This window comes from Paenibacillus sacheonensis (assembly GCF_009909195.1).
In the GTDB taxonomy this organism is placed as follows: domain Bacteria; phylum Bacillota; class Bacilli; order Paenibacillales; family Paenibacillaceae; genus Paenibacillus_Z; species Paenibacillus_Z sacheonensis.
This window is the reverse complement of sequence record NZ_JAAAMU010000005.1, coordinates 173,015-288,357: the sequence shown is the minus strand read 5'-3', so window position 1 is coordinate 288,357 and position 115,343 is coordinate 173,015. Positions and strand designations below refer to the sequence as shown.

The window sequence follows — 115,343 nt, the reverse complement described above, 5'->3', positions numbered from 1 at the left end:
AGTCCATCGAACGTTCGCCCGCATGAAACCGTCGGAATTGGCTGCGCGGCATGCCGCGATTCAACAGCGGATGCTGGAGGAAGGAATCACGTTTACGCTGTATGCCCAAAACCAGAGCGAGCCGCTCGAACGCACGATCCCCTTCGATTACATTCCCCGCATCATCCCCAGGCACGAATGGGAAACCGTCGAGAAAGGCATGAAACAGCGCGTAAAAGCGTTGAATGCATTCCTGCGCGATATCTACCATGAACAAGCGATCGTACAAGACGGCATTATCCCGCGGGCGATGATCGTCGGAAATAAATATTTCCGCCCCGAGATGGCAGGGCTCCATGTGCCGCAGAACGTCTATATGACGACGTCGGGCATAGATTTAATTAGAGACGAGGAGGGCCGTTACTTCGTGCTGGAGGATAATCTGCGCACGCCATCCGGATTTTCCTACCTATACAAAGGGAGAGGGCTGATGACCGAGCTGTTCTCCGAACTCTACCTGTCCAGCGCGGTATCGGATATCGAGCGCAGCTTGAATGTTTTCCTCCGTTCGCTTCGCAGTCTTGCTCCTTCCGGCAAACGCAATCCGCTTATCGTCCTGTTGACGCCCGGCGCCTACAACTCCGCGTATTTCGAGCATGCTTTCCTTGCCCAGCAAATGGGGATTCATCTCGTAGAGGGACGAGATCTCGTCTACAAGGATCATAAGATTTATTTGCGGGAATTGAGCGGACTGCGTCAGGTCGATGTGATCTACCGGCGCTTGGACGACGATTATTTGGATCCGCTTGCGTTCCAGGGGGACTCGCTGCTTGGCGTGCCCGGACTGATGAACGCTTATCGGGCGGGCAATGTCGCGATCGCCAACGCGCCCGGTACCGGCGTCGCAGACGATAAAGCAATTTATGCGTACGTGCCGGAAATGATTCGTTATTATTTGAACGAGGAACCGATCTTGCATAATGTACCGACCTATATCCTGTCGCGCAAGGAAGACAGGGAATACGCGCTTGCTCACTTGGATCAGCTGGTCGTCAAGGAAACCTCGCTCTCCGGAGGTTATGGGATGCTTATCGGCCCGGCGGCAACGCAGAAGGAAATCCACGCGTTCGCGGATGCGATCCAGCGCGATCCGGGCCGCTATATCGCCCAAACGACGATGAAGCTGTCGCGGGCTCCGGTCATGCTCGGCGGTGCCATGCAGCCGCGGCATATCGATTTGCGCGTATTCGTCCTGATGGGCGATTCGCAGATGCATGTCATTCCGGGCGGTCTGACGCGCGTCGCCCTGCAGGAAGGCTCGCTCGTCGTCAATTCGTCGCAGGGCGGCGGCGTTAAGGATACATGGGTGCTCAGTCGTTAAGGAAGATGAACGGAGGGATGAACGATGCTGAACCGTAATGCGGAAGCTTTGTTTTGGATCGGCCGGTATATGGAGCGCGCGGAGAATCACGCGCGGCTGATCGACGTGCACTTTCACCTGCTGGCGGAGGATACGAGTGCATTCCCGCGCGCCGACGAAGACGACATGCCTCGGGCTTTGTGCAAATGGGGAAGGATCGTCGATGCGCTGGGCAGCCGGGAGGCCTATGAACAGCAGTACGGCGATTATGCCGAACAGGACGTCGTTCATTACATCACATTGGACCGCGATAACGCCAATTCGCTCGTGACTTGCGTCAATCATGCCCGGGATAACGTACGGACGCTCCGGGAGAAGCTGCCGAGCGAGCTGTGGGACGTGACGAACGGCTTTTATTTATGGCTGCGTGAGAAGCACGCCGGCGATTTGACCAAGGAGTCTCCGCATCAGTTTTTCGGGCGGATCAAGGAGTGGACGGCATTGTTCCACGGCGTTACGCAGTCCATCATGCCGCGCGAGAACGAATGGCATTTCATCGAATGCGGCCGTTTCCTGGAACGAACGGAGAATACGCTGCGGATCATTCAGTCTGCCGTAACGGCGAAGTCGTCGGCTGCGCCGGAAACGGAAGATTACTATGGCTTGTACCCCTATCTGCAGGCTGTGCTGCGCTCCGTCAGCGGTTATCAGGCGTTCCGGCGCCACTACGCCGACGGGGTATCGGCGGAGGCGATCATCGAGTTCCTGGTCCTGAACGAGGTGTTTCCGCGTTCCGTGCATTTCTCGCTGCATGCGCTGGATGAGCATCTGCGCGGCATTCAGCTTCATGAGAAGCAGCTCCGTTCCGCGCATGACCGGATCATTCGCCAAGTCGTGAAGCTGAAGGCGGAGCTTGCCTGCCTCGAACGGGAAGACCTGCAGCTGGACCAAGAAGGAATCGTTACCGGACGTCTGCTCTCCGCGGCAGGTCAGCTCGGCGCCTCGTTCGCGCAAACCTTTTTTCGCATCGGGGAGGCCACCGCATGAAGCTTCATATCTCGCATACGACGCAGTACGCCTACAAGAACGCGGTAACGGACAGTGTCAATGAGCTCCGGCTGACGCCCTTCACGAACGAGCAGCAGTCCTGCTATCAGCACGCCATCGCGGTGGAGCCCAATGCGTCCCTGTTCAGCTATGACGATTATTTCGGCAACAGGGTGCATGTCTTCTCGGTCAATCATCTGCATCGGAAGCTGACGATCCGCTCCCAGATGACCGTGGTCACGCGGGAAGCGCTCAGGCCGCCGCGCGGGAAAGACGTCTCGCCTCCGAAGGAAGCATGGGACTGGCTGACAAGCGAGAAGGCCTCCAACCGGTTCGCGGAGTATCTGATCCCCACGGAATACACGGGCATTACGCCCGAACTGGCGGCGTTCGCCCAAGCGACGATTCAGAACGAATCCGGCGAGGATCGTCTAGGCGTATACAGCTGGCTGCTCGCGCTGTCGAACAAGATTCGCAGCGAATTCGTCTACGATACGGCGGCGACGAACGTCCATACGATCGCGAGCGACATGCTGCACCGGCGGCGCGGGGTTTGTCAGGATTTCGCGCATCTGATGATCGCATCCTGCCGGTCCAAGGGAGTTCCGGCCCGGTATGTGAGCGGATATCATTTTGTCGGCGATCTGCAGGGCGGAAGCGCGGACTTCGAACAGGCATCGCATGCATGGGTCGAGGCTTATGTGCCGGGCATGGGCTGGTGCGGCTTCGATCCGACCAATGATGCGTTGGTCGGCGAGCGATACGTCAAATTGGGCCACGGCAGGGATTACAAAGATATCGTGCCCGTCAAAGGGGTGTATATGGGGACGGGCGAAGCCGATCTGAAAGTGACGGTGGATGTGCGGCGGGTCGATTAACGGACATCATGCCGAGCATGTTGTCCAGGTCGATCGCTCGAGCGAGAATCGTCCAAGCCCGGACTCCCAGAAAGGACGGACGGCTGCAACGGTGCATGAAGCATCGGGGCGGGCGTCTTTATTTTGTCGTCTAACGAACGCAGCAAAGCCCGCCCAAGCTCGGCGTCTCGGGCGGGCGATTTAATTTGCGGTGCTCAAATGAACTTCCGGCTCGTCTTCTTCCCGTCGCAGCTGAACACGATCCGTTTGTCCTCGACGATCGTCTCCAGATGCACGCTCTTGCCCCATAGCTGAACGACGTGTGGGAGCGTCTTCTCCACGTATTTCAAATCCAGCTCCACGCCTTCGTATTTATGGAAGAGGAACAGCTCCCCGACGCGGTTGAAGTCGCCGTCGATGACGACCAGCGTAGGGAATCCGCCGTTCACGCGCGAGACGACCAGCTGATCGCGTACCGATTCCCAGGCCTTCTCGGTAATTTTCCATTCGGCGCCTTTCTTCTCGAAGACGTAGAGGTCCAGATCGGCGACGAGCTTCTTCGTTAAGTAATTGCGCAGGAAGGAGATATCGGAATCGAATTCCCGCACCTCGAACATCTTATCTCGGCCGAGCCCGGGCTTGCGGCCGAATCGATCCTGCTCCTCTTTGGTCGGATTATCCCAGCGTTTCTCGATATCCTCGAAGATTTTCAGCCCCAGGTAGTACGGGTTAAGGGAATGCCTGGACGGCTGCACGACGGATGAGTTGAGATGGGCGAATTCGACCGTTTCCTCGCTCGTGAGATCCAGCTCCCGGATGATGCGCTGATGCCAATAGGAAGCCCAGCCTTCGTTCATGATTTTCGTCTCGATCTGCGGCCAGAAGTACAGCATTTCATCGCGGAGCATGGACATGATATCACGCTGCCAGTCCTGCAAATTCGGTGAATATTCCTCGATAAACCAGATCAGGTCCTTTTCCGGCTGCGGCGGAAACTTCTTGGTATCCGCGTTCGCTTTGGCGGAGGCAGCCTCCGCTTCCTGGCGCACTTGCTCGTCGAGGCCCCAGAGATCGTCGTATTGCGACAGTTTGGGAGGCTTCGCGGTTTGGCTTTGTTGATTCAGCAGCTCAATATATTGGGTTTTGTCCAGCTTATACGGGCGAATGAGGGTCGAATCGACATGCTCTTGAATGGCAAGCACGGCGTCGATGAATTTCTCCACGGCATCGGTTCCGTGTTCCATCTCGTACCGGCTGACGCGTTCGGCCGTGGCGGACATGCTCTCGACCATGTTGCGGTTGGTCATGCTGAACCGGGCATTGTTCTTGAAGAAATCGCAGTGCGCAAGGACATGGGCGACAATCAGCTTGTTCTGGATGAGCGAATTTCCGTCGAGAAGAAACGCATAGCAAGGGTTCGAGTTAATGACGAGCTCATAGATTTTGCTGAGACCGAAGTCATATTGCATTTTCATCTTATTAAACGTCTTGCCGAAGCTCCAATGACTGAACCGCGTCGGCATGCCGTAAGCACCGAAGGTATAAATAATATCCGCCGGACAAATCTCGTACCGCATCGGATAGAAATCAAGACCGAATCCTTGTGCGATTTCCGTTATTTCGTCTATAGCCCGTTCGAGCGCTTTGATCTCGTCCTGCCGCAAGCTCGCTTCCCCCTCGCAATGCGAATTGGTTTCCATAGCTATATGTATGGGAGGGGGCGGAACGATATGTCCACGGTGCCTCGTCAGTCCGGCTAAATTTGTTTGGTCAGCCCATGAAGGGCTATGGTATAGTAATGAGGGAAAAAAAGCCAGTTTTCTGGATAAAACCGATCATGTTCACTTGGGGAGTCGAATGTTCCGGGTATGACGCATATATTCATGCACGAGATTCATGAATTGCTCTATATATTAGTTGCCTGCCTGATGTTTATGCTCGTTACGCCGAGAGCGCTGGTCGGCGAGTTCCGAAGGAAGCTGCTCTACGTCACGATTCTGATCGTGTTTTCCGCCGTTTATCTTGGCTTCGAGTCGATAGATGTCCGCGTCTACGCGCTGCATGTCATGCCCATCGCGATCGTGCTCGCCGCCGTGTTCGAAGGGGCGCTCGTGGGCATGGTAACCTGGCTGGCTTTCGTATGCTGCGGCATCGCGTTCGTGGGCACGGATTGGGTGGCTAACGCGTCAAGCAATACGATTCTGATGCTGCTCGGACTTTACTTCCATCATCGCTTCTACCGCCGCAGCTCGCTGGGCATCATCATGGCCGGGGCGCTGTCGTTGGTTGCCTTCCATGCGGCGGTATACCTCTTCGTATGCGCGATTCGAGGCAACGCAATGGATGCCGGTACGGCGGCTATGATCCTGATCGGTACCCTGCCGTCGGCGGCGATCGTCTTCTATTCGCATTACCGGGTCAAGAACCACGCCCGGATGATGGAGGAGCTCTATAACGCCGAGAAATATCAAATGCTCGGACAGCTCGCCGCTTCGATCTCGCATGAGGTTCGCAATCCGCTGACGATGACGAGCGGGTTTCTGCAAATGATGGGCAAGCAGAGCCTGAGCGCGGATACGCTGGAACGATACCGCAAGCATGCGATCGAAGGGATCGATCAGGCGACTTCGATCATTACGGATTATTTGAATTATGCCAAACCGTCGGTCGAAGAGGCGAGGCCGATCGACGTGAAGACGGAGCTCGAATCGCTGACGCCATGGATTGCGCCATTGGCCGATATGTCCAACGTGGAAATCGAGATGAAGCATCACGATGACTGCCCGCTCATCATTCTTGGCGAGCCGAAGAAATTCCAGCAGTGCCTGCTGAATCTGTTGAAGAATGCCATTGAAGCGATGCCCGGCGGAGGGAAGCTGTCCATCGCCACGAGAGTCGAGCAGCATCAGGTATGCATTGCCATCGCGGATACAGGAGTAGGGATGAGCAAGCTGCAGCTGAAGCGAATCGGAACCCCCTTCTTCACGACGAAGGAGAAGGGGACCGGCCTAGGCTTGATGGTGGTCGTCAGTCTGATCAGCGTCATGGGCGGAAAGATTGCGTTCACCAGCAAACGAGGACAGGGGACGGTATGCGAGATCAGGTACCGCCTCAGCAATGCGATTCCCTTGCAAGCCCATTCATCGGTTCCGATGGAACTCAACAGCTAGCAAAAAACACCCCCGCCGAATCGGAATCGGCGGGGGTGTTGTCGTTGCGAAGAGGGTTATGGATTTACCGAAGGCAGCTGGGATACGTAACTGTCGGACATTTGCAGGAGCTTAAGCGCTCGGTTGTACTGGTCCTCCGTAGTCGGCACGGCAGCCTGCGCATCGCCGTGCAGCGGATGATTCGTGCCGTCCTTGAAGCTCGTGCCCGGGATAAACATGTCATGGTCCGTCAGCAGCGACCCGGTCGGGAGGTAATAGCGCTCCGGCAGGATATTGGACGATTGGTTAAGCAGATCTTGTCCGAAATGAATATGATCCTGAAGCGAAATACCAAGCAGGTTGGCGACGGTCGGCATTATATCGGATTGCCCTCCCGTTTCTTTCAGCTCCATGGGCTTCGTGACCCCTGGCGCCGAAATGATGAGCGGGATGTTGATCATATCCGTATTCGCGTAATCGCGGCCGTAAATTTCCTTCATCAACTTCTTCTCGTCGTTGTTCAGCGAGTAGATCGGAAGACCGAGATGATCGCCGTAGATGACGAACACGCTGTTATCCCAAATGCCGCGTTTCTTCAGATCGTCGATGAACAAGCCAAGCGCGTAATCCGCATAGTTCTGCGCGCGGATGTAGTCGCCTACGAAGGTGCCGTCATAACGGGCCGGGAGCTTGATTTTGTATTTGCGCTCCGGAATCGTAAACGGATGATGGGAGGACATCGTAATCAGCTGCGAATAGAAGGGTCCGGATTTCTGCATCTCGCCCAGCTGCTCGGCCGTTTTTTGGTACAGTACCTCGTCGGACGGACCGAAGAATACGGTATCGTCCTTGCCGAACCAGTTTTGGTCATAGTACTTCTCGAAACCGATCGCTTTATACAATTCGCTGCGGTTCCAGAACTCCACGAAATTCGTATGGAAGGTAGCGGTCTGGTATCCGTTCGCCTGCAGGAGCTTCGGCAGGCTCGGGAGCGCCCGGTCGGTATACACGACGGATGCGGCGCCGGTCGGCGGCGTATAGAAGGACGTGTTGACGACGAACTCCGCATCGGAGGTATTGCCTTGTCCGACCTGCTGGTAGAAGTTCGAGAAGTAAATATGCGCTTTGGCGAGCTTATTCATGTTCGGCGTTATTTCCTGCCCGTCGATCGTAAGGCCGACCAGGAAGTTCTGGAACGCTTCCATCTGTACGATAATCAGGTTCTTGCCTTTCGACGCTTGCCAATACTTCGGCGAAGCCGGCTCCTCAATGCCTTTCTCCCGGTCGATCGCGGCCTGCGTAATTTCGCTCATCGGCAGCGTGGGCTGCTTCGGATCGGAGAACAGCGTGTACAGCTCGTAATTGAGAATGCCCATGTCCTCGGCCTTCACGATTTCGTTCATGCTGGCCCGATTCGGCAAGATATTGAACAGGCAGAGCGCGAGCGAAACGATGAACACGGCGGATACGATGGCGCGGTTAAGCGGCAGCTGGCTCATCCGTTTCCAGTCCAAGGCCCGTTTGCGGCGGAACAAGAGAACGAAGAAGACGATGATGTCGAGAAAAATGAACAAATAATACGGATCGAGAAGCGAGAAAACGCTGCTCTTCACGGCCGTTACCTGATTCACCTGCTCGAGCGCGTGATACGTCACGATGATGCCGAAATATTTGTAATACATAATGACCGCGAAGAAGATGGCGGTGACCAGCAGGTTAACCGTCACGTAATACACGAGCTTGCGTTTGGTCGCGAACCATTCGATCAGGCAGAACAGCAGCCAACAGAAGGGGATTTCGGTTACGAGCAGCGTCCAGGACGGACCGCCGTCGAAGATGACGAAGTAGGCGAGCATGCCTTTAAGGATTAATATCAGAGTGAAAAAAATAAACGGCTTCATATGGATCAGCCGCTTGAATGACCATGCAGGCATGTAAATAACCTTCCTTTCGACATACGCTAGCTGCAAATCTCACAACGTTTATTATGCTCTCGTCGGCGCTAGTTTGTCAAAAGCCGAAAAACGGATAAAATCCGCCTGCGCGCGCGCGCGGCGTGCTATACTAAGCCCAGCTAATATATTTCCGACGGAGTGGATCTAACGCCTATGCCCAGCGAACTCAAAACCAAATGGAAGGCCGTCGAGCTGAGGCTCGGTCCGCGCGCGTGGTTTAATTTCCGCACCGACGTCGCGGCGTCCATTCTGTTCAGCTTCTTTAACGTCATGTTCGGGCAATTTTACCTGCCGATGGCGATCCAGCAGGGCGCTTCCCATTTGGAGGTCGGCATCATATCGGCGGCGCCGGCCGTCGGACTGCTGTTCTCCCCCCTGTGGGCTGCTTTCATCGAGCGGACGGATCCGAAGCCTTTCGTCGTTTTGCCGAATCTGTTGGGCAGGCTGCTGGTTCTGCTTCCCGCCTTCTTCGGCGCGCCGCTCGTCTACGTTCTGACGGCTCTGGGTTTCCAAATGCTGATGGGCATCCAAGCTCCAGGGTATGCAGCGCTCGTCATTCGCATGTATCCGCCGGAAAACCGCGGCTGGCTGATGGGGATGACGCGCGTGCTTATGGGCGCGCTGATGATTCCGATGGCCTTTCTGGCAGGCCGATGGATCGACGTCTCGGGGCCGAGGCTGCCGCTCGCGTTCGCCTCCGTTACGGGCGTGCTGTCCATCCTGGTATTCTCGCGCATGAAGGCCCGCAAGGCGGCGCCGTCCAAGCCGGGCGGCAAACGATTCGATTTTCGCGCCCAGCTCTCGCTGATCAAGAAGAATAGGGAGCTCGCGGTCTTCTTCGTGGCGACTTCGTTCACGGGATTCGCCAATTTGCTGGCGGGGCCGCTGTACAGCATCATGCAAGTGGAACGGCTCGAGCTGTCCAATACCCAAATCGGACTCGCCAGGGCGTTTTATTTCCTGGGGCTCTTGTCCAGCTATTATATAACCGGACGAATCATCGACCGATTGTCCGCCAAACATACGATTGCCTTCGGGCTGGCCGCCTTCGGAATCGTCCCGCTCTGTTACGCGCTGCTCGGCAATTATACGGCGGTGCTGATCGGGAGCGGCATTCAGGGGATAGGCGACGCGATTTGGGACATTGGTTTCCTCACGTATATGTTCAGGCTCGCTCCGGGCCGGGAAGCCGTCGTCGTCGGCCTGCATTTCATGCTGTTCGGCATTCGAGGAACCATTGGACCGCTGCTCGGAACGGCGTTGTCGGGCTCCGTGCCGCTGCCGTATTTGCTGTTTGCGTCGGGCGTGTGCGGATTGATCGGGCTGGCGGCGTTCTTGGCTTACAATCGCGGAACCATGCGCTCGCACGGACGAGCGGATGCCTCTTAAGCGGGGGAATAACGAAGGAACGAATATACAAATGGCGCCGCGGGACTTATCTTCCCGCGGCGCCGTTTCATTTATATAAGGGGACAAGAAGCAGCGCGGTTTATACGGCAAGCTCTCGTTTACGGAAGAATGACTTAAGGGCGTTGTAGACTTCGCCTTTCTCCTTGATGACGTAGTGCATGAAGTTGGGCAGATTGATATGCTTGTAGGCCGACATCAGCGTGCTGGACCGGTTGTACTGGTTGACCTCGCCGTAGCCGAACAGATTGGCCCGCTTGAGCAGCTCGCCGATCAGCTTCACGCAGCGCTCGTTGTCGCTCGTCAAATTGTCGCCGTCGGAGAAGTGGAACGGATAGATATTGTACATGGACGGCGGGAAGCGATTATCGATGATGTCGATCGCTTTAATGTAGGCGGAGGAGCAGATCGTGCCGCCGCTTTCGCCGCGGGTGAAGAACTCTTCCTCCGTCACTTCCTTCGCTTCGGTATGATGCGCGATAAAGACGATCTCCACATGCTCGTATTGATGCCGGAGGAAGCGCGTCATCCAGAAGAAGAAGCTGCGGGCCACGTATTTCTCGAAGCTGCCCATACTGCCGCTCGTATCCATCATGGCGAGAATCACCGCATTGGATTGCGGCTTGATGATCTCTTCCCACGTCTTATAGCGCAGATCATCCGGCGAAATGCCGTGGATGCCCGGTGCGCCGCTCGTCGCGTTGCGCTTCAGATTCTCGAGAATGGTCCGCTTCTTGTCGATATTGGACATGATGCCTTTCTTGCGAATATCGTTGAAGCGAATTTCCTTTGTCTCCAGCTGATCGCGGTCCTTTTGCTTCAAGAAGGGCAGCTCGAGTTCCTCGAACAGCATCGTCTCCAGCTCCGCCAGGCTGATTTCGGCTTCCACGATATCATCGCCGGGCTGATCGCCGGCATTCTCGCCCTTGCCGCCTTTCTGCGCGGACGCGGGATCGACGCCGAGCACGTCGCCGACCTGGCTGTCGCCGTCCCCTTGGCCGACATGCTTGTTTTTGTTGAAATTGTAGACGAACCGGAATTCATCGAGACTGCGGATCGGCACTTTGATGACTTGTTTGCCGTCCGACATGATAATATTTTCTTCGGAGACCAAGTCGGGCAAATTTTGCTTGATCGCTTCGCGGACCTTCTGTTGGTGTCTGGCCTGATCTTGATGTCCTTTCCGATGAAGCGACCAGTCTTCGCGCGATACGGTAAACAGCGGTTCGTTAAGATTTGTCATGCGTAGACACCTCCCCAGCCGAATGAGCTTGTTGTTATTCATTGTATTCAGCGCGCCGTCCGATATGTGGGGCAAAATAACGTCTCGCGGCTTCCAAGGCCGTCCGGTTCGCGGGCTTTCGGCCGATGACCGTTGTCTGAAAGGCTATATTTGTTATAATACGTAACATAACGGTGGAAAAGGACGAATGACGAGGGGAACGAAATCAAGGATGCAGGAACAACGGATACCGATATACCAAGTGATTCAGGATTACATCAAGCAGGAAATCAGCCGGGGAGGCTGGAAGACCGGCGACCAGATTCCGACCGAGAAGGAGCTGATGGCGAAGTTTGGCGTTAGCCGGATTACCGTTTCCAATGCGTTGACGGGACTGGCGAAGGAAGGCTGGCTGCACCGGATCCAAGGAAAGGGCAGCTATGTGAGCGGGACGGCCCTTAATGAAGGGACGCGCGGCATTCAAGAAGGACGGCAAGCCGAGGAGGAGGAAAGGCTAAGGCTGATCGGTCTTATCACGCCTAGCTTAAGCGACTACTTCATGCTGCGTCTCCAGAGCGGCATAGCCAAGGCGCTTCGGCCATCCAACTGCCACCTCGTCGTCATGCTTTCCGAGGGCTCGAAGAAGCGCGAAGCGGAGGCGATACGCGAGCTGCTGCGAATGGGAGCGGAGGGGCTCATCATTTTCCCGCTCGATTCCAAGACGCATAACGACGAAATCCTGCGGCTGAAGCTGGAGAAGTTTCCGTTTCTGATCATCGACCGCTATTTGACGGGCATCGAGACGCATTTTATCGGATCGGACGGGGTGGAGGCCGCGAGGCTGGCGGTCAATCATCTCCATGCGCTCGGCCATCGCGACATCGCGATTTGTTCCGGCATGCCGCTGTCGACGACGACGATCGAACAGCGCGTGTCCGGTTATCTGCTCGCCATGAAGGAGCTGGGGGAGAAAATCAATCCCGCCCTCATGCTGACCGATTTTTCGCTGAAGGTGGATGGCGGGCATGCCGTGCTTGACGGGGAGGCCGGAGAGGACGATCCGCTCCGGCGCTGCGTCGAAGCCGGACTGGCGACGGCCTATATTGCGCTGAACGGTCCGGTGGCGCTTCATTTGTACCGCATCGTCAAGCAGCTGGGACTTCGCGTTCCGCAGGATCTGTCGATCGTGGCGTTCGATAATCTATCCCCAAGCCGCGAATTCGATTTCTTCACGTATATCGACCAGCATGAAGAAGAAGTCGGACGTTTGGCGGGGAAGCATATCCTGGAGCTGATGAACGAGAGCGGAGAGCAGCCGTACCGTAAAATCATGCTTGTACCGGACATCGTCGCTCGCGAATCGACGGCGCCTCCGAGCGCATGAGCAGCGAATAAATCTATTTCATACAAGAAGAAGCTGGAGGAACAGAACCCGGGATCGCGGTTCTGTTTTTTTCATTGACGCATCATTCACATTGTTATACTATATCGACATATCATATATTACAAATATTTGTCATATCGGGAGGCGCCTATGTCGGAGTCGCAACGCATCAGCAAGGTGTACGTCGTGTCGCATACGCATTGGGATCGGGAATGGTACCAGGATTTTCAAGGCTTCCGTACTCGGCTTGTCTACATGCTCGACGAGCTGCTGGATACGCTGGCAAGCAATCCGGATTATCGTTATTTCTTGATGGACGGCCAAACGATCGTCGTCGACGATTATTTGGAAATCCGGCCCGAGCGCCGGGAACAGCTGCTCGGTTTCATCCGGGAAGGCCGCATTGCCGTCGGGCCGTGGTACGTGATGCCGGACGAATTTCTGGTCAGCGGGGAGTCGCTGGTCCGCAATTTGCAGCGCGGTTTCCGCGATTCGCGCAGCCTGGGCGCCGAACCGGCCAAGGCGGGCTACGTGCCCGACATTTTCGGTCATAACAGCCAGCTGCCCCAGCTGCTCCGCGGCTTCGGCATCGACAATGCGATCCTGTTCCGCGGCTTCCACGGCGACGCCGATCCTGCGGAGATTCGCTGGGAGGGCGCGGACGGCAGTACGGTGCTCGGCTTGAAGCTTGACGAGGACCGCGCCTACGGGGACTTTTATTTTTTTATCCGCTGGCCGTTTGCCGATCGGAACTTCCAGTATGACAACGATGAAATCATTCGCCGGGCGCAGGACATGCTGACGTACAAGAACGAACGGGCGACGACGGACATCATGCTGGGACTTGACGGCGTAGACCATATCGAGATCGAGCCGCTTCTGCCCGAGCTCCTGCGGCTGCTGAACGGCGCTTCGGAGCTGGAAGGCGTGGAGTTCGTGCATGCGTCGCTGGAACACTATTTGGAAGCGCTTCGAGGGAAAACGGGCGAGCTTCGCCTGTACCGGGGAGAACAGAAATCGCCAGGCTACAGCGGGCTGAACAATATGGTGCTCGTCAACGTGCTCTCGTCCCGTATTCATCTGAAGCAGATGAACCAGCAGTGCGAGGTGCTGCTCGAGAAATGGGCGGAGCCTTGGGCCGTCTTTGCTTCGCTCGAAGGCCGGGCCTATCCGCATGCGTTCCTGGACCGAGCATGGACGTATCTGATGCAAAACCACCCTCACGATTCCATCTGCGGGTGCTCGATCAGCCAAGTGCATCAAGACATGATCTATCGGTTCGATCAAAGCCGTCTCATCGCGGAACGAATGATGCACGAACAGGCACTCTATTTCGCCAATCATATCGATCCCGCGCCAATGAACGGCAGCGACGTTCTCGTCGTCTATAACGCCGTTCAAGAAGCGGTAAACGGCGTCATCGTCGCGGAGGCGGAGCTTCAGCGGCCGGAGCATGGGCTGTTCCTGGAGCTTCGGGATGCGGATGGGCAGCCGCTGGATATACAGCTCATCGATCGCAAGCCGAATACAGCCAAGCGGGTTCATCGCTATCGCGACATTCCGGGCGCGGAAACGGTGGAGCGGGTGAAGTTTGCTTTTCAAGGCCGCGTTCCTTCGTTCGGGTATCGCGGGTACGCCCTGCAATTCAAGGCTATTGCGCCGCTCGGGAGCGGTGAGTATGGAAGGAAGGAGCATGTGCATCCGAAGCGGGTGACCGGCACGATGAAGCAGGACGAGACGACCTGGGACAACGGGCTTCTTATTCTGCATATTCGCGAGAACGGCACCATCCAAGTGACCGACAGGACGACTGGAGCGAGCTTCGATCGGCTGCTGGCATTCGAGGATGAAGCGGATATCGGAGAAGGCTGGAACCATATCGCGCCGCTCGTCAACGAGACGTTCTATTCGAGCGGATGCCGGGCGGAAATATCGACGGTAACCGATGGTCCGTTCGTCGGCGTCGCCCGGGTGGAGCTTGTATTCCTGGTACCGGAAGCGATCGCGCCGGATGAGCTGCGCAGGAAGCGGGACAAGACGCCGCTTCGCATCGTGACCGACATCGAACTGCGGCTGAACGATCCGGTGCTGCGCTGCCGCACGAGCGTGCATAATACGGCGCGAGCTCACCGGCTGAAGCTTCTGCTGCCGACAGGGCGGCAAACCGGGCATTATCACGCGAGCACCCCTTATGACGTAGTAAAGCGGGAGATCGTTCAGCCCGATTATGCTGCATACTCGGAATTGAACAGAGGCAACGAACCGTACAACGGGTTTGTCGCGCTGGAGGATGAAGAAGCGGGCATTGCGCTGTACGCCAAAGGGCTATACGAACTGGCGATCAAACCTGATGCCGCGAGAACGGTCGCGCTGACGCTGTTCCGGAGCACGGGCAAAGAGGTGTTCGTCGACGGTCCTCAGGACGGCGGCCAGCTGCTCCGCCAGCTGGACTTCGATTATGCGATTCGTCCGTTCGCAGCCGGCCAGCCGCTTCCGGCGTTATGGGGCGAGCGGGAGCAGTTTGCCGCTGGTCTGCGGACGGCCTCCGTTCGCAGGGACGAGATCCGTTACGAGAACCTGCAGATGCGCGGCCGCGACTTGCCCGCGGAGCATGCATTCGTTCAGGTGGACGGAGAGAACGTACGCGTAACGGCGATTCTTCGGGCGCAGCGGGAGACGGACGCTTTCGTCATCCGGCTGCTGAATCTCGGCGAAGAGGAGGCTTCGGCCGTCATTCGCTTTGATCGGCCGCTTGCCTCTTCGGCCGCGGTAACGCTGGATGAGCAGCCGCTAGTCGACTTCGACGGCCTGCAAGGCGGCGAAACCGGCTTCAGCCTGAAGCTCGGCGCCAAAGCGATCCAAACGGTGTTGGTGAAATTCCGGGGCTAACTGCCCAGAATGAACAAGAGGACCGCAGCCGATCGGCTGCGGTCCTCTTCTCTTCGGTTAATTGAACGCACGTTCCATGCACGCCGCTCGGCGAGCGTATAAGCCGTAAGCCGCATGCTTAGGACGATCCGTTTAAGGCAACGCCCAGCACGAACAAGCAGACGAGACCGACCGGAAGCAGCGCATTCAAGATGATGCCGATGACGGGGAACGTCTTTTTCTTGTCCTTGGCGCAGGCTCCCACAATGCCGAGAATCAAGCCCACGAGACTCGAGCCGAAGGAAAGCAGCATCATTAATCCGGCAACGATGATCGGCATGACATCATTGGCATCTTTCAACTGATCTTCGAGATCCGTACGGAGCGTATCGGAGTTGCCGTCAAGCTTGATGTGGTCCATAATGAAGGATGTCGATACGAAGATGGCAACGACGATAAGGATGAGGCTGACGAGCCCGATTATAAACGAGGCGATGCCCAGCTTGGATTGGGTCTTGTGCGGTTCCCCCTCGGAATTCGATACGGGAGCAAAGTCATACTGCGGGTATGCGCTTTCAGGCGGTTCTTGTTCGCTCACGGAGTTCCTCCTCAATGCAGTCGTTTCGTTTTCGTACATTCTACCTTATTTTACAGTCATTGGAAAGGATTGAGGAAAAAATGTTCAACAAATACGGGGCTTACGGCGCGATTCACGCATTGCTTGCCGTCGTGCTGGGGGCTTTCGCCGCCCATGGGTTGAAGGACAAATTAACCGAGGACATGCTGGACGTGTTCGAAACCGGCGTTCGCTACCATATGTACCATGCGATCGGTCTGCTGCTGCTTGCGCTGGCCGCGGATCGAATCGGGAAGAACAACAACAAGCTCCGCTGGGCTGCGCGCCTGATGCATCTGGGGATTTTCCTGTTCTCGGGGAGCCTGTATGCCCTCAGCTTGTCGGGCGTGGATATGCTTGGCATCATTACGCCGTTCGGCGGACTGGCCTTTATCGTCGCTTGGGCGCTCGCCGCGCATTCCATTTGGAAGGCCAAGAGCAGCTCCGAGTAGGGGACGTATCGTCGACTCCCGGCTGTATTTCTTCGCTGCAGCGTAATCGAGAAACTCCAATTAACGATCGTAAAAAAACGAGCCGCTCCGCGCCGAACTTGACGGCAGGAGGGCTCTTTTTGTTAGATGAAATCATCAATTTCGTTCAAGCTGAACGCATAAACCTGTTTCTCGTCCACATGGTAAACGGTCAAAATTTGCGTGGACTCATCCAAATGAAGAATGCGGCACGGAATGTTCAATCTGACGCCAAAGCCTTTGTTCACCATAATTCGAATTAACGACTTGGCCGCGATGCAGTCCTTGATCCGATCCAAGACGGAAGGCACGATGGCCGTGTCCGCCTGCGGCTGCGCGGTTGGCAGTTCGATCGGGACGGCTTGGGACGGATATTGGTTCTCCAGCGATTCGATCATTCGTCCCAGCTGGATGCCGGACTTGATCCGATAATCGGCGAAGCCGGCTTTGTTGAGCATGTGAAGCAGCTTCTCCAGTGCCTTGGCGTCGGATTCGCTTTCTACAAGCAGATCGACGTTAAACAAAAAAGCGTCCGGCGCGGTGATGCGCGTGTTGGAAGGTTTCATCGGTAGACTCCATTTAGTTCTTAAGTATCCCCATCATACCATTTATGCCCGGATTTATGTAGTCCCAAGAATCGGATTGAGACAGAAACGGGTGCAATGCGCCAACACTAAGGGGAATGCCTCCGCATATAGTGAAGAAGCGATTTCCTAAGGGGAAGATGCTGGAGCAGTGGTCGCGGGAGGAGGTGGCTCGGATGATGCGAATGGTACCCATTCCGCTTGCGGACGGCAGTATGGCGCTCGGCGTTGAAGTGCTGCTGCCGAAGACGACATTGTTGGCTGTTGCGACGGACAAAGGATATATCATGTGCGGCGCGCTGGATGTCGCGCTTCTGAACGACAGGTTGAAGGATCGGGGCATTATCGCCGGACGCGCGGTCGGCGTCAAGACGCTGGAGGAATTGATGGCAGCGCCCCTCGAATCGGTCACGGCAACAGCGGAAACGCTTGGCATTACGGTAGGAATGAAAGGGGCGGACGCCCTGCTCCTGATGGTATAGATGATAGAAGGCCGAACGAATATAAAGGCAGCCCGGTACAGGAATTCTATGCCGGGCTGCCTTATTTACATGGTTGTTAGTTATCGAAGAGCGCCTTGAGATTCACGTCGAACGGCTGGCGGATAATGCCCTTCTCCGTGATGATCGCGGTCACGTACTCGTTCGGCGTCACGTCGAACGCAGGGTTGTACACCTTGATGCCGGCCGGTGCCGTGCGTTTGCCGAAGCCTTCCGTGATTTCTTCCGCATTGCGCTCCTCGATCGGAATTTCGGAGCCGGAAGGCGTGTTCAGATCGATCGTCGACAACGGGCAAGCGACGTAGAACGGAATGCCGTGCGCCTTGGCAAGAACGGCGACGCTGTACGTGCCGATCTTGTTCGCCACGTCGCCGTTGGCCGCCACGCGGTCCGTTCCGACGATGACGGCGTCGATCCATCCTTTGCTCATGACCATGCCGGCCATGTTATCGCAGATGAGCGTCACGTCGACGCCGGCCTGCTGCAGCTCGAAGGCGGTCAGACGCGCGCCTTGGAGGACGGGACGCGTCTCGTCCGCGAACACGCGAAGCTGGATGCCCTGTTCCAATGCAAGATAGAACGGCGCAAGCGCCGTGCCGTATTTGGCCGTTGCCAGCCCGCCGGCGTTGCAGTGCGTCAGCACGCCCATGCCGTCCTGGAAGAGCGTGAGGGCGTGCTCGCCGATCAGGCGGTTCGTCTCTTCGTCTTCGCTTTGAATCGCGATCGCTTCCTGCAGCAGCGCGTCTTTGCAGGCAGCCAGGTCCGAGCCGGACGCCGCGAGCGCTTCCGCGCGGGCCGTCATCCGGTCGAGAGCCCAGAACAGGTTAACGGCTGTCGGCCGCGATGTAGCCAGATGCGCAGCCGCCTCGCGGACGGCCCGGAGCCATTCGGACAAGTTTTTCTCCGCGTTCCGGCTACCCAGCACGACGCCGTATGCGGCAGCGATGCCGATCGCGGGTGCGCCGCGAACTTTAAGATGACGGATGGCCTCCCAGACGTCTTGAGCGGAGACGAGCGGCAGATAGACGATTTCTTCGGGCAGCAGCCGTTGGTCGAGCAAGTCGAGCTGAGCGCCAGACCATATGACGGATTGCAAGCCTTGATAGGCAGTAGATTCAGTAGATTCCATGGAGGTCGTATCCCTTTCCTTAGGCCTTAGCCGCTGCAGAAGCCGAATGCACGGCATCGGTTAATTGATCGATCGAGACAACGCGGCGATTGAGCTTGATAAGCGATTTGCCGATGCGGAGCGCCAAACGCTGCGCGCGCTCGCGGGCAGCCGCGTCTTCCAGCTTGTCGATATCCGCGACATGCGCCAGCCCGACGACACGCCGGACCATTTTGCAGCCGGCGAATCCGATCGCGTCCTGGAGGAGGCGGCGCATATAATTTTCTTTGTACCCCGGCGCGGAATTCGCCATACGGTCAACGCCGCTCTCGTTCCATAGCGCGAGGAATTTCGCTTCGAATTGCGACCAAATGTCCGTAACGGAATTCAGCAGGTATGCGCGATAATCCTCGCGTTCGGCATCGGCATCGTCCAAGCCTTCGCGGGCCGCGTAGTTCAGCAGCAGATTTCCGAGCACGGCGCCGATATCGAAGCCCATGGGACCGAAGTAGGCGAACTCCGGATCGATGACTTTCGTCGATTCCGGCGTAATGAAGATGCTCCCCGTGTGCAAGTCGCCATGCAGCAGCGCCTGTCCATGCGTGAGGAATTTCTCGCGGAGCAGCGCGACTTCCAAGTGCAGCTCGCCATCGTTCCACAGCGCCTGCGCTTCGTCGCGGATGCTCTCGTCGAAGCTGTTCGTGTCCGCGTCGCGGTACGGATCGTCGAAGATGAGATCTTCGGTGATTTTGCACAGCTCCGGGTTGGCAAAGCTGCGTGCCAGGAGTTTTTTCTCCTGCTGGTTGCGGCCAAGGTCGCTCGTGAAGAACAGCGTCCGCGCCAGGAACGTGGAGATATGGCCGGCGAAGAGCGGGTAACGCGTGCCGTTGATCAAACCTTGGCGCATGATGACATGATCGCTCAAGTCTTCCATGATCGTCAGCGCCAGCTCCGGATCGTACAGATAAACGTTCGGGACGAGCCCCGGCGCAAGGCTTCCCTCGAGGATCAGCGCCTCGCTCTCGATGCGGGCGCGGTCGAGCGTGAGCGGCCAGGACTCGCCGACGACCTTCGCGTATGGAAGCGCCTGCTTCAAGATGATGCTGCTTTGGGCTGCAGGATCTGCGATATGGAAGACCAAGTTCAGGTTGCCGTCGCCGATCTCGCGGCATGCAAGCTTCGCATCCGGTTGAAATACGCCCTCCAGCTTGCGGGCGATCTCGATCGCTTCTGTTTCATTTAAAGGATGATAAGCAGACATGAACTGTCCACCTCCGAATCGTTGTAATGGTTGGAAGGGCCCGCCGTACGTACGTTTTGACCCCAAATAAGTATAGTATAGCGAAAAAAATTTCGCGTTGGAATACCTCTGTTTGTTATAATTATTCTAAATACAAACAAGCGAGGGGGAAACGAGCATGGCCAGCGAGATCAAAATGGAACAAAAAATCGCGCTGAAGGAGTGGGCCGTCGCCGTGAAGGCGCTGACCGACGGCAAGCAGATCATGGTGCTGCGCAAAGGCGGAATCGCGGAGGAGACGCGTGATTTTCAGCTAAAGTCGCCCCGTTTCTTCCTGCTGCCGGCCTATGAGCACCAGAAGCCGGAGCTGTTGAAGGAAGCGTATAAGGACGATCTTCGGACTGTATCGGAGTCATGGGCGCCGGGCTCGCCGACCGTGGAAATCGCATCTTATGCCGAAGCGGTAGACGATATCGAAATCTACGACCAGGAGACGGTGGACCGGCTGGCGAGTTTTCACATCTGGACGGATACATTTACCGAAGATCGTTTAAAATGGAAAAGGAAACAGCCGCTCCATCTGCTACTGCTTCGCGTCCATAAATTGGAACGCCCCGTATCGCTTCCCATGCGGGATGCGTACACGGGCTGCAAGTCTTGGGTCGATCTCGAATTTCTGCCCGCAGACGCGGCTGCGCGTCCCGTTCTCGACGACGAAGAGTTCGATCGGCAAGCCGCTGAAATCCGCCGTGCCGTGGCAAAGTAAGACGTGCCGGGACCCGGTGCGGGGACTGAGGCCGATTGCTTTCTGCCAGAAGTTATACTAATATATAATTGAGAATCAGTGAGAATCAATTTAGAGTCATTACTAAAGAGGAATTGTTTCAAATTTAAAATATTGAAACAACGGAACATTTGGAGGGAGCAGTATATCATGGCAACACATTTTAAGATCGATGGCCTGAAGGCGGCCATTGAAGGCAAAGAGATTTTGAAGGGCATCAACCTTGAGATCAAGGGCGGAGAAGTACATGCCATCATGGGACCGAACGGCACCGGCAAAAGCACGCTGGCATCGGCGCTCATGGGACATCCAAAATACGAAGTAACGGAAGGCCACGTCGAGCTTGACGGCGAAGCGCTTCTGGAAATGGGCGTGGACGAACGCGCTCGCGCCGGCTTGTTCCTCGCTATGCAGTACCCGAGCGAAATTACGGGCGTGACCAATTCCGACTTCCTGCGCAGCGCGATCAACGCCCGCCGCGAGGAAGGCAAAGAGATCTCTCTCATCAAGTTCATCCGCCTAATGGAAGGCAAGATGAAAGAACTCGAGATGAATACGGAGTTCATGCACCGTTACTTGAACGAAGGCTTCTCCGGCGGCGAGAAGAAACGCAACGAAATTTTGCAAATGATGATGCTGGACCCGAAAATCGTCGTCCTCGACGAAATCGATTCCGGTCTCGACATCGATGCGCTCCGCATCGTCTCGAACGGCGTCAACGCGATGCGTTCCGAAGACCGCGGATTCTTGATCATCACTCACTATCAGCGCTTGCTTAACTATATCAAACCGGATTTCGTACACGTCATGATGCAGGGCCGTATCGTCAAATCGGGCGGACCCGAGCTGGCGGAACGCCTTGAGAACGAAGGCTATGACTGGGTTAAAGAAGAACTCGGCATCGTGGATGAAACGGTCGGACAGGTTTAATCGGAGGAGGAACAATTGAAATGAGCACACAATTAACAACTCCGGTTAACCGCCAGTCCGTCAGTGCCTTGTCTCAAAGCAAAGGCGAGCCGGCATGGCTTGAAGGAGTAAGAACGAAGGGCGCCGAATTGGCGGAAACGCTGGAATGGCCGACGCCCGAGAAGGTCCGCATCAGCCGTTGGAACTTAACGGCTGTCGGCAGTCACAAGGCGCAAGCCGCGATCGCTTCGGTAGACGAGCTGCCGGAAGCATTGCGCGGGCTCGCGGGCCAATCTCCGGCGGGTCTGGTCGTACAGCGCAACTCAGCGCGCGTGCTTCACCAGCTTACCCCCGAATTGGCGGCGAAAGGCGTTATTTTTACCGATCTGGAGACAGCGGCCCGCGAGCACGGCGACTTGGTACAGCAATATCTGTTCCAAGCGATCCCGCAGGACGAGAACAAGCTGACGGCGCTGCAATCGGCGATCTGGAGCGGCGGGATATTCCTGTACGTGCCGAAGAACGTCGAAGTCGAACTGCCGCTGCAGGCGCTGTTCTACAGCGACGATGCGGAAGCGACTTTCGCGCCGCGCGTCCTTCTCGTAGCGGACAGCCACAGCAGCGTCACTTACGTGGACAATGTGGTAAGTACGTATGGAGAGTCCGCGCAGCCGATTACGAAGCAGTCGATCGTCGAAGTTATCGTAAAACCGGGCGCGCATGTCCGTTATGCGACGGTTCATAATATGCACGACAACCTGATCGATTTGACGATCCGCCGCGCCGTGGTCGAGAACGACGGCCGCATCGAATGGATTATCGGCGACCTGCATGACGGCCACACGCTGTCCGATACGCAGTCGCTGCTAAAAGGCAACGGGTCCACGTCGGACGCGAAGGTCATCAGCATCGGTTCCAAGACGCAGCAGATGAGCCTGACGACGGGCGCTGTCCACTTCGGCCGCAACACGGAGAGCGATATGGTTACCCGTGCTGTCATGAAGGACGGAGCAACGGCGATCATCAACGGAATTACGAAGATCGAGAAGGGCGCCACCAAGTCGAACGGCCAACAGACGGAGAAAGTGCTGATGCTGAGCCCTAAGGCGCGCGGCGACGCTAACCCGATCCTGTTGATCGACGAGGACGATGTTAAGGCAGGCCATGCGGCGAGCGTCGGCCAAGTGAACCCTGAGCAAATCTATTACCTCATGTCCCGCGGCATTGCGAAAAAGGATGCGGAGCGATTAATTATTTATGGATTCCTGGCCCCTGTCGTGACGGAAATTCCGATCGAACCGGTTCGGGAACAGCTCCAGCGTCTGCTGGAAAGGAAGCTTGAAGGATGAATGTGCAAGCGATCAGAGAGCAATTTCCGATCCTGCATCAAACGATAAACGGGCACCCGCTCGTTTATCTCGACAGCGCGGCTACTTCCCAGAAGCCGCGTTCCGTCATTGATGCGGTCGCCCGCTATTACGAGCATGACAATGCGAACGTGCACCGCGGAGTTCATACCCTCGGCTCGCGCGCCACGGATGCCTACGAAGGCGCCCGCGAGAAAACCGCGAAGTTCTTGAACGCGGCCAGCCCGCAGGAAATCATTTTCACGCGCGGCACGACGACCGCTCTCAATTTGGTCGCTTCGAGTTACGCGCGCGCCAATTGCGGCGAGGGCGACGAAATCGTCATCACGCAAATGGAGCATCACTCCAATCTTATTCCTTGGCAGCAGGTCGCGAAGGCGACAGGCGCGGCGCTTAAATATATTCCGCTTCAGAAGGACGGCTCCATCCGTCTCGAGGACGTCGAGGCAACGATCACGGACCGCACGAAGATCGTGTCGGTCATGTACGTATCTAACGTGCTCGGCGTCGTCAACCCGATCAAGGAAATCACGGCGATTGCGCATAAGCACGGCGCCAAGATGGTGGTCGACGGCGCGCAAAGCACGCCGCACATGAAAGTCGACGTACGCGATTTGGATTGCGATTTCTATGCGTTCTCCGGCCACAAGATGTGCGCCCCTACCGGAATCGGCGCCTTGTACGGCAAGAAAGCGCTGCTCGAAGCGATGGAGCCCATCGAATTCGGCGGCGAAATGATCGATGACGTGGGTCTCTACGAGTCCACGTGGAAGGAGCTGCCTTGGAAGTTCGAGGGCGGCACGCCGATCATCGCAGGCGCCGTCGGGCTCGGCGCGGCGATCGATTTCCTAAACGAAATCGGGCTGGACGAAATCGAGAAGCATGAGCATCAGCTCGCGGCTTACGCCTATGACCGGCTCGGCACGATCGAGGGCATTTCGATTTTCGGACCCGTTCATGATCGGGTTGGACTCGTGACGTTTATGCTGGATGACGTTCATCCGCATGACGTGGCGACGGTACTGGATACGAAAGGCATCGCTGTTCGCGCAGGGCATCATTGCTGCCAGCCGCTGATGCGGTTTCTGAATGTTTCTTCGACGGCAAGAGCAAGCTTTTATCTATACAATACCGAAGAGGACGTTGATCGTCTGATTGACGGCCTCCAGCAAACAAAGGAGTTCTTCGGTTATGGAATTGGATGATTTATATCGCAGAGTCATTATGGATCATTACAAAAATCCGCGTAACCGCGGCACGCTGGACGAAGACGCGCTCACGATTAACCTGAACAATCCCACCTGCGGCGACCGCATTACGCTGCAGCTGCAGGTGGAAGACGGGATCGTGAAGCAGGCCAAGTTCACCGGGGAAGGCTGCTCCATCAGCATGTCCTCGGCTTCCATGATGACGGAAGCCGTTCATGGCAAGACAACGGATGAAGCATTGGCATTGGCGGCGAAGTTCTCGTCCTTTATCAAAGGCGAAGTCACGGAGTTCGATGAGCTCGAGGATATCGAGGCGCTGTCCGGCGTAACGAAATTCCCGGCGCGCATCAAATGCGCGACGCTTGGATGGAACGCGCTGCGCAAAGGCATCGAGCATCAGCAGCAGCAATAATGACCGCCTAGGATCATAAGCCGGGCGCGTAAGCATAGCATCGAAATCAAAGAAATCAAAGCAAGAAGAAGGAGGCAAATACGATGGCAAAGCAAATGCCTGATTTGGAAGACTATAAATATGGCTTCCGCGACGAGCATAAGGCGATTTTCCAATCCGGTAAAGGATTGACGCCGGAAGTCGTCCGGACGATCTCGGAAATTAAAGGTGAACCGGAATGGATGCTTGAATTCCGTCTTAAAGCGCTGGAGCAGTTCAACAAAATGCCGATGCCTAAGTGGGGCGGCAACATGGACGATTTGGATTTCGACGATATCCAATATTACGTCCGTCCTTCCGAGAAGCAAGGCAAAACGTGGGAAGAGGTTCCTACGGAGATCAAGGAAACGTTCGATAAGCTCGGCATTCCGGAAGCGGAACAGAAGTTCCTGGCCGGGGTATCCGCGCAGTACGAATCCGAGGTCGTATATCACAGCATGCAGGAGGACCTGGAGAAGCAGGGCGTTATCTTCACGGATACGGATACTGCGCTTCGCGAATACCCGGAGATCTTCAGACAGTACTTCGGTACGATCATCCCTCCCGCTGACAACAAGTTTGCTGCGCTGAACAGCGCGGTTTGGTCCGGCGGCAGCTTCATCTACGTTCCGAAAGGCGTCAAATGCGAAATTCCGCTGCAGGCGTACTTCCGGATCAATTCCGAGAACATGGGCCAATTCGAGCGTACGCTGATCGTAGCCGACGAAGACAGCTTCGTGCACTACGTTGAAGGCTGCACCGCGCCGATCTACAGCACGAACTCGCTGCACAGCGCAGTCGTGGAAATCCTCGTGCTGAAGAACGCGCGCTGCCGTTACACGACGATTCAGAACTGGGCGCCGAACATCTACAACCTCGTGACCAAACGCGCGGTTGCGGAAGAGAATGCGACCATGGAATGGGTCGACGGCAACATCGGTTCCAAGCTGACGATGAAATACCCTGCTGTCGTGCTGAAAGGCCGCGGCGCGAAAGGCATGGTTCTGTCCATCGCAGTAGCGGGCAAGGGCCAGCACCAGGATGCGGGCGCCAAAATGACGCATCTTGCGCCGGATACGACGTCGACCATCGTCTCCAAGTCGATTAGCAAGCATGGCGGTAAGGTAACGTACCGCGGTTTGGCATCGTTCGGCCGTAACTCCGAAGGCTCCAAAGCGAACATCAAATGCGATACGCTCATTCTCGATAACCAATCGACGTCGGATACGATTCCGTATAACGAAATCATGAACGACAACATTACGCTCGAGCATGAAGCGACGGTATCCAAAGTGTCCGAGGATCAGCTGTTCTACCTGATGAGCCGCGGCATGACGGAAGCGGAAGCTACGCAGATGATCGTCATGGGCTTCATCGAGCCATTCACGAAGGAACTGCCGATGGAATACGCGGTCGAGATGAACCGTCTCATCAAATTCGAAATGGAAGGTTCGATCGGCTAATTACTGGCCGCGCTTACCTTGCATACAACCAAAAAACTCCGGAACATCGCTTCATTCGAAGCGATGTTCCGGAGTTTTCTTTGTCTCGCGAAGCGAGCGCGGCAGGGCTTACAAGTAAACGTGCATGATTTTAATTTACAAGTAAACATGCAGAATTTCGAGGCTGCGATCGACGGCCATATCGATAAAACCGTCCTCGGTTCGAATAAGCGGTCTGAAGAACTCCGTTGAGTTCGTCATGATGATCGTGCCTGTCTTGCCCGAATCGAGCTCCACCTGCTTGCCGATAAAGTTCGGAATCATATGGCGGATGAACGTATGCGTCGTCTCCGGGTCCAACTCGGTGAAGCTCATCCGGTACAGTTCCCTCAGCACGAACAGCAGATCGCGCTTATCCTGGTAGACACGGGTGGAGATCATCGCGCTGTATACGTCGGCGACGGCTACGATCTTGGCCGCAGGATGGATGTCCGAGCCGGACTTGCCGTTCGGATAACCGCTGCCGTCGATCCGCTCGTGATGATCGAGGGCGACGGCTGCCGCGAGCGACTCCTCGCCGATCGAATCCGTAATGATGCGGTGTCCGAGTAGCGTATGATGCTTGACCGTCTCGAACTCGTCCGAAGACAGCTTGTCCGGCTTGTTCAGGATCCCGTCTTGGATTTGGCAGTTGCCAATGTCGTGGAGAAAGCCGGCTTGCCCGATTTTGATCGCTTCTTCTTCGCTGTAATTAAGCCAGGAAGCCAAATAATAGGAGAGCATTCCTACTTGCACGGAGTGTTGGTACGTGTAGTCGTCCTTCGTGTTCAGAAGCAGCAGCATGGATACGACGTCGCGCTCCATTTTGAAGTTTTCGACCAAAGGCTGAAACGTTTGGACGACATCGGCTTCGTCGACGGTCCCCTTATGAAACGCTTCCATAAACAGCTGTTCGCACCCGTTCACGGCATCCTGATAGATAGGTTCTACCGTCGGCAGCCATTTTGGACTCAAACCGGATTCCAGCGTGCGGATTACCGCCGGTTCCTCCGGTTTCAGCTCAATGTCGACATAGTCGATCTGGTGCTGGAAGAGCTGCGAGATCTCCCGTGCAAATAAGTTCGTCCCTTTGGAAAGCACATGAAGTCCATAGGAGTTGAATGTATCGTTGCTTAATGTGTCCCCTTCTTTAAGCTCCGTCACATGAATACGCATATTCCACCTCTAAGCAGCTAGAAATTCGACATGAACCAAGTCGATGTTGGCGATCCATGCGAAGAATAGCTATATAAGCCTATGCTGCGAATAGTTCTATTTACCTTATCGGCATCGAAGCCCCGCAATTTAAGCCAAAACCGATGATTCTTTATTACTGGGGGGCCGTGGGGTTCCATGGGCCTTGCTGATGGCCTTTCCATTTGGAACCGTCTTCCCATATTTCGCGTTTCCATATCGGTACGATCTGCTTCAGCCGCTCGATCGCGTATCGGCTCGCGTCGTAACAGGCTTCGCGATGAGGGGAGGATACGGCGATGACGACGCTGATCTCGGCAATGTCCACCACGCCGATTCGATGCCAAATGGCGCAAGCCGTTCCGGGCCAGCGTTCGGCGATTTCGTCGCCGATCTGCCGAAGCGTTTTGACGGCCATCGGTACATAAGCTTCGTACTCCAGGCGAACGGTCCGCTGTCCATGCGTCCACTCCCGCGTCGTGCCCGTAAAGGTGAGCGCCGCGCCGTTCTCGGGGACGATAACCTGCGCGGTGACGGCTTCGACGGACAGCGGATCCGCCGTTATTCGGTATCGGTCCGCCGCATGCGCGTCAGCGGCTCCGTCGTCGGACTCGGTCTCCTCGCCGCCCGATACGGGCGGCAGCAAAGCCAGTTCATCATCGGCGTGCAGCGGCACGTCGTCGGAGGCATAGGCTTGATTGCAAGCCATAAAAGAGATCGCGATCAACTGCGCATGCGCCGGAAAAAGCAGCGCCATTTCTTGTTTGAGCTCGCGCACGGTAAGTTCTGCCTGCGGCAGCTCAAGCTTGACGGCAGGGGTGCCGAACCGGTCGGAAAGACCGGCGAACAGTTGGATAGTCCACTTCACAGTCATGTCAAAAAACCTCTCGCCTTCTTCGGTTAATGGTCCCCTTAGCATACCATAACGGGTCTAAAAATGTTATGCTAGAGGCATTAACGGAGAAGAGATGTAGAGGAGTGCGGGCCATGTCAGCATTAACGGATCGTTTCGGACGCGTACACGACTACCTGCGCATTTCCGTTACTGACCGATGCAATTTGCGCTGTCTGTATTGCATGCCGGAGGAAGGCGTCAAGTTCGAGCCGGCCGAAAATTTGTTGAGTTACGACCAAATCGCGCAAGTCGTGCGCGCCGGAGCAGAGCTTGGCATCTCCAAGCTTCGGATTACCGGCGGCGAGCCGCTCGTGAGGCCGGGATTGCCGGATCTGGTGAGAGAGCTTGCTTCTATTCCGGGCATTCGGGACATATCGTTAACGACGAACGGCGTATTGCTGGCGGATCAAGCCGAAGCGCTTCGGGCAGCTGGACTTAGGCGCGTCAACATCAGCCTGGACACGCTGGACCCGGCCCGTTTTCGCTTCATAGCCCGCCGCGGCGACCTGCAGCGCGTGCTGCAAGGGATCGAAGCGGCGGCCGAAGCAGGCTTCTCGCCGATAAAATTAAACTGCGTGCTGCTTAAGGGCATCAACGAAGACGAAATTGCCGCTTTTCTGGAGATGGCGGTCAAACGGCCGCTGCATGTCCGCTTCATCGAATATATGCCGATCGGTCATGCCGACGACAATTGGCGGAATCATTATCTGCCGCTGTCCCGCGTATTGGAAATCGCGAAGCAGAACAACCTGGAAGCGGAGCCGATGACGAATGTGCTCGGCAACGGCCCTTCGGAGGATTTTCGAATCAAAGGCGGGGCAGGGACGTTCGGGCTCATTCATCCGATCAGCGATCAATTCTGCGCCAGATGCAATCGGCTTCGGCTGACGGCCGACGGCAATTTGCAGCCTTGCTTGTATTGGGTGGATGAGCTGAACGTGAAGTCGGCGCTCGGCAGCCCGGAGGCGCTGGAACAGCTGTTCCTGCGGGCGCTCGATATGAAGCCGCGGAATCATGAGATGGCCGCGAAGCTGGCGGACGAAGCTTTGACGCATGAGCCGACGGCGCGCCGGATGTCTCAGATCGGCGGATAACGATGGGAATGATTGGAGTGGAAACGGCGATGGCACAGCATACGATTACCGTATACGATACCGACCGCCAGCCGAGCGTTTCGACGCCGGAGGACATGGCCCGCCTGGCGGGTCGTGTTTTTCCGCTGTCCGAACGCATCGCGGGCGGCAATGGCGAGGCATTTGATCTAGGCGAGTGGTTCGTGAATTGGAGAGCGCAGCGGGGAATCGCCGCGGAAGCGCCGCTGCCGACGCATATGAAGGTCGAGGCGGCGGATACGTTCGAGGCGCTGATCCCGTGGGAGCAGCTGAAGGAAGCGGCGGTGCTGTTCGCGCTGAATGGAGCGCCGCTGGCGAAGGGCGGCCCCGCCCGGCTCTACGTGCCGAACGGAACAAGCGAATGCTTGAACGTGAAGAGAGCCGTCGTTTGGCGTTTCCTGCAGGATGAGGAGAAGCGCGGAGAAGTATCGTACGGGTTCAAGCAGACTTTCACAGCGGATGAGATGCGGAGTAAGCGCTAAGTCCCTGTAAGCGGGAGGCAGGCATGAGAGATACGGCAAACGATGCGCCCCATGTCGTGCTGCTTCACAGCAACGACATTCACAGCCGGTTGGAACAAGCGGCCAGAATAGCGAATTATATCAAGGATGCCCGCGGTACTTACGGAGATCATCACCTACTGACCTTGGATATTGGCGATCATATGGATCGCATGCGCGTGGAGACGGAAGCCAGCGACGGTTTGGTAAATATCGATTTGATGAATGCGGCCGGCTATGAAGCCGTGACGCTGGGCAACAACGAAGGCTTGACCTTCACGCCGGAACAGCTGGATGCGGCTTACGCCGAGCGGGCGGGGTTCAAGACGGTATGCGCGAATTTGTTCCGCTCCGAGGACGGCAAGCGCCCTTCTTGGATGCTGCCGGCCGTGACGATCGAGAAAGCAGGCATCCGATTCGGAATCGTCGGCGTGACTGCGGCGTACGAAGAGTTTTACGCGCTCCTCGGCTGGAACGCCGTGAATCCGCTTGAAGCGGTGGCGGAACAGACGGCGCGGCTCCGCCCGGAGGTAGACGTGATCGTCGTGATGTCGCATCTCGGGCTGCAGATCGACCGCCGGATGGCGGAATCGATTCCGGGTATCGACCTCATTCTCGGCGGTCATACGCATCATTTGCTGGAAGCGCCGGAAGTCATCGGCAGCACGTATATTTGCGCGACAGGGAAGTTTGGCGAGTATATCGGCCGCGTAGACATTCGCTTCGGCGCGGAGAGCAAACGGCCTGTGATTCAAGCGGCAGTCATTCCCATGGCTGCCTACTCGGAAGAGGAGGAGGCAAGCAGCGTCATCAGCGGCGCCCTGGAAGAAGGCAAGGAGCGGCTGGGCCGCGTCGTTGCGGTCTTGGACGAAGCGCTGCCTGCGGTGAACGAGCACGAGTCGCCGTTCGGCAATTTGCTGGCTGCCGGCCTCCGCCGTTGGACGGGCGCGGAGATCGGAATGGTGAACGCGGGTCAGCTGCTCGGCGGACTCGCGGGCGGAGAAGTGACGGCGGGCGACTTGCATGCCTTGTGTCCGTCGCCGATCAATCCCTGCCGATTGAAGCTCTCCGGCCGGGATATCAGGCACAGCCTCGAAGAGTCGCTGCTGCCCGAATTCATCGAAAAGCCGATTCGCGGCTTCGGCTTCCGCGGTTTCGTGCTCGGCACGCTGGCTGTGGACGGGATTGAGATCCGATACGACCGGGAACGGCCGCCTTATGGACGTATTTCGTCCGTCAAGGCGAACGGGCAGGAGCTGGAGGATGACCGACTCTATGAGGTTGGGACAATCGACATGTTTACGTTCGGCGCCGGCTATGAGAGAATCAAGAACGGCACGGACGTTGCTTATTTCCTGCCGGAATTTATCCGTGACGTATTAGAACGGGAGCTGCGCAGCTCCGAGGCGATCGCCGACAGCTTCCGTCAGCGATGGTCGTCGGGTGCGTAGGCAACCTGATATGATTAACGGGAATGCAGCGTCTATCTTCATAGGCATGTCGTTGACGAAATAAGCTAGTTTATCGCAGGAGGTTCCGATGGGAGACATTATTCATTCGATTATTTTAGGTATTGTGGAAGGTTTGACCGAGTTTTTGCCCGTTTCTTCTTCCGGGCATATGATTCTGACGAATAAGCTGCTCGGCATCGCGTCGGATGACCAAGCCATCGTCACGTTCGAAATCATGATCCAGCTGGGAGCCATTCTGGCCATGGCGCTGGTCTACCGCGAACGGATCGCGGATCTGTTCGGCATATCGCGCAAGCCCAAGTCGCTCGGCGCAATCGGGGCTGGCCGCGCTTCCTCGCGCAAGAAGCTGAACTTGATCCATGTAGCTCTCGGTATCGTGCCGGCTATGCTGCTCGCTTATGCGCTGAAGGACGTCATAAAGGGCGAGGGCTTCAACCAGACCCCCGTGCTGTTCTCGCTCGTGGTCGGCGGTATCTATATGATCGTAGCAGAGAAGCTATCCAATTCGGGCCGTATTCGCGTCAAAGCGGAGACGATGGACGAGATTACGTATCGCCAAGCTTTCACGATCGGATTGCTGCAGTGCTTGTCGCTATGGCCGGGCTTCTCGCGTTCGGGCTCGACGATCGCCGGCGGCATGCTCACGGGAACCAGCTACAAAGCGGCAGCCGACTTCTCCTTTCTGATGGCGATTCCGATCATGGTGGTCGCATCCGGCTACGAAATGCTGGACAGCTACAAATACATCACGGGAGACAACCTTGGGTTTTTCATCGTCGGGTTCATCGTTTCGTTCGTCGTGGCTTGGCTCGTCATTGTCTTGTTCCTTCGTTTTATTCAAAAAGTCAAACTGACACATTTCGCTATTTATCGATTTATTTTGGCGGCTGCGTTCTGGATATTCGTCATGCGCTAGAAAATTTTGTCGACAATTGACGAATCTCATCTTGCTCTTTTCCTGAAAATCCCTTACATTAACATTACGAGGTTGCAGAATATCGCGCCTCCACAGGAAAATAGATGCAGTGCAGGAGTCGATCGCATGCGATTATTGCCCGTTCAAATGTGCCAGCCCGGCATGAGGCTCGCAAAAAAAATCTATTCTGAAGACGGCCTCGTATTGCTTGCAGCGGACGTTGAACTGAACCATAAGCTTATTACCCGCCTCTATGAATGCGGCATCCATTATGTATATATCCAGGACCCGCGGACGGCGGATCTAATCGTACCGGACCTCATCAGCGAAGAGACGAGGCACCGGGCGTTATCCGAGATCCGGACGAATTTCCGGGACCTGATGAATCGGCCTAACCGCAAGAACGGGGTCACCTATCCTTATATAGGCAAGTCCTTTCGCCAAATAATGGGTATGGTCATCGATGACTTGACCGAACAGAAGGATGCCATGGTCATGCTCATGAACATGGGCATCGTCGACAATTATTTGTTTCATCATTCGTTGAATGTTTCCGTCTATACGACCGTGCTTGGCATTGCGAACGGCTACTCCCGGGAAGAGCTGATGACGCTCGGACTCGGCGCCTTGCTGCATGACGTCGGCAAGACGCAGATCGGCGTTCATGTCCTGAAGAAAGATGGGAAGCTGACCATTGATGAATACGAGGAAATGAAACGGCATACGGAGCGGGGCTATTATTTGCTGAAGGACGAACCGAACATACCGCTCGTCGCTGCCCACTGCGCCTACCAGCATCACGAACGGCTGGACGGCAGCGGTTATCCGCGCGGAATCAAAAGCGACGATATTCACGAATATGCCAAGCTGATCGGCATCGTCGATTCCTACGACGCCATGACGACGACGCGGGTGTATCGCAGCCCTATGCTGCCGCACGAAGCCGTGGAGTCGCTCTATGCGGGAACGGGCACGTTGTACGATCAGAAGATGCTGCAGCTGTTCCGGGACAAAGTAGCGATCTATCCGCTCGGCATCGCCGTGCGGCTGCAAACCGGCGAAAGCGGGGTTGTCGTAGACATCAATTCGTCCTGCCCGCACCGGCCGGTCGTGCGCGTGCTGAACAACAGGGACGGAGAAGTGCTCCAAACCCCGTACGAGGTGGATTTATCCAAGCAGCTTACCGTCATGATCGTCAGCGTCAACGACAATGCAGCGCTGGCCGAAGTGGCTGGTTCGTAGCACACAGGATACGGGCGTTAGCACTCCTGAAAACCGTACGTTCTTATATCATCATCCTAAGGAGCCTAGACGGCTCCTTTTGTCTGTTCGCTGCTGGCTGAATCGGCGATTATCTTGGGCCTGATCGTTTGCAACAATCGCCCGTGGACATTACAATAGGATAAAAGCCGCGAAGCCCGTCACGCAATCATGAAAAAGTCAGGTGTTGAGTACATGTTGAACGCTTTACCGTTACGATTTACCCCCGCTGACGATCCCTGGGATCCGATCTTCTCGCTGCGCCGCCATGGACGCCATCGGCTGACGAGCGTGGAGATGACGCTGTCTAATCTATGCAATATGCGCTGCGAGCATTGCGCGGTCGGCGATACGCTCGTGTTAACGGAGCCGGAGAAGCTGCCGCTGGATCTCATGCTGCGCAAGCTGGATGAAGTCGAGCATCTGCAGACGATCAGCATTACCGGCGGCGAGCCGACCTTCTCCGAGCGTTCGGTGAAGGAATATATGATCCCGCTGCTTCAATATGCACGCAGCCGGGGTATATTTTCTCAAATCAATTCGAATATTACGTTGGATTACAATCGTTACGAAGCCATCGCGCCTTACTTGGATGTCATGCATATTTCATTCAATTACACGACCGCGGATGATTTTCATGAAATCGGTTTTGCCAAGAGCGGCCACCCCGTCCCGAAGGCGGCCGCCGCGCGCATGTATGAACGGATGCTGGACAACGCGAGACGACTGAGCGAAGGCGGCTTGTTCGTATCGGCGGAGTCGATGATCAATTACCGCACGTACGACAAAATGCCGGAAATCCATCGCCTTATCGTCGAAATGGGCTGTAAGCGCCATGAAGTGCATCCCATGTATCCAAGCGCTTTCGCTTCCGACCTGCCGGTCATCACGCCTGCGCAGATGCGATCTGCGATCACGGACCTGCTGGATCGCCGGGACCGCTCCTTATGGATGCTGTTCGGCACGCTGCCGTTCTACGGCTGCAGCGAGGATGCCGCAGACCGGGAGCTGCTGAGGCGGCTCGCGAACGAACCGTTCGTGACGGTCCGCAATGACCCCGACGGGCGCAATCGCTTGAACGTGAATTTATTTACGGGCGACGTGTTCGTGACCGATTTCTCCGACGTCCCGGCATTCGGCAATATCCGGAGCGGCCGTCTGGATGATCTCTTCGATCGCTGGCTCTCCCATCCGCTTGCCAAGAGCGTGGACTGCCACTGTCCGGCAGCGGCATGCTGCGGCCCGAATTTGCTCGTGAAGGATATGTATTACCGCGATGTCGACTTCGCGTCGCGCCAAGCGGTCCTATAAAGAACAGCTTCACCACAGAGAGAAAGCGGCTGGAATGCCGATGAGAGGAGCGGGAATTTCCTTTGCAGGACTTTGAATTCGGGAAGATTTTTTGGAATCTGTGCATCGTCTTCATTTTAGTCATCTTAAACGGTTTTTTCGTTGCCGCCGAATTTTCGCTCGTAAAGGTCAGGCAGTCGCGCTTGACGCAGCTTGCCAACGAAGGCCATAAGCGCGCCAAATATGCAATCAAGGTCAACGACCGGCTGGATGCGTATTTGTCCGCAACCCAATTGGGCATTACGCTTGCTTCGCTCGGTCTGGGCTGGGTAGGAGAACCTGCCGTTTCCGAGCTGATCGTGGAACCGTTGTTTCATCTTCTCGGTCTAAGCGATGGGGCAGTCATGCATACCGTGTCCGTCGTCATCGGCTTCCTGGTCATTACGTTCCTGCACATCGTGCTCGGGGAGCTGGCGCCGAAGTCGCTCGCGATTCAGAAATCCGAGGCTACCTCGCTCTGGGCATCCATGCCCCTGTTGTATTTCTACCGGATCTTCCTGCCCGCGATCTGGCTCTTGAACGGCTCCGCGAACGGGCTGCTCCGGATCTTCGGCGTTAAGCCGGCCAGCGAGCATGATTCGGCGCATACGGAGGAAGAAATCCGGATTTTGATGGATCAGAGCGCGAAGAGCGGCATCATTAATAAGGACGAAATGAAGCTGTTCGATAACATATTCGAATTTTCCGACCGGCTGGCGAGGGAAGTCATGCTTCCGCGTACCGATATGGATTGCTTATATGCGAATCTGTCGTTCGAGGAAAACATGAAAATCGTCTATGCGACCAAACATACCCGATATCCCGTCTGCGTCGAGGATAAGGATGAACTGATCGGCTTCGTGCACATCACGGACCTGCTCACATCCGATCCGGACGAAGAACAAAGCATGAATAAATTTCTCCGTCCGATTCTGAACGTTCCGGAGTCGATGGAAGTCAGCCACGTGCTGCAGCTGATGCAGCGCAAGCACTCGCAGCTTGCGATCGTGGTGGACGAATACGGCGGCACGGCCGGCATGCTGACGACGGAGCTGATTCTTGAAGAGATCGTCGGCGAGATTCACGACGAATTCGACAATGAACAGCCGGATATTATCGTCAAGGGCGACGTTACTTCCGTGGAAGGGCGCATGCTCATCGAAGAGATCAACGATATGTTCGATCTCGCTATCGAGGACGACGACGTCGACACGATCGGCGGCTGGCTGTTTACGAAGCTCGAAGGCAATCCGGAACAGGGCAAGAGGGTCGAGTTCGACGGTTACATATTCGAGGTAGCGGAGAGCGAGCCGCTGCGCGTGCTGCGCGTCTTCATTTTTCGCAACGGCAAATCAACGGAGCCGGAGGAGCAAGCCGGCTTAGGTGAATAATTACAGGCAAGCGCTGCGTATGCAGCCGTGGTTCGGGAGTGGAACCCGATAGGAGCCATATTGGAGCCTGCGTCATATGACGCAGGCTCCTTTTGCGTGCAACGATTCCGATTCGTCAAGCTATTCCCCGGGAAATCATTTTGCCTCTCCGCAATGAAATAATTGATGTCCAAGCAAAATCGCCCAGCCTCCAACATAAGTATAGGTGATAACAGGAAAGCAAACAGCATCGCACAGAAGGAGGCGAAGAGAAGTTGAACGCCGTTAAACCGACACGTGACTGGTATCCTTTCGTAGGTCCGTTTGACCCTTGCCCGCCCAAATACGTGAAAACCTATTATGTTCCGCCAAATCAGTTCATTCCTTACCAGCCGATGAATCTTCCGCAGTTCTCGCTGGCGGACGCGCTCAGGTACGGAACGTTGTGGCCTGCCCTGTACGGACCCTACGAATCCAAGTGCAGTCCAAGGGGGTCCGAGACCGGTGGATAAGAAGCTGGACGAACAGTATTACAGGCAGCTGCTCGAGCTGCAGCAGCTGGATTTCGCGCTGGTCGAGCTGACGCTGTACCTCGACACGCATCCGAACGACATGCAGGCCCTCCAACAATTCAATCAGCTGGCCCAGCAGCGCCAGCAATGCGCCAATCAGTTCGAGATGCAGTACGGGCCGCTTATGCAATTCGGGCACAGCTATTCCAAGTATCCTTGGCAGTGGGTCGAGAGCCCGTGGCCGTGGCAGGTGTAACGAACAACCGGAGGAGGTGGGAGGTACGTGTGGATTTATGAGAAGAAGCTCCAGTACCCCGTGCGCGTCAGCAAATGCGACCCGCGGGTGGCCAGGTATTTGGTGGAGCAGTACGGCGGAGCGGACGGCGAGCTGTCTGCTGCGCTCCGATACTTAAATCAACGCTACAGCATACCGGATAAGGTTGTCGGCCTGCTGACGGACATCGGTACCGAGGAGTTTGCGCATCTGGAAATGATCGCGACGATGATTTATAAGCTGACGAAGGATGCGACGCCGCGGCAGATGGAGGAAGCAGGTCTCGGCGATCATTACGTCATTCACGACAACGCGCTGTTCTATCAGAATGCTTCCGGCGTTCCATGGACGGCGGCGTATATTCAGGCGAAAGGCGACCCGCTTGCCGATCTCTATGAGGATATCGCCGCAGAAGAGAAGGCGCGCGCGACCTACCAGTGGATCATCGACATGACGGACGATGTCGATCTTCAGGACGGCTTGAAGTTTCTGCGCGAGCGCGAGATCGTGCATGCCATGCGGTTCAAGGAAGCGGTGGAAATGATCAAGGCGGACCGCGAAACGAAGAAAGTATTTTGAATCTTGCATCCACTTGTTTGAAGAGAGCACGTTCAGCCGGACCGAAGGCGGATCCGGCTTTTTGGCGTTTCCGGAAGATTGAGGATGCCGGATGTTGGCGAATGCGCACTAGTTTTGTCGTATTCGGAAGCAGGATGAAACTTTTGGAAACCGCTTCGCGTTTACTAGGTATCCGGTATGGGATTCGGAGCGAACCGACGGGAGGGCGAAGGTGTGCGTACGAAAGTTACTGCCGGGCTTGCGGGCGAATCGTCCGACAGTCCGCTGTCAAGGAAAGCATTGCCGAAACAAGCTGTCAGGCGCAAACGGATATGGCTGCGCATCGTAGCTGCCTTTTTCGCATTCTTCCTGCTTCTCGGTGCCAGTGGCGCCGGCTGGCTGTTTCTGACGCCTTCGGGCAACAATATCCGATATTTGATGGCGGATACGCTCATTACGACCCAACATCGGGTCTGGGCCAAATATTTGATCGGGCAGCATGCGCTCGACACGCGCGTGCAAGCGTACCAACGTCAGTTCGACGCCATGGGCGAGGAGCGCGATACGCATGTGATACGCCCCGCAGCGGTTGCGGCACCTGCGCCGGCAAGCAAATCGCCGGTCGTGCAGACCGTACAGGCCAAGCCCCTCGTCGAGATCGAGCCGATCTCCGGGCGCGGCTACAGCGGGTACGTCATGACGGTCAATGATCCGACCAAGATCCGGATTGCCGTTCCCGAGAAGCAAGGCAGAGGAGAGCGGGTGCCGAGCATGGTCCAGCGGACGGGCGCGGTAGCCGGGGTGAACGGAGGAGGCTTCGCCGATCCGAATTGGGAAGGAAACGGTTTCCAGCCCATCGGCATCGTCATGTCCGGCGGCCAGTTGTTCTACAGCGATCTAGGCCGATCGAAATCGACGCAGGTCGTCGGCATCGACGGAGCGGGCAAGATGGTCGCGGGCCGCTATTCGCTGGATGAACTGAAGCGAATGGACGTGCGGGAAGCGGTCACCTTCCAGCCGCGCATCATCGTGAACGGAAAAGGGTTGATCAAGAACGCCGCCGACGGATGGGGCATTGCCCCGCGCACTGCCATGGGGCAGCGGGAGGACGGTGCGATTCTGTTCGTCGTCATCGACGGCCGGCAGCCGGGACACAGCATCGGAGCCAATCTGTACGATGTGCAGCAGATCATGCTGGAGCACGGCGCTGTCATCGCCGCTAACCTGGACGGCGGCTCCTCGACGGTGCTTGTCAAGGACGGCGAGGTACTGAACAAGCCGTCGACGACCAGCGGCGATGGGCGGTATCTGCCGACCGCCTTTCTCGTCTTCGAGCATCCGGAACAGGCGGACATCCGAAATGTATGGGAAGGTCTGAAGCCAGGCGACATCGATGCGGGCAAGTGGTGAACGAAGGGGCGGGCCGGAACGGCAGGCCGCCCTTCGTCTTGCGCCATGGACTTCCTTTCCAGTATGATTAGGGGATACAGCAGACGGGCGTTCGTTCGAAATGCTTCGATGCGTACGCTGCGTTCGTGAAAAGGAGCCCTGCATAATGCGTAGGAATGAATCGCTTTCGCGTCCGGAAGCGTTGATTTTTGATATGGACGGCACGTTGTTCGAAACGGATACGCTGCTCAAGGGCGTGCATGAGCGGATCTTCCAAACCCTTCGCGAGGAAGGGCTGTATACGAACCCCGCTCCCCCGGTCGAGAAGCTGCTTGGCTGCCTCGGCATGCTGCTGGCGGACATATGGCGCAGCGTGATGCCGGACGGCTCGGAAGCGGCCCAGCGCCGCGCCGACGAGCTGATGCTTCAATACGAGCTCGAAGGGCTGGAGAGCGGCGAGGGGGAACTGTATCCCCATGTCGCGGAGACCCTTCGGGAACTGAAGGCGCAAGGCTTCAGGCTGTTCGTGGCAAGCAATGGCCTGGAACGCTACGTGAAGGAGGTTGCCCGTTACAGAGGCATCGCGCCGTTGTTCGACGGCTTGTACAGCGCTGGCGAGTACGGCACGGCTTCCAAGGTGCATCTCGTGGAACGTCTGCTGAAGGACCATGGCGTTTCGTCCGCATGGATGGTAGGAGATCGCTCCTCCGACGTGGAAGCCGGCAAGAACAACGGACTGCAGGTCGTCGGCTGCGCGTATGCGGTTTATGGGCGCCAAGAAGAATTGAACGGCGCCGACGCGCTGATCGGCGATTTCCGCCAGCTGCTGGAGCTGGTGTCGAATCCGTCCTGATCGCAATTCCCCGATTGAACAGCACACCCCCGATTCGCGCATGGACGGCGCAAACCGGGGGTGTGCTGTTCGTTGTTCAATCGCCGTAATCGAAGCGATATCTGCCAAGCTCCTTCGCATCGAATTCCTTCACCTTGGTTTCCTTCGGCTCGAAAAACTCTCTGCCGTCGAGATCCGACGCCTTCGCTTTATCCTTCCGCTGCGCCTTCTGGTCGTATAACCAGACGGCGTATTCCAGCGGCCTTATAATCGCGAGGCGGTACGTTTCGCGTTCTCCGGCTTGGATGAAGACTTCCCGGGAAGGCTTGGGATTGACCTCCAGCAGCCAGATCTGGCCTTTGCGGTCGATCGCCAGGTCCAAGGCCAGCTCGCAGAGGCGGCCATAGGAGCGTTCCAAGTAAGCCGCGATATCGACGCCAAGCTCTTCGGCTTTCCGTTTGACGGCAGCGGTGGTTTCTTCATTCTTGATCCAATCGCCGAGCAGCGTTTTCATTTTGATCGCTTGACCGCCGCCGTGCAGGTTGGAGGTGATGCTGCCTCTGGCCCCGATCCGCCCCGCGCATCCGGTGACTTCCCATTCGCCGCTGCGGTTCTTCTGCACCAGCATCCGGTAGTCGTGCACGCGGCCGCTCGGCAGCTTGAGCTGAATGCCCTGCTGGACCAGATAACGGTTTTCCCGCAGATTCCACTTCGCCAATCGGCCGTGGATGCCCGCAAGTCCGACCCGCTGCGGACTGACGATTTTTCTGGACTGGTCCCTGCCTTGGATGAGATAGCTGCCGCTCTGCTCTTTCTCGATGCGGAGGATGCCGCGTCCCCCAGTGCCGTTAATCGGTTTCAAGTAAACGAGCGGGTATTTGCGGATCAGGTCGCTCAAGTCGCCCTGAGCTTCGTATAGGCGCGTGTGCGGAAGATGCGGACGGAATCTTTCCTCCCGCTGCAGCGTTTTGTAGACCGTCCATTTGTTGCGCAGCACCCGGTTCAGGAATGTCAAGTGCCCGTATTTCTTGCGGAAATGGCTCAATTGCACGAACCTGTGGCTGCGCTGGATCCGGCAGCGATCATAAATCATATGGGGAAAGGAGCGCCACTTTCGGCTCCAGGATTTCGAATTCGGGTCGTACATATGCGCGTGGATGCGGTTATCCGTATAATTGACGTCGGCAGGCGTGAAGACGAAGATTTCCAGGCCGAGGCTCTTGCCGGCAGCCGTCATCCGTTCGTAGATCGGCTTCTCTTCCATCAAGCCGCGGTCGTTGAGGTACAAGGTTAAAATGCCAAGCACCGGCTGACCCATGGCGTCTCCTCCTAAAAGTTTTGCGGCCGTATCTCGCAGCCGGAGATTCCGGCAAGAATCAGCAAAACTGCTTCGTAAGCCTATGCTTAAGTTTTGCGGCCGTATCTCGCAGCCGGAGATTCCGGCAAGAATCAGCAAAACTGCTTCGTAAGCCTATGCTTAAGTTTTGCGGCCGTATCTCGCAGCCGGAGATTCCGGCAAGCGCACTAGTGTTCGAATCGAAGAGTCGGCTTGCCGGTCGGGCCGGTATGCAGGCTGACCGCCTTCATGCCCGCCCGGAAGCACATGTTCATGCTGGTCGGATTATCGGAGGCGACGCTGCAGGTCAATCGGCCCATTTGACGGTGCATGGCTCTCAGCAGCATGCTGCCGACGCCCTGGCCGCGGAAATCGGGAGCGACGACGACGAAGCAGGCGCGTTCGCCGCCGTCTTCCGCGAACGCGACCGCCACAAGCTTCCCGTCTTGAACGCCGACCGCCACGGCGGCAGGCGTCGCGGCACCGCGGGCGCTGGCGGCGAGCCGAGCGGGAGGCAGCTCATTGAGCGCGGCCAGACCGGCATGGGTAATGCGGCTATCGCCGTACCGGTACAGAAAACGGGTGATTTTCTCCTTGGCGGAAGACCATTGCGACGGCGACAGCAGCTTTACCTGCATGAGCATTCCCTCCTCCGCTATTTGTCCTTCGTGCGCAACAAATAGCTGCTATATTGAAAAATCCTGTCCAGCGACCGCTTGCGGATGTCCGGCTCGTCGAATTTCATCGGCTTGGCGTTCGCTTCGAAGAACCAGATGTTCCCCGCTTGGTCGATGCCGAGATCCATGGACATCTCGGCCAGGCTGCGCCTTGAGCCGCGTTCGATCTGACGAGCGATGACGAGCGCGGTGTTGCGGGCCTTAGTAAGAAGTTTATTAGCTTCGTCTTGGCCAAATACGCCGACAAGCAGTTTCTCTGGATCTTCGATGCTGCCGCCTCGTGGAACATGAGTCGTGATGCTCATGGAACCGGCCAGACGCGCGCCGATGCCGCTTATGTCCCATTGACCGCGCTGATTCTTCTGAATCAGCGCGCGCAGATCGAAGGATCGGTCATTGTAAGCGGCGAGGTGGATGCCTTGCTGCGCGATATACCGCTCGCCGGTGCTCTCCTTCTTGATTCGGGTCCACAGCTTGCCGATCGTGCCGCAGTTGTAGGTGGTGCTCCCTTTGTTCCCTTGAATCTTCAGCCTGTAGGGAAGCGGCTTCTCCGGCTGCAGCTGAATCGTCATGATGCCCTTGCCCGCCTTGCCGCTGACCGGTTTCAGATAGAGAAACCGGTGCTGCAGCATCATGCGTCCGAGTCCGGAGACCGACTGCATGCGGCTCGTGGCGGGGATGTAAGGCTTCGTGATCCGCGATTGGCGCAGCCATTTGAACAGGCTCCACTTGTTGAAGAACTTCGGGTTGAAGATCTGCACGTTGGGATTCCGGAGGCAAGCGGCGATTTTCCGTCTGACCTCGGGCTGCAATTCATCCTCGCGAAGGGGAATGCGGTTATAGATCAGATGGGGGAAAGGAAACTTCTGCAGCATCCACGTATCCGTACCGGGGTCATAGGTAAATCCGTTGATCGTTTTGCGGTTCAGCTTCAGCTGATTCGCCGTTACGACATAGACGAGAAAGCCGTTCTCCTTGCCGGCGTCGATCAGGTCGGCGAAATTATGACGGTTGCCGCGGAACAGCTGCAGATCGTCCTCGATGGTCAGAATGGCGAGAACGGGCTGCTTGATGCGGGAATTGGCAAGAATTTCGGCTTCCGCCGTATCTTCATGAATGACAAACCCCATTAATCGCTACCTCCCTGATCCTTGAACTTGCTCAAGAATAGGCAGTGCTCCAATATATGCGTCATGGAATCGCGGCCCTGGGATCGCAGAGAAGGATGGCTGAAGATCGAGCGGCCCGGTTTGGCATTGGCTTCGAACATCCAAATCTCGCCGTCCTTGTCGATGCCGATATCGAGTCCCAGCTCGCCGAGCGTATGCGGGAAGTTTCGTTCGATCGCCTGCGAGAGCTTGATGGATACCGCTTTGGCTTTGACCAGCATCTCGTCGGCCTTGTCGCCGAACGCGCGGCCGAGCGCCTGCTCCGGCGTCAGCAGCTGCCCGCCGTTCTTGATATGGGTCGTGACGCTGCCGCGGCCGGCTTTCTTCGCTCCGATGCCGACGGGTACCCACTCGTTATTACCGTTCTTGTGCATGTGGAAGCGGAAGTCGATCGGACAGCCGTCGATTTCGATCAGGCGAACGCCCTGCTGGCTGACGTAACGTCCGAGGCCGCTGCCGTGCCGCGACTCCAGCATGCGCATCAGGCTGTTGAAGCTCGTGAAGCGAAGCAGCACGTTCGTGTTGCCGCGCCGGTACCTGGCGAAGTAACCGCGTTTCGGATGGTAAGTCAGCCGGTAGATGCCGATCCCGAGACTGCCGGCCGTCGGCTTGTAATAGATGAACTGGTGCTTCTCCAGCATCTCTTTGATCTTCTCGGAGCGCGGATTGTTGACCGACTCGGGCAGATGCTCCAGCGCTTCCACGTCGCGGTCGAGCAGCTTATACACGTCGGACTTGTTGAAGAAGCTCCAGTTGAAGAACGGCACGCCCTTGCGGACGAAGCGTTCCCGCATCGACATGATCGAAGCCGTCGTTTCCGCATAGCGGCTGGGCAGCCGGTTATAGACGACGTCGGGAAGCGGCACGACTTTGCGGTACCAGCTGCCGCTGCTGTTGAGGAAGTAGCCGTTGACCGTTTCCTTCGTCCAGTTGACGTCTCTCGGAGTAAAGGCGAACACATAGGCTTTGCTGTCTCCCATGCGGATCAGCTGGCGGATATAGCCGGAGCGGGAGCCGAAAGGGGAGTCGCTCTTGCGGTCGCCGTCGGTGAGCACGCCGATCAACGGACCGAGCTGGACGTCATTCTCTCCTCCTTGCACGAACGAAATGCTGCCGGCCTTCGGTACCTTGATCGTTTGGCGGATGCCTGCGGTGAGGTAGAGATGGTTGCCCTGCCGGTTGATGGTTTTCACGGCTGCGGTGACGGTTTCGTGCCCAAACTTGAGATTTATCGTCTTTTTGCCGGTAAGCTTAAGGGATCGAAGGAGTGAGCCCGACAGGTAGACGATGCGTTCGCTTGTTGGTGAGAAGTGTACATGACAAGATGTCAAACTCATGGATGAACCTCCTGGATGTATCTCCTTTGAATTCGGGTGGACGGGAAAACAGGTCGCTGGCCGGCGGCCAGCAGCTTCGCGTAATCTAGTGGGCGTCGGACGGCCGTCCCGGCGGCCGCATGGTCGCCATCGAAGGATTGCCGTCCTGGTTTGGCGTTAGCCTCCAGCAGCCATAGCCGGCCGTGGGGCTCGAGTCCGTAATCGAGGCCGAGTTCGGCCAAGCGGCCGAAATGCTGCTCCAGGCAAACCGCGGACCGCTCGCTGGCGCTGCGGACCCGGTCCAATACCTTTGCCGAGACCTCGTCTCCGAAGCGGGCGCGCAGTACGTCTTCCGCCTTCAGAGCCGTGCCTCCGCCATGCAAATTGGACGTGACGCTGCCCCGGTTGCCCCGGCGAACCGCTGCTCCGGTGAAGGCCCAGCGGCCGCGTTCGTCTTTCTGAATGAGCGCGCGCACGTCGAACGGACGATCTTCTTCGTCGGTCAAGTTCAAGCAGGGCTGAACGAGATAAGGAACAGCGGCGGTGAAACGTTCGAGCCAGCCGGACAAGGCGTTCCAGCCCTTGAAGCGGAGGGAGAGCGGCCGATTCAGCCGGTCTCTGCCGTCGAGCTGCCACCCGTCGCTATCTTGGTTCCGGAGGAGCCGGAGCGCGCCTTTGCCGTGCGAACCGGCAGACGGCTTCAGGAATAGGCCTGCCGGATAGCGATCAAGCAGCCGCGAGAGCTGCTGCGCGCCTTCGAGAAGCCGCGTATCGGGCAGTTCCGGCAGAAGCGCATCGTCGAGCTGCATGGCACGATAAACGTCGAGCTTGCCGGGGAGCGAGCCGTTCAGCAGCGCATAGGGCTTGCGGCGCTTAAGCGTGCTTAATGCTTCCCGGAAACGGGCGGCTTGCGCCCCCGATGCCGGCATCGCGCGGTCGTACACGACGTCCGGCAAAGGGAAGGAGGCTTCCAGCCACCGTCCGTTCCTGAGCCGATACCCGCGCATCCGATGCGAGGAGGCCGCTGCAGCTTGCGATGCGAAAAACAAAAATACGAGCATGCCGATCGTATGCCCATACGCGCAAAGACGGCGGCAAAATTCATCCTCCGGCATGACGAGGGAAGAGCCCTCGCTCTTGCCGTCGCCGGAGTCTTCGAACTGCCGCTCGCTGATCAGGATACCGAGGATGCCGGAACGTGCTGGCTCAGCCATCTCCGTTTCCTCCTTTAGCGTTAAAATTCGGCCAAATGCCGGGCATAGCGAATCATATTGCGGACGGAGGGACGGATTTTCTGATCCTGCAAAGGCGTATTATCGTTCTTCGAAGGTTTGGAATTCACTTCCAGCAGCCAGACGCGGCCGTTCGTATCGAGCGCCAGGTCGATGCCGAGCTCCCCGAAATGCGCCGGAATGAATGCATCGACGCCATGGGCGATGTCGAGGGCCGCCCGCTGCAGCTTGCCGGGCGCGTCGTGACTGCTCGCGCCGGTTAGATTGGAACGGCCTACCGCTTCGCGGACGGTACTGAGCGTACCGCCTCTGGCGAGGTTGGAGACGAAATGATGGCTGCCGGCCGTGCGGGCGACGATGGACGTGAGCACCCATTTGCCGGTTTCGTTCTTCTGCACGAGCGCCCGGAAATCGACCGGCCGGCCAAGAATATCGATCAACTGAAGACCTTGCTGAATCTGATACCGGACGGTTTTCATTTTGCCGGAAATCGAGCCGTAGAGTTTGAGCAGACTGCTGAAATAGTGTCTGCGGGTGCCGCCGACGGTGGCGTATTGTGCAGAATACGCATCGCCATCCTGCTTGGTGATGCGGATAATGCCTTTTCCGAGGCTGCCTCGTACCGGTTTCAGGAAGACGGACGGATATCGGCTGCACATCGTCTTGAGCATGGGAAAGCTGCGGAGCACATGCGATTCCGGCAAATATCGGACCAGTGCCGGGTCTTTCGCCAGCGCTTCGAACACTTCCGGCTTATCGAGAAATTTTTCGTTGAAGACCGAGCTTTTGTGACGGATTTTGACTTCGCGGATAAACTCCTGCACGTTTGGACGGTTTTCCAGCTTGCGCGAGGTCAGCCGATTGTTGACGACGTCCGGCGACGGCAGGAACGTTTTGCGCCAGCCATCCTCGTAGACCCAGCCTTCGACGGTGTTGAAATTGCCTTTCAGATGGTGAGGCGTGAAGAAATAGACATGGGCTCCCTGCGCGGCGCAAGCATCCACCAATTCTTTGCAGAACAGCGTGATGGAGCCGAACGGCCTGTCGCGGTGATCCGGGTCGTCGCGGCTGATCAATACGCCGATCAAGGGTCCGAGCGAAAGCACGGCTTCTTCGGGCCGGTAACGGATGCGGAGCGTGGTGCTTGCCAGCAGCCCCATTTTGCGGGCGAGGCTTTGGCCGATCCGCATGCCGTCGAAGCGTTCGACCGGCACGACCTTGACGTATTGATGCAGCGCCCCGAACTTAAGCGTCACCGGCTGACCTTGCGGGATCTTCCATTGTCTCAGATAAGCGTCGCCGAGCATGATGGCATCATCCGGCAGCATGCCGGGACTGATTACCTGTACGGCGACTTTCGTTTTCAGCATCGACGGATCTCCTTCCATGCCGGAGATGATGACGGGTGGGCCAGGGTCCATAGGGATTTGACACGAATTAGTTCATCATATGAGGACATCTACCCCTTGGTGATTAGCGGACAGCATCAGATTCGAGATAAAATAACGTTTCCGGCGCCCAAAGAACCGTGCGGCCAGTACGCGCGATCTGCTAAAATAGAAGCAGACAAGGAGTTAACTCAATAAAAACAAGGAGTGACCGACGTGGGGTCCGCAGGCAAAGCGCCCGAAGCGCAAACGAAGCATGAACGGCTGATGGACTATATTCGCCAGCTCGAAATCGGTACGAAGCTGTCCGTCCGAACGATGGCGGACGAGCTGGAGGTAAGCGAGGGGACGGCGTACAAAGCGATCAAGGAAGCCGAATCCACCGGCCTCGTGAGCACGAAGGAACGGATCGGAACGGTCCGGATTCAGCGGCGGAGCCGCGAAACGATGGACCGGCTGACGTTCGGGGAAGTGGTCGACATCGTGCAGGGAGAGCTGTACGGCGGCGCTTCGGGCTTGGAGAAGACGCTCCATAAGTTCGTCATCGGCGCGATGGAGCTGGAAGCCATGGTCCGCTATATCGACGCGGGGAGCCTGCTCATCGTCGGTAACCGGCAGGGCGCGCACCGCTGCGCGCTGGAGCAGGGCGCGGGCGTCCTGATCACCGGGGGCTTCGGCACGAACGACGATATCAAGCGGCTGGCAGACGAGCTGGGCCTTCCCATCATTTCCTCCAAGCATGATACGTTCACGGTCGCCTCGATGATCAACCGGGCGATGTTCGACCGGCTCATCCGCCAGAAAATCATGCTCGTCGAGGATATCGTGACGTACAGCCGTCCGGTGGAAACGATGCGTCTCGGCGAAACGAAGGGCGATTACGTGCATTTGGCGAGCCGTGTCGGCGGCACGCGGTTTCCCGTGCTGGACGAGCGCGGCCGCGTCGTCGGCATGATGACGGCGAAGGATGCGGAAGGCGCGGACGAGAACCAGCCGGTCGAGAAGCTGATGACGCGCAGCCCCATCACGGCCGCGCCGAATATTCCGATCGCGTCCGCGGCGCATACGATGGCGGCCGAAGGGATCGATCTGCTGCCGATCGTGGACAAGAACCGCAAGCTGCTGGCGGCCATCAGCCGGAGCGAGGCGCTCGAAGCCATGCGGTACGCGGGCAAGCAAAAGGAATCCGGCGAAACGTTCGACGAATTGATCAGCGCGGGCTTCGAGAAGAAGGCGTTCGAGGGCGGAGAGAGCTTTCAATACGCGGGACGGATTACGCCGCAAATGTCGGGGACATTCGGCACGATTTCGGAGGGGGTTCTGGTTACGCTGATGACGCAGGCGGCGAGGGGGTTCATTCGGGAGCTGGGGAAGCGGGATTACGTGATCGAGAGCATGACCACGTATTTCGTCAGGCCGATCCAGCTGGAAAGCGAAGTCGTCATTCAACCGACCCTGCTGGAAATGAGCCGCAAGAGCGCCAAGCTCGAGATCGAGCTCAAGGATCCCGGCGGCGTGGCGGCCAAGGCGCTCCTCGCGGCGCAGTTGATCGATCCGTATTAGAGGATGCTCAAAAAGTCGTCTTTCGATCACGATGTGAGTTCAGGAAGCGTATTCGACATCGAATCTTGTGTTCACCCTCGAAGTCCAGTACTCATGTAGGTCTGCCTACACTGCGTTCCTCCTTCTTCGGGGTCGCACAACCTTCTTGGTGCTCAAAACCCGACTTTTTGAACTCGATCTATAGTAGATCAGTTCTAACCTTTCATCGACCGATAGACGCTGTTGTTGCGAATCCCCGCGAACAAGTTGAACAGTCCGATGACGATGATCAAGCAGCTGATGACGACCTTGATCGTCGAACCGCTGAATGCGAGCATCATGAACAGCGCGATGAAGACAAGCATGATGCCCATGCTCATGTTAAGGCGCGCGCTCAGGATGCCGCGCTGGCGCACATCCGAGGCGCGGCGGGCTTTGAAGCTGTAATTGACCGACATCAGCGACGTGACGCAGATGAGGACGACGATGGCCCAGTGCAAGGCGTTTTCCATGACGTGCGTGCATCTCCTTTATGGTGACAGGCTTAAAATATTCGCCTTATTGTACCATGAAAGGGGAGGCAAGCGAAAATAACCCTGCGCCATTGTCTCCGGACAGATTGTCTCGTTATCGCTTATCGGTTATCCCTAAACCGATCGGCCGTTCGTACTTCTTGGCGACGAACCACACCTGCAGCACGTTATCCACGACAAGCACCGTGCGAATTTGCACGGTAACCTCTTTATTGCCCCCGACGAGATAGTTTTTATTCTTGAGCAGCAGTCTGGCCAACTCCGCGTTCGTATTGATCTTATAGATGCTCGTCCCCAAAAAGACCGATAGGTCATCCCGCAGCGCGTCTTTGAGCGCAAGCTTCGACTTCTCGTCCAGCATCACGTCGGACTCGTCTTCCTTCCCATCCATTAGAATGGCCGATATGCTCTTCACGACCGTATGCTGATTCTTGAACTGGTTCAGCTTCTCGATCCGGTCCTCGTATTCGCTCAGCTTGCCTTCCAGTTCCGTATTCGAATCGCGCAGGGCGTTGAAATTCATGAAGAAGACGGCATGGTACGCCATCGCGCCGATGATGGTCCCGAGCACGACGAAAGCGGCGGCCTGCATCAATCTCGTAAATCGCTCGAAGGGCGGCACGCGCATTCGCTAGACCGCCCCTCTGCACAGCCATCGAATCAGTTCGGTGCCCATGTGCGCTCCGAGAAAGGCGCAGAGAATATAGCCGATCTGAAGCACGACGGGGGACAGATGGCCTTCGATCATATTGCTTTCGATGACCCGCATGGGGTCAATCGTGCCGCCGACCGCCGCGACGAGCGCCCATATTTTCAAGCGGGACGCGGTATCCATCATCGCGTCGGCCGGCGCGGTCATAGCAAGGACGGAGCCGATGCCGGCAAGCATCGATCCTCCGAAGACGACGCCGAAGGCGATGAAGAAATCGACCGTGGCTTTCGAGAAGAAAGAGTCCATGATGCTGCGCTCCCTTCGATTTGAGCGGGGGACGCGGCTCGTCCTCCCGGAGTGCTTGGGCAAGCAGTACCGCGTCGGCGGTACGACCAGCCCAGGATGCATGGGCGAGCAGTACCGTCAGCGGTACGACCAGCCCAGGATGCATGGGCGAGCAGTACCGTCAGCGGTACGACCAGCCCAGGATGCATGGGCGAGCAGTACCGTCAGCGGTACGACCAGCCCTAGTCCATTGTATGGGCGGGCAGGGCTTCAATATGATAAAATGATAGAAAATGATGCTCGTTTACGATAGAAAGAAGGAATGGCGATGAACGTCGGACGCGAATTTGTACATTTACACGTTCATAGCGAATTCAGCCTCTTGGACGGGGCTGCCCGGATCAAGGATTTGGTCGAAGCCGCCGCGGCGCAGGGGATGAAGGCGCTGGCGCTGACGGACCACGGCGTCATGTATGGCGCCGTTCCGTTTTATAAGGCCTGCCTGGCGAAGGGAATCAAGCCGATCATCGGCTGCGAAGTTTATTTGACGACGGGCTCCCGTTTCGACAAGGGCACGCGCAAAGACAATCCGATCTACCATCTCATCCTGCTCGCGAAGAACGAGACGGGATATCGCAACTTGATGAAATTAAGCTCCATCGGGCATTTGGAGGGGTTCCACTATAAACCGCGGATCGATTTCGAGGTGCTGCGGACGCATGCCGAAGGTCTGATCTGCCTCAGCTCCTGTCTCGGCAGCGAAATCGCGCAGCTGCTGCTGCATGACCGGACGGATGAAGCGCGCCGATCGGCCGAACGTTACCGGTCGATCTTCGGCGAGGATTTCTATTTGGAGCTGCAAGACCATGGCATGCTGGAGCAGAAGAAGGTGCTGCAGGCGACGCTGGCGCTCGCGGAGCAGACCGGCATTAGCACCGTTGCCACGAACGACGTGCATTACTTGCAGCCCGCCGACGCGGCGGTGCAGGACGTATTGATTTGCATCGGGACGGGCACGACTGTTGAAGACGACGATCGGATGCAAATGCTGACGGATCAAATGTACCTGAAAACCGCGGACGAAATGTTCCTCCAGTTCCGCCAAGCGGCGGATGCGGTGGAGCGGAGCGCCGAGATCGCGGACAAATGCTCGCTTGAGCTCACGTTCGGCCGGGCGCTGCTGCCCGCGTTCCATCCGATACCGGCCGGAACGACCTCGTCCGCCTATCTGGAGGCGCTGTGCAGGGACGGTTTGGAATCCCGCTATGCCGGCGACCCGGCTTGGACGAACGATGCTTCCGTCAAGCAAATTGCCATGGACCGGCTACTCTATGAGCTGAAGGTTATCGACAACATGGGCTTCAGCGATTATTTCCTGATCGTGTGGGACTTTATCCGATTCGCGCACGAGCAGGGGATTCGGACGGGCCCCGGCCGGGGTTCATCGGCAGGCAGCCTGGTGGCGTACACGCTGCGCATCACGGACGTGGATCCGCTCAAATACAAGCTGCTGTTCGAACGATTCCTCAATCCCGAACGGATATCGATGCCGGATATCGATATCGACTTCAACGACGAGCGGCGCGACGAAGTCATCGCTTACGTGTCGGCCAAATACGGCGAGGAGCATGTGGCGCAAATTATCACGTTCGGTACGATGGCGGCCAAAGCAGCGGTCCGCGACGTCGGCCGGGCGATGGCGGTGCCGTTCGGCGAGGTGGACCGGGCAGCCAAGCTGATTCCGAATCAGCTCGGCATCTCGCTCGAGGAGGCGCTGCGGGTCAGCGCCGAGCTGCGCGAAGCGTCGGAGCGCCAGCCGAAGACGGCGGATTTGCTGCGCATGGCCCTGAAGGTGGAGGGAATGCCCCGCCATGCATCGACGCATGCCGCCGGCGTCGTCATCTCCGGCGAGCCGCTGACGAATTACGTACCGCTGCAGGCTGGCACAGATAAGACGGCTTTGACGCAGTATTCTATGGAGAATCTGGAAGCCGTCGGTCTGCTCAAAATGGACTTTCTCGGCTTGCGCACGCTGTCCATCCTGGAGAGGGCGCTAGGCTGGGTGAAGCAGCAGCAGGGCATCACGGTCGATTTCCGTTTCATTCCCGACGACGATCCCGAGACGTATGCCATGCTCACGCGCGGCGAGACGACGGGGATTTTCCAGCTGGAGTCCAGCGGCTGCCGGCGCGTGCTGCGCGAGCTGAAGCCGACGAAGTTCGAAGATATCGTCTCGGTTCTGGCGCTCTATCGGCCGGGCCCGATGGAGTTTATTCCCAAATATATCGCGGGCAAGCATGGCCATGTGACGGTCGAATATCCGCATCCGTCGCTGGAACCGATTCTTGCGGATACGTACGGCATCATCGTGTATCAGGAGCAAATCATGCAGATCGCGTCCGCGATGGCGGGTTTCTCGCTGGGCGAGGCGGATTTGCTCCGCCGGGCCGTGTCGAAGAAGAAACGCGAGGTGCTGGACGAGCAGCGCGCGCATTTCGTCAGCGGCAGCCTGTCGCAGGGCTACAGCGATCAGGATGCCAACGCCGTATACGATATGATCGTCCGGTTCGCCGACTACGGATTTCCGCGCGCGCATGCGGCGGCATACGGCGTGCTGGCGTTCCAGACGGCATGGTTGAAAGCGAACCATCCCGTTCCGTTCATGGCGTCCATGCTCGCTTCCGTGACCGGCAATCAGCGCAAGACGGCCGAATACGTCGACGAATGCCGCAGAATGGGCATCGAGGTGCTCGCGCCGGATGTGAACGAGAGCAGCGTGACGTTTACGCCGGTCGGCGGGGCGATTCGTTTCGGCCTTGCATCGATCAAGAACGTCGGTACGCAGGCCATCGACGCCTTGCTGAAGGAGCGCACCGAGCGTCCGTTCGACAGTCTGCTGGACTTGTGCCGCCGCGTTGATCTGCGCGTGGCCAACAAACGCGTGCTCGAATCGCTGATCCAGGCCGGCGCCTGCGACTCGCTCGGCGCGCACCGGGCGCAGCTGATCGCCGTGGTGGACGAGACGGTCGAGGCCGCGCTGAAATGGCGCAAGGAACGCGAGGAGCTGCAAATCGAGCTGTTCGGCTTCGACGAGGTGCAAAACTGGGACGTCGAGCTTCCCGAGGTTCAGCCGTTTACGATCGGGCAGCTGCTGGGTCTGGAGCGCGAGCTGCTTGGCATGTACTTGTCGGGTCATCCGCTGGACGATTACGATGCGGCCTTGGACGGCTTGCCGGTCGACCGCCTCGTGGATTTGACGGAAGGGCAGGACGGGGCTTACGTGATCACGGCAGCGATGGTCGTATCCCGGAAGCCGCTGATGACGAGGAAAGGCCAGGCGATGGCTTTCCTGGAGATCGAGGACCGCATCATGCGCGTCGAGGCGGTGGCGTTCCCGACGATATGGAAGCGTCACGAAGAGGCGCTGGAGCCGGGCAATATCGTGCTCGTCCTCGCCAAGCTGCAGCAGCAGGACGAGGATTATAAGCTGCTGCTGGAGGATGTCGTGCCGCTGGGCCAGGGTACGGGAGGAGGAGGCACGCCGAAGGATCTCGCGGCACAGGTGCAGCGCCTGCTGCGGTTCGGGCAAAGCCGGGCCGCGCGAGATCGCGCCTCATCGCAAGGAACCGCGCAAGGGACGGGCGGCGCTGCTCAAGCAGCAAGCGGAAGCGGAGCGCATGCAGGCATGGGAACAAACACGGGGGCAGGCGCCGCGGTTTCCGACGACAGCACGGAGACTGCGGGCGGCGAGCCCGCGAGCCGCGCGGCGGCGGCTCCTGCAGCGACCGGCAGTTCGGAAGCGACCAGCAGCTCGGCGTCGCCGGGCAGACCGGATGCCGACCGAAAGGCTGGGCAGCCCGCGGCGTCTAGCCGGCCTGCCGTACCAAGCGGCGGCCGCCCCGGCTATCGGCCGCCGGTGGCCGCGCAGCAAGCGGCGGCCAGCGGTCCGGCAGCTTCTGCGGCCGCCTCGGCCGCTGGCCGCAGCCAAGCACGTCCGCAATCCGCCGCAGCCAAGCGCATTCAACGGCTGTACGTCAAGATCGTCGCCGGCAGCGAGGATTCCGCTGGGCTGGAGAAGCTGAAGGCGCTGCTTACGAGCAGCGCAGGCCCGCTTGAGACCGTGTTGTTCTACGAGCGGGAAGGCCGAACGGTCGTGCTGAGCGAAGCGTTCCGGGTCAAGCCGTCGCAGCGCCTGCTGCAAGAGATCGAGACGATCTTCGGCAAGGGCTCGGCGATCGTCAAATAACAAGTCTTTTCTTATCGGGCAGCATTCCTGGGCCGGCATGCACATGTTTTCCGATCTCCGCATACATTTAGGAGACACGGAGCTAAACATGACTGACGGCTTCGCATTTTCGAAGCTTGCGGAGATTAAGACCGACGGCTGGAACGGGGCGTTAACCCGTCTGCCGCGGTCCGCTTCGTACAAGCCGATGCGGGGGGATAAGCAATGTCGTCCAATATGGAAAAATGGCTGAACAGACGCGGTGTGGAGGTGAGCGATGTCGCGGATATCGTTTTTTCGCTGCAGCGCCCTTATAATCCGGACCTGACTTACCAAGAATGCGAAGAGAGCGTGTATCACGTGCTCGGCAAACGCGAGGTGCAGTACGTGTTGTTCACCGGCATCGCGCTGGATGAACTTGCCGAACGGAAGCTGCTTCCCGAACCGCTGCAAGCCATTATGGAAGCGGACGAATCGCTCTACGGCGTCGACGAGACGCTGGCGCTTGGCATTACGAACGTGTACGGCATGATCGGCCTTACGAGCTTCGGTTATCTCGACAAGGTCAAGCCGGGCATTATTCGCAAGCTGAACGAGAAAGGCAAGCATGTCCATGTGTTTTTGGACGACCTCGTAGCGGGCTTGGCGGCAGCCGCTTCCGCTCGGATCGCGCATCAGGATCCCAAGGCCAACCGATACGAGATCGCCGACCAATCGCTGTAATAGCGGTTGGTTCGCCCATTGCCAGGCATAGCTTCCAGCCTTGCGGCGTTGCGATGGAATCCGAACTTATGGTATCATGATGACATCATATGCCTAGATAACGAGAGTTTATATGGCGGCCATGGATCCCCATGTGCATTCAGATGATCCTTTTACCAATGCTCAGGAGGTTCATTCATGTGGACGGTTATCTATATCGCGCCTACGGCAAAAATTGCGGAGAGCATTAAAAACCGGCTGACCCAGGAGGGGTTTCTTGTCAAGATTCGACCGATTAATGTTTCGAAGCAGCAATACGAAATATTGGTCCCTTCTGGCGAACTGGATGAAGTGCAGGAAGTGTTGAACGGCATTTTAAACTCGCAGCGCTAACGCCGACCTGTATTTCCAAGCGCAGCCTGCATTCGCAACCCGTATTTCTTGACTTTGCGTTTCAACAGCGCAACCTGTATTTCCAAAAACGATTGCGTTCCTACAGCGCAACCTGTATCTCCAAAAACGATTGCGTTCCTACAGCGCAACCTGTATTTCCAAAAACTATTGCGCCCCCAAAGAGGTGTCACTCGTGTTCAAGGACTTATTCCATAAAAAAAAATACGCCACGATTCCTTCGGGCCAGCCTCGTACGAAGCCGGAAATACCGGAAGGCTTGATGTCCAAATGCCCGAAGTGCGGCAGCATTCAGTTCTCCAAGGAAATCGAGAAGAATTTGAAGGTCTGCCCGAGCTGCGGCCATCATTTCCGGCTCAGCGCTTGGGAACGGATCGCGATTACGCTTGATGAAGGCCGAATAACGGAATTCGATGCCGATCTGTCTTCAGAGGATCCGCTCGGATTTCCGGGGTATGCCAGCAAGGTGGAAGCGCAGAAGAAGAGCTCCGGCCTGACCGATGCGGTCGTGACCGGCGAGGGGACGATCGGCGGAATGCCGGTCGTTGCCGCTTTCATGAGCTTCGATTTCTTCGCGGGCAGCATGGGCTCCGTCGTCGGCGAGAAGATTACGCGCGCGATCGAACAAGCCCATGCGAAGCGCCTGCCGATGATTATTTTCTCGACGTCGAGCGGCGCCCGCATGCAGGAGAGCATTCTCAGCCTGATGCAGATGGCCAAGACAAGCGCCGCGCTGGGGAAATTCCAAGGCGACGGCGGGCTGTATATCTCCGTCATTACCGATCCGACTACGGGCGGCGTTTCCGCGAGCTTCGCCATGCTTGGCGACTTCAATTTGGCCGAGCCCGGCGCGCTTGTCGGTTTCGCCGGCCGCGTCGTCATCGAACAGACGATCCGCCAAAAGCTGCCGGACAATTTCCAAACGGCGGAATTCAATTTGCAGCACGGACAACTGGATAAAGTCGTGCACCGCAAAGAAATGAAGCCGCTGCTGATCAAATTGCTTGATATGCATTCCGCGAAGGGGGAAACAATCAATGGCGGATGAACTTCCGTTTGAGAAGCCGCTGAACGAGCTGCAAAAGAAGATCGAAGAACTGAAAAAATTCGGCCAAGAGTCGGGCATCGACTTCAGCGATGAAATTTCCCGCCTCGAGGAACGCTGCAAAACGCTGCAGGATGAGCTGTACAACGAACTGACGCCAGCCCAAAAGATGCATACGGCGCGCCATCACGGCCGGCCGACGTCTTTGGATTTCATTGGCACGATATTCACCGATTTCATCGAGCTGCACGGAGACCGCTTGTTCGCCGACGATCTGGCGATCGTCGGCGGCTTGGCCAAGCTGAACGGCGTACCGGTTACGGTAATCGGCCATCAGCGCGGCAAGGATACAAAGGACAACATCGCCCGTTTCTTCGGCAGTCCGCATCCGGAAGGCTTCCGCAAGGCGCTTCGGCTGATGCAGCAGGCGAATAAATTCGGCCGTCCGATCGTGACGTTTATCGACACGAAGGGCGCCTATCCCGGCAATACCGCGGAAGAGCGCGGACAATCCGAGGCGATCGCCCGCAACCTGCGCGAGATGGCTACCTTTGGCGTGCCGATCATCTGCGTGGTCATCGGCGAGGGAGGCAGCGGCGGCGCGCTTGCGCTAGGAGTAGGCAACCGCGTGCTGATGCTCGAGAATGCCATCTATTCCGCGATCTCGCCTAACGGCGCGGCGTCCATTCTGTGGAAAGATGCAGGACGCGCCGACGAAGCAGCTTCAGTCATGAAAATCACGGCCGGCGATTTGCTCGGGTTCGGAATCATCGAAGAGATCGTCGCGGAGCCGCAGGGCGGCGCCCATCGCGATCTCGCGGCACAGGCCGAGACGATCAAAGAAGCCGTTTGGCGCCATTTGGTCGAATTGTCCGGCATGTCGCCGGAAGAGCTCATCACGGACCGTTACAATAAATTCCGCAAAGTCGGCGCTTATCGTTCGCCGGAACCGGCAGCGCCGGCAGTTCCGGTCATCGAAGCCGAATCCGCACAAGTTTAACCAAACCAATACGCAACGCATTAACGGAGGATGGATATTACTCATGCGCAAAACTAAGATCGTATGTACGATTGGCCCTTCCAGCGAATCGCTGGAAAACACGAAGAAACTCATTAACGCGGGAATGAACGTTGCCCGTTTGAACTTCTCGCACGGCGATTTCGAAGAGCACGGCAACCGGATCAAGAATATCCGCCAAGCAAACAGGGAGCTCGGCAAGAACGTCGCCATTCTGCTTGATACCAAGGGACCGGAGATTCGTCTCGGCAAGCTGAAGGAAGAGCCGATCGAGCTGAACCAAGGCGAGACGATCACGCTCACGACTGAAGAAATTTTGGGAGACCGCGATCGGATTCCGGTGACGTATTCCAATCTGCCGGCTGATGTCGAGATCGGTTCGACGATTCTGATCGATGATGGCCTGATCGGATTGACGGTCGAGGAAGTCCAAGGCACGGAGATCAAATGCCGTATCGTAAACAGCGGACCGATCAAGAGCAAGAAAGGCGTTAACGTCCCGGGCGTACATATTTCGCTGCCGGGGATTACGGAGAAAGACGCCGGCGATATCGTATTCGGCATCGAGCAAGGCGTCGACTTTATCGCGGCTTCCTTCGTGCGCAAAGCGACGGACGTGCTTGAAATCCGCGAGCTTCTGGAGAAGCATAATGCCAGCCATATTCAAATCATCTCCAAAATCGAGAACCAGCAGGGCGTAGACAACCTCGACGAGATTCTCGAGGTGTCCGACGGCCTGATGGTAGCGCGGGGCGATCTTGGCGTGGAAATTCCAGCCGAAGAGGTACCGCTCGTGCAGAAGCAGATGATTCAGAAGTGTAACCGCGCAGGCAAACCGGTCATAACGGCGACGCAAATGCTGGATTCCATGCAGCGCAACCCGCGTCCGACGCGCGCGGAAGCAAGCGACGTCGCGAACGCCATCTTCGACGGCACCGATGCCATCATGCTTTCGGGCGAGACGGCGGCAGGGAAATATCCGGTCGAATCCGTGCAAACGATGTCCCGCATTGCCGTTCGCGCGGAATCGGCGCTGGATTACCGTGAAATCTTCACCAAGCAAGCGAAAGCGCAGCAAACGACTGTAACGGAAGCAATCAGCCAAGCCGTCGCGAACTCGGCGCTCGACCTGAACACGAAAGCAATCATTACGTCGACGGAGAGCGGCTATACGGCGCGCATGGTTTCCAAATACCGTCCGAAATCGCCGATTATCGCCGTAACGCCGGACGAGGGCGTCATGCGCCGTCTTGCGCTCATTTGGGGCGTCATTCCGGCGCTCGGCACGCCGGCGGAAACGACGGATGCGATGTTCGATATCGCCGTACAAGGCGGCATCAACTCCGGTCTCGTGAAACTGGGCGATACCGTCATCATCACGGCAGGCGTTCCGGTAGGCCGTTCCGGCTCGACGAACCTGATCAAGATCCATACGCTCGGCGAAATGATCGCCAAGGGCCAAGGCATCGGCAGCCAAAGCGCGACGGGCAAAGTCGTGACGGCGCGCACGCCTGAAGAAGCGATCGCCAAGACGACGGAAGGCTCCATCCTGGTGACGACCTCCACGGATCGCGAATATATGCCTGCCATCCAAATGGCAGCAGCCGTAATTACAGAGCAGGGCGGCATTACGAGCCACGCGGCAATCGTGGCGTTGAACCTGGGCATTCCGGTTATTCTGGGCGTTTCGAACGCGCTTGGCTTGCTTCATGACGGTACGGAAGTAACGGTGTACGCCGAAGTCGGCGTCATCTACTCCGGACAAGCAAAGGTCATGTAAGAAACCTCATAGCGGCATAACACGTATAAGGAGCGATGGCGCGCGAGCGTCGTCGCTTTTCGTTCGGAATGGAGCGCAAGGAGGGAAAGCGTTGTCGGAATCAACGGAAGCCGCCGCGGTGTGGCATCTGCATCCGCTTCGGGTGAGGTATCAGGAAACCGATCAGATGGGTGTCGTCTTTCATGGCAATTACGTGACGTGGTTTGAAATCGGACGCACGGAAATCGTACGCTCGCTTGGCATGACCTACGAAGCCATCGAGAAGCAGGGATTGCTGCTTCCCGTCGTCGATTTGGAATGCTCGTACTTGGCGCCGGCCCGGTATGACGACTGCGTCCTGGTCTGTACGTCTATTTCGTCCTATTCGCCGGTCCGGATGTCTTTTCGTTCGGAAGTGAGGCGCGTCCGTGAAGGCGATAAGTTCCCGGCGTTCTGGCATCGGCCTGAGCCGCCCGGAGAGCTGCTGGTCCGAGGCGGTACGCGGCATGTGTGGGTGAATCGGGACTGGCGGCCGGCGCGCCTGGACAAGTCGCTGCCGGCGCTGTACGCGCTGCTTCGATCCGCCGCGGACGGTTCGCTTGCCGCGGAGAAGGAGGGGACCTAAATGCTGAAATGGATAATTGCGGCCATTATCGTGTTCCCCGCGATCGAGATGTGGGGCATACTCCGCGTGGGGCACTGGATAGGCGGCTGGCTGACGTTCGGCCTGCTCCTGCTCTCGGCCGTGGCAGGAGCGCGGCTGGCCAAATCCGAAGGACGCAAAGCGCTGATGGAGGTTCAGTCCCAGCTGCAGAGCGGACGGCCGCCGGGCCATGCGATGCTGAATGGGGTCTGCGTGCTGGCGGGCGGCGTGCTTCTGCTGCTGCCTGGATTTCTCTCCGATATCGTCGGCATCACGCTATTATTGCCGGTTACGCGGCCGTTCTACCGGCTGCTTATGCTGCGATGGCTGGAGAAGAAGCTGCGCAGCGGCTCGTTTGTCATACGCAGGAGATAGTCGTTTACCGCGTACAACCACTATTACTTAAACGTTAGGAATAGATGAATATGAGAATCGGGTTTTTCGACTCCGGCATCGGCGGGCTGACGGTATTGGCGGAATCGCTTCGCAGGCTCCCGGCCAAGGATTATTTATACATGGCGGATACGCTTCACGTGCCGTACGGCACGAAGCCGAAAGAGGACGTGAGGGATTATATCCTCGAAACGGTCGGTAAAATGAATGAGGCGGGCATGGATGCGCTGGTCGTCGCCTGCAACACGGCGACCAGCATCGCCATTCAGGAGCTGCGGGACATGTATTCCTTCCCGATTATCGGGATGGAGCCCGCGGTGAAGCCGGCGGTGGAGATGAATCGCGCAACGGGCAGGCGGGTGCTGGTCTTCGCAACGCCGCTCACCTTGCAGCAGCCGAAGTACTATGCGCTTCTATCCCGCGTGGACGAAGAAGGCATCGTAGATTCGCTGCCGCTGCCGGAGCTGGTCGGCTACTGCGAGCGGCTGCAGTTCGACGAGGCGTTCATGAAGGCGTATTTCCTCACTAAGCTGGCCGGTTATGATCTCGACAGCTATGGAATTCTTGTGCTCGGCTGCACGCATTATCCATACTACACGGATATATTGCGGGAGCTGCTCCCGCCGCATATTCAGATCGTGAACGGCAATGCCGGAACCGTCAAACGGCTTGCCGCGCAGCTGAACCGATTCGGAATCGGCGAAGGAGGCGGAAGCGGCGACATTCGATTCCTCTGCTCGGGCGACGATCCGGCATACGTAGATAAGATGAAGACCGCGCTCGCGTTTATTCAAGAAAGCCATATGAAGCAGGGCACTTATTAATTCATTTGCAACGAACGCATCCGATAATAACGGAAGCCTTCCACCCGTATTCGCGGATGGAAGGCTTCTGCTTCGTTTATGAGCTATAATGTAGGAAGCTTATAGGCGAAGCTGCGATAGAACTCACTTCGGCCCGCGCACGATGAACCAGTATACGTCCCGGAAAACATTTGCTTTATGTATGGCCGTCAGGATAATGAGGGATACCGGTCCGATGATGAGACCGAGTACGCCGAACAGCTTCAAGCCGACAAACATCGCGATGAGCGTCGGCAGCGCTTCGAGTCCGACGCTGCTCGCGAGCACCTTGGGCTCGATCGTTTGCCGTGCGACCAGGATGACGCCGTACAGGATGGAGAGCTCGATGCCAAGCGTCACGTCGCCATAGATGAAGGTATAAATGATCCAAGGCACCATGACTGCCCCGACGCCCAGATAAGGAAGCAAGTCGACGAGGCCGATCAGCATGCCGATCGTAATCGCATAATGAACGCCGATGAGCAGCAGGCCGATGGTCACGACGACTGCCGTGATGGAGATCATGATGAATTGGGCGCGCAAATAGCCGAAGAGCGCTTTCTTCAAATCCCGCCAGACAACCGAAGTGGACTGCATGATCTGCTGCGGGAGCCATGCCGACGTCCGCATGCCGAGCCGCGTCCAGTCTTTGCTGATGAAGAAGGCAGCCAGCAGCACGACGATGGAAATCGTGGCGACGTTCGGAAGCGATGTGATAATATTGACGATGCCGTTCAGAATCGAGGTTATAATATTCGTGCTCGTCTGCGCCAGCAAATTCGCCGTATCGGAGATGCGCCCGTTGATCGTTTCCTGATAATTGGGGTTGTCTTGGTAGAAGGACGTCAGCTTCTCGATCAGGTTCTGCACGTCGGGCTTATCCATAATCGCTTCGAACTGATTCTTCCACCAGTCGATGTTGCTGCTGAGCGATTTGGATAACGTGATGATCTCGACGACGATCCGAGTGACGAGCGCGGACACGATCGTCAGCATGGCGACGGCGAACACGACGAGCGATACGGAGACGCCGAGCCAGCGCGGGATTTTTAATTTACGGTTAAGCAGATTGACGATGGGGTTGATCGCATAAGCGAGCAGCCAGCCGAGAAGAAACGGGTACACGAGCGGCGTTACGTATATTACGGCGAGCACGAAGAGAACGAGTAACGACAGCACCATCGCGGTGCGCCAAATCCTTCTCCAAATCAGACGGTCCATAAAGCCATCACTCCTCTAAGTTCTAAGCGGCCGAAATCTCTTTATACTTATTGTATAATTGTAGCATAGCGAGTATGGCCTTTACCAAAAAATAAGTCTGCCTTGCATTTCTTTACGCCGCCTTTACAATCTTTTAATATGGGACGAACAGTAAGCCTACATAATAGGGATATACGACAAGCAGGAGGATCCCGGATCGATGAATAAAACCATTTCGCCTTATGTGAATCGTGATCTCAGCTGGGTCGAGTTTAACCGCAGGGTACTGGAGGAAGCGCAGGATCCCGGTAACCCGCTTTTGGAGCGCGCCAAGTTTTTGGCCATCGTGTCGAGCAACCTGGATGAGTTCATGAGCGTCCGCGTGGCGGGCATTCAGGATCAGATGAAAGCCGGGTATACGAAGCCCGACTTCACCGGGTACACGCCGGCCGGTCTTTGGAAAAGACTGATGAAGCGTACCGGACAGATGGTCTCCGACCAATACCGGACGTACCGCGAAGTGCTGCGCGGACTGTCCAAGGAAGGCATCTGCTTCCGGACGATCGAAGAATTGAATCCCCCCCAGCTCAAAGCGGTCGATGAATATTTTCACGAAATCGTCTTTCCGGTACTGACCCCTATGGCGGTCGATCAGAGCCGGCCGTTTCCGCTGCTTCATTCCAAGGAGCTGTATTTGTCCGTGCTGCTTGGCCGCGGAGAAGGGCCCGAGCTCGACGAAGAGCCGTTCTTTGCCATCGTGCAGGTACCTTCTATCCTGCAGCGGTTCGTTCCGGTTCCCGGAAGGGTCAACAGCAAGAAGCATGAATTCGTGCTGCTGGAGACGCTTATCGAACGTCATATCAATACGTTGTTCAATGGATATACGACGATCGCCGTCGATCCGTTTCGTTTGACGCGCAATGCGGATTTGACGCTGAACGAGGAAGGCGCGGAGGATCTGCTCGAGGAGATCGAGAAGGAGATTCGAAGAAGGCGCTGGGGGCTCCCCGTCCGGCTGGAATACGGCAAGGGCATGCATACGTACTCGCTGCAAATGCTGATGGAAGAGCTGGAGCAGGGAGAGAATCTGTTCGAAATCGACGGGCCGCTGGACCTCAGTTTCCTGATGCGCTTCGCGGGCTCGCTCGATGGCTACGAGAATTTGAAATACCCTCGGATCGAACCGGTCTACCCGATCGAATTCGAAGATACGGACGACATGTTCGCCGTGCTTCGTCAAGAAGACGTGCTCGTCTATCATCCTTATGAATCCTTCGATGCCGTAACGGATTTTGTCATGGAAGCAGCGCAGGATGCGAACGTGCTGGCCATCAAGATGACCTTGTACCGGGTCAGCGGCCAGTCCGCGCTCGTTCAGGCGCTTGCGCTCGCGGCCGAGGCCGGCAAGCAGGTGACGGTGGTCGTGGAGCTGAAGGCGAGGTTCGACGAGGAGCGCAATATCGCCTGGGCACGCCAGCTGGAGAAAGCCGGCTGCCATGTCGTGTACGGGCTCGTGGGTCTTAAAACCCATGCGAAAATCACGCTGGTCGTGCGCCGGGAACAGGGAATGCTGCGCCGGTACGTACATGTAGGAACGGGCAATTATAACGATAATACGGCAAAGCTGTATACGGATATCGGTCTGTTCACTTCTCATCCCGTCATCGGCGCGGACGCTTCCGCCCTGTTCAACGAGATTACCGGCTATTCGTCTCCGTACGAGTGGAAGGCGTTCGGCGTTGCGCCGACGGATCTGAAGGAGAAGCTGTTCGGCTTGATCGACAGGGAGAAGGCGCATGCCGCCGAAGGGAAGCCCGCCCATATCATCGCAAAAATGAACAGCTTATCGCATCAAGAGATGATCGATAAGCTGTATGAGGCTTCCAAGGCGGGGGTTCGCATCGAGCTGATCGTCCGCGGCGTATGCTGCCTTCGTCCCGGAGTACCGGGCTTAAGCGAGAATATTCGCGTCATCAGCATCGTGGATCGGTTTCTCGAACATGCCCGCATAATATATTTCCGCAATGGTGGCGACGAGGAGCTGTTCCTCTCCAGCGCCGATTGGATGACGCGCAACCTGACCCGCCGGATCGAGCTGATGTGCCCGGTCTTCGACGGCAGGCTGCGAAAAGTGCTGATCAACCTGCTGCGCATGAACTTGGAAGATAACGCGAAGGCGCGGGAGCTGCAGTCGAGCGGCGGGTATGAGGCCGTTCAGAATGACCTGGAGCCGCTGCGCAGCCAATTCTATGCCACGAGCATCAGCAAGTGGAAGAACTGATCTGCGCGGGCGCTCGGAGGGCTGCGCCGGTTACAGCAGGATCGGCGTAAGGCCCCACAGCTTCTTGAAATCGCCGGCTTGCGCTTCGACCTCTTTGCGTTCGACGTCCAGGGAGCCGCTTGCCCGGACGGCATGCAGGCGCAGCTTGCCGTCATTCGTTTCGACGACGAGCTTGCCGATTGCCTGCGTCTCGCTGCGGTCCAGCGCGATCGCCAGCTGAAGCAGCGTGCCGAGCTTGCAGACGACCGCAATATCCTCGTCGGACAGAAGAGGTCTATAAAGCGCCGCATTCTGTTTGGTGCGGTTCTTGCTCTTGTACGAGGCGATCATCGAGCAGATGAGCAATTCGCGGTGAGACAGGCCGTTCAGCCGGGAATTGACCATGAGATAGAACGTATGCCGCTTATAATCGTAATAATCGATGCTGGCTCCGATTCGGTGAAGCGTGGAAGCGATATCGATGAACAGCAGGGACCGGTCTTCGGACGGCCGCTGCGGCTGCAGCGTACCGGCCAATTGAAGCACGATGCGGTTGACCTGCGACGTATGCTGCATGGGCGCTTCGGGATGCATGGCCGCCAAGTTGTTTACACTGTACATGACGACGTCTTCCATCCGCGGCCGTTCGGGGAAGCGGGTGGAGAAGAACAATCCATCGCGAAGGCCGGCGCCGCAGATCAAATAGTGCGAACCGCCGACGGTCCGAAAGATCGACCGGAGAATCGCCAGGCCCGGGACGATAATATCGACGCGGTCTTTGGACAGACCCGGGAAATTTTTACGCTTGCTTACCGGCAGCTTTCGGAGCAGCTCGATGAGTTCGTCCGTGGCTTGACCTTCGATCGGGTAATTATGCGTGCTTTCGAACGGATATTTAACGAAAGCTTGATGCATTTTGCCGAGCGAGCGGACGGTGCCTCCGACGCCGACGAGCGGAAGACCCGGTTCCTGCTTGAGCCATGCTTCCCTTTCGATAGCCTGTCCGATATGCAGCTCCAGCTCTCTTAGCTGTGCATCGGACAGCATGCCGCCGTCGGCGAAACGGGTCGCCAGGCTGACGCAGCCGAACGGAAACGAGACGGCCCGGACAAGCTCGCGGTTCTTGAACAGCGAGACTTCCGTGCTGCCGCCGCCGATGTCGATCAGGAATCCGTCCGTGACGGACATCGTATTGATCATGCCGAGAAATCCGAACCCGGCTTCTTCCACGCCGGATATAAGCTCGATTGGCAGTCCCGTCTCGGATTCGATCCGGCTCAAGACGTGGCTGCGGTTCGTGGAATTCCGAATGGCGGCCGTCGCTACCGCGCGGATCAAACCCGTCTTATGATGCGCGCAAATTAATCGAAAATGGTTAATCATATCAATGAGCTCTTGAATGGTGCGGTCGGGCAGGGAGCCGTCCTCGTCCAAATGCTCGCTCAGCCGCGCAGCCCGTTTGCTGCCGTCGATCACCCGGTGCGCGCCGCGGGAGGTCCGCTCATAAACGACCAAGCGGATGGAGTTGGAGCCGATATCGATAATGCCGATGCGTTGTTCCGTCAATAGGAGAACCTCCTTCGGATAGCTTTAGTGCCCATTTTACCATTTGGCGCTGTCTTCAACAAAGCTTGTTTGTTTCAAACGGGTAAAAGACTGGCTGTTGGGGTAAAATCATGGGAGGATTCTTATCACGAAAACGGCTTTTCGGGCGGGAAAAAAGCTTTTATGATAGCGATAAAGCATTTTTATGTCTAGTTTTGTTTCATTCCGGATCGAAATCCGATACAATTGAGTACGACGATACGGAACTCGAATCCATCTATTGTTAAACTTGTTACGATTTTTTTAAATACAAAGGCGCTAAAGGAGAGAGAAACATGACAGCAACCAAAGGTCTGGAGGGTATTGTCGCAACGACTTCCTCGATCAGCTCGATCATCGACGGCGTTCTGACTTATCGCGGCATCAACATTGACGATCTGGCGGAGAACGCATCTTTCGAAGAAGTGGCGTACCTGCTGTGGTACGGCAAGCTGCCCAACCAATCCGAGCTGAACGAATTGCTTCAGCAGTTCGGAGCGTATTCGGCGCTTCCTGCCGGCGTACTGGATTCTTTGAAGATCTATCCTAAAGGAACCAACTCCATGGCGGCCCTTCGCACAGCGGTATCCAGCCTTGCTCTGTTCGACGAGCAAGCTAACGATATGTCCAAAGAAGCGAATATCAAGAAAGCCATCAAAATCCAAGCTCAAATTCCGACGCTTATCGCTGCGTTCGCCCGCATTCGCGAAGGCAAAGAGCCGGTAGCGCCGAAAAAAGGCGTTTCCATCGCTTACAACTTTCTTTACATGCTGAACGGCACGGAGCCCGATCAAGTAGCGGTCAAAGCATTGGATCAAGCGCTTGTCCTTCATGCCGATCATGAGCTGAACGCTTCCACGTTCGCTGCTCGCGTAACGGTGGCGACGCTGTCCGATATCTATTCCGGCATTACGTCGGCTATCGGCGCGCTCAAAGGACCGCTGCACGGCGGCGCGAACGAAGCGGTTATGGTCATGCTCGAAGAAATCGGTTCGTTTGCCAACGTGGAATCGTACATCAACGATAAACTGGCGAACAAAGAGAAGATCATGGGCTTCGGCCACCGCGTTTACAAAAACGGCGATCCGCGCGCGAAGCATCTTCAAAAAATGTCGCGCGAGCTGGGCAAGCTGACGGGCAGCATGGAACTTTATGAAATGTCCGTCAAAATCGAAGAGCTCGTCACGGGCCAAAAAGGGCTGAAGCCGAATGTCGACTTCTATTCGGCATCGGTGTATACGACGCTTGGAATTCCCCGCGATCTGTTCACGCCGATCTTTGCGATCAGCCGTGCGTCGGGTTGGACCGCTCATATTTTGGAGCAGTACGAGAACAACCGCCTGATCCGTCCGCGTGCTGAATACACGGGTCCGGTTGATCAAACCGTAACGCCGATCACGCAGCGCTAAGCCAGGATAGAATATGCAGCCGGGCGGCTGAGGTTTCCTTCGCCGCCCATGCCTCTGACGGGGTGTTGACAGTCAGCCGAACAAGCTGCACTGCCGGCTCCCGTCAAATTATGTGTACCGAACAAAACCATTTTTAGGAGGAATTTATTTTATGCAACTCGAAAAATTCGCTTTGCCTACTGAAGGCGAGAAAATCACGATCGACAACGGCGTGCTTCAAGTGCCGAACAACCCTATCATTCCATTCATCGAAGGCGACGGCACGGGCCGCGATATCTGGAAAGCTTCCAAGCGCGTATTGGACGCTGCAGTCGACAAAGCATACGGCGGCGAGAAGAAAATCGCATGGTACGAAGTTTTCGCCGGCGAGAAAGCATTCAATACTTACGGCGAATGGCTTCCGGCCGACACGCTGACTGCCATTCGCGAATACATCGTCGCAATCAAAGGACCATTGACCACGCCGATCGGCGGCGGCATTCGCTCCCTGAACGTTGCGCTTCGCCAAGAGCTTGACCTGTACACTTGCCTGCGTCCCGTTCGTTACTTCGACGGCGTGCCTTCCCCGGTTAAACGCCCTGAACTCGTAAACATGGTTATTTTCCGCGAGAACACGGAAGACATCTATGCCGGCATCGAGTACCAATCCGGCTCCGAAGACGTGAAGAAAGTGATCTCCTTCCTGCAAAACGAAATGGGCGTTAACAAAATCCGTTTCCCTGAAACTTCGGGTATCGGCATCAAGCCGGTTTCGTCGGAAGGCTCCAAGCGCCTGGCTCGCGCAGCGATCGAATACGCGCTGAAACACGGCCGCAAATCGCTGACGCTGGTTCACAAAGGCAACATCATGAAATTCACGGAAGGCGCGTTCAAGAACTGGGGCTATGAAGTAGCCGAGCAAGAGTTCGCGGACAAAACCTTCACATGGGGTCAATACGACCGCATTAAAGAAGCTGAAGGCACGGACGCGGCTAACAAAGCGCAAAAAGAAGCCGAAGCGGCAGGCAAGCTGATCGTGAAAGACGCGATCGCCGACATCGCCCTGCAGCAAGTATTGACTCGTCCAACGGACTTCGACGTGATCGCAACGCTGAACCTCAACGGCGACTACCTGTCCGACGCGCTGGCTGCGCAAGTAGGCGGCATCGGCATCGCACCGGGAGCTAACATCAACTACCTGACCGGACATGCTATCTTCGAAGCTACGCACGGCACGGCTCCGAAATACGCGGATCTTGACGTCGTTAACCCGGGTTCCGTTATCCTGTCCGGCGTTATGCTGCTCGAGCACTTGGGCTGGCAGGAAGCGGCCGATTCGATCTACAAAGGTCTGGAAACGGCAATCAACAACAAAACCGTTACCTATGACTTCGCTCGTCTGATGGAAGGCGCGACTGAAGTGAAATGCTCGGCGTTCGCTGACGAGATCATCAAACATCTGTAATAAATAGCGTTACCTATCAACCTCTCTGTTTAAAATCAAAATCATAAGTGCATCCTCTAAATAGTTAAATGTAGATGCATGCAGTGCTTTCGCAAGATCCGCATGGCGTTGTCCATGCGGATTTTGCCCGCTCATCGGATGTTTGATCGGCGGGGCGCATGCAGCGCTATATCAATATTATAGATGGCCGCATGGCGGCCACACTTATGGGAGGCTTTCCTGATGGCGATTAAACGGAACAAAATTACGGTAGTCGGCGCCGGCTTCACGGGTGCGACCACGGCCTTGATGCTGGCGCAAAAAGAGCTTGGCGACGTCGTGCTTGTCGATATCCCGCAGCTCGAGAACCCAACGAAGGGCAAAGCGCTCGATATGATGGAATCGACGCCCGTTCAAGGCATCGACGCCAAGATCATCGGCACCTCGAATTACGAGGACACGAAGGATTCCCAAGTCGTGATCATTACGGCCGGAATTGCCCGCAAGCCTGGCATGAGCCGCGACGATCTCGTCAACACCAACGCGGGCATCGTGAAATCCGTCTGCGAAAATATTAAAGCGACTAGTCCGGAAGCGTATGTCATCATCCTGTCCAACCCGGTCGATGCCATGACTTACGTGGCCTACAATGCGCTGGGATTCCCGAAAAACCGCGTCATCGGCCAATCCGGCGTTCTCGATACGGCTCGTTACTGCACCTTTATTGCCGAAGAGCTGAATGTATCCGTGGAAGACGTTCGGGGGTTTGTCCTTGGCGGTCATGGGGACGATATGGTTCCGCTCGTTCGTTACTCCAACGTCGGCGGCATCCCGATCGAGAAGCTGATCTCGGCCGAGCGGATCGAAGCCATCGTCCAGCGCACGCGCGTCGGCGGCGGCGAAATCGTGAATCTGCTCGGCAACGGCAGCGCGTATTACGCGCCGGCGGCATCGCTGGTTCAGATGACCGAAGCGATTTTGAAGGACAAGAAACGGATTACGCCGGTTATCGCGCTGCTGCAGGGCGAATACGGGTATGATAATTTGTTCATGGGCGTACCTGCAATCCTAGGCGGCGACGGCATCGAGAAAGTGTTCGAGCTTGAGCTGACGGAAGACGAGAAAGCGGCGCTTGAGAAATCCGCGAATTCCGTACGCAGCGTCATTGCTGTCGTTACGGGCTAATTTCATCCATCGTATTCAACGCTCATAAAGCCTATGAGACCCTGACAGAGTACCGTCAGGGTCTTCCTATTTTCAAACGAAATCATCATTATCATTATGTCATGGAGGGATTGCATGCAACAGGAAGCGCTGCAAACGTTAAAACGAGTCTATGGTTACGATAGCTTCCGTAAAGGGCAAAGCGATATTATCGATGGCTTGTTGACCGGCAAGGATACGCTGGCCATTCTGCCGACGGGCGGCGGCAAGTCGATATGCTATCAGATCCCGGCTATGCTTCTTCCCGGTACGTCGATCATCGTATCGCCGCTTATTTCCTTGATGAAAGACCAGGTAGACGCGTTAAACCGGCTCGGCGTTCCGGCCGCGTTCTTGAACAGCTCGCTGGATGCGGCGGCGTATCGCGAAGTGGTCAGACAGACCTCGCAGGGCGCGTACAAGCTGCTGTACGTCGCGCCCGAGCGGCTTGACAGCGGCATGTTCGAATCGTTGTCCTCGCAGATGCATATTCCTCTCATCGCCATCGACGAGGCGCACTGCGTGTCTCAATGGGGACATGATTTTCGTCCAAGCTACCGTCAGCTTGCCGGCTGGATCGGCCGCTTGGAGAACCGTCCGCCGGTTGCGGCATTTACGGCGACGGCGACGCCGGAAGTGTCGGAGGATATCGCCGCCATGCTGGGCCTGCACGATCCGAATATTTTCGTCACGGGCTTCGCGCGCACGAATTTGACGTTGTCGGTCGTTACGGGGACGGATAAACGGAAGTTTCTGCGGGATTTCGTGCAGCAGCGCCCAGACCAGTCGGGCATCGTCTATACCGCGACGCGCAAGGAGGCGGAGGAAGTTTGCGATGATCTCTCGCGCCTCGGCATCGCAGTCGGCAAATACCATGGCGGCTTGAACGACGATGATCGGGCGGACGCGCAGGAGCGTTTCCGCTTCGACGAGAATCGGGTCATGGTGGCGACGAACGCATTCGGAATGGGGATCGACAAGCCGAACGTCCGCTACGTCATTCATTGGCAGATGCCGGGCGACGTCGAGTCGTATTATCAGGAAGCAGGACGTGCGGGCCGTGACGGAGAAGAGAGCGAATGCGTGCTGCTGTTCGAGCCGCAGGACGTGCAGGTGCAGCGGTTTCTCATCGATCGGGGAACGGGAGATCCGGATCGGAAGACGATTCAGCTCAACAAGCTGTATACGATGATGCATTACAGCCGGACCGAGAAATGTTTGCTGCAGTATATCGTGCGCTATTTTGGCGAGGCGGACGTGCCGGAATGCGGCAAATGCAGCAACTGCATGGACGTCAGCGCGATGGTAGACGTGACGGAGGATGCCCGCAAGGCGCTGTCCTGCGTCGGCCGGCTCAAAGGCCGGTTCGGCATCTCGATGGCCGCGAAAGTATTGAAAGGTTCCCGGGAAAAGCGGATTCTCGAATTCGGCTTTGACCGCTTGTCGACGTACGGCCTGATGCGTCAATGGACGGAGCGCGATATCTCGGATTTGATGTATTTCCTCGTCGCGGAAGGCTATTTGCGCATCAGCGAAGGGGAATATCCGACCGTGTCCCTGACGGCCGAAGCGCTGCCCGTGCTGGAAGGCAGCATTCAAGTAAAGCGTCGGCAGAGCGCGGCGGCAAAGCGCAGAGAGAGCGCCGGTTCGGCCCTGCCGGCAGCGAATGCGCCGTTGTTCGAAGCGCTGCGAGAGTGGCGCAGAGAGACGGCTGCACGGGAGAAAGTGCCTCCGTTCATGCTGTTCTTCGATGCAGCGCTGAGGGAAATCGCCGACAGGCAGCCCGTGAACTCGGAGCAGCTGCTTGCCGTGAAAGGCATCGGCGCCGCGAAAGTAAGCAAATACGGGCATGATGTCATCGCCATCGTCCGGCAGTTCAAGCAGGACGGCGCGCAAGGCAGCAGGAACGCTAACGGGGACGGCGGTTCGGAGGAGCGTAATGGAGCTGACGGACAAACGGACGATTATCCAGCGTCTGCGCCGGGAGCTTCGGGAAGATCGTCAGAGGCGGAATTGCCTGGACAGTCGGGAGCAGCCAGCCCGTCCGGAGGCGAAGATCTCGCTCGTTTGGATGGCTTGTCGAGCCATATGCAGACGCTGACGCTGTTCGCCGAAGGAAGAACGCTGGCGGAGATTGCGTCCCTTCGCGGGATGAGCCGCGTCACGATCGAGAATCATTTGCTTCGCTGCGGGGAAGAAGGGGAAGAGCTGCCGTGGAGCGATTTTATTCCGCCCCAGCACGAGGCGCTGATCGTGGAGACGATTGCTCGAGTAGGCGCGGAGAAGCTGAAGCCGATTAAGGAAGCATTGCCGGAGGACGTCGATTATTTCGCGATTAAAGCCGCCATCGTCAAGCATCGGCTGTCGACTGCCGGAGAGTAAAGCGTTTTTTTGAATTGCCTGGCTAGTTTTAGTATACTTACAGATGAATATATTTTTCGAGGAGGACGCTTGATGTCTAGTTTTATGTTATTTTTGCATTTGATCGGCGCAGCTGGATTGGGGTTCTACATTGCCCTGCCGTTTATGGCCGGCCGTGCGACCAAGCTTGACGGCGGGGGGCAAGCCGGACTAGCCGAAGGATTGGCGTCCGCAAACCGCATTGCACAATATTTCCTGGTCCTTCAACTTCTTACGGGCGGTTATTTGATGTCGCAAGCCGATTACAAGGTCGTGTGGATGATTATCGTCACCGTGTTGTTCTTGGCGATTGCTGCAATCGGCGGCATTATCTCGAAACCGCTCAAGCGGATCGCAGCTTCGATTCAAGGCGGGGAGAGCGCATCGTCGCATATCGCGAAAGTGCGTACGCTGAGCGTGATTTTGCTGCTGATTTACTTGGTAACGATCTACTTCATGCAGCATCCGATTCTGAAATAGTCCTACGCAGAACAAAGCATAGTGGAGGGGTTACGGTTGTCTAATTCGCAGTCACCGGATTTGCTGACGTTCGGGGAAACGATGGCATTGTTCATGCCGCAGGAATACCGTAGTATCGAGCAGGTATCGACGCTGGAGCAGAGCTTCGGGGGCGCGGAAAGCAACGTGGCGATCGGCGTGGCCAGACTCGGCTGCTCGGCAGGGTGGTTCGGTTCGCTCGGCGACGATCCATTCGGCCGGATCATTCTGAAGCGGCTTCGCGGGGAAGGCGTCGACGTCACGCGGGCACGGCTTTCCGAAGATGCGCCGACGGGCATGATGTTCCGTGAAATGGCGGCCGGCAAGCTTGCCGTGCATTACTTCCGTAAACATTCCGCCGCAAGCCGGATGACGCCGGACGATTTGGATCTGGATTACATCCGCGGCTGCAAAATCCTGCATATCACCGGCATTACGCCTGCGCTCGGCGACAGCTGCCGCCAAACGATTCTGGCTGCTGTAGCAGCGGCCAGAGAAGCGGGCGTACTTATCAGCTTCGACCCTAATCTGCGCTTGAAGCTTTGGTCGATCGAAGAGGCAAGGCGCGTCGTGCTGCCGCTGGCAGAAATGGCGGATTACTTCCTGCCGGGCTGGGACGAGCTGCGGATGCTCTATGAGACCGATGATTTCGAGGCGGTCAAGGAGAAGCTGTCCGGACTGAAAGCAATCAGCGTCATCAAAGGCGTCGGCGACACCACCGTCGTGCTGGAGAATGGCAAAGCCGTCGAAATTCCATTCTATCCCGCCGATCAAGTCATCGATACGGTAGGCGCAGGCGACGGATTCTGCTCCGGCTTCCTGGCGGGGCTGCTGAAGGGCATGAGCCCGGCTGAAGCCGTCCGGCTCGGCAGCATTAACGGCTCGCTCGTCGTGCAGATGCGCGGAGACTGGGAGGCACTGCCTGACTGGAAGACGGCTTACGGCAGATTATCGGACAAAGGCTGGGTGGAGCGTTAAATGGCTGACGTGCAATCGTCGAAAGGGCAGCGCCGGCGCGAAGGCATTATGAACGTGCTGAAACGGCAGGGGCGGATCACCATTCAGGAAGTCGTGGAGCGTTTCGGCGTCTCCGAGGCCACTGCAAGGCGGGATCTTGAACTGATGGAGAAGGCGGAGCCCGTCATTCGGACGATTGGCGGGGCGATGTACGACGGCATGAACGCGGTACGCGAGCTGCCGTTCGCGGAGAAGGAAGGGCTGTTCTTCCTCGAGAAGGAGCGAATCGCGGCCGCTGCGGCCGGGCTCATCGAGGAAGGCGACGTCGTCGGATTGTCCGGAGGCACGACGAATTATTATCTGGCGAAGCTGCTCAAGACGCGCAGAGGCATTACCGTCGTGACCAACACGGTCAACGTGGCCATGGAGCTGGCCGGCAGCGAGATCAACGTTGTCGTGACCGGCGGCATGATGCGGCACAACAGCTTCGAGCTATGCGGTCCGCTCGGCGAAGGCATGATCGGGCAGCTCAATATCGGCAAAATGTTCCTCGGCGTCGACGGCGTGTCCTCGACAGGGGGGATTACGACGTATTCGGAGCAGGAAGCCCATATTGCCAAAGCGATGATTCGTCGTTCCCAGGCGACCTATGCCATGTTCGATCACACGAAGATCGGACGCACCTCGCTGTTCTCGATCGCTTCGCTGTCCGAGCTGCAAGGCTTCGTGACCGATCAGGAATTGCCGCAGCAGCTCGCTTCCATTGCGCGCGCGAACGGCATCCAGACGGTTATCGCCGGCGGCGAGCAGGAGATCAGCATGTAGCTGTCGCTGCCGCATTTTCACGAAACAACAAGCGTTCGCATCGTGCTTCGGCACTGCGGGCGCTTTTTTTGACGAGAACGCGAGAAGGGCGATTTATGGGAAAAAATTCACTTCTCGTCTATTCATTATTTGGTATACTAGGGAGGATTATAATCGCAAAGGAGAAATGATCCGTGTCCGAAAAACTCGTTATTGGCAGCGCAACGCATTCTTATGAAGTAGCCAGCGGCTGGGGTAAGCTTCCCGAGGGTATTACTTACGGATATACGCATGGCATCGTAGTCGACGAAAATGATAACGTTTACGTACATAACACGAGCAAGGATTCCGTCGTCGTATTCGACAAAGACGGCAATTTCAAAACCTCTTGGGGCGCGGAATTCGAAGGCGGCGCGCACGGCTTCTATTTGCACCGCGACAATGATGGCGTCGAATACTTGTATTTCGCCGACACGAATCGTTCGCTGGTCGTCAAAACGACGCTGAACGGCGACGTCCTGCTCGAGATCGGCACGCCGGATCGTCCTGATCTCTACGATACGGAGCGCCGCTATGTTCCGACGGATGTATGCGTGGCGCCGAATGGCGACATTTACGTATCCGACGGTTACGGCCAGTATCACATTCATCACTACGATGCGAAAGGCACGTATATCCGCACGTTCGGCGGCCGCGGCTCCGAGCCGGGCAAAGTGATCGAGCCGCACGGCATTTCGATCAATCTTCGCGGCAGCGAGCCGGAAGTATACGTAGCCGATCGCGGCAACGGACGTATTCAAGTGTTTACGCTGGAAGGCGAGCATAAACGGTTCGTGGATCATAACCTCGACAGACCGTGCAGCTTCTATTTCTTCGGCGACGAGGTGTATCTTCCGGACCTGGACAGCCGCATCACGGTTCTGGACAGCGAAGACCGCTTGATTACGCACCTGGGCGAGGACCAGAAGGCGTACAAACAGGAAGGTTGGCCGAACCTGCCTAAATCCTACTACCGTCCGGACAAATTCAGCTCGCCGCATGGCGTATGCGTGGATTCGCAGGGCAACGTATTCGTGGCCGAATGGATCTTCGACGGCCGCATCACGAAGCTGATCAGACAGAAGTAAGCTTCGGATCGCTCTCGTAATCTGTAAATTAATTAGCACGCATCACAAAAATAGCCCATGGAGACCGGTATCCCGGATTCCATGGGCTTTTCTTAGTAGACATGGCCTGCGTTTGCGTCATGCACGAGCCTTCCCTGCACCCAGGTATGGATGACGGAGCTGAAGGCGGCGTCCGTAAGCACGAGATCGGCGAGCTTGCCGATCTCGATCGAGCCGGTGACCTGCTGCAAGCCGAGCTGCCTTGCTGGGTTGCCGCTCGCCATACGGCTGACTTCAGCTACGCTAAGGCGGGTATTCGCGAGCACGAAACGGAAGGCGTCGATCATCGTCAGCGTGCTTCCCGCTAGGGCGCCGCCTTGGCGAAGACGGGCAACGCCTTGAAGGACGTCGACGTCAAGCCCGCCGAGCTCGTAGCTGCCATCGCCCAGGCCGGCAGCGGAAATCGCGTCGGTGATGAGGATGACCCGGTCGCGCGGCTTGGACTGGACGAGCAGGCGAATCGCGGCCGGATGCACGTGATGGCCGTCGGCAATCAGCTCGGCATAGATTCGATCGTCGCTGAGGACGGCGCCGACCGTGCCCGGTTCGCGGTGATGCAGCGCCCGCATGGCGTTGAACGTATGCACGGCCTGCGTCAGACCGGCTTCGACCGCCGCTTCGATCTGTTCATAGCGCGCATCCGTATGGCCGGCAGCGGCGACGATGCCGTGCGCCGCCAAATACGAGATGACCGCGGCTGAGCCTTCTTTCTCCGGCGCGAGCGTCAGCTGCTTGATCAGACCGGGATAGTCCGTGTTCCAGGCTTGCACCCAGTCAAGGCGCGGCTGCGAAATATAGCTCGGATTCTGAGCGCCCGGCCATAACTCGCTAATGAACGGGCCTTCCAAGTGCACGCCTTCCAAGCTGGCATAGGGCATTGTCCCGCTGCGATAGGAAGCGGCGGCTTCCAGCACGGCTGCGATCGCCTCGGGCGATGCGGTGACGGTCGTCGCCAGCATGCGCGTCGTGCCTCGAGAAGCGTGGAAGGACGTAATGGCGTCGTAAGCTTCGCCGGATGCGTCCATGAAGTCCGCGCCGAAGCCGCCATGCACGTGAAGATCAATGAATCCCGGAAGCAGCCAGCCGCCTTTTCCGTCGACGATCGTTCCTTCTACCGCGTCAGGCAGCGCATCCTCCGTCATGATTTTCGTAATGATACCGTCCGTGACGGCAACGGCCGCGTCTCGGACAACGTTATCGCCGATGACGGCATTTATGCCGCGAATAAGCCATTTTCCCTCTGCCGTGTTCATGATTTATAACAACCTCCCAGCCTCTCGATCAACCAATACGGTTACGTTCTTATGCGTTTGCAGCAGCGATGCAGGGCATTCCGTCGTTATCGGTCCCCGCAGCGCTTGTTTGACGATCTCGGCTTTGTCCGCGCCTTTGACGACGAGCAGGATCGATTCGGCCTTCAGGATGGAGCCGACGCCCATCGTGATGGCGCGGGTCGGCACTTCGTCGATGGAGTCGAAGAATCTGGCATTGGCTTCGCGCGTCTCCGGCTCGAGCTCCACGATATGCGTGCCGCCTTGGAGTTCATCGTCAGGCTCGTTGAAGCCGATGTGGCCGTTATGGCCGAGGCCGAGCAGCTGAATATCGACGGGACGTTCCTCGAGCATCCGATCATATTCCGCGCATTCCGCTTCCAAATCGGTCACGGTGCCTTTCGGAAGATGGGCATTGGCGGCAGGCAGGTCGATATGGGAGAACAAATGACGGCTCATGAACCGCGCGTAGCTTTGCTCATGGTCCGGCGAGAGTCCGACATATTCGTCCAAATTGAAGGTCGTCGCGGATTTGAAGGAGATTTCTCCTTTTTCGTACAGCATGATCATTTTTTCATAAATTCCGATCGGTGTCGAGCCCGTAGCCAGGCCAAGGGTCGATTCCGGATTTTCCTTCAGTGCCGCCGCAAACAGCTGCGCGGCGTATTGGTCCAAGTCAGCCGGAGAGTCAAAAGTTTTCAATTGCATCGCAAGCGCCTCCTGAAGCGTTATTATGATTTAATTATAAATCAATATGTTCATAACAACAATGAAAATGATTGAAAAAATCATTAAATAGATTGTAAAAATCAAAAAATCCATTCTATTCCTAGGACTTGCTCCAGCGTCTTCACTATGCCATGATGGAAGGATACGATCAGGGATGGAAGGGGCACTATTTCAGCATGAAAGACAGATTAGATGCGGAGCATGCCGCTACCGCAAGACGAAAAGGCGAGCATATTCGCATTTGCTTGCAGGAGCAGGTACAAAACACGGGGAGCGGAACGGGCTTCGACGGCTACCGGTTCCGTCATCAAGCGCTCCCGGAACTTTCGTTTCGAGAGATCGACCTCTCCACGATCTTTCTTGATAAACGGCTCTCGGCACCGCTCTTGATCAGCTCGATGACGGGCGGCACGGAAGAGACGGCTATCATTAATGAGCGGCTTGCCGAAGCAGCCGAAGCGCGGGGCTGGGCGATGGGGCTTGGCTCCATGCGGGCCGCGATCGAGAACGAAGCGCTGGCCGCGACGTTTCAGATTCGGAAGTTTGCACCCAGCATACCGGTTATCGCCAATCTAGGCGCCGTTCAGCTGAATTACGGGTACGGCATCGACCAGTGCCGCCGGGCGGTGGAGCTTGCGGAAGCCGATGCGCTCGTTCTTCACCTGAATAGCATGCAGGAAGTGTTCCAGCCGGAAGGCGATACGGACTTCCGCGGTCTGCTCAGCCGTATCGCCGAGGTGTGCCGTCTGATGGACGTGCCTGTCGGGGTGAAGGAAGTCGGCTGGGGCATCGATGCCGAGACGGCCAAAGTCCTGCTTGAGGCGGGCCTGTCCTTCATCGACGTCGCCGGCGCGGGCGGAACGTCTTGGAGCCAGGTAGAGAAATACCGCGCCCGCGACGAGCTGCGCGCGGAAGCGGCGGCCGCGTTCGCCGACTGGGGCACGCCGACAGCGGCATGCGTGCGCGACATCCGCGCTGCGCTGCCGGAAGCGGCGATCATTGCCAGCGGCGGCCTCGCGAGCGGAGTCGACGCCGCGAAGGCGATCGCGCTCGGCGCCGATCTCGCCGGATACGGCCGCGTGCTGCTCGGCGGAGCGGCCGATCCGGAAGGCGGCAGCGCGGCCGCGCTGATACGCCAGATGGAGCGAATCGAATTCGAGCTTCGCGCCGCCATGTTCGGCATCGGAGCCGGGACGATCGGCCAGCTCCGCGCGACGGACCGGCTGCAGCTGATCTGATTGCAAACAAGGGCAGACCCGTGCAAGCTGCGGGTTCTGCCCTTGTTTGCGTCCGCGTGCCTTTGTCCGGGACCACTGCCTTTTATCTGCACTATTGCTTATTGTCCGGGACCGCTGCCTTTTATCTGCACTATTGTTTATTGTCTTGGACTGCTGCCTTTTATCTGGTACTCTTGCCTATAGTCCGGGCCTGCTGCCTGTGGCTGGGACCGCCGCTATCCGCATCAGTGTCTGCGCTCGCTTACGCCCCTCCCTATTTAACCAGCCCCGTTCCGTCGATCTTCACCCGAACATGGATATCGAATTTCAAGTTCGGGTAGATGCGCTCCCAATCCTTCCAGGTTTGCGGGCTGCCGGCATGCGTAGCCCGGTAGCGCAGTCCGAAGCCGAACGGATCCACGCCCGCATGCTGCACTTTTTTGAAGAGCTTCTCGATCTCCGAGGCAATCTGTTCGTTGAACAGCTCCTCCAGCTTATCCCAGTTCGCTTCATAGATGCCGAGCGGTGCTTCCTCGAAGATGCCGCTGACGCGAAGATGCAGACGGAGCACATGCTCGCCGTTTGCCTTCACGATCTTATAGTGCGAGCTGATGCGATCCACGTTGATCACCATCGTATCGCCGTCTTTTACGGCGGCGACGGTCGATTTCGAATCCTGGTTGCGGATTTGGCTGTAGGTTTCCGTCTGCGCGGGCGTTATCGTTTCGACCAGCTTGGTTTTATCTAACAAGGCGAGCCGAGTAATCACGTAACTTTTGCCTTCCGCGCGAATGATCGGCAGCACGGGATCGATGCCGCGCTCCTCCGTTCTGCGTATGAAATCGAATACGTAAACCGGCACGAGATAGGAGGATTGCGTGCCGTCCTTTCCGAACATGAGGAAGAGCGTATTCCCGGGATAACGTTCGTCCGGGGGAGCGATGTTCAGGATGGACTTCGCGTCGGGATGGCCTATGGCCATGTAGGCGACGCTTTGCACGTCCCTTCGGCGGGAGAGCCAGCGCAGCATGTCCGTGTGATTGTTTCTGGCGAGACCTTCGCCGAGCATGAAGACTTTGCAATGTCCAAAATCCAGTTCCTTGTCGACATGGGCCTTCAACAGTCGGACGGCTTCCGCGATCGATGTCGCTTGGATGGAGACGACTTGGTTTTTGCCGGAGCCGGGCTCGATCTTCGGCGAAGGAACGGCAAGACGCAGCGTGACGTTGAATCCTTTCGCGCCGTTGCTCGGCTGGTCGATGCCCATGGCGATGACGAAGAAACGTTTATCGATATCCCTGAAGCCGCAGCTGCTCGTCAGCGGCAGCAGCAGCATGAGAAGCAGCAGCGGCAGACGAACGCGCTTCATGTCTCAAGCCTCTTTCTTTTCCCGCTCCCCGCCAAGCTCAGCGCGAATAAGAAGAGGACGGACGCGATTTCCACGCATGCACGCAGGACGATCCAATAGCTCGTAATTTCGAGGTTTTGCTTCTCGTTGAACGTATAGGCATAGGTGATGGTCATGACGACGAACACGCAGACGATGACCCAATTGGACCGAGGCGTCTTTGCGGGATCGACGGGCTTCTTCGGCTGCGGCAGGCAGCTCTTCACTAATTCCATGGCCAAATGCCAGCCGATCGTGGCGAACATCAGCGAGAGCATCAGGTACAGCAGCAAGAACACGAAAATAACCCGCTCGATGAAGCCGTAGCTCATGACGAGCGAATCCGAAGTGACGCTCCAGATATACAAATAGTCGGCAGAGCCATCCGTACCATGAAAGCCGATCGGCACGAAGAAGGAAGTGATCAAGATCAAGCTGCCGAAGACGGGAATGAACCAGCGGAAGCGGATGCGGAAGTTCGGCGAGTTCAACCGGTTAAACATGAAAAAGTTCATATAGCCGGTGAACACGAACAAGGAAGAAGCGAACGGCTTGACCTTGGGCAGCCGATTCCAGTAATGCGCGACCGTGCGGATGGCGTCCCAATCCAGCAGCGGACTGCGTACCGCTTTGAACAAGACGAACAAGATGAACGGGGTGCAGACAACCAGGATCACCTCCATCACGACGATGACCGTGAACATGGACCGTGTCGCTCCGTACAAGCAGACGCAGGCCATGAAGGTCAGCACGATGATCGAGCTCGTATCCGGGTTAAAGAAACGATTGATGAGCACGGAGTAGGTATAGAGCACGATCGAGGCCGCCGTCAGCCACATGAACGCGCAGCCAAGCATGAACGGGACCGCCAGGAACTTCGGGAAGAACAGCGTCAGAATTTCCGGCAGTCCTTTGCCGGGATAGGTTTTCATGACATGCGTGAAGAGCAGAGCGAGAATGCTGCCGACGATCGCGGCGCACGCCATGGACATGATCGATCCCTCATACCGGTGCTGGATGAGCAGATAGGGAACGAAGAGCATGAGGTTCAGCAGGCTGACCAGCACGATATTATAGTAAAAATAACGGTTCATTCCTGATTCACCTGCCCGATGTCGCCCGACTGCAGCTGCGTTCGCCCGAACAACCGGAAATACGGCTTGCCGAAGCTGCGCAGATCGGACAAATAAATGAGATAGCAGAACATGCCCAGCGCTACTCCGGAGATGCCGAAGAAGATAGCGGGGATAATCAACGGATATTTCAGGAAACGGATCGCCGTCGACATATTGTTGACGGGAATGACGAAGTTGGATATCGCGACGACGGACGTAACGATAATCATGATGCTGCTGACGAGGCCTGCCTGCTGCGCCGCTTGACCGAGAATCAAGCCGCCGACGGTCGTGGCGGTAGAACCGATGTATTTGGGCAGACGGACGCTGGCTTCGATCAGCGATTCGATCATAAACAGCATGATGAATACTTCCACGAACGACGGATACGGTACGGCGGATCGGCTCCCGGATATAGAGAAGGTCAGCTGCACCCGAAACAGCTCGGGGTTATACGACATGATCGCAACATAGAGGGCCGGCAGCGTAATAGTCAGCAAGGCGGCAAAATAACGCAGTACGATCATGGCGCGCGTCATCCAGAAGGAATCGTAGCTGTCGTCCACCGCATGCATGAAATCGAAGAACGTAGAGGGCAGCACGATGGCGAACATCGAGCCTTGAAGCAGCAAAATCACTTTGCCGTCCTCGATTCCGGTGCATACCCGGTCCGGACGTTCCGTCACCATCATCGAAGGAAACAGCCGGTAGCGGTCGCCGAGCGAACGGACCAGCTCCCCGGTTGCCGTGAAGATCGGATCCGATATCCGTTCCAGCTTCTCGCGGATGCTGCTGAGCACATTGGCGTCCACGCGATGCTTATCGAATACGAGCAGTAATCTGGTTTTGGAGATGGTGCCGATGGTTCTTTCTTCGACGGATAATTCCTCGCTCGGATAACGGCTCCTAATAATGTTGACGGAATCGATCAAATCTTCGCTGAGCGCGATTTGCGGGCCCATGATGACGGTTTCCACCATCGTCTGGGGATTCTCGTTGCGAATGATGCGCGCGACGTCCAGCTTGTAGACGACGCCGTTCAGTTGCAGCAGCACGAAGCCGTGCAGGATCGTTTCCGCCCATTTGGCCGGGTCGTCGAGCCGCTTGAAGGATGGATTGCGTTTCACGGCATCTTCGAACGGGATCTCCTGTTTCGCGAACGGCACGAGTATGAAATCGCTGACCTTGCTTTCGTCGCAAAGCGTGGCGATATAGGCGACCTCGATCACCAAGTTGCCGTTTTGCAGCCGATTCAGAGTCAGGTCCCGCGCCTCGGCAAACAGCATTTCGATCCGGTTCAGCATGGCGGTACCGTCCTCTCCTAAGAATGTCCAGCCGGCTGCTTGAGTTGGAAGCCGTTGGTCGATTGGTATAGTATGGATGTCCAAATTGGAAAATATCCGTCTAGCAGCATTTTGCCAGAATAGCGGCCGTACGGTACAATTAAGGAGGTTTAGGCTTTTGCGCGGTAGGCGTCGCGGATGGGGCGACACGTGCCGTCAGCTTGCCTGAACGCAGCGACATCGCGTCGATCGGAACACGGGAGGATACTAAATGTGAGCGGAATTGCAGGAAGACCGGCTGCGACGGAGCGGCCAGGCGGTATTCTGCAGGTCAGAGTGCCGCTGCCCTTCTCATTGAAATGGGTGAACAGCTATTTGCTTCGCGACGAGCGGGGATACGCGCTGATCGACCCGGGCTTGCATACGGCGGAAGCCGTCGCGGCATGGGAAGCGGTAATGGCGGAGCACGCCGTCGATTTCGGGGACATACATACGATTCTATTGACGCATCAACATCCGGATCATTACGGGCTTGCCGGGTGGTTTCAGCAGCGGAGCGGAGCTCCCGTCTATCTATCGGCGGAGTCGCATGCTTACGCGCAGCGGCTATGGGGACGGGATAAAGGCAGCGCATTTGCCGCGGATCTGACGGCACTCTATGCCTTGCACGGCATGCCGCCTGAAGTGGCAGCCGAATTGAGGCCGCACTTGGACGGCTTTGTCGCGAAAGTGGAGCCGCAGCCGGAAGTGCGCTTCATCGAAGCGGGAGAGACCGTCCGGCTGGCCGGTTTGGACTGGCGGACCATCGATGCGCCGGGTCATGCCGGGGGGCAGCTCTGCTTCTACGCGCCGGAGAAGCGCTGGATGATTTGCGGCGATCAGGTGCTGCCGACGATTACGCCGAACGTCAGCGTCGTACCCGGCGAGGACGACAGGCAGCTGGAACGGTTCCTGACCAGCCTCCGCGAGCTGGCGGCCTATGAGGTCGAGCTTGCGTTTCCCGGCCATAGAGAGCCGTTCGAGCGCTTCGCGGAGCGGGCGGAGGAGCTGGCCGCCCATCATGAGCGCAGATTGGAGGACATCGTCCAGATGCTCCTGGAAACGCCCGGCTCGGCTTACTCGCTGTGCATGCGGCTGTTCGGCGAACGCATTGCCGGCGATGCGCATCATATGCGGTTTGCCATGTCGGAGACGCTTGCGCATGTCTTTTATTTGGAGCAGCGGGAGCGAATCGGCAGAAGCCCGCAGGAGAAGGAGATCACGTACATCGTAAAGGGGAAGCGAGACGAGAACCGCTAGCCCGACAAAGGAGCCCGCAGAAAATGGTCCTATCACGCTCTGAAGCCCATCAACGCCAGAAGCGGCAGCGTTCCCAGCGCACGCGGAAGCTGCTGGTCGTGAATCTTGCTCTATTGGTGCTGATCGGCATTCTTGCCGTGGTTTATGTCGTGCAGCGGCAGGACAACGGAAGCAAGCTGGATGTGTCCGGGAACGGCAATCCAACGCCGACGCAGGGCGCTGCAGGCGACGAGGGAACGAACGGATTGCCGCAGTCCGGCAATAGCAGTGCGGGTAATGGCGGCAATGCTGCCGGAACCGGCAACGTGAATGAAGGCACCCCGCAGGAACAAGCCGGAAGCGGCTCTGCGGACGGCGACGATGGAAGCGCAGGCGATGGTGCCGCCGATAGTGAGGGCCCCGATGGACAGGCGCCGGATTCTTCCGGGAACGGGGCTGCGCAAACGAATGCGAATGCAGACACGGAAGAAGGGCAGGGCGGGAATGCCGGCACGCCGCAAGACTCGCCCGGCGATGCGGCAGCAGTTACCGGGGACGGCGACGAGGATCAGGTCAACCTGTCTTTCACAGGCGATATCCTGCTGGCGGCTTCGGTAGAGAAGCTCATGTTGAAGAACGGTTTCGATTATCCGTACGCCAAAGTGCTGCCCTACTTGCAGTTGTCGGACGTGACGGCGGCGAACCTGGAGACGCCCGTCACGCTTCGCGGCACGCCGGCGCCGAATAAGCAGTACGTGTACAAAGCCTCGCCCGATGCGCTGCCGGCGCTGATCGATTCCGGCGTAGACGTGGTGAACCTGGCCAACAACCACACGTTGGACCAAGGCGAAGAAGGCCTGCTCGATACGATCGAGTATCTGAACAAAGCGAAGCTGCCGAACATGGGAGCAGGCATCAACGATGCCGAAGCCTTCAAACCGGTGATCAAAGAAGCGAACGGGATCCGGATCGCCTATCTCGGCTTGACCCGCGTCGTCCCCGTAGGTTCTTGGAAAGCGGATAAGAACCACCCCGGCCTCGCGGAGACGTATGATCCGACGCGTGCCGTTGCCGCCATCAAGAAAGCGAAGGCCGACGCGGACATCGTCGTCGTGATGGTTCATTGGGGTACGGAGCTGATGGATATGCCGAATGCGGACCAGACGCGGCTTGGTCATGCCTATATCGACGCCGGAGCGGATCTGGTCATTGGCAGTCATCCGCATCTTCTCGAAGGCTTCGAGTCGTATAAAGGCAAGTGGATCGCGTACAGCCTGGGCAATTTCGTCTTCAGCGGCATGCCCGACAAACGGACGGCCGATACCGGCGTCCTGGACGCTGCCTGCACCGCCGCGGGCAAATGCTCGCTGAAGCTTCATCCGATGCGCGCCGTGCAGTCGCAGCCCGCGCTGCTCGAAGGGGAAGAAGCGGCCGCGCTGTTGAAACGAATATCGGGCATTTCCATTCATGCTGCAATCGATGCGCAAGGCCATGTTCTGTCAAAGGAGTGAGGAGAATGATCAATCCTTGTGTCGCCCACCGCGGCGCCTCCGGCTTGGCGCCGGAGAACACGATGGCCGCCTTCCAGGCGGCGCTTGCTTATCCGTTCGTCCAATGGATCGAGCTTGACGTTCAGCTGTCCAAGGACGGCATTCCCGTCGTCATTCATGACGACATGTTGAAACGTACCGCAAGGACGTCAGGGAAGGTCAGCGACTATACGGCGGAGGAATTAGGCCGGATGGATGCGGGAGGCTGGTTCGACAAGTCGTTCGCAGGAGAGGGAATTCCGACGCTCGAGCAGGTGCTCGATGCAACGATCGGCCGCTGTCGGCTCAATATCGAGCTGAAAACGTACGGGGGCCGGTATCCCGGCATGGAACGCAAGGTCGTCGAGCTTCTTTATCGCAAAGGACGGCAGCATGATTCGGTCATTACCTCTTTCGACCGGGGGGCGCTTCGTCAAGTACGAGAGCTGACGCCCGATGTACGCACGGGACTCATTATAGACGCGCTGCCTTGGACGCTCGGGAATGAACTGAAACAGTTGGATGCATCGTTCCTGTCGATCGGCTACACGCGGATTTCGGAAACGCTGCTCGCCGACATGCACAAGGCCAACGTGGACGTGATGGCATGGACGGTCAACGATGCGGCAATGATCAAGCGGCTGGCGCGGCTCGGCAGTTCGCTCATGATCTGCACGAATTACCCGAACCGGTTTCAAGATGCGCTGCAGTCGGAGTCATAGCTGGAGTTTGGACCAATGCCAATACCGGTGCAATACCAGTGCATTGCCTGCTGTCGAAATAAAAAGAAGACGCATAGCGGGGGTCATCCCATCGTTATGCGTCTTGTTTTTTTATTTCTCTCGACTATGACTAGCAGGACAAGCAGCCGATACTATGTGGCGGCGAGGTCATCCCGAAAACGTTCGCGAATGTCGAGAAGCACGGGAAGCTGCTCCATGAAAGCATCGACGACGCGGGGATCGAAATGACGGCCCCGTTCCTCGCGGAACAGCGCCAATATCCGGTCCAGGTCCCAGGCTTCTTTGTAGATCCGTTCGCTGCCGAGCGCGTCGAATACGTCGGCAACCGCGGTGATTCGGCCGTAGAGATGGATTTCGTCTTCCTTCAATCCCTGCGGATAGCCGGTACCGTTCCACTTCTCGTGATGCTGGTGCGCAACGATCGCCGCCGTCTGAAGCAGTTCCCGGCTGGAGGATTTGAGCAAATGGTAGCCAACCTCGGTATGCAGCTTCATTTGGTCGAACTCTTCGGGCGTGAGCTTGCCCGGCTTGAGCAGCACGGCATCCGGAACCGCCACCTTGCCGATGTCGTGCATGGGGGACACCACGCGCAGCAGCTCCGCTTCTTCGGCAGACAGGCCTAGGCCGAGCGCCAGAATGGCCGAATATTCCGCAACCCGTTTGACGTGGTTCCCGGTCTCCTTGGATCGGCTCTCTCCGATCTGTCCCATCGTATAAATGATTTCGCGCTGCGTGGACTCGATTTCTTCGTGCAGCATGACGGACTCCAATGACTTGCCGGCGTAGGCCGCGGCCAGCTTAAGCTGCTCCAGGTCCCTCTGCGTGAAGACGGCTTGGGGCGTCAGCTTGTTGATCGCTTGGTAGGCTCCGATCATCGTCCCGTCGTTGCCAAGGAAAGGGACGGTGATAACGGCTTGCGTCCGATAGCCTGTCCGCAGGTCGCTCTCCGCGTTATGGCGGGGATCCGCATAAGCGTCGTCGATTAGCAGGCTCTCGCCCGTCGCCATGGAATGGCCGGCGAAGCCGGAGCCGAGCGGGATGCGAATCTCGTTCACGCCATGGGCGATCGTCGTGAACAGCTCTTGGTTCGCGCGATCGATCAGCCAGACCGTGCAGCGGTCGGCGAGAATCATTTCGCGGCCCATATCCGCCATGAGAAGCAGAACATTTTTTAAACTGCGCTCGCCGCTTATTTTCGCGGTATAATCGAATATGATGCGAAGCAGCTCCTCCGGCGTTCGCTCAAGCTGAGCGTCGGGAGCGGTATCGCGGGTCTGGCTTGGCTCGGACATGGGAAGGTGACACTCCTTAGTGCGAGGGCGGCCAATGAACGTTCCGCCGTGCAGCTTTATACGACTCGACAGTTAAAGTTCAACAGAAATTGTCAAATTCCTGCTTTTTACTCCGGTATAAGACAAAATTCGACATTTTTCGTTGGACAAAGGCGAAGAAATAAAAATAAATCAATCCACTTATGGAAAGAAAGAGGCAGTTGCATATGGAGGATTGGATTAGGCCATCGGCCAGTTTGCTGGGAGGTATTCTGATTGCGACGACAGCATACCGGCTTCGCTCGCTGTCCGGCTCCGGGGCTGCGTCGGCTGCGATCATGGGCGCTGGCTACGCGATGCTCGGCGGACCGTTTTGGATCGTTACGCTGCTGGCGTTCTTCCTGTCCTCGACGCTCTGGTCCAAATGGAAGCGAAGGCATGCGAAGAAGGCTGCAGCCGAAGCGAACTATGCCAAGAGCGGCAGACGCGATGCCATGCAAGTGTGGGCGAACGGCGGATTAGGACTGCTCCTCTGCGCAGGCCATGCGATATGGCCGGCCGCGGGCTGGCTGTATGCCTTCGCCGGCGTGATGGCAGCCGTCAATGCGGATACATGGGCGACGGAAATCGGCGCGCTGAGCCGCCGGACGCCGCGTTCGCTGCTCACCGGCCGGCGCGTCCCGGCCGGCACGAGCGGCGGCGTCACGCTGCTCGGCAGCGCCGCCGCGCTCGCCGGCGCCGCCTTCATCGGCGCGTGCGCTGCCGTGCTCTCGCCGGCAGCGGACGGCGCCGGGCCGGGCATGCTGCTCGCCGCCGCGGCCATTGCCGGCACGGCCGGTGCCTTCGCCGATTCCTTGCTCGGCGCGAGCGTGCAGGCGATGTACCGCTGCCCGCGATGCGGCAGCGAGACGGAGCGCGCCGCGCATTGCGGCGCCGCGTCCGTACGGATCCGCGGCTTCGCCGTCATGACGAACGACGCGGTCAATCTCGCGTCGTCCGCGGTGGCCGGCTTGCTGGCGTGGGGGATCGGCTGCGCCTTCGCCTAAGGCACGGGCGCTCGCTATGCCCCCGGCACCGCGCCTCCCGGCGCAAAACATGCACGTGCTGGATATGACATCCCAATACACCGGCAATCTCCTGCCGAAAACATACTTTTACCCCTGTAAATGAATAGGGATGCAGGTTGACAGGGTGATGCACCACGGGTATCCTTACTTTTATAGTAAAAAATTTACATATCAAACGGTTTCATGTAAACGAATTCATGGCTGCGGAAGGGGAATGACCAAACGTGTCAATCGTAGCGGCGGAAACGCCGATTGCGCAAGTTTTGCTGCAAGCGGTGAACGTGAAGAAGGTGTTCGGTCGTGGAGACAATGCTGTAACCGCTGTCAAAAATATCGATCTCAGCATTCGTCGAGGCTCGATGATCGCACTCAAGGGACGTTCCGGCTCCGGGAAGACGACGCTGCTTAACCTGCTTGCGGCGCTGGATCAGCCGACGGAAGGCCAGGTTTATTATGACGGGCGGGTCATCTCCGAGCTGCCCGAGAAACAGCGGAGCACGTGGAGAAGAACCCATCTGGGTCTCGTCTTCCAGGCTTTTGGCTTGATTCCGCTCATGTCGGCTTACGAGAACGTGGAGTTCGGCCTGCGCATCGCGGGCAGCAATCCGGCGCTGCATAAGGAGCGGGCGGAGCAGGCGCTGGACTGGGTAGGGATGAAGTCGCGGATGAAGCACCGTCCGCCGGAGCTGTCCGGCGGCGAGCAGCAGCGCGTCGCGATCGCCAGGGCGATCGCCCACCGTCCTGCTTTGCTGCTCGCGGACGAGCCTACTGCCGAGCTGGACAGCCGCATGGGGCTGCAGGTCATTAAAGTTTTTCGCGATCTCGTCGAAAATTTGGGCATGACGATCGTCATGACGACGCATGACCCCGGCATTATGGAAATCGTTGATCATGTTATTGCATTGGAGGATGGAGAGATTGTCGTTGAGCCAAACGTCTAAACGCCGCCTGAAACGCCGCGCGAAGGAAGCTGCTGCCGCGATTCTTGCCGCAGCCATGCTTTCCGGCTGTTCGCTCCTGCCGACGACCGAGAAGACGCTGCAGCCGCCGCTTATCAAGCCGGCCGAGGAGAAAGTCGACGCCGTCGAAGTGAAGAAAGGCACGATCGAACGTTATTTTTCGGGCACGGCCGCCGTCGCATCCAGCCATACGGTACCGTTATTTTATAAAGAAAGCGGCAGGCTGAAGGAGCTTTACGTCACGCAGGGAGACGAGGTCAAGGCCGGACAGCTGATCGCCGAGCTGGACAGGGGCGACCTGGACTTGAGAGTGAAGCTGGAGAAGCTGAACTTGGAGCGCGCGCAGCTTGCCCTGAACAGTGCGCGGCGCGACGGGGCGACGGGAACCGACCTGCGCATGAAGCAGATCGATGTCGAGCGCGAACAGATTACGCTGGATTCCATGCAGCAGCAGCTGGACTCCGCGAAGCTGACCGCTCCGATCGCAGGCGTCATTTCGTACGCGGATACCAAGATGTCCGGCGACAGCGTGAACGGATATACGCCGCTCGTGGCTATCGCCGATCCAAAGCAGACCTACCTCATATATGCCGGAGAAGACGGGAAGAAAATTTCCGGGATCGAGCGGGAAATGCCGGTCGAGCTTACGCTGGACGACAAGAAAATAGCCGGCAAGGTGCTGCAGGGACCGATGGATGCTCCGCTTACCGGCAACAAGGATATCGACGATCGTAATACGAAGATGCTCTACGTCGGGGTGACGGATCCGTCCGTCAAGCTTGAAATCGGCAAATCCGTCGAAATCCGCATCGGGCTGGAGAAGAAGACAGGCGTAATCGTCATTCCGCGGAGCGGACTGCGCACGTATCTGGGACGTACCTACGTGCAGGTGGCCGACGGCGATCGCCGCAAGGAAGTCGATGTCGAGCCGGGCGTCATGACGCAGACGGACGTCGAGATCGTGAAGGGATTAGAAGAAGGCATGAAAGTAATTCTGAATAACTAATCCCGGTCGACAGGTGGGAAGAGGTGGAACAATGGCAATCATAACGATGATTTTTCGGAAAATGGCGAAGAACCGCTGGCTTCAGCTGAATCTCTGGCTGGGACTTACGATATGCGTGGCGCTCTTCAGCTCCATGCCGCTGTACTCGCACGCGATCTTGCAGCGTACCTTGTTCAAAGAACTGCAGCAGCTGCAGAAGGACCAAAACGTCTACCCCGGCCTGCTGAGGGCCACGACGTCCGTTTCCGGCGGCCGTTCGTTCGAGACGACGCATTCGCTGATCCAGAAGGCGGAACGGTACATGGAAGATGCCCCGCGCAGGCTGGGCTTGGATTCGCAGGCTTTCATCGTCTCGCGCAGCACCCAGTCGTTCAGAGTGCTGCCTGCGGACGCATCGGATCAAGAGAAACGGGAAATGACGGTGTCCGGAAGCTTCCGGACGGTATCGGATCTTGAGAAGCGCGTGAAGATCATCGACGGACGGCTGCCGGATCCGAAGCGCAGCGACGGCGTGTATGAAGCGCTCGTCACGCAGAAGTTCATCATCGATCTGAAGCGCGATCTCGGCAAAGAGCTTCTGTATACCAACAAGGATACGGGCGATACCATTCGAATCATTCCGGTCGGCATCGTGGAATCCAAGCAAACGACCGCCTACGATCAATACAACGTGGATTCGAGCAATTCGGCCTTCTTTATTCCGTTCGAGCAGTTCAATCATGATTTCGTCGACCAACAAGGACCGCTCAAGCTCTCGGTTCTGGCATGGCAGTATTCGCTTGACTACGAACAAATGAATATTGACCATATCGAAACGTACTTGGCGCAGTTCAAGGCCATGACGACGTATTTCAACACGCGCATCGGAATCGGCAACGTCGAGATGCCGGCCAAAAATCCGATCGCGACGTATACGGAGAAGAAAGACAAGTTGAATCTCATGCTGTGGTCGCTGTATTCGCCGGTAATGTTCATGCTTGCTTTCTACCTGTACATGGCGGCCAATCTCATTATCGATCGGCAGAAGACGGAGATATCGGTGCTCCGGAGCCGTGGCGCGAGCCGGATGCAGATCATGTCCGTCTTCCTGATCGAGAGCGTGATGCTCGGCGTGCTGGCCTTGGCGGCGGGACCCTTCATCGGAGTTTACTTTACGAAGCTGCTCGGCGCGTCCAGCGGGTTTCTGGAGTTCGTCCAGCGCGCCTCGCTGGATGTCGCTTTGAACAGCTTGGCCTACCGGATCGCGGCCGCTGCGGTCGCGGGTTCCATCGTGCTGATTCTGATCCCGGCGTTCCTGGCAACGAAGGTGACGATCGTCGGACACAAGCAGCGGATGGCACGGATGACCAAGTTGTCGTTCTGGCATAAGATCGGCGCCGATTTCATCTTGATGGGCATCTCGATCTATATGCTGTACCGTTTCAACAACCAGCTAACCGATTTGAAGAAGCTTGCGCTTGATCCGACCTCCATTCAGGTGGATCCGCTGATGTTCTTCATGCCGGCGGTTTTCTCGCTGGGGGCGGGATTGTTTATCCTTCGGATTTACCCGTGGTTCATCAAATTGGTATTTTGGATCGGCCGCAAATGGTGGACGCCCGCTTTATACTCCACGCTGCTGCAAATCAGCCGTTCTTCGTCCCAATACTTAACCATCAAGGTGTTTCTGATCATGACGATCGCGACGGGCTTGTTCAGCGCGAATGCCGCGCGGACCATTAACGGAAACATGGAAGACCGGATTCAGTATACGACCGGCTCCGATATCCAGCTGTCCGTCCATTGGGACAATGACAAGCCGCCTCCGCCGCCTCCGGGCGCGCCGCAAGCAGCGGCTCCCGAAGGGGATACGGCGGCTGCCGCGCCGAAGGTCGTCACCTATACGGAGCCTTCTTTCATCACGATGACCGGCCTGGAGGGCGTGGATTCGGCTGCCCGCGTGTTCAGGAAGGACGACGCCAGCTTTGCCGCAGGCGGACAGAACGGCGCAGCCACCCTATACGGCATCGATACGTACGACTTCGGCAAAGTGGCATGGATGCGCGGCGGCCTGCTGCAATATCCGCTCAACAGCTATTTGAATCTGCTTGCCTCCAATCCGAAAGCGGTACTCGTGTCGCGTTCCATGGCGAAGCAATTCAAGGTCAAGACCGGCGACACCATCTCCGCGAAATGGGAAGGACTCGACAGCGCGGACTTCATCGTATACGGCATCGTCGACTATTGGCCGGGCTGGAGCCCGCTCCCGATGTCCGGCGACGAGAGCGATCCGAACGTTCGCCTGCCGAATCTCATCGTCGGTCAGCTCCCGTACATTCAGAACCATCTGGCGCTGGAACCGTACGAAGTATGGATCAAGCTGAAGGACGGCGTAGGCAGCAAAGTGATCTATGACGACTTGATCAAGAAGGAAATCCCGATCGAAAATCTCGTCGACGCCAACCAGCTGTTGATCCGGTCGAAAAACGATCCGTTCCGGTTGGCCATTAACGGCGTCATGACGCTGGGCTTCGTGATCTCGATGCTGATCAGCTTCTTCGGATTCCTGTTGTTCTGGGTGCTTACGCTCTCGAGCAGAACGCTGCAGTTCGGCATCCTGCGGGCGATGGGCATCTCGTTCAGGCAAATCATCGGCATGCTTCTAAGCGAGCAGCTGCTGACCTCGGCGGCGGCCATTCTATTCGGCGTCGTGATCGGCAATACCGTCAGCAGCCTGTTCGTGCCGCTGTTCCAGCTGTCGTTCAACGCATCTGACCAAGTGCCGCCGTTCTCGATCGTTCGGCAGCTCAGCGATTACGTGCAGCTGTACAGCGTCGTCGGCTTCATGCTGGCGATCGGCCTTGCCGTGCTCGGTGTCCGGGTTTCGCGCATGAAGATTACGCAGGCGCTGAAGCTAGGGGAGGAATAAACGATGATCCATTGCGACGGGCTTGTGAAAATTTATAAGACCGACGACCTGGAGGTCGTCGCATTGCAAGGGCTGGACCTGCACGTGGAGGCCGGCGAGCTGATGGCGATCATCGGCAACAGCGGCAGCGGCAAATCGACGCTGCTGAACATGCTCGGCGGACTTGACAGACCGTCCGCGGGCAAGCTGCTCGTGGACGAGAAGGATTTGTTGAAGTTCACGGAACGCGACCTGGTAAAGTATAAACGCGAATCCGTCGGCTTCGTATGGCAGAACAACGCCCGTAACTTGATTCCGTATTTGACGGCGCTCGAGAACGTGGAGCTGCCGATGCTGCTGAGAGGCCGGAGCAAACGGATACGGGCGCTTGAGCTGCTGGATGCCGTCGGCCTCAGCCACCGGATCAAGAACCGGCTGAGCGAGCTTTCCGGCGGGGAGCAGCAGCGCGTAGCCATCGCCATCGCGCTGTCGAACGAGCCGAAGCTGCTGCTGGCCGATGAGCCGACAGGGTCGCTGGATACGAAGATGTCGAATCAGATCCTGGATTTATTCCGTGAGCTGAACCGCAGCATCGGCATCACGATCGTCATCGTTACGCATGACCCGCTGCTGGCGAGGAAGGTGGACCGCGTCGTGGCCATCCGCGATGGCAAGACGTCCTCGGAGATTATCAGGCGCCAGTCGTATGCGGAGGAACTTGCGGCGCTTGAGAACGGCGAAGCCGCAGCCGGGGAAGAGAGTCATGTGGAATATGCCGTCATCGATAAGTCAGGGCGTCTGCAGATTCCGTCCACGTACCTGCAAGCCGAAGAATTCAAGGAGAAGAATAAAGTGCGCGTCGAGAAAGAAGACGGGCGGATCATCATCTATCCGCCGGAATCCTGACCGCTTCGTGCCGCAGCTTCAACGAATCCGCAGCATCGGACCGCTTTCGCGAAGAAAGCGGTCTTTCCTTTGTGGTTGAAGCAGGACTGGTTTAAATCATAGTTTACGTATGGGAATAATGGTTATATAATGAAGCTATTCATGGATCTACAAGGGGGAATTGCGATATGCCGAAAGTGATCATCATTAACGGAAGCCCGAATCCGGTTTCCCGGTTGAACGGCATTCTGTTTTACGCGGAAGAGAAGCTCGCTTCGCTCGGTTGGGACATCGTGCATTTGCATGTAGCGTCCTTGCCCGCGGAAGATTTGATTAAGGCCCGTTACGACAGCCCGGCCATCTCCGAAGCAAGCCGCCTCGTGGCGGAAGCCGACGCGGTTATCGTCGCTAGCCCTGTCTATAAAGCCTCCTACACGGGCGTGCTCAAGACCTTCCTGGATCTGCTCCCGCAAAAAGGCCTGGCCGGCAAAATCGTGCTGCCGCTCTTTATCGGCGGAACGATCGCGCATCTGCTCGCCATCGATTACTCCCTGAAGCCGCTGCTGTCCGCGCTTTATGTGAAGCATGTAGAGACGGGCGTCTATGCGGTAGACTCGCAAATCCTCAAAACCGACGACGGATCGCTCATCATCGAAGAAGAGCTGGCTCAACGGTTGAACGCGGCGATCGCTTCGTTCGCGGAAACGACGCTGCTGCTGAAGCAGCCGTCCATCATTCCGAACGCGTAAACCTTGGCGTCAACAGGGGAAACGGCGATGTTTCGCCTGAACAAGTAACAAGCAACTAGCGACAAGCAACCACGCAAAAAAGCAGCGGTGCCGGGCTTATCCGGCATTCCGCTGCTTTTTTCGTTTTCGTCGAACCGACTATTTCGTCAGCTGCTCCATTTGTTCGATTAAGCTTTCGAATACGCTCATGGCTTCCTCGATCGGTTCCGGCGAGGACATGTCGACGCCGGCTTTCTTGAGGATGTTGATGGAATAGTCGCTTCCGCCGCTCTTCAGGAAGCCGAGGTAACGCTCGACTGCCGGAGCGCCTTCCTCCAGGATTTGCTTGGAGAAGCTCGTCGCCGCGGAGAAGCCCGTCGCGTATTTGAAGACGTAGAAGCTCGTATAGAAATGCGGAATGCGCGCCCATTCCATTTCGATGTCCTTGTCGATGACCATGCCGTCGCCGTAGTAGAGCTTGTTAAGATCGTAATAGATTTTGCTGAGATCCTGCGGCGTCAAGGACTCGCCTTCCTCCGCGCGCTCGTGGATGAGCTTCTCGAACTCCGCGAACATCGTTTGACGGAATACCGTCGTTCGGAATTGGTCGGCGTAGTACGTCAGCAGGTACATTTTTTCCTTCGGGTCGGTCGATTTCTTCAGCATGTAATCCATGAGAAGCGCTTCGTTCAGCGTCGACGCGACCTCGGCAAGGAAGATCGTATATTGCGCGTCGCGGTAATCCTGGTTGCCGTCGGAGTAGTACGAGTGCAGCGCATGACCCATCTCGTGCGTCAACGTGAACATGCTGTTCAGGTTGTCCTTGTGGTTCAGCAGCACGTACGGATGCGTGCCGTAAGCGCCCCAGCTGTAGGCGCCGTTCCGTTTGCCTTCGTTCTCGTACACGTCGATCCAGCTGTTGTCGAAGCCGTCCTGGAGCACGCTCAGATAATCCTCGCCAAGCGGCTTCAAGCTTGCTTTGACCGTTTCTTTGGCCTGCTCGTAGGTAATATCCATTTTGAACTCGTCTACGAGCGGAGCGAACAAGTCGTACATATGAAGCTCGTCGACCTTCAGCAGCTTCTTGCGCAGCTCCATGTAGCGGTGCATCAGAGGCAGATGCTTATGGATGGCGCCGATCAGGTTCGTATAGACTTCCTTCGGGATGTTATCCCCGTAGAGGGACATCTCGAGGGCGGAAGGGTATTTACGGGCGCGCGAGTAGAAAATGTTCTTCGTCACGTTGGCGCTCAGCGTGGTGGCGATCGTGTTCTTCAGCTTGCCGTACGTGTCGTACATCGCTTTAAACGCGGCTTCGCGCACTTCGCGGTTTTTGCTTTCGAGAAACTGTATGTAGCGGCCTTGGGTCAGCTCGACTTCTTCGCCGTTCTCGTCCTTCACTTTCGGGAACTTGAGGTCGGCGTTGTTCAGCATGCTGAAGATCGTGCTCGGCGCCTGGCTGATGTTGCCGACCTGCGCGAGCAGCGCTTCCTCCGATTTGGAGAGCACATGCGCTTTTTGACGGCGCATTTCTTCAAGCGTTTGCTTGTATTTCGCGAGGTCCAGATTCTCGATCATCGCGCTTAGCGCTTCATCGGAGAGACTCAGCACCTCGGGAGTAATGAAGGAAAGCGCTTCGCCGGTTTCGACGCTCAGTTTCTTGGACTTCTCGGACAAGGCTTGGAAGACGGGCTCGGCCGTGTCCTCATGATGCTTCATGTTGGCGTATACGTAGAGGCGTTCGATTTTGAGCGACAGATCGTCTTCGAGCTGGAAGCAGGCTTTCAATTGCGCCGGATCGCCCAGCTTGCCTTGGAAAGCTTCTACGCCCTTCATTTGCTCTTTGGCCTGCGCGTATTCCTTGTCCCATGCGGATTGATCCGCAAATAAGTCCTCGAGCTTCCAACGGTATTCGGGTGCGATTTCGGATCGCTTCGGTACGTGGTTCATAGGAACCCTCCTCGCCTCGGTTTTGGATGGTGAATCGGATAGTGCGGCATGGGTTGCTTGCGTAAGCAAGCGGTCCGCGCTGCCCTGCAGCAGCGAGAACGATAGAACGATCGGCAGCCATTTCATGCCGGAGGTCACGCTCCCTTGACAGAAGTTGCCTCTTAGTGTGACCCGGCTGCGCGTTCGTTATGAACCCATGGTCGTCAAGCTGTAAACGACTAAGAAAAATGCAAAGGCGATAAAGACGATGGCCGCGATGGCCATGCCCCTGCGCAGGCTTGCGGGAATGTTGTTTCGCTGCATGAGAATGATGCCGCCCAGCGAAAAAGCAGCGATGATGAAAATAATCGTAGATGTCGTATCCATCTGATTAGAGCTCCCCTCCGCACAACCTATGCATGTTTACCTACGGTTATGTTCGCTAAACGAGTTCCATATTCCTCCTGCAGGGAGGAAGGCTTTCGCTAAACCTCCCGGAAATTAGCGAGAATCTCGGCGCGTTCTTCTTCCCTGCCCGCGTAATCCGCGAGACGGAAGCGGTTCTCGGCCCAGTGCAGCATTTCCGGACGGCTGACGAACGTGTGGCATTCTTCGCCCCATTGGTCGGAGATTTCGCGCACGATCAGCGTTTTGCCTTGTACCTCCACGGAGAGCATGTTGTATTTGTCGGTTTTATAGATTTGTACTTTCTTAAACATAAGGACCACCCTTTCGGAAATATAGCTTGTGTATCCTACCATGATAGCCAAAAATCAGGGTAGAAATCAAATGGATCCCGTGCTAAAATATGGAATCCCGATTGAAGGACGCTGGTTTATCTGCATACCGGGAGGGCCTGAGCAGCATCAAGAAGAGCTGAGCAGCGCCAAGACGAGCGGAAGCGTAGTCGAGATGAGACGAGATGAGACGAGGAGAGATGAACAAATGAGTCAACGTTACGAGCAGGTTGGAGTTGCCGTGACATGCCGCAGCTTCGAGGAGTACATGCGCATGTTCGATTTCAGCGAGCAGGAACTGACCGGACGGCTGCTGGATATCGCCGGAGGAGCTTCTTCGTTTACTGCGGACGCAGTCACGAGGAAGCTTGACGCCTATGCCGCGGATCCGCGATACGCGCTCGACGGCGAGACGCTGGTCAAGGAAGCCCGGGAAGAAATCGCGGCATCGACGGCCAAGCTGGAGAAGCTGGCCGACAAATTCGACTTCAGCTACTATGGCGGACTGGCGAACCACCGCGCGCAGCGCGAGGCTTCGCTGGAACGGTTCGCGGCGCACATCGCCGATCCTGCGGTACGCGAGAGACGCTATGTGGCGGGAGCCTTGCCGAAGCTTCCGTTCGATACGGATGCATTCGACATCGTGCTTTGCAGTCATTTTTTATTTCTTTACGAAGAGCAGTTCGGTCATGAATTCCACCGCGAAGCCGTTCTCGAGATGATGCGCGTCTGCCGGCCGGGCGGAACGATTCGGGTTTATCCGATCATGTCGCTTAATTGGACGCCGTACGCGCATATGGATGAGCTGCTGGAGACCATTCGCGGGCAAGGCGGATCGCCGGGCTTTTTCCGGTCCAAGCTGCCGTTTATACCTGGATCGGAGCTTGGTCTATTTATCGACCTTTAATTCCGAAACGCTCCCTATGGGCATATGATGGAGGAAGCCGCCGGTTAACGGTGCTCATCTGTGGGAGGTTGTTGCATTGAAAGGAACAGTAAAATGGTTTAACGCGGAAAAAGGCTACGGATTCATTCAAGTGGAGAACGGCGAAGACGTCTTCGTTCATTATTCCGCTATCCAAGGCGAAGGCTTCAAGTCGCTCGACGAAGGTCAAAATGTTGAATTCGACATTACGCAGGGCAACCGCGGACCCCAAGCCGCCAACGTTATTAAATTGTAAGATTGCCGCTTCCGCCGGAAGCTTCTTATAATGGAGTAATGACATGGAGAACTGCCGCCAATACGATGACCCGGCCGGGTAGGCCGGGTTTTTTGTTTCGAGGGAGATTTTGCGCCGGATGGCGCTGCAAAGGCGCGGCAAGCGCGTGGAAAGGGCCGGCCAAGCGCCCGGAGCCGCTCTGCGCGAGCTTCGTTAGTCGTTGCGGCTGACGTAATGTTTGATCAAGAAGGCCGCCGAAGCGATGAGGGCGAGCGCCATCGCGAGCTGGAAGAAGGCCGGTTTGCCGTAAGCCTCGTAGACGGCTCCGCCTGCCGTGCCGCTGATGACGCCTGCGAAGCCGCTCCAGATGACGGCGTATGCGGCTTGGCCGGACGAACGGTATTCATCCGGAATGATGGATGTCAGGTAGCGCAGCGCCGTGACGAAGTAGATGCCGAAGGTCACGCTGTGCATCGCTTGGATGGGAATAATCCACCCCGGCGAAGTGATCTCGCTGACCAGCCAGAAGCGCAGCGCATACAACAGGCTTGCGATCGCGAGGAGGGGCAGCTCCTTGAATTTATGGCCGTATTTGCCGAGCAGGAACAGCACCGGAATCTCGCTGATCGCGGACGTGAGCCATGCGGCCCCGACGAGCGAGTCGCTGGCGCCCATGTCGCGCATCGTGACGGCGAGGAAACCTTCGTACATCCGGTGCGAGATCGAGACGACCAGAATGATGGCGAAGTAAACGATGATGCTGCGCTTGCGGATCAACTGGAAGAAGCCCGAAAAATTGATTTTACTCGCCGCGCCTTGATAATCTCGGAGCGTAAAGGTCAGCAGCAGCGTGATGCCAATCGAAATAACCGTAAGCGTGATGGTAAAACCGGTTCCGGTCACCTTCAGCAGCTGGCCGATCAGGAATGCGGATATCGCGAATCCGAGCGAGCCGAAGATCCGAATGTGCGCATACGGCTTTGACGTGTATTGGCTCGACAACAGGATCAGGCTGTCGCTGAGCGGATTGACGGGCGTATAGAAGAAATAGTAGGCCAGCATGATGACACAGACAATGATGAAGGCGTCCGTGGAGAACAACAGCGATACCATGACCAACTGTCCGAACATCAGCACGGTCATGATTTTCTTGATGGTCCGAAGCCTGTCGCTCGCGGTGCCGAACAAGATGTTGGCGAAGATCGAAATAAACGGTCCGATGGAATAAATGACGCCGATTTGCGAGGGACTGTAGCCCTTGTCCAAGAAATAGAGCGGAAAGTAGGATACGACAAGCGCCTGCGTCGTATAAACCATGTACATAAAGATGCGAAGCATGAGCACTTCGCGGCCTGCTGCCGTTCGCGCGGCGGCGGCGGGCTGCCCGGATCCTTGACGGGCCGGGGATTGCAACGAATTCACGATGATGTCACTCCAAATCTGCCCTTGAAATATGTAACCCAGTATAGCATATGGGGAACATGTTTTCGCGCTGGATTTACACTCTATGAAATGGTACATTAGTGGATGGAGGTTTTGAGACGTGAACCATTACTTTACATGGGATGACCGGCTTGGAATCTCGCTCCCGACGCTTCATCAGGAGTGGGAGCGATTCAGCGAAGCGGAACGAACATACATCGTGACGCAGTGGGAAGGCATCCGCGGGACGATTCCCGAACGGGTTATCGCGATCGAACGCGTTATTAATGCGAAGCAGGCAGAGCTCTTCGAGGAAGAAGACTTTGAGCGTTCCTGCGGCATTAATTCGGACATCGCGGATTTGGCCAGCCGAATCAATGACTTGCATATATGGTACCGAATGAACCAGGACGTCGAAAGCAAGCGCCATTCCTAGCTAGCGGATTGGCTTAAAGGAGGGCGCCCATTTATGAACCTGTCAGCGCAGGCCCGCCAAGTGCCCAAAACACCCGTTACCCTCATGTACAGGGTATACAAATACGTGTTGCCGGAAGTGCGCGCGGAGCTGGCTCGTTTACGGGTCATCGCCGAACGGATTCCGGATGATGAATTGCGCGTTCAAGCGCTCGCCAGCATGACGAGCAAGCAGTTCCACTGCGAAGGTGGCGGCATCTACGCTGCCGCCCATTTGGACAGCAGGCATATTCTCGTCCCACTGATCGTCTGCCTGCAGACGATCAGTGACTATTTGGACAACTTGTGCGACCGAAGCACTTCGCTCGATGCCGGCGACTTCCGCCTGCTCCACCAATCCATGCTGGATGCGGTTGATCCGGATGCGCCTCTGCGCGATTATTACGCGCTGCGCGCGGAGAACGACGACGGCGGCTATTTGCACGAGCTTGTCCGCACATGCCAAGCGAACGTGAAGCGGCTGCCTTCTTATGCCGTCGTTCATTCGTACGTGCGGGAGCTTGTCGCTCTCTACGGCGATTTGCAGGTGTACAAGCATATCGCGAAGGATCTGCGGGAGCCCGCCCTGCTGGAATGGTGGGAGAAGCATCGCCATTCCGTGCCGGACCTGCAGTGGAACGAGTTTGCGGCGGCAACGGGTTCGACCCTGGGCATGTTCATGCTGTTCCTTACCGCTTCGTACGGCGACTGTACGCCTGAGGATGCGCTGCGCATTCGAAGCGCGTATTTTCCGCATGTATGCGGACTTCATATCATGCTCGATTATTTGATCGATCAAGAAGAAGACCGAATCGGCGGCGATTTGAACTTTTGTAATTATTACGGCAGCCAAAGCGAGCTGATCGAGCGGATCGGAACCATCGTCGAACATGCCCGCAAGGACGTCGACAGGCTGCCTGCTTCGCGTTTTCACCGGATGGTCATCGAGGGGCTGATCGCGCTCTACCTGTCCGATCCCAAGGTGAGCGGCCAGAAGGATGTGGAGCTCGTCTCCAAAAGGCTGATGCGCAGAAGCCCGCTGACGCGGTTGTTCTTCTGGGGGAACAGCGTCATCATCCGGAAGCGCCAATCATCGAGCGAATCGGTAAATTGATGTACTAGCTATGTATAGATCATATAGAGGAGTGAAGAGGAATGTCAGCAGTAAAATCGATTGCCGTTCTAACTAGTGGGGGAGACTCGCAGGGCATGAACGCCGCGGTGCGCGCCGTCGTGCGCAGCGCCTTGTATCATGGCCTTGAAGTATATGGCGTTCAGCGCGGTTACCAAGGGTTGCTCAACAACGACTTGCGCCAAATGGATCTTCGCAGCGTCGGCGACATTATCCAGCGCGGAGGAACGATTTTGCAAACCGCGCGCTGCAAGGAGTTTCTGACGCCCGAAGGGCAGCAAAGAGGCGCGGAGGTGCTGCGCGAGCGGGGCATCGACGGACTCGTCGTCATCGGCGGCGACGGCTCTTACCAAGGGGCGAACAAGCTTTCCAAGCTCGGCATCAAGACGATGGGACTTCCCGGAACGATCGATAACGATATTCCTTTTACCGACTATACGATTGGCTTCGATACGGCGGTCAGCATCGTCGTCGATGCGATCAACAAGCTTCGCGACACGATGACCTCGCACGAGCGCTCCTCGATCGTCGAGGTTATGGGACGTCATTGCGGAGATATCGCGCTTTACGCGGGCCTTGCCAGCGGCGCGGAGACGATTATCGTACCGGAAGTGCCGTACGATCTGGACGCGGTCGCGAACCGGATGAAAGATAACTTCGCTTCCGGCAAGCGCCACAGCATTATTATCGTTGCCGAAGGCGCGGGCTCGGGCGAAGAGATCGGAGACGGCATCATGGCGCGCTGCGGCATGGAGCCACGCGTCACGGTGCTCGGACATATCCAGCGCGGCGGTTCCCCGACGCACAAGGACCGCATTCTGGCGAGTGAGCTCGGCGACTTCGCGGTCCGCAAGCTCATGGAAGGCGATTCCGGCAAAGCCTGCGGCATCATTAACGGCGTACTCACGGTGACGGATATCGATAAAGTCGTGAACACGAAGAAGCCGTTCAACATGGAGCTCTACAACTTGGCGCTTCGCCTATCGCAATAGGTTGCCGGCACAAGCCTTGGATCATGCCAACCCCGGACGAATGTCCGCGGAGGCTTCCGAGGCTTTATTCATGCCGTTCGAGCGGTAGGCAGTTATGGCGGGCTATTACATAGAAGGGAGGCTGCTGCGATGTTTTTATACAAAATCGAGATCGAACTCGAGGACGCTTCGGGGCAATTGATCGTATTGGCCGAAACGGACGAGAAAGCATTTGAAACGGTAGACAGCCAATTGGAACGGCATTACCTCAAGATGCCCGTGCTCAAGTCCGCGGCGATCGTGGAGAAGAAGCGGACCGCGACGGGCGCGGGTTATTATGTTCCCCATCAGACATAGAAGGAAAAAGGACGGTACCAACTACTTAGGTAATAATTCCCTTGACCAAATTGACTTTACACACTACCATGTATGTAAAGTTGGCTTGGTGGAGGGGTTTTTTTATATGCGCATTACGATCATCGCGGGAGCGACCCGTCGTGAATCTACGAGTGCGGGAATTTCCGCTTATATCGGAAGGTTGATACAGGAAGAAGGTCATGAGGTGACCTTGTTCGATCTGCGGGAGAAGCCGGTGCCGCTGTATAACGACGATGACGAGGACATGCATCCGAATACGTCCGAATTGCAGGATGCGGTCCTGCACGCGGATGCCGTCGTGCTCAGCACGCCCGAGTACCATGGCAGCATATCCGGCGTGTTGAAGAACGCGCTGGACTATTTGGGCAAGGATCAGTTCTGCGATAAAGCCGTTCTCTCGGTAAGCTCGGCTGGCGGCGCGGTAGGCGTCAGCTCGCTGCAGCATATGCAGACGATCGTACGCAACGTGCACGGCATTAATTCGCCGGAATGGATCTCGATCGGCGGCGCGCAGCGCCAGTTCAAGCCGGACGGCACGCCGGAGTCGGCGGATGTTCAGAACCGCGTGCATCGGACGGTGACGTACTTCCTGCAGCTGGCCGCGAAACTTCGCGCCTAGCATGTTGGAAGGTATAAATAAGGCATGAATAAAAAGCTCTGCGGGACCGAAGGCGGAATGTATTCCGCTCGGCTCCTCAGAGCTTTTTCCGGCAGGGATTCTTTTGTCATTTATGATTGCCGGCTATTACTTTTCATTAATTCAGTAAAGCGTCAGTAACGCTGGGGCCCTATTCTCGTGCCGAATCAATAGTTCGCATCCGCCGTGTAGCGGTTGTTGGCGTTCCACAGCAGGTATTCATCGACGCCGGCTTCGTGCAGCGCTTTGATCTGCGCTTCGATCTGAGGTTTGCCGTACGGGATATAATGGCCTTTGCCGAGCCAGCTCGCCGTGAAGTCTTGAATCCAAGGCCGGATAACGGGTTTATAGGAGCCGATGGGATTCAGCTTCTTGAGCGTGTCCTTCATGGCGCCCTTAATCGTGGCGTAAGGATTCGTGTCGGGATCCTTCACGCCGAACCAGCCCGGACCGTAGTGGCTCGGATAGATCATGGGCGCGATGACGTCCACGTACTTCGAAATTTTCACGAAATCCTGCCCGATGCCTTCGGCGGCCGGGACGGAAGCGGCGTAACCGAAGATGTCGACGGAGACGCGGACGCCGAGCGGCTCCAACTGAGCCTTGGCGTACTTTACGAAAGCCGCGATCGTATCCACGCGCGACGCCTGCGTTTTATCGAAGACGAGGGAATCCGCTTTGTTCTCGAAGCCTTCCGGAAACCGGACGTAGTCGAATTGGATTTCTTTGAAGCCCAGCTTGGCGGCTTCTTTGGCTGCGGCAACGTTATAGTCCCAGACTTCCTTGCGGTAAGCGTTTACGAAACTGTCGCCTTTGGCATTCGCCCATACCGATCCGTCCTTGCGCCGGAAGGACAGTTCCGGATGCTTCTTGGCAAGCACCGTATCCTTGAAGACGACGATGCGCCCGATCGGATAAACATTATGCTTCTTCAGCTTTTCCATCAAGGCGGGCATGTCGCGGATGAATTTCTGCGGCTTGCCGTACTTGAGCAGATCGGGATTCGACGTCGGGAACGTGATGTAGCCGTTGTCGTCCTTGAGGTCGATGACCATGCTGTTCAGCGGCGTATCGTCGAGCAGTTTCAGGAGGGAGTCCATGCGCGCGCCGCCGGCGCTGTAAGCCGTTACGTATATGCCTTTGGACGCCGGTGCCCCTGGCTGCGGATCGTGTTTGACGAATGCGCTGCCCGTATTGCCGGCATTCCCTGTTGGCGGGTCCGTGACGGCCGGAAGATGCTCTCCCGGCGTTTCCGACGATCCGAATGCGCCTGGCTGCAGCTTAGCGGCAGGTGCCGTCAAGATGGAAGCAAGCAATTGATGCGCTGCCGTTGTTTCCGTTCCTGCGGTCGCAGGCGTTCCGGTTCCCGACATGACATGAAACAATAATAATAAGGCCGAGAAGAGTGCATCCATCGCGTTCGCTCCTTCGTTTGCGGGATCCATTTCATTGTAATGCAGCCGACGAAAATGACACAGGGTATTCCGTATGAATTTGAAGGCGGGCTGCGGCTGCACGGGCAATGTCCTGCCCTTACGTATGTATATAAACAAAAAAAGAACGAGAACAACAGCTGTTGTTCTCGTTCTGACGATCTATTGCAAAAGCACTTCTCTTTGGTGCTCGCAGATACTTTGCTGCACGATTTCCATCGCGTCTTCAGGTTCCAACCATGCCAGTCCATCCCGCAGCACGATATTCAAATTCAATTCCCGCTCCGTGAGGAAAGGCACTAATTCAGGTGCTAGCTTCTCCACAATCTGTACGAGCCTGACCGTTTCCATATCCATGAAGCATCACCCTTTCATCGTAATGGAGGGTAAAACGTATGGCACGAAACTGTGTGTTGTACGGGATACTGCTATTATAACAGCCGAATGTTGAAAAACCTAGTGGTCCTTTACAAAATTCCATGTTTGCCTCCGCCCGTTCTCGGGTAAGCGTCCTTACAGGGACGGTTTGCGGAAATCGCCCAGAACGCCGACGGTTTCCACGATATTAACGAAAGCTTTGGGATCGGTTGCCAGAATGATTTTGCGCAGCTCGCCCAGCTCATAACGGGTCGTTACCGTCATGAGCATGTCGTACTCCGTATTCGTATAACCGCCTCGAGTTCGGATAACCGTGACCCCGCGGTAGAGCGGAATGAGCTTCTCCCGCATCAGCTCGGTTTGCGAGGTGATGATGAAGGCCGTCATTTTGACGTGGTTGATGTGGATGAGATCGATGATCTTCCCCGTCGTGAAGATGGAGAGCAGCGAGTAGAGGGCGACATCCCAATCGTCCGTCAGGAAACCGAGCGCCGCAATGACCGATCCGTTTAATCCGAAGATAAGCATGCCGATGGAAATATCCCGCTTGCGCGTCACGATGGCCGCGATAATATCGAAGCCGCCCGAAGAAGAGCCGGCGCGCAGCGCGAGTCCGCTGCCGAATCCGATGACGACGCCGCCGAATACGGCACCGAGCATGAGATCCCCGACCAAGGCCTTGACCGGAATCAATTGCATGAACGCCGTAGTAGCCACGACCGCGACCAAGCTCCAGCCGACGAAACGCATTCCAAGTTCTCGCCAACCCCAGAGTAGAACGGGGACATTTAGAATAAAATATAGCCAGCCGATGTTAAGGCCCGTGGCGTAGCCGACAATCATGGTGATGCCGGAAACGCCGCCGCTGATCAATTGATGGGGGATGAGCAGCTGGTTAAAGCCGAAGGCAATCAGCATGGCGCCGATCAAAGTCGTTGCCGCAGTTCTGGACGTTCTCATGTCGGATTTCACCTCGAAAGCACTTTGCCAAGAATGTCGATTAGTATGCCTATTTAGTCCTTGCTGGTATTCTGATTTACAGTTGTGCTATAATGAACTGTATATTTTCTGTAGGATGCAGATAGAAGGAGATTGAAACAGTTTGAAAACATTTGCTGAATTCGGCCTGGAGCCTAAAGTGCTTCAAGCCATTACGGAGCTTGGGTTCGAGGAATCGACCCCGATCCAATCCAAAGCTATTCCATTTGCAATGACCGGATCCGACTTGATCGGTCAAGCACAAACAGGCACGGGTAAGACGGCTGCCTTCGGAATCCCGCTCGTGAACAAGATTCCGGTAACGGAAGATCGCATCGTGGCACTTATCATGACTCCGACCCGCGAGCTTGCCATTCAAGTCTCGGAAGAAATCGGAAAGCTTACACGTTACAAAGGACTGCGTTCCCTGCCTATTTACGGCGGTCAAGAGATCGGCAGACAAATTCGCGCGCTGAAGAAAAGACCGCAAATCATCATCGGTACGCCGGGACGTTTGCTGGATCACATCAATCGTAAGACGATTCGTCTGGACGACGTCCAAACGGTTATCTTGGATGAAGCGGACGAAATGCTCGATATGGGCTTCATGGAAGATATCACGTCCATTCTTTCGCTCGTACCCGATGAGCGCCAAACGATGCTGTTCTCGGCTACGATGCCGACGAACATTCGGAAGCTGGCAGATCAGTTCTTGAAAAATCCGGAGCATGTATCGGTTATCCCGACGCAAGTCAGCGCTCCTACGATCGATCAAGCGTACATCGAAGTGCATGAGCGTCAGAAGTTCGATGCGCTCAGCCGTTTGCTCGACATGGAATCCCCTGAACTTGCCATCATCTTCGGACGTACGAAACGCCGCGTCGACGAGTTGAGCGAAGCGCTGCAGAAGCGCGGATACTCTGCTGACGGCCTGCATGGCGACTTGTCCCAAAATCAACGTGATGCCGTTATGCGCAAATTCCGCGATGGCAGCATCGACGTTCTCGTGGCAACGGACGTTGCGGCGCGTGGACTTGACGTTTCCGGCGTAACGCACGTAATCAACTTCGACCTTCCGCAGGATCCGGAGAGCTATGTACACCGTATCGGCCGTACCGGCCGCGCGGGCAAAGAAGGCACGGCGTGGTCGTTCGTAACGCCGCGCGAGCTGGATCACATGCACTTCATCGAGAAAATCACGCGCCACAAAATCGCTAAGAAGCCGCTGCCTAGCATCGCTGAAGCGATCGAAGGCAAGCAGCGCGTAACGGCGGAACGAATTCTTGAAGGCATGGACGGAGAATCCGTCAATGAGTTCAAAGCGATCGCCATCCAGCTTCTCGAGCAATATGATTCCGTCAATCTGCTGGCTGCAGCGATCAAGCTGATCACCGGCGAGAAGAAAGACGTGAACATCGAGCTGACGCCGGAAGATCCGATTCGCGCGAAGAAACGCAGACCGGACGTACGCACGAGCGGACGCCGTTTCTCCGGCGGTCCATTCGGCGGCGGCAACCGTACAGGCAGCGGCCCTCGTGGTCGCGGTGAAGGCGGCAGCAGCTATAGCGGCGGCGGCAACCGCGGCGGCTACGGCGGCAATCGCAGTTCCAGCGGCGGCGGCTACAACCGTGACCGTGATGGCGCAAGCACCGGTGGCGGCGGCTACAGAGGCCGCAGCGAAGGCCGTTCTGACGCTCCGCGTCGTCCGCGTCCTTCCGCTGACGAATAAACCGTAACACCTGACCGGGGCTTCCGTTTAACCGAGCAATCGGATAAACGGAAGCCTTTTTTTAAAACCGGCCTGCGATCCATCCGTTAGTACAGCACGCCTTTGGTAACGATGACGAGCAGAATGAACAGAACGAGAATGATGGCGGCAGAGTTTCCGAAGCCATGACCTGCATTGCTCATTAGCGAAAACCTCCTTATGACCGATGAAGACGGTCTTGATACATTAGGGTATTCATATGGGTATTCGCCGTTTAGACTCTGGCCCAGGTTCCCGAAAATGGGCGTTGGCTTATCCGGCCGCCTATATTATAGTTAACATAGGACAAAATGAAATCGCTTGCTAGGGGGACTCGGCAATAATGGAAATGAGAGGCATGATGGGCGGGTTTTACAAAATCTCGGAATGGATTATGCGGTTATCCGTAACAAATATCCTTTGGATCGTTTGTTCCATTCCGTTTATTTTGGTTTTATTCCCGGTAATGTTCGCGGAAACGAATGATCAGGTACTAAGCAATCTGATTTTATCGGCGATTTTGGCTCCATTTACGCTGTTCCCCGCGACTGCCGCCATGTTCGGCGTTGCTCGCAAATGGGTGATGGGCGAAGTGGATGCGCCGCTCTTGAAAACCTTCTTCAAGAACTATAAGGAAAGCTATAAACAAGCGATGCTCGGCGGTATTCTCTATGCGATCCTTTTCGCGATCCTGATCGTTGACTTCCGCGTCTACTTGTCCAAGCTGGGCTCGTGGGGCATCATCTCGTATCTGTTCGTCGCGTTGATCGTGCTCGTGGGCGTCTCGCTGCTCAACTTCTTCTCGATGCTCGTGCATTACCATATGAAGACGCTGCAGCTCCTGAAGAACGCGCTTCTGATCACGATCGGCCGCCCGCTTCGTTCGCTGTCGACGGCTGTCATGTGCGGATTCGTCATCTATATTAGCTTCAGCTCGGCCAAGCTGATGTTCCTGGTGCCGTTCTTTACCGGCAGTATCGTCGCGGCAATCGCCTTCTGGAACTTCTACGGCATCTACACCAAGCTGCAGCTGCAGGCCGAGAAAGCAGCGGAGGCGGAAGCCGAGGAAGAGCGCAAGCGTCTTGAAGAAGATGCGGCTCTGATGCTGCCGAATACAGAAGACGGGCGCACAACCATTAAATAGGGCCGCGTGTCACGTTTACTTTTGCCGAGGTTCGGTCTATAATAGCAATACATCCTGCGGTGTGCGTTACGGCTTATCACTTGTTTTGAACCAATGGCTGTTTTTAGGGAGACTAACATTGAAACGCGGCTGACAGGCCCTCGAAAAGGGATCTCAAAAACGTTTCTGCGGCCACCCACCTGCGAGAGCGGGTTCAGAAACAAGCAAGTCGGACGGCATGGCGGGTAACTTATGAATGAAAAGGGGGCAACCCCTTTTTTTTATGCGCGGAACTATGCTATGATAACTCTTAGTGTACATAGAAGACGTTGGAGGGGGAGATTACCTTTGTTGAAGCGGAACCTTATCGGGCTCCTGCGCAGTCATGAATTGACTGGCGATAAAGCGAAAGATCCGTTACTGAAATCCCATTACTACAAACTATCCCGAGAAAAAGCGTGGGAAGAAGTCGTCTCCACACTCAAAAAAATGCAAGGCTACAAAATTCTTCACGAAGTTCAATCCGTAGGAGAAATCGTGCTCGAGAAACGCACCGTGACCGGACGAACGATGGATGTAACCGTTTCCGTCATCAACGTTAACCCCGTGACCTCGGCAGTCGATATTTATTCCGCCTCGCGTGGATCCTTCGGGGATCTCGGTTCGAACTATCGCCTTATACTTGATATCTACCGTACCCTCGATAAGAAGCTGGCTCAGTACAAAACGAGCGGCGTATAATAACGAGAAAAAAGCGAGGAAGGGAATCCCTGTCCTCGCTTTTATAATGACTAGCGAATCGGTTTTCGATTATAGAAGTGCTTTCACTGCATTCAGCGCGTTCTCGTAGTTCGGGTGTTCCGTCATTTCGCTGAGCACTTCAACGTATTGAATGGTGTCGTTGGCGTCGATCACGAAGATTGCGCGCATGTCGAGCTGGAATTCTTTGATCAGCACGCCGTAAGCTTCGCCGAAGTTGTTGTTCTTGTAATCGGAAAGCAGGACGACCCGGTCCACGCCTGCGGCGCCGCACCAGCGGGCTTGCGCGAACGGAAGATCCACGCTGACCGTCAAGATGACGACGTTGTCGCCGAACTTGCTCGCTTCTTCATTGAAACGGCGCGTTTGCGCATCGCAGACGCCGGTGTCGATGGAAGGGACTACGCTGACCAGCTTCACTTTGCCGGCATAGTCTTTCAGGGAGACCACGTCAACGAGCGATTTGTTCAGTTGGAAATCCGGGGCTTGGCTGCCGACCTGAAGTTCCGGTCCGATCAGCGTAAGCGGGTTGCCTTTAAATGTCGAAACGCCTGTACGTTCTTGTGCCATTATTAAATAGCCTCCTTGAATTGGAATTGGTTTCTACCAAATAATTATAAGCATAATGAATTACCGTTGTCCAATGAGGAGTGCGTAAAGGAGAATGCTATGATATTTTTACGCTATGAGAGCTTCGGAAGCTATCTTCGGATGTTTCCCGTAACGGCCGCGATCATCGCCATCAATATCCTCGTATATGCCGCCGATCACCTGTTTTTGGACGGACAGCTGATGGAGCATGGTTTTTTCTATAGTTCCCCGCATGATAATTATTTCTCGCTGGATGAGCCTTGGCGTTATGTGACGGCCGTCTTCCTTCATCTGGACCTGCAGCATATCTGCTACAACATGTTCAGCATGCTTGTGTTCGCTCCGCCGCTGGAAAGGCTGCTCGGACATGTCAAATACGCCGCGTTCTATCTCCTGAGCGGAATAGCCGGCAATCTGCTGAGCGTGATCGTGGACCATTCGACGGCAGGCGCGGGCGCATCCGGCGCGATTTATGGCGTCTTCGGCGCGTATCTGTTCCTGGCGCTGCTCAAACGTTCGCTGGATGTCAATTCGCGGAAGACCGTCTATTCCATCTTGGTATTTGGGATTATCTATACGCTCGTCGTCCCGAACATCGGCATATGGGCGCATTTTGGCGGCCTGCTCGCGGGCTTCGTGCTTATGTATCTCTATGATTGGTATTTGATCGCCAAACGAAACGGACGCTATTGAGAGCAAGACTAGAAGGGCGATTGGCCGCGAGGCGCCGATCTTGAAGAAAAGGGGACGTCATGGAGCTTCGACAATTATATTATTTCGTAAAAGTAGCAAAAAGAGAGCATGTCACTAAAGCAGCGGAAGAGCTGCACGTGGCGCAGTCGGCCGTGAGCCGGCAAATTCACCAGCTGGAGGAAGAGCTCGGGGCGAAGCTGTTCCTGCAGAAGGGCCGCAATCTTCAACTGACGCCGGTCGGGACGTTGTTCCTCAAGCGCGCGGAAGTGATCCTGGCTGATCTGGAGCGGGCAGTCTTGGAGATTCAGGAATTCCTGGATCCGGAGAAAGGGGAGGTTAGGCTCGGGTTCCCGCACAGCCTGGGCATATCGCTCATCCCGGAAGTCGTCTCGGCGTTCCGGAAACAGAATCCGAACGTGAATTTCCGCTTCAAGCAAGGCATGTATCCTTCCCTCATTCAGGATGTCATGAAGGGCGAGGTTGATCTTGCCTTCGTATCCCCCTGCCCGGAGATGCATGCTCATGTAACCGGCCAGACGGTGCTGACGGAAGAGTTGTTCGCCATCCTGCCGCCCGGCCATCCGCTGTCGAACGAAGCGTCGATCGATCTGATTCAGCTGAAGGACGAGAATTTCGTGCTCTTCAGCGATGGATATTCGCTCCGACCGATCGTGTGGGATGCCTGCAAGGAAGCCGGCTTTACGCCGATCATCGGATTCGAGGGGCAGGAGACCGATACGATACGCGGCCTCGTAGCCGCCGGCATGGGCGTCAGCCTGCTGCCGGAGATGGCTCTTCAGGGAGGCTCGGGCAAGCTGCAGCCGACCAAGGTTCGCGTCCGCGCGCCGCGCGTCACGCGTACGATCGGCCTCATCTATCGTTCCAACGAGAAGCTGCCGCTCGTTGCCAAAGTGTTCCAACGTTTCCTGCTCGACTTCTTCGCGAATGTCGAAGCAAGGGGCCGGCTGGACTGAGCGACCGAGCGAACAGCCTTCTGACGACTGTTTGCAGCGTAGAGCAGCAGCATGGCAACTTATGATTATGATGGGTATAACTTTGCCATAAACTAGTTCGATATGTGTCATGTGCCCGACGCCGTGCACGGTTCCGTCCCCGGTCCGCTGTACGGTTTTTTTGCGTCTTAATTCGCATCTTGCTTGCGTCCATTGCAAGCTGTCCCCTAAGGATTGAACCATTGTCCGCAGGGGGATACTGGTAAGCAAACCACATTCAAGACGGGACGGGACGAGCCATGAGCAAAGAACGGCGTAGAAGCAGGCAGCGGCGCATCTTTCAGGTGCTGCTCGCCATGAGCGCGGCAATGTTGGGGTTTCTCTTGCGGCTCGCCTGGCTGCAAATTTCGCCGGTTGAGCCGGCTCATGCGGGGGTGTCCCATTTGAAGTCGGAATCCGTGGCTCAGCGTGAGCGAGAGCTGGTGCTGGACAGCGGAAGAGGCGATTTCTTCGACAGGACTGGGCTTGCGCTGACCGGAGAGACTTACGAAGCGCTCGCGGCTTTTCCGCTGCAAGCGAAGTCGAGGGCGGCGGGCAACAAAGGCGATCTGGACTTGCTGGCAAAGGCGCTCGGCGTTAAGACGGAGCGGCTGCAGGGATGGCTGACCTCCCTGAAGGAGCCTGGTTTTTGGAGACGGGAAGGGGAATCGGCGCCGCTGAAGCTGTCGCAGAAGCAGGTCGCCATCATTCGAGGGCTGCGTTTGAACGGTGTTCGGATGCTGCCGTACCGTAACCGATATCCTTCCGGATTCTCGGTTAAGCATGCAATCGGGTTCGTTAGTCAGCATCCGGAGCTGCTCCGCCTCGAGTACGACAGGCGATTAAAGGAGCGCTCGATGAAGCTGTCGGATCAAACCGGCGGCGCAGGATTGGAACGGTCGCTTGACAGGCTGCTGCAGGGGTCGGGGCCGACCACGGTGTCCTATTTCACGGATGGGACGGATCGACCGATGCACGGCTTGGACTGGCGTCTGGAGAGTCCCTCCAATCCCTTCTTTCCCGTGCGCGTCCATACGACCTTGGACCTTAAGCTGCAGCATAAGCTGGAACATTATGTCGACGCGGAGGGGCTGCGTGAAGGAGCGGTCGTCGTCTTGGACGCGGAGAATGCGGACATCGTGGCGATGATATCGCGGCCGCAGCTCCCGCAAGACCGGCCCGGCAGCCGGCCGGAAGCGGGCGTGAACCATGCCATACGCGCCGCGACGCCAGGCTCGATCTTCAAGTTGGTAACGGAAGCGGCTGCATTGGAGTACCACGCCGTTCGCGATAACGAAACGTTTCAATGTAACGGCGATTACGGCCGTTACGGGCTGCATTGCTGGAAGAGAGGCGGCCATGGGCAGCTGACGCTCGAAGACGCGCTTGCCGGCTCCTGCAACGTCGTATTCGCCTCGCTGGCGGAGCGTTTGAGCGCGCGCGAGTTGTACGTCACGGCAGAGAAGCTCGGTATCGGGGAGCAGGTGGGTTGGACGAGCGAGGGAGCTTTTGCGCCGTTGAAGAAGCCGCTCAGGCTGCTCCCGGATGAAGAGGCAGGAAGACTGTTCACGGCGATTCGGGCTGTTCGTGACGGCGGCCAGCTGGCACAGACTGGCATCGGGCAGCGGGACGTCCGAATATCTCCGCTTCAGGCCGCCAATCTTGTCGTAACGCTGCTTCACGGCGGGGTCGTGCAGGAGCCGCGCCTCGTCAGCGAGATCCGATATGGAAACGGACAGCTGCTGGCTTCGCTGCCCCGGCAAGCCTTGCCATCCCGTTACGGGCAAGTGGGCAAGGAAACGACGCGAACGATTCTGCGCGGGATGGAGGCCGTTGTCGCTTACGGAACCGGGCAAGGCATCAGCGACGGAACATGGTCCATTGCCGGCAAGTCCGGAACGGCGCAAGTCTACAAGCAGGGCAGCGAGCGGCTGAACCAGTGGTTCGTCGGTTACGGGCCGCTGCGATCGCCGAAGTACGCCGTCGCGGTTCTGTCGGAAAACAGAGGACTCCATACGTCCAATCAGGCGACGCAGCTGTTCAGAGGGGTGATGGATCTGCTGGCGGAGACGGAATAGCGGAAGACAGCCCGTCAATGAGCGGAAGACAGCCCGAACATAAGCAGAAGACAAGCAAAGGAGATGGAAAAAGAAGAGCCGGACATCCATCAAACGATGGATTCCGACTCTTCCGTAGACGTGGCGGCCGTGTCGTATTCGCCCTTGGGGGCATGGATCCAACGGTGGAAGTACCGCTGATCGTATAAGGCCTTCAGCAGGATCATCAGGATCGGAGACAGGATCACGCCGGAGATGCCGAAGATTGATAAGGAAATGATCATGAACGCGAGCATGGTGAACGCCGACACGCCGAGCGTATCGCCGGTTATTTTGGGCTCCAGAATTTGCCGTGTCAATACGACGAGCAGCAGGAGCGCGCTCAGCCAGATCGCCAGCGACGTATTCCCGACGATAAACAGATAGATAATCCACGGAATGAATACGGTACTGACTCCGAGCAGCGGCAGCACGTCAAAGAATGCGGCCAGCAGCGAGATCGAGAACGCGTTCGGGACCTTGAGCAGCAGCAGCGCGACGAAAATAACGATGAACGTAATGCTGATCAGTTTGCCTTGGGCCTTCAAGTAGCCCGCAATTCCGGCAAACACGTTTTCCCGCAGGAAGCTGAACGCCCGCTTGAACGTGTTAGGCGTCTTCTCTCTGGCCAGCCGCTTCCATTCCGTAATTTCCAAGCTGAGAAAATAAGCGAGAATAATCCCGATGGAGAAGTTAATGATAAAGGTAGAAAACGACATTAAATAGCCGCCCAGCGAGCGCAGGAATCGGATAGCGAGATCGCTGCCCC

At 56.8% G+C, this 115,343-nt stretch carries 105 protein-coding genes and 1 other RNA gene (2 of these 106 running past the window's edge); 70 read left to right on the top strand and 36 right to left on the bottom strand.

Features of this window, described 5'->3' with window-relative positions; genetic code table 11:
* The 3 genes in view from GT003_RS11930 to GT003_RS11920 are tightly spaced (at most 24 nt apart) and all read left to right on the top strand, a layout consistent with a single transcriptional unit that may run on beyond the window.
* Nucleotides 1-1,360, top strand: the 3' portion of a protein-coding gene (locus GT003_RS11930; protein WP_161697825.1) for a circularly permuted type 2 ATP-grasp protein. 101 nt of this gene lie to the left of the window's left edge; 1,360 of the gene's 1,461 nt are visible here — the last part of the coding sequence; the start codon falls outside the window, past its left edge; it ends in the stop codon at nucleotides 1,358-1,360.
* A gap of 24 nt (nucleotides 1,361-1,384) precedes the next feature.
* Nucleotides 1,385-2,386 (top strand): alpha-E domain-containing protein, encoded by a 1,002-nt coding sequence (locus GT003_RS11925; protein WP_161697823.1) that lies wholly within the window; start codon nucleotides 1,385-1,387, stop codon nucleotides 2,384-2,386.
* The gene (locus GT003_RS11920) at nucleotides 2,383-3,264 is read left to right on the top strand and encodes a transglutaminase family protein (protein WP_161697821.1); all 882 of its coding nucleotides are present in this window, start codon (nucleotides 2,383-2,385) and stop codon (nucleotides 3,262-3,264) included. Before GT003_RS11925 ends, GT003_RS11920 begins: the two co-directional genes overlap by 4 nt.
* Before the next feature lie 194 nt (nucleotides 3,265-3,458).
* Here the strand turns inward: GT003_RS11920 and GT003_RS11915 are convergent, their stop codons facing one another.
* Nucleotides 3,459-4,943: a SpoVR family protein gene (locus GT003_RS11915; RefSeq protein WP_428842597.1), complete on the bottom strand. Its 1,485-nt coding sequence runs from the start codon at nucleotides 4,941-4,943 to the stop codon at nucleotides 3,459-3,461.
* A 168-nt stretch (nucleotides 4,944-5,111) separates the two neighbouring features.
* Between GT003_RS11915 and GT003_RS11910 the strand changes: the two genes are divergently transcribed.
* Nucleotides 5,112-6,413 (top strand): sensor histidine kinase, encoded by a 1,302-nt coding sequence (locus GT003_RS11910; protein WP_161697817.1) that lies wholly within the window; start codon nucleotides 5,112-5,114, stop codon nucleotides 6,411-6,413.
* Nucleotides 6,414-6,469: 56 nt separating this feature from the next.
* On the opposite strand, the gene GT003_RS11905 is transcribed toward GT003_RS11910, so the two are convergent.
* Complete coding sequence (locus GT003_RS11905; protein WP_161697815.1) at nucleotides 6,470-8,326, bottom strand: LTA synthase family protein; 1,857 nt, start codon at nucleotides 8,324-8,326, stop codon at nucleotides 6,470-6,472.
* A 174-nt stretch (nucleotides 8,327-8,500) separates the two neighbouring features.
* On the opposite strand from GT003_RS11905, the gene GT003_RS11900 reads away from it, so the two are divergent.
* Complete coding sequence (locus GT003_RS11900) at nucleotides 8,501-9,736, top strand: MFS transporter (protein WP_161697813.1); 1,236 nt, start codon at nucleotides 8,501-8,503, stop codon at nucleotides 9,734-9,736.
* Between the two features lie 100 nt (nucleotides 9,737-9,836).
* Here the strand turns inward: GT003_RS11900 and yhbH are convergent, their stop codons facing one another.
* Nucleotides 9,837-10,997, bottom strand: a complete 1,161-nt coding sequence (gene yhbH / locus GT003_RS11895; protein WP_161697811.1) for a sporulation protein YhbH — start codon at nucleotides 10,995-10,997, stop codon at nucleotides 9,837-9,839.
* Nucleotides 10,998-11,208: 211 nt separating this feature from the next.
* Here yhbH and GT003_RS11890 point away from each other — a divergent pair, with 211 nt between their 5' ends.
* Together GT003_RS11890 and GT003_RS11885 are read left to right on the top strand one after the other, a co-directional pair.
* Complete coding sequence (locus GT003_RS11890; protein WP_161697809.1) at nucleotides 11,209-12,360, top strand: GntR family transcriptional regulator; 1,152 nt, start codon at nucleotides 11,209-11,211, stop codon at nucleotides 12,358-12,360.
* Nucleotides 12,361-12,510: 150 nt separating this feature from the next.
* Nucleotides 12,511-15,249 (top strand): glycoside hydrolase family 38 N-terminal domain-containing protein, encoded by a 2,739-nt coding sequence (locus GT003_RS11885; RefSeq protein WP_161697807.1) that lies wholly within the window; start codon nucleotides 12,511-12,513, stop codon nucleotides 15,247-15,249.
* Nucleotides 15,250-15,367: 118 nt separating this feature from the next.
* Here the strand turns inward: GT003_RS11885 and GT003_RS11880 are convergent, their stop codons facing one another.
* Nucleotides 15,368-15,826, bottom strand: coding sequence for a hypothetical protein (locus tag GT003_RS11880; protein ID WP_161697805.1), 459 nt, complete (start codon nucleotides 15,824-15,826; stop codon nucleotides 15,368-15,370).
* 80 nt (nucleotides 15,827-15,906) lie between these two features.
* Between GT003_RS11880 and GT003_RS11875 the strand changes: the two genes are divergently transcribed.
* Nucleotides 15,907-16,296, top strand: coding sequence for a DUF423 domain-containing protein (locus GT003_RS11875; RefSeq protein ID WP_161697803.1), 390 nt, complete (start codon nucleotides 15,907-15,909; stop codon nucleotides 16,294-16,296).
* A 122-nt stretch (nucleotides 16,297-16,418) separates the two neighbouring features.
* Here the strand turns inward: GT003_RS11875 and GT003_RS11870 are convergent, their stop codons facing one another.
* On the bottom strand, nucleotides 16,419-16,880 hold the full coding sequence (locus tag GT003_RS11870) for a hypothetical protein (RefSeq protein ID WP_161697801.1): 462 nt from the start codon (nucleotides 16,878-16,880) through the stop codon (nucleotides 16,419-16,421).
* A gap of 194 nt (nucleotides 16,881-17,074) precedes the next feature.
* Here GT003_RS11870 and GT003_RS11865 point away from each other — a divergent pair, with 194 nt between their 5' ends.
* Nucleotides 17,075-17,380 carry a YunC family protein gene (locus GT003_RS11865; protein ID WP_161697799.1) on the top strand — a complete coding sequence of 102 codons (306 nt, stop codon included), beginning with the start codon at nucleotides 17,075-17,077 and terminating at the stop codon, nucleotides 17,378-17,380.
* A 76-nt stretch (nucleotides 17,381-17,456) separates the two neighbouring features.
* Here the strand turns inward: GT003_RS11865 and mtnA are convergent, their stop codons facing one another.
* Together mtnA and mtnK are read right to left on the bottom strand one after the other, a co-directional pair.
* Entirely contained in the window at nucleotides 17,457-18,527 is a 1,071-nt protein-coding gene (mtnA, locus tag GT003_RS11860) for an S-methyl-5-thioribose-1-phosphate isomerase (protein WP_161697797.1), read from the bottom strand.
* 19 nt (nucleotides 18,528-18,546) lie between these two features.
* Nucleotides 18,547-19,767 carry an S-methyl-5-thioribose kinase gene (gene mtnK, locus GT003_RS11855; RefSeq protein WP_161697795.1) on the bottom strand — a complete coding sequence of 407 codons (1,221 nt, stop codon included), beginning with the start codon at nucleotides 19,765-19,767 and terminating at the stop codon, nucleotides 18,547-18,549.
* Between the two features lie 157 nt (nucleotides 19,768-19,924).
* Here mtnK and GT003_RS11850 point away from each other — a divergent pair, with 157 nt between their 5' ends.
* The 6 genes from GT003_RS11850 (at nucleotide 19,925) to sufB (ending at nucleotide 25,907) form a co-directional block, all read left to right on the top strand.
* Nucleotides 19,925-20,512, top strand: a complete 588-nt coding sequence (locus tag GT003_RS11850) for a DUF1802 family protein (RefSeq protein WP_239565804.1) — start codon at nucleotides 19,925-19,927, stop codon at nucleotides 20,510-20,512.
* 168 nt (nucleotides 20,513-20,680) lie between these two features.
* Nucleotides 20,681-21,460, top strand: coding sequence for a Fe-S cluster assembly ATPase SufC (gene sufC / locus GT003_RS11845; RefSeq protein WP_161697793.1), 780 nt, complete (start codon nucleotides 20,681-20,683; stop codon nucleotides 21,458-21,460).
* A 20-nt stretch (nucleotides 21,461-21,480) separates the two neighbouring features.
* Nucleotides 21,481-22,788, top strand: a complete 1,308-nt coding sequence (gene sufD, locus GT003_RS11840; protein WP_161697791.1) for a Fe-S cluster assembly protein SufD — start codon at nucleotides 21,481-21,483, stop codon at nucleotides 22,786-22,788.
* Nucleotides 22,785-24,011, top strand: coding sequence for a cysteine desulfurase (locus tag GT003_RS11835; protein WP_161697789.1), 1,227 nt, complete (start codon nucleotides 22,785-22,787; stop codon nucleotides 24,009-24,011). The genes sufD and GT003_RS11835 overlap by 4 nt, the downstream gene beginning before the upstream one ends.
* Nucleotides 23,998-24,426 carry a Fe-S cluster assembly sulfur transfer protein SufU gene (gene sufU, locus GT003_RS11830; protein WP_161697787.1) on the top strand — a complete coding sequence of 143 codons (429 nt, stop codon included), beginning with the start codon at nucleotides 23,998-24,000 and terminating at the stop codon, nucleotides 24,424-24,426. Before GT003_RS11835 ends, sufU begins: the two co-directional genes overlap by 14 nt.
* An 83-nt stretch (nucleotides 24,427-24,509) precedes the next feature.
* Nucleotides 24,510-25,907 (top strand): Fe-S cluster assembly protein SufB, encoded by a 1,398-nt coding sequence (sufB, locus tag GT003_RS11825; RefSeq protein ID WP_161697785.1) that lies wholly within the window; start codon nucleotides 24,510-24,512, stop codon nucleotides 25,905-25,907.
* A gap of 135 nt (nucleotides 25,908-26,042) precedes the next feature.
* Here sufB and GT003_RS11820 read toward each other — a convergent pair whose 3' ends face one another.
* Nucleotides 26,043-27,101 carry an HD-GYP domain-containing protein gene (locus tag GT003_RS11820; RefSeq protein WP_161697783.1) on the bottom strand — a complete coding sequence of 353 codons (1,059 nt, stop codon included), beginning with the start codon at nucleotides 27,099-27,101 and terminating at the stop codon, nucleotides 26,043-26,045.
* Nucleotides 27,102-27,255: 154 nt separating this feature from the next.
* Nucleotides 27,256-27,993, bottom strand: coding sequence for a molybdenum cofactor biosynthesis protein (locus GT003_RS11815; protein ID WP_170312209.1), 738 nt, complete (start codon nucleotides 27,991-27,993; stop codon nucleotides 27,256-27,258).
* Nucleotides 27,994-28,106: 113 nt separating this feature from the next.
* Here GT003_RS11815 and moaA point away from each other — a divergent pair, with 113 nt between their 5' ends.
* From moaA to GT003_RS11755, 12 genes are all read left to right on the top strand, one after another.
* On the top strand, nucleotides 28,107-29,108 hold the full coding sequence (gene moaA, locus GT003_RS11810) for a GTP 3',8-cyclase MoaA (protein ID WP_161697781.1): 1,002 nt from the start codon (nucleotides 28,107-28,109) through the stop codon (nucleotides 29,106-29,108).
* A 2-nt stretch (nucleotides 29,109-29,110) separates the two neighbouring features.
* Complete coding sequence (locus tag GT003_RS11805; protein WP_161697779.1) at nucleotides 29,111-29,608, top strand: molybdopterin-binding protein; 498 nt, start codon at nucleotides 29,111-29,113, stop codon at nucleotides 29,606-29,608.
* A 23-nt stretch (nucleotides 29,609-29,631) separates the two neighbouring features.
* On the top strand, nucleotides 29,632-31,077 hold the full coding sequence (locus GT003_RS11800) for a bifunctional metallophosphatase/5'-nucleotidase (RefSeq protein WP_161697777.1): 1,446 nt from the start codon (nucleotides 29,632-29,634) through the stop codon (nucleotides 31,075-31,077).
* Nucleotides 31,078-31,165: 88 nt separating this feature from the next.
* On the top strand, nucleotides 31,166-32,014 hold the full coding sequence (locus tag GT003_RS11795) for an undecaprenyl-diphosphate phosphatase (protein ID WP_161697775.1): 849 nt from the start codon (nucleotides 31,166-31,168) through the stop codon (nucleotides 32,012-32,014).
* A gap of 126 nt (nucleotides 32,015-32,140) precedes the next feature.
* The gene (locus GT003_RS11790; RefSeq protein WP_161697773.1) at nucleotides 32,141-33,256 is read left to right on the top strand and encodes an HD-GYP domain-containing protein; all 1,116 of its coding nucleotides are present in this window, start codon (nucleotides 32,141-32,143) and stop codon (nucleotides 33,254-33,256) included.
* 213 nt (nucleotides 33,257-33,469) lie between these two features.
* Nucleotides 33,470-34,585: a radical SAM/CxCxxxxC motif protein YfkAB gene (gene yfkAB, locus GT003_RS11785; protein ID WP_239565805.1), complete on the top strand. Its 1,116-nt coding sequence runs from the start codon at nucleotides 33,470-33,472 to the stop codon at nucleotides 34,583-34,585.
* 62 nt (nucleotides 34,586-34,647) lie between these two features.
* Nucleotides 34,648-35,994, top strand: a complete 1,347-nt coding sequence (locus tag GT003_RS11780; RefSeq protein ID WP_161697769.1) for a hemolysin family protein — start codon at nucleotides 34,648-34,650, stop codon at nucleotides 35,992-35,994.
* A 254-nt stretch (nucleotides 35,995-36,248) separates the two neighbouring features.
* The gene (locus GT003_RS11775; RefSeq protein ID WP_161697766.1) at nucleotides 36,249-36,485 is read left to right on the top strand and encodes a spore coat associated protein CotJA; all 237 of its coding nucleotides are present in this window, start codon (nucleotides 36,249-36,251) and stop codon (nucleotides 36,483-36,485) included.
* Entirely contained in the window at nucleotides 36,478-36,741 is a 264-nt protein-coding gene (locus GT003_RS11770; RefSeq protein ID WP_161697764.1) for a spore coat protein CotJB, read from the top strand. Before GT003_RS11775 ends, GT003_RS11770 begins: the two co-directional genes overlap by 8 nt.
* Nucleotides 36,742-36,768: 27 nt before the next feature.
* Entirely contained in the window at nucleotides 36,769-37,338 is a 570-nt protein-coding gene (locus GT003_RS11765) for a manganese catalase family protein (protein WP_161697762.1), read from the top strand.
* 264 nt (nucleotides 37,339-37,602) lie between these two features.
* A complete protein-coding gene (locus GT003_RS11760; protein WP_420831447.1) occupies nucleotides 37,603-38,727 on the top strand; it encodes a phosphodiester glycosidase family protein in 1,125 nt (374 codons plus the stop codon).
* Nucleotides 38,728-38,872: 145 nt separating this feature from the next.
* The gene (locus GT003_RS11755; RefSeq protein WP_161697758.1) at nucleotides 38,873-39,559 is read left to right on the top strand and encodes an HAD family hydrolase; all 687 of its coding nucleotides are present in this window, start codon (nucleotides 38,873-38,875) and stop codon (nucleotides 39,557-39,559) included.
* Nucleotides 39,560-39,635: 76 nt separating this feature from the next.
* Here GT003_RS11755 and GT003_RS11750 read toward each other — a convergent pair whose 3' ends face one another.
* From GT003_RS11750 to GT003_RS11725, 6 genes are all read right to left on the bottom strand, one after another.
* Nucleotides 39,636-40,856, bottom strand: coding sequence for a YheC/YheD family endospore coat-associated protein (locus tag GT003_RS11750; protein WP_161697756.1), 1,221 nt, complete (start codon nucleotides 40,854-40,856; stop codon nucleotides 39,636-39,638).
* Nucleotides 40,857-41,062: 206 nt separating this feature from the next.
* Complete coding sequence (locus tag GT003_RS11745; protein WP_161697753.1) at nucleotides 41,063-41,512, bottom strand: GNAT family N-acetyltransferase; 450 nt, start codon at nucleotides 41,510-41,512, stop codon at nucleotides 41,063-41,065.
* A 17-nt stretch (nucleotides 41,513-41,529) separates the two neighbouring features.
* Nucleotides 41,530-42,681: a YheC/YheD family endospore coat-associated protein gene (locus GT003_RS11740; protein WP_161697751.1), complete on the bottom strand. Its 1,152-nt coding sequence runs from the start codon at nucleotides 42,679-42,681 to the stop codon at nucleotides 41,530-41,532.
* Complete coding sequence (locus GT003_RS11735) at nucleotides 42,681-44,057, bottom strand: YheC/YheD family endospore coat-associated protein (protein ID WP_161697749.1); 1,377 nt, start codon at nucleotides 44,055-44,057, stop codon at nucleotides 42,681-42,683. The genes GT003_RS11740 and GT003_RS11735 overlap by 1 nt, the downstream gene beginning before the upstream one ends.
* Nucleotides 44,054-45,250, bottom strand: coding sequence for a YheC/YheD family endospore coat-associated protein (locus tag GT003_RS11730; protein WP_161697747.1), 1,197 nt, complete (start codon nucleotides 45,248-45,250; stop codon nucleotides 44,054-44,056). The genes GT003_RS11735 and GT003_RS11730 overlap by 4 nt, the downstream gene beginning before the upstream one ends.
* A gap of 20 nt (nucleotides 45,251-45,270) precedes the next feature.
* Nucleotides 45,271-46,638, bottom strand: coding sequence for a YheC/YheD family endospore coat-associated protein (locus GT003_RS11725; protein ID WP_161697745.1), 1,368 nt, complete (start codon nucleotides 46,636-46,638; stop codon nucleotides 45,271-45,273).
* Nucleotides 46,639-46,923: 285 nt separating this feature from the next.
* Between GT003_RS11725 and GT003_RS11720 the strand changes: the two genes are divergently transcribed.
* Nucleotides 46,924-48,219: a DRTGG domain-containing protein gene (locus tag GT003_RS11720; RefSeq protein WP_161698259.1), complete on the top strand. Its 1,296-nt coding sequence runs from the start codon at nucleotides 46,924-46,926 to the stop codon at nucleotides 48,217-48,219.
* A 194-nt stretch (nucleotides 48,220-48,413) separates the two neighbouring features.
* On the opposite strand, the gene GT003_RS11715 is transcribed toward GT003_RS11720, so the two are convergent.
* The 3 genes from GT003_RS11715 to GT003_RS11705 form a co-directional block, all read right to left on the bottom strand.
* On the bottom strand, nucleotides 48,414-48,710 hold the full coding sequence (locus GT003_RS11715) for a YtpI family protein (RefSeq protein WP_161697743.1): 297 nt from the start codon (nucleotides 48,708-48,710) through the stop codon (nucleotides 48,414-48,416).
* Between the two features lie 115 nt (nucleotides 48,711-48,825).
* Entirely contained in the window at nucleotides 48,826-49,359 is a 534-nt protein-coding gene (locus GT003_RS11710; RefSeq protein ID WP_161697741.1) for a sporulation membrane protein YtrI, read from the bottom strand.
* A 3-nt stretch (nucleotides 49,360-49,362) separates the two neighbouring features.
* On the bottom strand, nucleotides 49,363-49,689 hold the full coding sequence (locus GT003_RS11705; RefSeq protein ID WP_161697739.1) for a YtrH family sporulation protein: 327 nt from the start codon (nucleotides 49,687-49,689) through the stop codon (nucleotides 49,363-49,365).
* A gap of 307 nt (nucleotides 49,690-49,996) precedes the next feature.
* Between GT003_RS11705 and GT003_RS11700 the strand changes: the two genes are divergently transcribed.
* The 9 genes from GT003_RS11700 (at nucleotide 49,997) to murI (ending at nucleotide 60,688) form a co-directional block, all read left to right on the top strand.
* Nucleotides 49,997-53,914 (top strand): DNA polymerase III subunit alpha, encoded by a 3,918-nt coding sequence (locus GT003_RS11700; RefSeq protein WP_161697737.1) that lies wholly within the window; start codon nucleotides 49,997-49,999, stop codon nucleotides 53,912-53,914.
* Between the two features lie 204 nt (nucleotides 53,915-54,118).
* Complete coding sequence (locus GT003_RS11695) at nucleotides 54,119-54,616, top strand: phosphatidylglycerophosphatase A family protein (RefSeq protein ID WP_161697735.1); 498 nt, start codon at nucleotides 54,119-54,121, stop codon at nucleotides 54,614-54,616.
* Between the two features lie 177 nt (nucleotides 54,617-54,793).
* Nucleotides 54,794-54,988, top strand: a complete 195-nt coding sequence (locus GT003_RS11690; RefSeq protein WP_161697733.1) for a glutamate decarboxylase — start codon at nucleotides 54,794-54,796, stop codon at nucleotides 54,986-54,988.
* A 193-nt stretch (nucleotides 54,989-55,181) separates the two neighbouring features.
* Complete coding sequence (accD, locus tag GT003_RS11685) at nucleotides 55,182-56,054, top strand: acetyl-CoA carboxylase, carboxyltransferase subunit beta (protein ID WP_161697731.1); 873 nt, start codon at nucleotides 55,182-55,184, stop codon at nucleotides 56,052-56,054.
* Complete coding sequence (locus tag GT003_RS11680; protein ID WP_161697729.1) at nucleotides 56,044-57,051, top strand: acetyl-CoA carboxylase carboxyltransferase subunit alpha; 1,008 nt, start codon at nucleotides 56,044-56,046, stop codon at nucleotides 57,049-57,051. Before accD ends, GT003_RS11680 begins: the two co-directional genes overlap by 11 nt.
* 43 nt (nucleotides 57,052-57,094) lie before the next feature.
* The gene (gene pyk / locus GT003_RS11675; RefSeq protein ID WP_161697727.1) at nucleotides 57,095-58,849 is read left to right on the top strand and encodes a pyruvate kinase; all 1,755 of its coding nucleotides are present in this window, start codon (nucleotides 57,095-57,097) and stop codon (nucleotides 58,847-58,849) included.
* Nucleotides 58,850-58,940: 91 nt separating this feature from the next.
* Nucleotides 58,941-59,453, top strand: coding sequence for an acyl-CoA thioesterase (locus GT003_RS11670; RefSeq protein WP_275589157.1), 513 nt, complete (start codon nucleotides 58,941-58,943; stop codon nucleotides 59,451-59,453).
* Nucleotides 59,454-59,846, top strand: a complete 393-nt coding sequence (locus GT003_RS11665) for an FxsA family protein (RefSeq protein WP_161697725.1) — start codon at nucleotides 59,454-59,456, stop codon at nucleotides 59,844-59,846.
* Between the two features lie 50 nt (nucleotides 59,847-59,896).
* Nucleotides 59,897-60,688 carry a glutamate racemase gene (gene murI, locus GT003_RS11660; protein ID WP_161697723.1) on the top strand — a complete coding sequence of 264 codons (792 nt, stop codon included), beginning with the start codon at nucleotides 59,897-59,899 and terminating at the stop codon, nucleotides 60,686-60,688.
* Nucleotides 60,689-60,811: 123 nt separating this feature from the next.
* Here murI and ytvI read toward each other — a convergent pair whose 3' ends face one another.
* Nucleotides 60,812-61,927: a sporulation integral membrane protein YtvI gene (ytvI, locus tag GT003_RS11655; protein ID WP_161697721.1), complete on the bottom strand. Its 1,116-nt coding sequence runs from the start codon at nucleotides 61,925-61,927 to the stop codon at nucleotides 60,812-60,814.
* A 199-nt stretch (nucleotides 61,928-62,126) separates the two neighbouring features.
* Between ytvI and ppk1 the strand changes: the two genes are divergently transcribed.
* Nucleotides 62,127-64,187, top strand: a complete 2,061-nt coding sequence (ppk1, locus tag GT003_RS11650) for a polyphosphate kinase 1 (RefSeq protein WP_161697719.1) — start codon at nucleotides 62,127-62,129, stop codon at nucleotides 64,185-64,187.
* A gap of 30 nt (nucleotides 64,188-64,217) precedes the next feature.
* Here the strand turns inward: ppk1 and GT003_RS11645 are convergent, their stop codons facing one another.
* Entirely contained in the window at nucleotides 64,218-65,732 is a 1,515-nt protein-coding gene (locus GT003_RS11645) for a Ppx/GppA phosphatase family protein (protein WP_161697717.1), read from the bottom strand.
* Between the two features lie 314 nt (nucleotides 65,733-66,046).
* Between GT003_RS11645 and citZ the strand changes: the two genes are divergently transcribed.
* From citZ to GT003_RS11605, 8 genes are all read left to right on the top strand, one after another.
* Nucleotides 66,047-67,159 (top strand): citrate synthase, encoded by a 1,113-nt coding sequence (citZ, locus tag GT003_RS11640; RefSeq protein WP_161697715.1) that lies wholly within the window; start codon nucleotides 66,047-66,049, stop codon nucleotides 67,157-67,159.
* A 151-nt stretch (nucleotides 67,160-67,310) separates the two neighbouring features.
* Nucleotides 67,311-68,603 carry an NADP-dependent isocitrate dehydrogenase gene (icd, locus tag GT003_RS11635; RefSeq protein WP_161697713.1) on the top strand — a complete coding sequence of 431 codons (1,293 nt, stop codon included), beginning with the start codon at nucleotides 67,311-67,313 and terminating at the stop codon, nucleotides 68,601-68,603.
* 222 nt (nucleotides 68,604-68,825) lie between these two features.
* Nucleotides 68,826-69,767: a malate dehydrogenase gene (mdh, locus tag GT003_RS11630; protein ID WP_161697711.1), complete on the top strand. Its 942-nt coding sequence runs from the start codon at nucleotides 68,826-68,828 to the stop codon at nucleotides 69,765-69,767.
* A gap of 114 nt (nucleotides 69,768-69,881) precedes the next feature.
* Nucleotides 69,882-72,167, top strand: coding sequence for a DNA helicase RecQ (gene recQ / locus GT003_RS11625; protein ID WP_161697709.1), 2,286 nt, complete (start codon nucleotides 69,882-69,884; stop codon nucleotides 72,165-72,167).
* Nucleotides 72,168-72,239: 72 nt separating this feature from the next.
* On the top strand, nucleotides 72,240-72,665 hold the full coding sequence (locus GT003_RS11620; protein WP_161697706.1) for a hypothetical protein: 426 nt from the start codon (nucleotides 72,240-72,242) through the stop codon (nucleotides 72,663-72,665).
* 36 nt (nucleotides 72,666-72,701) lie between these two features.
* Nucleotides 72,702-73,661 (top strand): sugar kinase, encoded by a 960-nt coding sequence (locus GT003_RS11615; protein ID WP_275589158.1) that lies wholly within the window; start codon nucleotides 72,702-72,704, stop codon nucleotides 73,659-73,661.
* Nucleotides 73,662-74,465, top strand: coding sequence for a DeoR/GlpR family DNA-binding transcription regulator (locus GT003_RS11610; protein ID WP_161697704.1), 804 nt, complete (start codon nucleotides 73,662-73,664; stop codon nucleotides 74,463-74,465).
* A gap of 173 nt (nucleotides 74,466-74,638) precedes the next feature.
* A complete protein-coding gene (locus tag GT003_RS11605; RefSeq protein WP_161698252.1) occupies nucleotides 74,639-75,571 on the top strand; it encodes an NHL repeat-containing protein in 933 nt (310 codons plus the stop codon).
* Between the two features lie 92 nt (nucleotides 75,572-75,663).
* Here the strand turns inward: GT003_RS11605 and nagA are convergent, their stop codons facing one another.
* On the bottom strand, nucleotides 75,664-76,863 hold the full coding sequence (gene nagA / locus GT003_RS11600; protein WP_161697702.1) for an N-acetylglucosamine-6-phosphate deacetylase: 1,200 nt from the start codon (nucleotides 76,861-76,863) through the stop codon (nucleotides 75,664-75,666).
* 3 nt (nucleotides 76,864-76,866) lie between these two features.
* Nucleotides 76,867-77,589, bottom strand: coding sequence for a glucosamine-6-phosphate deaminase (nagB, locus tag GT003_RS11595; RefSeq protein ID WP_161697700.1), 723 nt, complete (start codon nucleotides 77,587-77,589; stop codon nucleotides 76,867-76,869).
* A 197-nt stretch (nucleotides 77,590-77,786) separates the two neighbouring features.
* Between nagB and fni the strand changes: the two genes are divergently transcribed.
* A complete protein-coding gene (fni, locus tag GT003_RS11590; protein ID WP_161697698.1) occupies nucleotides 77,787-78,848 on the top strand; it encodes a type 2 isopentenyl-diphosphate Delta-isomerase in 1,062 nt (353 codons plus the stop codon).
* Between the two features lie 253 nt (nucleotides 78,849-79,101).
* Here fni and GT003_RS11585 read toward each other — a convergent pair whose 3' ends face one another.
* From GT003_RS11585 to GT003_RS11575, 3 genes are read right to left on the bottom strand one after another with little or no spacing between them, the layout of a single operon-like run.
* Entirely contained in the window at nucleotides 79,102-80,196 is a 1,095-nt protein-coding gene (locus GT003_RS11585; RefSeq protein WP_161697696.1) for a Ger(x)C family spore germination protein, read from the bottom strand.
* Nucleotides 80,193-81,308 (bottom strand): GerAB/ArcD/ProY family transporter, encoded by a 1,116-nt coding sequence (locus GT003_RS11580; RefSeq protein ID WP_161697694.1) that lies wholly within the window; start codon nucleotides 81,306-81,308, stop codon nucleotides 80,193-80,195. Before GT003_RS11580 ends, GT003_RS11585 begins: the two co-directional genes overlap by 4 nt.
* Entirely contained in the window at nucleotides 81,305-82,633 is a 1,329-nt protein-coding gene (locus tag GT003_RS11575; protein ID WP_161697692.1) for a spore germination protein, read from the bottom strand. The genes GT003_RS11580 and GT003_RS11575 overlap by 4 nt, the downstream gene beginning before the upstream one ends.
* Before the next feature lie 252 nt (nucleotides 82,634-82,885).
* Between GT003_RS11575 and GT003_RS11570 the strand changes: the two genes are divergently transcribed.
* Genes GT003_RS11570 through GT003_RS11560 form a run of 3 tightly spaced genes read left to right on the top strand, consistent with a single transcriptional unit; the run spans nucleotide 82,886 to nucleotide 86,141 of the window.
* Complete coding sequence (locus GT003_RS11570) at nucleotides 82,886-83,911, top strand: MBL fold metallo-hydrolase (RefSeq protein ID WP_338045915.1); 1,026 nt, start codon at nucleotides 82,886-82,888, stop codon at nucleotides 83,909-83,911.
* Between the two features lie 23 nt (nucleotides 83,912-83,934).
* Nucleotides 83,935-85,401: a CapA family protein gene (locus GT003_RS11565; protein WP_161697688.1), complete on the top strand. Its 1,467-nt coding sequence runs from the start codon at nucleotides 83,935-83,937 to the stop codon at nucleotides 85,399-85,401.
* Nucleotides 85,402-85,406: 5 nt separating this feature from the next.
* Nucleotides 85,407-86,141, top strand: a complete 735-nt coding sequence (locus GT003_RS11560; RefSeq protein ID WP_161697686.1) for a glycerophosphodiester phosphodiesterase — start codon at nucleotides 85,407-85,409, stop codon at nucleotides 86,139-86,141.
* A gap of 152 nt (nucleotides 86,142-86,293) precedes the next feature.
* Here the strand turns inward: GT003_RS11560 and GT003_RS11555 are convergent, their stop codons facing one another.
* The gene (locus tag GT003_RS11555; RefSeq protein WP_161697684.1) at nucleotides 86,294-87,454 is read right to left on the bottom strand and encodes an HD domain-containing phosphohydrolase; all 1,161 of its coding nucleotides are present in this window, start codon (nucleotides 87,452-87,454) and stop codon (nucleotides 86,294-86,296) included.
* A 206-nt stretch (nucleotides 87,455-87,660) separates the two neighbouring features.
* Here GT003_RS11555 and GT003_RS11550 point away from each other — a divergent pair, with 206 nt between their 5' ends.
* The 6 genes from GT003_RS11550 (at nucleotide 87,661) to ssuE (ending at nucleotide 94,986) form a co-directional block, all read left to right on the top strand.
* Nucleotides 87,661-88,479, top strand: coding sequence for a DUF92 domain-containing protein (locus GT003_RS11550; RefSeq protein ID WP_161697682.1), 819 nt, complete (start codon nucleotides 87,661-87,663; stop codon nucleotides 88,477-88,479).
* Nucleotides 88,480-88,730: 251 nt separating this feature from the next.
* Nucleotides 88,731-89,441 carry an ABC transporter ATP-binding protein gene (locus GT003_RS11545; RefSeq protein WP_161698250.1) on the top strand — a complete coding sequence of 237 codons (711 nt, stop codon included), beginning with the start codon at nucleotides 88,731-88,733 and terminating at the stop codon, nucleotides 89,439-89,441.
* Complete coding sequence (locus GT003_RS11540) at nucleotides 89,425-90,465, top strand: efflux RND transporter periplasmic adaptor subunit (protein ID WP_161697680.1); 1,041 nt, start codon at nucleotides 89,425-89,427, stop codon at nucleotides 90,463-90,465. Before GT003_RS11545 ends, GT003_RS11540 begins: the two co-directional genes overlap by 17 nt.
* Nucleotides 90,466-90,496: 31 nt before the next feature.
* Nucleotides 90,497-93,373, top strand: a complete 2,877-nt coding sequence (locus GT003_RS11535) for an ABC transporter permease (RefSeq protein WP_161697677.1) — start codon at nucleotides 90,497-90,499, stop codon at nucleotides 93,371-93,373.
* Nucleotides 93,374-93,376: 3 nt separating this feature from the next.
* Entirely contained in the window at nucleotides 93,377-94,258 is an 882-nt protein-coding gene (locus GT003_RS11530) for an ATP-binding cassette domain-containing protein (protein WP_161697675.1), read from the top strand.
* 167 nt (nucleotides 94,259-94,425) lie between these two features.
* Entirely contained in the window at nucleotides 94,426-94,986 is a 561-nt protein-coding gene (ssuE, locus tag GT003_RS11525; RefSeq protein WP_161697673.1) for an NADPH-dependent FMN reductase, read from the top strand.
* A gap of 138 nt (nucleotides 94,987-95,124) precedes the next feature.
* On the opposite strand, the gene pepF is transcribed toward ssuE, so the two are convergent.
* From pepF to GT003_RS11510, 3 genes are all read right to left on the bottom strand, one after another.
* Nucleotides 95,125-96,915, bottom strand: coding sequence for an oligoendopeptidase F (gene pepF, locus GT003_RS11520; protein ID WP_161697671.1), 1,791 nt, complete (start codon nucleotides 96,913-96,915; stop codon nucleotides 95,125-95,127).
* A 186-nt stretch (nucleotides 96,916-97,101) separates the two neighbouring features.
* Nucleotides 97,102-97,281 (bottom strand): hypothetical protein, encoded by a 180-nt coding sequence (locus GT003_RS11515; protein WP_161697669.1) that lies wholly within the window; start codon nucleotides 97,279-97,281, stop codon nucleotides 97,102-97,104.
* A gap of 98 nt (nucleotides 97,282-97,379) precedes the next feature.
* Nucleotides 97,380-97,613 (bottom strand): hypothetical protein, encoded by a 234-nt coding sequence (locus GT003_RS11510; protein ID WP_161697667.1) that lies wholly within the window; start codon nucleotides 97,611-97,613, stop codon nucleotides 97,380-97,382.
* 226 nt (nucleotides 97,614-97,839) lie between these two features.
* Here GT003_RS11510 and GT003_RS11505 point away from each other — a divergent pair, with 226 nt between their 5' ends.
* Entirely contained in the window at nucleotides 97,840-98,538 is a 699-nt protein-coding gene (locus GT003_RS11505; protein ID WP_161697665.1) for a methyltransferase domain-containing protein, read from the top strand.
* 76 nt (nucleotides 98,539-98,614) lie between these two features.
* Nucleotides 98,615-98,812, top strand: coding sequence for a cold shock domain-containing protein (locus tag GT003_RS11500; protein ID WP_161697663.1), 198 nt, complete (start codon nucleotides 98,615-98,617; stop codon nucleotides 98,810-98,812).
* A gap of 192 nt (nucleotides 98,813-99,004) precedes the next feature.
* On the opposite strand, the gene GT003_RS11495 is transcribed toward GT003_RS11500, so the two are convergent.
* On the bottom strand, nucleotides 99,005-100,213 hold the full coding sequence (locus GT003_RS11495; RefSeq protein WP_338045917.1) for an MFS transporter: 1,209 nt from the start codon (nucleotides 100,211-100,213) through the stop codon (nucleotides 99,005-99,007).
* A 121-nt stretch (nucleotides 100,214-100,334) separates the two neighbouring features.
* On the opposite strand from GT003_RS11495, the gene GT003_RS11490 reads away from it, so the two are divergent.
* From GT003_RS11490 to GT003_RS11470, 5 genes are all read left to right on the top strand, one after another.
* Nucleotides 100,335-100,649 carry a hypothetical protein gene (locus tag GT003_RS11490; protein ID WP_161697661.1) on the top strand — a complete coding sequence of 105 codons (315 nt, stop codon included), beginning with the start codon at nucleotides 100,335-100,337 and terminating at the stop codon, nucleotides 100,647-100,649.
* Nucleotides 100,650-100,682: 33 nt separating this feature from the next.
* A complete protein-coding gene (locus GT003_RS11485; RefSeq protein ID WP_161697659.1) occupies nucleotides 100,683-101,780 on the top strand; it encodes a tetraprenyl-beta-curcumene synthase family protein in 1,098 nt (365 codons plus the stop codon).
* Between the two features lie 41 nt (nucleotides 101,781-101,821).
* Nucleotides 101,822-102,790, top strand: coding sequence for a 6-phosphofructokinase (gene pfkA / locus GT003_RS11480; protein WP_161697657.1), 969 nt, complete (start codon nucleotides 101,822-101,824; stop codon nucleotides 102,788-102,790).
* A 129-nt stretch (nucleotides 102,791-102,919) separates the two neighbouring features.
* Nucleotides 102,920-103,126: a DUF3906 family protein gene (locus tag GT003_RS11475; protein ID WP_161697655.1), complete on the top strand. Its 207-nt coding sequence runs from the start codon at nucleotides 102,920-102,922 to the stop codon at nucleotides 103,124-103,126.
* Nucleotides 103,127-103,232: 106 nt separating this feature from the next.
* Entirely contained in the window at nucleotides 103,233-103,766 is a 534-nt protein-coding gene (locus tag GT003_RS11470) for an NADPH-dependent FMN reductase (RefSeq protein WP_161697652.1), read from the top strand.
* A gap of 185 nt (nucleotides 103,767-103,951) precedes the next feature.
* Here GT003_RS11470 and GT003_RS11465 read toward each other — a convergent pair whose 3' ends face one another.
* The 3 genes from GT003_RS11465 to GT003_RS11455 all read right to left on the bottom strand — a co-directional run bounded on the left by GT003_RS11465 (nucleotide 103,952) and on the right by GT003_RS11455 (nucleotide 106,555).
* Nucleotides 103,952-105,199 (bottom strand): putative glycoside hydrolase, encoded by a 1,248-nt coding sequence (locus GT003_RS11465; RefSeq protein WP_161697650.1) that lies wholly within the window; start codon nucleotides 105,197-105,199, stop codon nucleotides 103,952-103,954.
* Between the two features lie 180 nt (nucleotides 105,200-105,379).
* Nucleotides 105,380-105,574 carry a hypothetical protein gene (locus GT003_RS11460; RefSeq protein ID WP_161697648.1) on the bottom strand — a complete coding sequence of 65 codons (195 nt, stop codon included), beginning with the start codon at nucleotides 105,572-105,574 and terminating at the stop codon, nucleotides 105,380-105,382.
* A gap of 156 nt (nucleotides 105,575-105,730) precedes the next feature.
* Nucleotides 105,731-106,555: a YitT family protein gene (locus tag GT003_RS11455; RefSeq protein ID WP_161697646.1), complete on the bottom strand. Its 825-nt coding sequence runs from the start codon at nucleotides 106,553-106,555 to the stop codon at nucleotides 105,731-105,733.
* Between the two features lie 142 nt (nucleotides 106,556-106,697).
* Here GT003_RS11455 and cshA point away from each other — a divergent pair, with 142 nt between their 5' ends.
* Nucleotides 106,698-108,302, top strand: a complete 1,605-nt coding sequence (gene cshA / locus GT003_RS11450) for a degradosome RNA helicase CshA (protein ID WP_161697644.1) — start codon at nucleotides 106,698-106,700, stop codon at nucleotides 108,300-108,302.
* 86 nt (nucleotides 108,303-108,388) lie between these two features.
* Here the strand turns inward: cshA and GT003_RS11445 are convergent, their stop codons facing one another.
* Nucleotides 108,389-108,484 (bottom strand): YjcZ family sporulation protein, encoded by a 96-nt coding sequence (locus GT003_RS11445; protein WP_161697642.1) that lies wholly within the window; start codon nucleotides 108,482-108,484, stop codon nucleotides 108,389-108,391.
* A 179-nt stretch (nucleotides 108,485-108,663) separates the two neighbouring features.
* Here GT003_RS11445 and GT003_RS11440 point away from each other — a divergent pair, with 179 nt between their 5' ends.
* The 3 genes from GT003_RS11440 to GT003_RS11430 all read left to right on the top strand — a co-directional run bounded on the left by GT003_RS11440 (nucleotide 108,664) and on the right by GT003_RS11430 (nucleotide 110,184).
* Nucleotides 108,664-109,464, top strand: coding sequence for a YesL family protein (locus tag GT003_RS11440; RefSeq protein WP_161697640.1), 801 nt, complete (start codon nucleotides 108,664-108,666; stop codon nucleotides 109,462-109,464).
* A gap of 48 nt (nucleotides 109,465-109,512) precedes the next feature.
* Nucleotides 109,513-109,695, top strand: a non-coding RNA gene (ssrS, locus tag GT003_RS11435) — 6S RNA.
* A gap of 96 nt (nucleotides 109,696-109,791) precedes the next feature.
* Nucleotides 109,792-110,184: a DUF1499 domain-containing protein gene (locus tag GT003_RS11430; protein ID WP_161697638.1), complete on the top strand. Its 393-nt coding sequence runs from the start codon at nucleotides 109,792-109,794 to the stop codon at nucleotides 110,182-110,184.
* A gap of 69 nt (nucleotides 110,185-110,253) precedes the next feature.
* On the opposite strand, the gene tpx is transcribed toward GT003_RS11430, so the two are convergent.
* On the bottom strand, nucleotides 110,254-110,772 hold the full coding sequence (tpx, locus tag GT003_RS11425; RefSeq protein ID WP_161697636.1) for a thiol peroxidase: 519 nt from the start codon (nucleotides 110,770-110,772) through the stop codon (nucleotides 110,254-110,256).
* 99 nt (nucleotides 110,773-110,871) lie between these two features.
* On the opposite strand from tpx, the gene GT003_RS11420 reads away from it, so the two are divergent.
* From GT003_RS11420 to GT003_RS11410, 3 genes are all read left to right on the top strand, one after another.
* Nucleotides 110,872-111,486, top strand: coding sequence for a rhomboid family intramembrane serine protease (locus GT003_RS11420; RefSeq protein ID WP_161697634.1), 615 nt, complete (start codon nucleotides 110,872-110,874; stop codon nucleotides 111,484-111,486).
* A 59-nt stretch (nucleotides 111,487-111,545) separates the two neighbouring features.
* On the top strand, nucleotides 111,546-112,460 hold the full coding sequence (gene gltC / locus GT003_RS11415; RefSeq protein WP_161697632.1) for a glutamate biosynthesis transcriptional regulator GltC: 915 nt from the start codon (nucleotides 111,546-111,548) through the stop codon (nucleotides 112,458-112,460).
* 278 nt (nucleotides 112,461-112,738) lie between these two features.
* On the top strand, nucleotides 112,739-114,556 hold the full coding sequence (locus tag GT003_RS11410) for a peptidoglycan D,D-transpeptidase FtsI family protein (protein WP_239565806.1): 1,818 nt from the start codon (nucleotides 112,739-112,741) through the stop codon (nucleotides 114,554-114,556).
* An 89-nt stretch (nucleotides 114,557-114,645) separates the two neighbouring features.
* Here GT003_RS11410 and GT003_RS11405 read toward each other — a convergent pair whose 3' ends face one another.
* Nucleotides 114,646-115,343 carry the 3' portion of an AI-2E family transporter gene (locus GT003_RS11405; protein WP_161697630.1) on the bottom strand. The gene runs 427 nt beyond the window's last position, so 698 of the gene's 1,125 nt are visible here — the last part of the coding sequence; the start codon falls outside the window, past its right edge; the stop codon is at nucleotides 114,646-114,648.

Excerpts from the sequence above, each read along its gene's own strand:
- GT003_RS11925 (WP_161697823.1), top strand. The coding sequence starts at position 1,385 with ATGCTGAACCGTAATGCGGAAGCTTTGTTTTGGATCGGCCGGTATATG.
- GT003_RS11920 (WP_161697821.1), top strand. The coding sequence starts at position 2,383 with ATGAAGCTTCATATCTCGCATACGACGCAGTACGCCTACAAGAACGCG.
- GT003_RS11915 (WP_428842597.1), bottom strand. The coding sequence starts at position 4,943 with ATGGAAACCAATTCGCATTGCGAGGGGGAAGCGAGCTTGCGGCAGGAC.
- GT003_RS11910 (WP_161697817.1), top strand. The coding sequence starts at position 5,112 with ATGACGCATATATTCATGCACGAGATTCATGAATTGCTCTATATATTA.
- GT003_RS11905 (WP_161697815.1), bottom strand. The coding sequence starts at position 8,326 with ATGCCTGCATGGTCATTCAAGCGGCTGATCCATATGAAGCCGTTTATT.
- GT003_RS11900 (WP_161697813.1), top strand. The coding sequence starts at position 8,501 with ATGCCCAGCGAACTCAAAACCAAATGGAAGGCCGTCGAGCTGAGGCTC.
- yhbH (WP_161697811.1), bottom strand. The coding sequence starts at position 10,997 with ATGACAAATCTTAACGAACCGCTGTTTACCGTATCGCGCGAAGACTGG.
- GT003_RS11890 (WP_161697809.1), top strand. The coding sequence starts at position 11,209 with ATGCAGGAACAACGGATACCGATATACCAAGTGATTCAGGATTACATC.
- GT003_RS11885 (WP_161697807.1), top strand. The coding sequence starts at position 12,511 with ATGTCGGAGTCGCAACGCATCAGCAAGGTGTACGTCGTGTCGCATACG.
- GT003_RS11875 (WP_161697803.1), top strand. The coding sequence starts at position 15,907 with ATGTTCAACAAATACGGGGCTTACGGCGCGATTCACGCATTGCTTGCC.
- GT003_RS11870 (WP_161697801.1), bottom strand. The coding sequence starts at position 16,880 with ATGAAACCTTCCAACACGCGCATCACCGCGCCGGACGCTTTTTTGTTT.
- GT003_RS11865 (WP_161697799.1), top strand. The coding sequence starts at position 17,075 with ATGATGCGAATGGTACCCATTCCGCTTGCGGACGGCAGTATGGCGCTC.
- mtnA (WP_161697797.1), bottom strand. The coding sequence starts at position 18,527 with ATGGAATCTACTGAATCTACTGCCTATCAAGGCTTGCAATCCGTCATA.
- mtnK (WP_161697795.1), bottom strand. The coding sequence starts at position 19,767 with ATGTCTGCTTATCATCCTTTAAATGAAACAGAAGCGATCGAGATCGCC.
- GT003_RS11850 (WP_239565804.1), top strand. The coding sequence starts at position 19,925 with ATGGCCAGCGAGATCAAAATGGAACAAAAAATCGCGCTGAAGGAGTGG.
- sufC (WP_161697793.1), top strand. The coding sequence starts at position 20,681 with ATGGCAACACATTTTAAGATCGATGGCCTGAAGGCGGCCATTGAAGGC.
- sufD (WP_161697791.1), top strand. The coding sequence starts at position 21,481 with ATGAGCACACAATTAACAACTCCGGTTAACCGCCAGTCCGTCAGTGCC.
- GT003_RS11835 (WP_161697789.1), top strand. The coding sequence starts at position 22,785 with ATGAATGTGCAAGCGATCAGAGAGCAATTTCCGATCCTGCATCAAACG.
- sufU (WP_161697787.1), top strand. The coding sequence starts at position 23,998 with ATGGAATTGGATGATTTATATCGCAGAGTCATTATGGATCATTACAAA.
- sufB (WP_161697785.1), top strand. The coding sequence starts at position 24,510 with ATGGCAAAGCAAATGCCTGATTTGGAAGACTATAAATATGGCTTCCGC.
- GT003_RS11820 (WP_161697783.1), bottom strand. The coding sequence starts at position 27,101 with ATGCGTATTCATGTGACGGAGCTTAAAGAAGGGGACACATTAAGCAAC.
- GT003_RS11815 (WP_170312209.1), bottom strand. The coding sequence starts at position 27,993 with ATGACTGTGAAGTGGACTATCCAACTGTTCGCCGGTCTTTCCGACCGG.
- moaA (WP_161697781.1), top strand. The coding sequence starts at position 28,107 with ATGTCAGCATTAACGGATCGTTTCGGACGCGTACACGACTACCTGCGC.
- GT003_RS11805 (WP_161697779.1), top strand. The coding sequence starts at position 29,111 with ATGGGAATGATTGGAGTGGAAACGGCGATGGCACAGCATACGATTACC.
- GT003_RS11800 (WP_161697777.1), top strand. The coding sequence starts at position 29,632 with ATGAGAGATACGGCAAACGATGCGCCCCATGTCGTGCTGCTTCACAGC.
- GT003_RS11795 (WP_161697775.1), top strand. The coding sequence starts at position 31,166 with ATGGGAGACATTATTCATTCGATTATTTTAGGTATTGTGGAAGGTTTG.
- GT003_RS11790 (WP_161697773.1), top strand. The coding sequence starts at position 32,141 with ATGCGATTATTGCCCGTTCAAATGTGCCAGCCCGGCATGAGGCTCGCA.
- yfkAB (WP_239565805.1), top strand. The coding sequence starts at position 33,470 with ATGTTGAACGCTTTACCGTTACGATTTACCCCCGCTGACGATCCCTGG.
- GT003_RS11755 (WP_161697758.1), top strand. The coding sequence starts at position 38,873 with ATGCGTAGGAATGAATCGCTTTCGCGTCCGGAAGCGTTGATTTTTGAT.
- GT003_RS11750 (WP_161697756.1), bottom strand. The coding sequence starts at position 40,856 with ATGGGTCAGCCGGTGCTTGGCATTTTAACCTTGTACCTCAACGACCGC.
- GT003_RS11745 (WP_161697753.1), bottom strand. The coding sequence starts at position 41,512 with ATGCAGGTAAAGCTGCTGTCGCCGTCGCAATGGTCTTCCGCCAAGGAG.
- GT003_RS11740 (WP_161697751.1), bottom strand. The coding sequence starts at position 42,681 with ATGGGGTTTGTCATTCATGAAGATACGGCGGAAGCCGAAATTCTTGCC.
- GT003_RS11735 (WP_161697749.1), bottom strand. The coding sequence starts at position 44,057 with ATGAGTTTGACATCTTGTCATGTACACTTCTCACCAACAAGCGAACGC.
- GT003_RS11730 (WP_161697747.1), bottom strand. The coding sequence starts at position 45,250 with ATGGCTGAGCCAGCACGTTCCGGCATCCTCGGTATCCTGATCAGCGAG.
- GT003_RS11725 (WP_161697745.1), bottom strand. The coding sequence starts at position 46,638 with ATGCTGAAAACGAAAGTCGCCGTACAGGTAATCAGTCCCGGCATGCTG.
- GT003_RS11720 (WP_161698259.1), top strand. The coding sequence starts at position 46,924 with ATGGACTATATTCGCCAGCTCGAAATCGGTACGAAGCTGTCCGTCCGA.
- GT003_RS11715 (WP_161697743.1), bottom strand. The coding sequence starts at position 48,710 with ATGGAAAACGCCTTGCACTGGGCCATCGTCGTCCTCATCTGCGTCACG.
- GT003_RS11710 (WP_161697741.1), bottom strand. The coding sequence starts at position 49,359 with ATGCGCGTGCCGCCCTTCGAGCGATTTACGAGATTGATGCAGGCCGCC.
- GT003_RS11705 (WP_161697739.1), bottom strand. The coding sequence starts at position 49,689 with ATGGACTCTTTCTTCTCGAAAGCCACGGTCGATTTCTTCATCGCCTTC.
- GT003_RS11700 (WP_161697737.1), top strand. The coding sequence starts at position 49,997 with ATGAACGTCGGACGCGAATTTGTACATTTACACGTTCATAGCGAATTC.
- GT003_RS11695 (WP_161697735.1), top strand. The coding sequence starts at position 54,119 with ATGTCGTCCAATATGGAAAAATGGCTGAACAGACGCGGTGTGGAGGTG.
- GT003_RS11690 (WP_161697733.1), top strand. The coding sequence starts at position 54,794 with ATGTGGACGGTTATCTATATCGCGCCTACGGCAAAAATTGCGGAGAGC.
- GT003_RS11680 (WP_161697729.1), top strand. The coding sequence starts at position 56,044 with ATGGCGGATGAACTTCCGTTTGAGAAGCCGCTGAACGAGCTGCAAAAG.
- pyk (WP_161697727.1), top strand. The coding sequence starts at position 57,095 with ATGCGCAAAACTAAGATCGTATGTACGATTGGCCCTTCCAGCGAATCG.
- GT003_RS11665 (WP_161697725.1), top strand. The coding sequence starts at position 59,454 with ATGCTGAAATGGATAATTGCGGCCATTATCGTGTTCCCCGCGATCGAG.
- murI (WP_161697723.1), top strand. The coding sequence starts at position 59,897 with ATGAGAATCGGGTTTTTCGACTCCGGCATCGGCGGGCTGACGGTATTG.
- ytvI (WP_161697721.1), bottom strand. The coding sequence starts at position 61,927 with ATGGACCGTCTGATTTGGAGAAGGATTTGGCGCACCGCGATGGTGCTG.
- ppk1 (WP_161697719.1), top strand. The coding sequence starts at position 62,127 with ATGAATAAAACCATTTCGCCTTATGTGAATCGTGATCTCAGCTGGGTC.
- citZ (WP_161697715.1), top strand. The coding sequence starts at position 66,047 with ATGACAGCAACCAAAGGTCTGGAGGGTATTGTCGCAACGACTTCCTCG.
- icd (WP_161697713.1), top strand. The coding sequence starts at position 67,311 with ATGCAACTCGAAAAATTCGCTTTGCCTACTGAAGGCGAGAAAATCACG.
- mdh (WP_161697711.1), top strand. The coding sequence starts at position 68,826 with ATGGCGATTAAACGGAACAAAATTACGGTAGTCGGCGCCGGCTTCACG.
- recQ (WP_161697709.1), top strand. The coding sequence starts at position 69,882 with ATGCAACAGGAAGCGCTGCAAACGTTAAAACGAGTCTATGGTTACGAT.
- GT003_RS11620 (WP_161697706.1), top strand. The coding sequence starts at position 72,240 with ATGTCTAGTTTTATGTTATTTTTGCATTTGATCGGCGCAGCTGGATTG.
- GT003_RS11610 (WP_161697704.1), top strand. The coding sequence starts at position 73,662 with ATGGCTGACGTGCAATCGTCGAAAGGGCAGCGCCGGCGCGAAGGCATT.
- nagA (WP_161697702.1), bottom strand. The coding sequence starts at position 76,863 with ATGAACACGGCAGAGGGAAAATGGCTTATTCGCGGCATAAATGCCGTC.
- nagB (WP_161697700.1), bottom strand. The coding sequence starts at position 77,589 with ATGCAATTGAAAACTTTTGACTCTCCGGCTGACTTGGACCAATACGCC.
- fni (WP_161697698.1), top strand. The coding sequence starts at position 77,787 with ATGAAAGACAGATTAGATGCGGAGCATGCCGCTACCGCAAGACGAAAA.
- GT003_RS11585 (WP_161697696.1), bottom strand. The coding sequence starts at position 80,196 with ATGAAGCGCGTTCGTCTGCCGCTGCTGCTTCTCATGCTGCTGCTGCCG.
- GT003_RS11580 (WP_161697694.1), bottom strand. The coding sequence starts at position 81,308 with ATGAACCGTTATTTTTACTATAATATCGTGCTGGTCAGCCTGCTGAAC.
- GT003_RS11575 (WP_161697692.1), bottom strand. The coding sequence starts at position 82,633 with ATGCTGAACCGGATCGAAATGCTGTTTGCCGAGGCGCGGGACCTGACT.
- GT003_RS11565 (WP_161697688.1), top strand. The coding sequence starts at position 83,935 with ATGGTCCTATCACGCTCTGAAGCCCATCAACGCCAGAAGCGGCAGCGT.
- GT003_RS11560 (WP_161697686.1), top strand. The coding sequence starts at position 85,407 with ATGATCAATCCTTGTGTCGCCCACCGCGGCGCCTCCGGCTTGGCGCCG.
- GT003_RS11555 (WP_161697684.1), bottom strand. The coding sequence starts at position 87,454 with ATGTCCGAGCCAAGCCAGACCCGCGATACCGCTCCCGACGCTCAGCTT.
- GT003_RS11550 (WP_161697682.1), top strand. The coding sequence starts at position 87,661 with ATGGAGGATTGGATTAGGCCATCGGCCAGTTTGCTGGGAGGTATTCTG.
- GT003_RS11535 (WP_161697677.1), top strand. The coding sequence starts at position 90,497 with ATGGCAATCATAACGATGATTTTTCGGAAAATGGCGAAGAACCGCTGG.
- GT003_RS11530 (WP_161697675.1), top strand. The coding sequence starts at position 93,377 with ATGATCCATTGCGACGGGCTTGTGAAAATTTATAAGACCGACGACCTG.
- ssuE (WP_161697673.1), top strand. The coding sequence starts at position 94,426 with ATGCCGAAAGTGATCATCATTAACGGAAGCCCGAATCCGGTTTCCCGG.
- pepF (WP_161697671.1), bottom strand. The coding sequence starts at position 96,915 with ATGAACCACGTACCGAAGCGATCCGAAATCGCACCCGAATACCGTTGG.
- GT003_RS11515 (WP_161697669.1), bottom strand. The coding sequence starts at position 97,281 with ATGGATACGACATCTACGATTATTTTCATCATCGCTGCTTTTTCGCTG.
- GT003_RS11510 (WP_161697667.1), bottom strand. The coding sequence starts at position 97,613 with ATGTTTAAGAAAGTACAAATCTATAAAACCGACAAATACAACATGCTC.
- GT003_RS11505 (WP_161697665.1), top strand. The coding sequence starts at position 97,840 with ATGAGTCAACGTTACGAGCAGGTTGGAGTTGCCGTGACATGCCGCAGC.
- GT003_RS11485 (WP_161697659.1), top strand. The coding sequence starts at position 100,683 with ATGAACCTGTCAGCGCAGGCCCGCCAAGTGCCCAAAACACCCGTTACC.
- pfkA (WP_161697657.1), top strand. The coding sequence starts at position 101,822 with ATGTCAGCAGTAAAATCGATTGCCGTTCTAACTAGTGGGGGAGACTCG.
- GT003_RS11475 (WP_161697655.1), top strand. The coding sequence starts at position 102,920 with ATGTTTTTATACAAAATCGAGATCGAACTCGAGGACGCTTCGGGGCAA.
- GT003_RS11470 (WP_161697652.1), top strand. The coding sequence starts at position 103,233 with ATGCGCATTACGATCATCGCGGGAGCGACCCGTCGTGAATCTACGAGT.
- GT003_RS11465 (WP_161697650.1), bottom strand. The coding sequence starts at position 105,199 with ATGGATGCACTCTTCTCGGCCTTATTATTATTGTTTCATGTCATGTCG.
- GT003_RS11460 (WP_161697648.1), bottom strand. The coding sequence starts at position 105,574 with ATGGATATGGAAACGGTCAGGCTCGTACAGATTGTGGAGAAGCTAGCA.
- GT003_RS11455 (WP_161697646.1), bottom strand. The coding sequence starts at position 106,555 with ATGAGAACGTCCAGAACTGCGGCAACGACTTTGATCGGCGCCATGCTG.
- GT003_RS11445 (WP_161697642.1), bottom strand. The coding sequence starts at position 108,484 with ATGAGCAATGCAGGTCATGGCTTCGGAAACTCTGCCGCCATCATTCTC.
- GT003_RS11440 (WP_161697640.1), top strand. The coding sequence starts at position 108,664 with ATGGAAATGAGAGGCATGATGGGCGGGTTTTACAAAATCTCGGAATGG.
- tpx (WP_161697636.1), bottom strand. The coding sequence starts at position 110,772 with ATGGCACAAGAACGTACAGGCGTTTCGACATTTAAAGGCAACCCGCTT.
- GT003_RS11420 (WP_161697634.1), top strand. The coding sequence starts at position 110,872 with ATGATATTTTTACGCTATGAGAGCTTCGGAAGCTATCTTCGGATGTTT.
- gltC (WP_161697632.1), top strand. The coding sequence starts at position 111,546 with ATGGAGCTTCGACAATTATATTATTTCGTAAAAGTAGCAAAAAGAGAG.
- GT003_RS11410 (WP_239565806.1), top strand. The coding sequence starts at position 112,739 with ATGAGCAAAGAACGGCGTAGAAGCAGGCAGCGGCGCATCTTTCAGGTG.